We start from the raw sequence: 110,626 nt of genomic DNA on the forward strand, positions 1-110,626 counted from the left end.
TGATCTTGCGGCCGGTCGCGGACGTCCAGACGCCGGTCAGCAGCTCCGAGCCCGGCGGGGTGTCGCGCCGCTCGGCGGGCAGGCCGAGCTTGCCCAGCGCCTCGACCAGGCGCAGCTCCACCTCCCGCACGTAGTCGACGATGCCCTCGTCCTCGCCCAGCTTGACGATGAGATAGCCCACGAGCTGGCCGGGGCCGTGGTAGGTGAGCTGCCCGCCGCGCCCGGTCTCCAGCACGGGGATGCCGCGCGCCGGGTCGGGCAGGTGCTCGGCGGGGGTGCGCCGGCCGACGGTGTAGACGGGCGGGTGGCTGAGCAGCCAGAGCGTGTCCGGCCGTTCGTCCCGCTGGCGCTGCCCGACGAGGTCGGTCATGCGCTCCATCGCCGTGTCGTAGTCGACCAGATCGTCCTGGAGAAGTGTCAGCGGCCTTGCCCTCATCCTTCGAGGATAAGACGCATCCCGGACACCAGCGCACGCAGCCCGAACTCGAAGTCGCCGTCGGGGTCCTCCTCCGGCCGCGCGTCGAGCGGCACGGCCGGGCCGCGCTCGTCGATCGCCGAGCCGAGGGCGAACCTGCCGACCGCGATCAGCGCCCTGACCGCCTGCTCGCCGGTGAACCCCGCCTCGGTCAGCGGCCTGATGAGCGCCGGGAGCTCGGCCAGCCGGCGCGGCGTGGGCCGGGACCCGGCGTGCACGAGCGCGCCGTCCCGGTACGACAGCAGCGCGGCGCGGATCACCCGGCCGCGGGACATGAGCCAGTTGTCCCATTCCTGCCCCGGCTCGGGCACGTCGAGACGCTCCAGCGGGTCGGCGAGCATCTCCTCGGCCATCTCGTCGAGCAGCTCCTGCTTGTTCTTGAAGTGCCAGTAGAGGGCCGGCTGCTTCACGCCCAGCTCGTCGGCCAGCCTGCGGGTGGTCAGCCCGTCGATGCCCACCTCGTTGAGCAGGCGCAGGGCCGCGCGTACCGCCGTCCGTCGTTCCACGCTTGACAACTTATCAAGGATAAGGCTTTATCGATGATAAGCATTTATCGTTGATAAGGAGACGTGGATGGACGTCGTCATCGCCGGAGCCGGCCCGGTCGGGCTGATGCTGGCCTGCGAGCTGCGCCTGCGCGGCGTGCGCACGCTCGTGCTCGACCGGCTCGCCGCCCCCACCGGCCTGTCCAGGGCGCTCAACCTGCACCCCCGCTCGGTCGACACCTTCGCCATGCGCGGGCTGCTCGACCGGCTCGGCGACGCGCCCCGCCTGGACCTGCAGCACTTCGCCGGCCTGCGGGTGCTCGACCTGACGGCCACGCGGACCCCGCACCCGTACGGGCTGCTGGTGCCGCAGTCGCGGGTGGAGGAGATCCTGGAGGCGCGGGCGCTGGAGCTGGGCGCGGAGATCGTCCGGGGGCGGGCGGTAACCGGCCTGACGGAGGACGGTTCGGGCGTGACGGTCGAGACCGGCGACGGCACGGCGTACCGGGCGGGCTGGCTCGTGGGCTGCGACGGCGGCCGGAGCACGGTGCGCAAGCTGGCCGGGATCGCCTTCCCCGGCACCCCCGCCAGCCTGGCCGCCTACGTCGGCGACGTCACGGTGACCGGCGGCACGCCGACCGGCTGGGTGCGCACCGGCCACGGCCTGTGCCAGTGGCCGTTCGTCCGGCCCGACGGCACGACCAGGATCCTGACCGTCGACCACGGCCGGGTGCACGCGGACAGGGACGCCCCCGTGACGATCGAGGAGTTCGCGGCCAGCGTGCGCCGGCACCTCGGGGACGCCGCCCCCGAGATCACCGGGGCGACCTGGCTGTCCCGCTTCTCCGACGCGGCCAGGCAGGCCGAGCGCTACCGGGCCGGCCGGGTGTTCCTGGCCGGCGACGCGGCCCACGTGCACATGCCGTTCGGCGGCCAGGGGATGAACACCGGCCTCCAGGACGCCGTCAACCTGGGCTGGAAACTGGCCCTGGCGGTGCGCGGGACGGCCCCGGCCGGGCTGCTCGACAGCTACCACGCCGAACGGCATCCGGTGGCCGCCGCCGTCCTGGCCAACACCCTGCAACAGGTCGAGCTGGCCGCGCCGGACGCCGGGACGACCCGGTTGCGCGACCTGTTCGCCCAGCTCATGACCGTCCCCGAGGCCAACAGGATGCTGGCCGAGGACGTGAGCGCGGTGTCGGTGCGGTACGCGCCGGGCCCGAACCCGCTCGTCGGCGCCTTCATGCCCGAGAGCCTGCGCCTGGACGACGGGCGCGGACTGCTCGTCACCTCCGACCCGGCCCTGCTCGCCGCGGGGGCGCGCTGGGCCGACCGGGTGGACGTGCTGCCCGGCGACCGCGGGCTGCTGGTGCGGCCCGACGGTTACGTGGCCTGGGCCGAACCCTGCGCGGAGCCCGCCGAGGCGGCGCTCACGCGGTGGTTCGGCGAGCCGGCGGGCGCGTCAGTGGGAGTAGCCCCTCGGCTCCTCCGGGACGAGGATCCACATGGCGACGTAGACCACCCAGAGCGGGCCGGGGATGAGCGACAGCAGCAGCCAGAGGATGCGGACGAGGGTCGGGGGCAGGCCCATCTTGTCGGCGAGCCCGCCGCAGACGCCGGCCAGAATCCTGTGCTCCCTTGAGCGGTACATGCTGTTCCTCCGTGTCGTGATGACCTACCGGTAAAACGGCCAGCAGTGCCGCCGATATCCCGCTAGGGACCCTGAGAAAACCCTGTAAGGGTCAGCCACTGATGAGCCATGCCCAGATGTTCCCTGGTCAGTCCATGTCTGGGATCGACGTGGATCAACAGGAAATTCTCCAGACCCTGATCGACCCTGAGGTACTGCTCGTCCTGCGCCCACACCTGGTCGTCGAACCACACGAACGGCCGCCGCCCGGCGTACGCGGCGACGTGCGGCGTCTTGAACATCTCGCCGTGCTCGGTCCTGGGCCGCTCGGGGCCCATGGTGACGACCGGGAGCGTGGGCAGGCCGATCCTGGGAGAGATCCACTCGTTGGCGTGCTGCTCCCAGGTGGTGGCCCAGACCAGCTCGGCGCCCGTGGTCAGGGCCAGGTCGAGCAGCCGGCGGCCGTGGCGGGGGTTGAGGTGCACGGTGTAGACGTCGGTGCCGATCGTGCAGCGGTAGCGCCGGAAGTCGGGTGTGGGGCGGCCCATCGGGTTGAGCACGCCGTCGACGTCGAGCAGCAGCAGGGGTTTCACCTCGCCGCTCCGGCCCGGTGCTCCTGGGGGCTGACGCCGCGTACGCGCTTGAAGGCCGCGCTGAGCGCGAACGGGCTGCCGTAGCCGACCTTCCTGGCCACCGAGCCGATCGTGGCGTCGGGCTCGCGCAGCAGGTCGGCGGCGAGCGCGAGCCGCCAGTCGGTGAGGAAGGACATCGGCGGCTCCCCCACCAGGTCGGTGAACCGCCTGGCCAGCGCCGCCCTGGAGACCCCCACCTCGGCGGCGAGGGCGGCGACCGTCCAGGGGTGGGCGGGGTTGTTGTGCAACATCCGCATCGCCCTGCCCACGATCGGGTCGCCCATCGCGCGGTACCAGGCGGGCGCCTCGTGGGTGGCGAACCATGACCGCAGCACGGCGATCAGCAGCAGGTCGAGCAGCCGGTCGAGCACCGCGGACTGGCCCGGGTCGTCCTTGACGATCTCGGCGCCGAGCAGCGCGATGACCGGCCCGCCGGGCTGCACGAGGAGCTGGGGCAGCGCGTCGAGCAGGCGCCTGCTGACCTCGCCCTCCAGCGTGTAGGTGCCGGTGATCAGCACGGTGCCGCCCGCCGGGTCGTTGCCCCAGGTGCGCACGCCGAGGTCCATCGACTGGTACAACGACTCGCCGTCGACGGTGGTGCAGCGCTGGCCGGGGTGGATGACGATCTGCGGCGCGGTGCCGGGGGCGTCGGCCACCACGTACGGCTCCGGCCCCCGCAGGATGGCGACCTGCCCCGGTTCGAGGCGGGCCGGCTCGCCCTCGTCCGGCAGCACCCACGCCTCACCGGACACCAGGGCCACCAGCGTGAGCGGGGCCTCGTCCTGGATGCGCATCGACCACGGCGGGTCGAGGATGGACCGGAGCAGGAAGGCGCTCCGCGCTCTCGGTCCGTCGAGCAGTGCCGCGAGCTGATCCATGGGCTAGACGATCGCATATGCCAACGCGCTTCTCAACCATGGAGAGTCTTATGGGTATGACGGCTTACTGGATGCATGACGATTCTGGTTCTGGGCGGAACCGGCAAGACCGGCCGCCGTGTCGCTGACCGGCTCACCTCTCTCGGCCTTCCCGTGCGGATCGGCTCCCGCTCGGCCACGCCGTCCTTCGACTGGGCGGACCGCTCGACCTGGGCCGCCGCGCTCGACGGCGTCGAGTCCGTGTACGTGTCCTACTACCCCGACCTGGCGTTGCCCGGCGCGTACGAGGACGTCAGGGAGCTCACCCGGCTCGCCGTGGACGCCGGGGTGCGGCGGCTGGTGCTGCTGTCGGGCCGCGGCGAGCCGGGCGCGGAGGCGAGCGAGCGGACCGTGCGGGAGTCCGGCCTCGACTGGACGATCGTGCGCTGCGGCTGGTTCATGCAGAACTTCAGCGAGGGCTTCCTGCTCGGCCAGGTCCTCGACGGCGTGCTGGCGATCCCGGTGCCCGACGTGCCCGAGCCGTTCGTGGACGCCGACGACATCGCCGACGTGGCCGTCGCCGCGCTCACCGAGGACGGCCACGCGGGCCGCCTGTACGAGCTCACCGGCCCGAGGCTGCTGACGTTCGCCGACGCGGCGGCCGAGCTGTCGAAGGCCACGGGCCGCACGATCACCTCGATCGAGGTCACGCCGCAGGAGTACGTGGCCGGGGCCGTGGCGGCGGGCGTGCCGATCGCCGAGGCCGAGGGCCTGACCGGGCTGTTCACCGAGGTGCTCGACGGCCGCAACGCCCACGTGGCGGACGGCGTCCGGGAGGCGCTCGGCCGTCCGGCCCGCGACTTCGCCGACTACGCCAGGGCGAACGCCGCGGCGTGGGCCGCACGCTGAGGGCGGGCCGGCTCTCCCCCGGCCCGCTCAACCTGCTGGCCGGGCAACTGCGCGGCCCCCGTTTCCGCTAACCTCACCCTGGTCACTCCCGTAACCGGAAGGTGTAGTCGTGATCGGCTGGCTCGAAGCGGTGGTGCTGGGGCTCGTCCAGGGGCTCACGGAGTTCCTGCCGATCTCCTCCAGCGCCCACATCCGTGTGGTCTCGGCCTTCTTCGGCTGGCAGGACCCGGGGGCGGCCTTCACGGCGGTCATCCAGCTCGGCACCGAGGCCGCGGTGCTCATCTACTTCCGCAAGGAACTGTGGGAGATCATCTCCACCTGGGTCCGCTCGCTGTTCGACCGGGAGCTGCGCGGCCACTGGGCGGCCCGCATGGGCTGGTACGTCATCGTCGGCACGCTCCCGATCGGCGTGCTGGGCCTGGTGTTCAAGGACCAGATCGAGACCGTCTTCCGCGACCTGCGGCTGGTGGGCACGACGCTGATCGTCTTCGGCTGCATCCTGTGGTTCGCCGACCGCACCGCGCGCAACAAGCTCACGCTGGAGAAGCACCTCAGCTTCACCCACGCCATCGTCTACGGCTTCGCGCAGGCGCTGGCCCTCATCCCGGGCGTCTCCCGCTCGGGCGGCACGATCACGGCCGGCCTGCTGCTCGACTACCGCCGCGAGGACGCCGCCAAATACTCGTTCCTGCTGGCCATCCCCGCCGTGCTGGCCTCGGGGGCGTTCGAGCTGAAGGACATCGGCGAGGGGCAGGCCCCCGCGTGGGGGCCCACCATCCTGGCGACGCTGATCTCGTTCGCCGTCGGCTACGCGGCGGTGGCCTGGTTCCTGAAGTACATCAGCACCCACCGGTTCACCGCGTTCGTGATCTACCGCATCGTGCTGGGTTTCTTCGTCATCCTGGCGGTCACCCTGGGCTGGATCCCGGCCTAGGCCGACACGGCCGTCCGGTCGAGGGCGGGCGAGGGGTAGTAGGCCGCCCACGCCTCGTCGCCCATGCGCAGCACTTTCAGGCCGGTCCAGCCGAGGCCGATGACGGGCAGGGCCCAGAACAGCACGGTCACGGGGCCGTACTCGATGGGGAAGGAGACGACGTACCCGACGAAGACCAGCAGCGGCACCCACCAGCCGACGAACCCGGCCCGCCACACCGCGACGACCAGCAGCGGCAGGCCCAGCACGGCGAAGAACATCCACGGCATCTGGAAGCCGAAGATCACGCCGGGCAGGTTCAGCATCTCGTCGAGGATCTTCTGCGCCTGCTCCGGCGGGTTGTGCCGGCCCAGCCACCACTCGACGGGGTCGATCATCAGCAGGGCCGACGTCGAGATGTAGCCGATGGCCGTCGCCGCCCCGGCGATGTGGCCGAGCACAGTGGCCTTGCGCCTGGTGAGGTGCACCAGGGCGACGGCCGCCAGGCCCATGAGCATCCAGCTCCAGTGGTAGAGCGCCGACTCCGCCTGGGCCAGCGCGGGGTTGTCGCCGTAGCTGACCGCCTCGCGGGAGTCGCCCCACGTGCCGGGGTCGATGACGACGGCCACGAGCTGCAGGAGCGGGGCCGCGATGAGCAACGTGCCCGCCGCGACGCGGCGGAAGGTCACCTGGTTCCTGAACATGGCGGCGACGGTACGTGCCGCCGCCGCCACCCGTCGTCCGCCTGCGGGGCGACCGCAGGTCACCTCCGAGGCGGAGAAGATCAGACCACCACCGGCGCGCGCGGGGCGGCGGGGGCCGGCTGCGCCCGGCGTCCGGGCAGGGCGAGCAGGACCAGGCCGAGCAGCGCCCACAGGGCCAGCACCCCGACCGGCGTCCACAGGGCGGCCCCGCCGAAGAACACCGTGTTGCGCACCGCCTCGGCGGCCGGGCCCACGGGCAGGACGCGGCCGACGGCGGCGTACCACTCGGGGATGTAGCGGGCGCCGAGCGGCCCGCCGCTCGCCGGGAGCCCGATCGGGACGAACAGCAGCGCCGCCACCCCGACCCCCGGCGTGCCGATGACCTTGACCAGCCCCGCGACCACCAGGCCGACCGCCAGCGCGATGCCCGACGAGACCGCCACCAGCGGGACGAAGCTGCCCGGCAGCGCGCCGAACACCACGTCGGCCAGCCACGCGACGGCCGTGCCCGCCACCAGCGAGCCCGCGGCCAGCACGCCCGCCCGCGCCGCCACGCCCAGTCCCGGCGCGACCCGGGCGAGCAGCACGGCCAGCGCGATCCCCGGCAGGAGCACGCTGAGCACGTAGAACATGCCGGCAATGCCGCCGGCGTCACCGGGCGGCAGCGGGACGGCGTCCTCGACCTTCAGCGTGCGGCCCTGCGCCTGCGCGGCCCCCTGGAAGGCGGCGGTGATCACCGTGGCGCCGGTGCGGCCGCCCGCGCTCGCCACCACCAGCCTGCCCTGCCCCGGGACGAGCACGGCGTCCACCTCCCGCTCCAGCAGCGCGGCCCGCGCTGCCTCGGCGGACCCGTACGGGCTCAGCGTGAACGCCCCCGGCCGCCGCCCGTCGATGCCGCTCTGGAGCTGCCGCACCTGCTCGGCGGGCGCGACGACGGCGACGGGCACGCCGTGCGGTTCCGGCGCGTGGAAGGCCCCGAGGAACGACCCGGCGAACACCATCCCCAGCAGCGCGACCCCGACCACGAGGCCAATGATCCTGCACATTTTCACCACCTGATGACTTCATCGATGTTGAATTTGAGGGTAGATGAATTCCACGTGGTTGAATAGCCCCATGGCCGAGGAACGCGGAAGACGACCGGGAAACCCGCAGACCAGGCAGGAGATCCTGGAGGCGGCGATGGAGTCCTTCGCCGCCCACGGCTACGGCGGCACCACCATCAGGGCCGTGGCGCGGGCCGCGGGCGTCGATCCGGCGCTGGTGATGCACTTCTTCGGCAACAAAGACGGCCTGTTCGAGGCCGCGATCAAGGCCAGCATGCCGGTCGCGCTGATGGTCGGCGCCCTCGACGGCGACGCGTCGGGCATCGGCGAGCGGCTGGTGACCCGCTACCTGGAGTTGTGGGAGGATCCGCGGCACGGCCCCCGGCTCTCGGCCGTGCTGCACGCGGCCGCGGCCACCCCGGCGACGGCCGCGCTGCTGAAGGAACTGCTCGGCCGGGAGCTGCTCGCCCCGATCGCCCGCCGACTGCCCGGCGCCCAGCCCGAGGTCCGCGCGCTGCTGGCGGCCTCGCAGCTGCTCGGCCTGGCGATGATCCGCTACCTGCTCCGGCTCGACCCGCTGGCCTCGCTGCCCGCCGGCCAGGTCGCGGCCCTGATCGCGCCCAACGTCCAGCGTTACCTGACGGGCACGCTCTCGCTCGACGAGATCGCCGCCGCCCGGGGGTAGGTCGCCAGGGTGAACAGCAGCGCCGCCACGCCGAGCCCGGTGGCCAGCACGACCACCCCGGCCCGGCCGTAGGCGTCCAGGGCCACGCCGCCCGCGATGCCGGCCGCGAACAGGCCGACGTACTGGGCGGACGACAGCAGGCCGAGCCCGATGGGCACGTTGTCCGGCACCGCGGCCACCGTCCTGAACTGCTGGGCCGGCGCGACCAGCCAGCCGAGCGCGCCCCACAAGAGCGCCCAGACCAGCGCGATCGGCAGGGCCAGGTTCGCGACGGGGATCAGGGCCAGGAAGACCGTGGAGGCGGCCAGGCCGATCAGCACCATCCGGCGCGGCCCGTAGGCGTCGGTGAGGCGCCCGCCGAGCTGGTTGCCCACGATGCCGCCGAGCCCCCACGCCCACAACACGGCCGGCAGCGGCAGGTCGAACAGCGACCCGATGTAGGTGTAGGCGGTGAACCCGGCGCCGAACATCAGCAGCTGGGTGACCAGCACCACCAGCACCCGCCGGTCGGCCAGCGGCGCGAAGCGCTCGCCGAGCCGTCCCGACACGGCGACCCGGACGTCCGGCACGAGCGCCGCCACCCCGGCGAAGCCGATCACGCCCAGCCCGACGACCAGCCACATCGTCGCCCGCCAGCCGGAGACCGAGCCCAGCCAGGTGCCCAGCGGCACGCCGACGGCCGAGGAGACGCTCAGCCCGCCCATCACCAGCGCCAGCGCCCGGCCGCGCCGCTCGGGCGAGGTCAGCGCGTTGGCCACGCCCGAGGCGGTCGGCGTGAACATCGCCGCGCCGGCCGCGGCCACCACCCGCGTGGCCATGACCAGCGCGTACGTCGGAGCCAGCGCGGTCAGCACGTTGCCCGCGACGAACACGGCCAGCGCCAGCAGCAGCAGCCGCTTGCGCGACAGGCGGGCGGTGAACGCGGCCAGCAACGGGGACAGCAGCGCGTACGCCAGCGCGAACACGGTCATGAGCTGCCCGGCGGCGGACGTGGAGATCCCGAGGTCCGCGGAGATGGGGGTGAGCAGCCCGGCGGTGACGAACATGCCAGTACCGATGGCGAAATTTCCGGCAGCAAGGGGATAGAGCCGGGAACTCATGGAACCTCCAGCCAATTAGTTGGACGGGCATCAAACTGTCATTACAGTTGGATAGTTGTCAAACAATCAGAGCGAGGTAGGGTGCCACCATGCGCCTGCTACCGCACCCCGCGAAGGAGGACATCCAGCTCACCGAGGTCCTGCGTGCGCTCGCCGACCCCGTCCGGCTGGAGATCGTGGTCCGCCTGGCCACCCTCGGCGAGATGACGTGCACCGCCGCGGGCGACCATCTCGGCGTCCACAAGTCGACGGCGTCCCACCACTACCGCTCGCTGCGCGAGGCCGGCGTGATCGTCTCCAAGCAGGAGGGCCGGCTCAAGTACATCAGCCTGCGCCGCGGCGACCTCGACGAACGTTTCCCCGGCCTGCTCGACTCCGTGCTGTCGGCCTCGCATGCCCCCGCCTGACCGGCTGCCGATCCACGACGCGCTCCCCGAGCTGCTCGCCACGCTGGAGCGCCACGGCACGGCGGTGCTCACCGCGCCGCCCGGCACGGGCAAGACCACGGTCGTGCCCCTGGCGCTGGCCGAAACCGGGCTGCGGGTGCTGGTCGCCGAGCCCCGGCGGCTGGCCGTCCGCGCGGCGGCCCGGCGCATGGGCGTCAGCTACACGATCCGCGGCGAGCGGCACACCGGGGCGAACCCCATGGTCGAGGTCGTCACCACCGGCGTGCTGCTCCAGCGGCTCCAGCGCGACCAGGAGCTCGCCGGGGTCGACGCGGTCGTCCTCGACGAGTGCCACGAACGCCATCTCGACGCCGACACCGCCCTCGCGTTCCTGCTCGACGTGCGCGAGACGCTCTCCCCCGATCTGCGGCTGCTGGCCACCTCGGCCACCGCCGACGCGGCCCCCTGGTCACAGCTGATCGGCGGGCCCGTGGTGGCCGCCGCGGGGACGGCTCATCCCGTGGAGACCGTGTGGGCGCCGCCGGAGCGTCCGGTCGCGCCGCCCCACGGCCTGCGCGTCGATCCGGCGCTGCTGTCGCACGTGGCCGCGGTGGTCCGGCGGGCCTGCGCCGAGCGTGACGGCGACGTGCTGTGCTTCCTGCCCGGCGTGGGGGAGATCGCCAGGGTCGCGGGGATGCTGGGCGACCTCGACGTGCTCCAGGTGCACGGCCAGGCGCCGGCGCGCGTCCAGGACGCCGTCCTGTCGCCCGGGGCCGGCCGCCGGGTCGTGCTGGCCACGTCGGTGGCCGAGTCGAGCCTGACGGTGCCGGGCGTCCGCGTGGTGGTGGACTCGGGGCTGGCCCGGGAGCCCCGTACCGACCACGCCAGGGGGCTCGGGTCGCTCACCACGGTCAGGGTCTCGAAGGCGTCCGCCGACCAGCGCGCCGGCCGCGCCGGGCGCGAGGCCCCCGGGGCCGTGTACCGCTGCTGGACGGCGGCCGAGCACGAACGCCTGGCCGACCACGCGCGGCCGGAGATCGCGCTCGCCGACCTGACCGGGTTCGCCCTCCAGGCGGCCTGCTGGGGCGACGCGGACGCGGCCGGCCTCGCCCTCCTCGACCGGCCGCCGCCCGCCGCGATGGCGGCCGCCGTCCGCACCCTTGAGGCGCTGGGCGCGCTGGAGGCCGGCCGGGTGACCGGTCGCGGGCGGCGCATGGCGCTCGCCGGCGTGCATCCCCGCCTGGCCAGAGCCCTGCTCGACCTCGGCCCGCGGGCCGCCGAGGTGGTGGCGCTGCTGTCGGAGCAGCTGCCCAGGGACGCGGGCGACGACCTCGCGGAGGTCTGGCGCACGGCCCGCAGGGGCGGCACCGGCTTCGCGGCCCGCTGGCGCCAGGAGACCAGGCGTCTCGCCCGCGCCTCCGGCCAGGAGTCGCAGGCGCGGGAGGTGGGTGACGACGCGCTGGCCGGGATGGCGGTGGCGCTGGCGTTCCCGGAACGGGTGGCACGGCGGCGCGGCGGCGGCTATCTCATGGCGTCCGGCACACAGGCCCAGCTCGCCGAGGGCTCCAGGCTGTCCACCGCGCCGTGGCTGGCGATCGCCGTCGCCGACCGGCCCACGGGCTCGGCCTCGGCCCGCGTGCGCCAGGCCGTGGTGATCGACGAGGAGATCGCCAGGCTGGCCCTGCCCGTCACGGTCGAGGAGGAGGTCGCCTGGCGGGTGCCGCCGGGTGAGCGGCGCGGCGACGTGTCGGCCCGCGTGGTCGAACGCCTGGGCGCGATCGAGCTGTCCGCCACGCCGCTCAAGGACGCCGACGTACGCCCCGCCATCCTGCACGGCCTGCGCACCGAAGACCTCCTGACCTGGACGAGGCAGGCGAAGGACCTCAAGGACCGCCTGACCTTCGCCCACCGCGCGATCGGCCCCCCGTGGCCCCCCACCGACGACCTGATCGCCCTGGCCGACCAGTGGCTGGAGCCGGAGCTGTCCAGGGCCCGCCGCCGGGCCGACGTCGAGCGCATCGACGTGGCCGCCGCCCTGCGCCGCCTGATCCCGTGGAGCGAACGCCTGGAGAACGTGGCCCCCGAACGCGTCGAGGTGCCCAGCGGCTCGCAGATCAGGATCGACTACTCCGGCGAGCAGCCGGTGCTGGCGGTGAAGCTGCAGGAGCTGTTCGGCTGGCAGGAGACGCCGCGGATCGCCGGCGTCCCCCTGCTGGTCCACCTGCTCTCCCCGGCGGGCCGTCCGGTGGCGGTGACCGCGGACCTGGCCTCGTTCTGGCGTGAGGGGTACCGGTCCGTACGGGCCGAGATGAGGGGCCGCTACCCTAAGCACCCATGGCCGGAGGACCCGCTCACCGCGCCGCCGACCCGCCGCGTCAACCGGAGCAGACCTTGATCGACGAAGCCGTCCGCGACAACGCCGCCTGGTGCGACACGATGTGCCGGGCGCACGGCCGTCCCGGCGTCTTCGGGCCGCTCGCCTGGACCAACCCGGCCAGGACGCCCGTCCTGTACCCCGACGCCGTCACGCTCTCCCCCGACGCCGGGCCGGCCGACGTGCTCGGCCACATCGACGCGGGCTCGGGCGCCTCGGTGAAGGACAGCTTCGGCACGCTCGACCTGCCGGGCTTCGACGTGCTGTTCACCGCCCAGTGGATCGCCCGGCCCGCTCCGGACGCGCCCCGGCCTCCCCTCCGGGCGGCCACCGGCGACCCCGTCGTGTGGGAGGTGGCCGCCGACCCCAGGGCGCTGGAGGAGTGGGCGCAGGCCTGCTTCTCCGGCGGCGCGCCCGGCCTGTTCCCGCCCGCGCTGCTCGACGAGCCGCAGGTGCGGCTGGTGTGCGGCCGCATCGGGGCCGACGTGGTCTGCGGCGCGGCGCTCAACGCGAGCGGCACGGTGACGGGCGTCTCGAACGTCTTCGCCTCGGGCTGCGACGAGTCCGCCGCCTGGGAGGGCACGGTGGCGATGGCGGCCGAGCTGTTCCCCGGCCGTCCGCTGGTCGGCTACGAGAGCGACCCGTCGGCCGCACTCGCCCACGGCTTCACCACCCTCGGGCCCCTCCGCATCCTGCTCAAGCCCTGACAGACCGGGCGCGGTCAGTCCGTCAGGTCGGCCACCGTCAAACCGGTGCGGACCGGATGGGTCGCCTCGCCCACCCCCATGTCCTTGAACCCGCTCGACGTGCCCACGCACACCACCGGCCCGTCGAAGTCCCGGCGCAGCTTCCGGTAGCCCGCCAGGCCCGCCGCCCCCGACAGCTCCTGCCAGACGCCCTGCCGCGCCAGGTCCCGCTGGGCGGCGCGCATCTCGTCGTCCGTCACGAGCACCGCCTCGCCGCCGCTGTCGCGCACCGCCAGCACGCCCCGGTAGCCGCCGACCGACCCCGCGATCCCGTAGGCGCGGCTGGCCCCCAGCTCGACGACCGCCGCGGGTGAGCCCTCGGCCAGGGCCCGCGCGTTGGGGCCGCCCGCGGCCGGCTCGCAGGAGAACATCCGCGGCACGTCCCCGGACAGCCCGAGCAGCCGCAGCTCGGTGAAGCCCTTCCACATCCCGAACAGCAGCTCGGCGTACCCGGTGGGCGCGAAGACCGCCGCGGGCGCCCGCCGGAGCTGCAGGAACAGCTCGTACGCGATCGTCTTGTAGCCCTCGGGGCCGAACGGGTGGCCGGTGTGGGTCACGGTCTGGTTGCTGACCGGGTGGTAGCCCAGCCGGTCCACGACCTCCCGCAGCAGCGGCCACCGCTCCTCCGCCGGCACGGAGAACACCTTGGCCCCGTACGCCCGCACGAACGCCTGCACGCCGGCCGGCGAGTCCGCCGAGGCCAGCACGATGGCCGGCAGCCCGGCGCGGGCGGCGTACGCGGCGGCCGAGGCGCCGTGGTTGCCGGACGAGGCCACCACCACCCCTGCCGCCCCCTCCGCCAGGGCCGCGCTGACCGCCACCCGGTTCAGCCGGTCCTTGTGCGACCAGGTCGGGTTCCGGGACTCGTCCTTGACGTAGATCCCGTCGAACTCCAGCAGCGGCGTCCCGCCCTCCCCCAGCGTCGGCGCCTCCAGGGACGGCAGCAGCGGCGACCACCGCGCGATGTCCGGCCCCGGCTCCTGGTCGAACAGACCCTTGTCCAGGCGCGCGTAGTCGTAGACGACCTCGACCGGATAGGCCAGCTCGGCGGTGCTGGTGCGCGGGCAGCCCCTCGTGAGCGGCGGGGACAGCGGGAACTCGATCGAAGGGTCACCCAGCGAGCGCTGGCGGATGGCAAGTGAAGATCCGTTCACGCGCATGGAGTTTATATGGCTATCATGGTGATATCACTTCGATAGCAAGGAGTCGCGATGGAACGTCGTGCTTTCCGGGTCAACGGATTCCTCGTCCTGCTTGTCCTCCTCCTGCTGGGCGGCGCGGCGCTGGTCTCGATCGAGACGCTCGGCATAGCCTGGATCGTGCTCTTCGCGCTCGTGGCCTCCGGCTTCACCGTGGTCAACCCCAACGAGGCCAAGGTCGTGCAGTTCCTCGGCCGCTACGTCGGCACGGTCGACGTGGCGGGGCTGCAGTGGGTCACGCCGTTCACCACCAAGCGCCGCATCAGCCTCCGGGTGCGCAACTTCGAGACCGCCAAGCTCAAGGTCAACGACGCCGACGGCAACCCGGTCGAGATCGCCGCGGTGGTGGTCTACAAGGTCACCGACACGGCCAAGGCCGCCTTCTCCGTCGACGACTACGAGGAGTACATCGCGATCCAGTCCGAGGCCGCCGTGCGCCACCTCGCGACCACCCACCCGTACGACTCGCACGAGCCCGAGCGCACCAGCCTGCGCGACGGCGCCGAGGTCGCCGGCGAGCTGACCGCCGAGCTGCGCGAGCGCACCGAGCTGGCCGGCATCGAGATCCTGGAGGCCCGCATCACCCACCTGGCCTACGCGCCGGAGATCGCCCAGGCCATGCTGGTGCGCCAGCAGGCCAGCCAGGTGGTGGCCGCCCGCACCAGGATCGTCGAGGGCGCGGTCGGCATGGTCCAGCTCGCGCTCGACCGGCTGGCCGCCGAGGGGGTCGTGGAGCTCGACGAGGAGCGCAAGGCCCAGATGGTCTCCAACCTCCTGGTCGTCCTGTGCGGCGACCGGGCGACCCAGCCGGTGGTGAACGCCGGCAGTCTGTATGCCTGAGCGCAAGAAGCTCCTGCTCCGCCTCGACCCGGCCGTCTACGACGCCATCGCCAAGTGGGCGGCCGACGACCTGCGCAGCATCAACGCGCAGATCGAGTTCGCGCTGCGGCTGGCGTTGAAGGAGGCCGGGCGGGAGCCCGGCAGGGGCTCTCGCAAGGAAGAGTGAAAACCTGCACACTCTAGACATGTTGTGGGCAGGCAGGACCGCCATCGAGATCGCGGCGGCCGTCCGGCGCGGCGACGTCACGGCCACGACCGTCGTGGCGGAGCACCTTCGCCGCATCTCCGAGCGGGATTCCCGGGTGGGCGCCTTCCGGCTGGTCAGGAAGCAGGCGATGAACGAGGCGCGGGCCGTGGGCGACCGCCGCGACCTCGCCGACCTGCCGCTCGCCGGGGTTCCGGTGGCGGTCAAGGACAACCTGGAGGTGGCCGGCGAGCCCACCCGCGGCGGCTCGGCGGCCACGTCCGGCGCGCCCGCCCGGGAGGACCATCCGGCCGTGGCCCGCCTGCGCGCGGCGGGCGCGGTCATCGTCGGGCTGACCAACCTGCCGGAGCTGGGGCTGGTCGGCTTCGGCGACAGCCCGTACGGCGTCGTGCGCAACCCCTGGAACCTCGCCCGCACCGCCGGCGGCTCGTCGTCGGGCAGCGCGGCGGCGGTGGCGGCCGGGATGGTGCCGATCGCGCTCGGCAACGACGGCATGGGGTCGCTGCGCATCCCGGGCGCCTGCTGCGGCGTGCTGGCCGTCAAGCCGGGCACGGGCCTGGTCCCGCCGCCCGCCGACGACTGGGACGGGCTCACCGAGAACGGCCCGCTCGCCACGACCGCGGCCGACCTGTCGCTCGCGCTGTCCGTCCTGGCCGCTGACCCGGCGCTGGCCGAGGCGTGGCGTACCGGCCACCGGGTCGAGCCGAAGCCGCGCATGCTGCGCTCGGTCTGGGCCGACGACGAAGAGGTGTGGGAGCCGCAACCGCCGCAGGACAGCCCCGAGCCGTTCGACCTGCGGGTGGCCTACGCCCCCCAGCCGATGCCGCCGGGCCTGCCCGTGGACCGGGAGTTCCAGGCGGCGGTGCGAGCGGCCGCCGAGACGTTGCGGCACGCCGGGCACACCGTCGTCGAGCACCCGCACCGCCTGCCCGCCTGGCTCGGCCCCGCCGGGGTGGCCACCTGGCTCGGCCGGGCCGCCGCCGCCGTCGACGGCCTCGATCCGCACGCGCTGGAACGGCGTACCCGCGCGCTGGCCCGCGCCGGCCGCGCGCTCACCAGGATCGGCCTGGACGGCCGGCGCGGCCGCGAACGCTGGAGCGGCTACGGCGCCGACACCTGGTTCGGCGACGCCGACGTGATGATCACGCCGGCGCTCGCCGCCCTGCCGCCGCGCGCCGACCGCTGGGGCGGGCGCGGCCTGCTGGCCAACCTGCTGGCCAACGTCAGGTACGCGCCCACCACGGCTGCGTGGAACCTGTGCGGCTGGCCCGCGATGGCCGTGCCGGTCGCCACGCACTCCAGCGCGCTGCCGATCGGCGTGCAGCTCGTGGCGCCGCCGGGCGGCGAGCCGCACCTGCTGGCCCTGGCCGCCCAGCTCCAGGCGGCCCACCCGCCGCTACGCCCGCCCGGCTTCTCCTAGACGCCGGCCGGGTGCCAGACGGTCTTGGTCTCCAGGAACCGGGTCATCCGGCCGAGCCCCGGATCGGCCGTCCAGTCCTCGCGCACGGGACGCAGCACGCGCTTGAGGTTCTCGGCCGCCTCCTGCTCGCAGCGCAGCGCCAGGTCGGCGTCCTCGACCCCGGTGAGGTCGAGCGCGTTGACGTCCATGTGCGCGGCCAGCCAGGGCGCCAGCTCGGCCTGCTGACCGGTCAGGATGTTGACCACCCCGCCCGGCAGGTCGGACGTGGCCAGCACCTCGGCCAGCGTGATCGAGGCGAGCGGCGAGGGCTCGGAGGCGACCACGACGCACGTGTTGCCGGTGACGATCACCGGCGCCACCACGGACACCAGGCCGAGCAGCGGATCGGCGGGCGCCACCACGGCCACGACCCCGGTCGGCTCCGGCGAGGACAGGTTGAAGTACGGCCCCGCCACCGGGTTCGCCGACCCGCGCACCGCCGTGATCTTGTCGGACCAGCCCGCGTACCAGACCAGCCGGTCGACCGCCGCGTCCACCGACTCAAGGGCGGCCTTCTTGCCCAGGCCCAGCTCCTCGGCGAACTGCCCGCGCCGCCCCTCCAGCATCTCGGCGACGCGGTAGAGGATCTGCCCCCGGTTGTAGGGGGTCGCGCCGGACCAGCCGGGGAACGCCTTGCGCGCGGCCACCACGGCGTCGCGCGCGTCCTTGCGCGAGGCGCGCGAGGCGTTGGCGAGGAAGTCGCCCTTGGGCGAGGTCACGGGATAGGACCTCCCACTCTCCGAGCGCGGGAAGGCCCCGCCGATGTACAGCTTGTAGGTCTTTCTGACGGACAACCTACTCATCGCCCCGACCTCTCCACGTGGACTCCTGCGACGTCTGGACCGGGGCGAACACCTGGCCGCACCTGCTGACGCCGCAGCGGTGGGCGTACCAGCCGACGCGTACGGGCCGGCCGGCGCGGGCGAAGGCGTGCCCGCGGGTGGCCTGGGCACGCCGCCCGGACCGCCCGGAACGGCGATGATCACACGTCAAGGTAGGCCTCCAGCCCGGCGAGCCCGCCCTCACGGCCGTACCCCGACTCCTTGTAGCCGCCGAACGGCGAGGTGGGGTCGAACTTGTTGAACGTGTTGGCCCAGACGACCCCGGCCCGCAGCCGGTCGGCCATCCACAGGATGCGCGAGCCCTTCTCGGTCCAGACCCCGGCCGACAGCCCGTACGGGGTGTTGTTGGCCTTCTCCACGGCCTCGGCCGGGGTGCGGAAGGTCAGCACGGACAGCACCGGCCCGAAGATCTCCTCCCGGGCGATCCGGTGGGACTGGGCGACCCCGGTGAACAGGGTGGGCGGGAACCAGTAGCCGCGGTCGGGCAGCTCGCACGCGGGCGACCAGCGCTCGGCGCCCTCGTCGGCCCCGGCCTCGGACAGCTCGCGAATCTTGGCGAGCTGCTCGGCCGAGTTGATCGCGCCGATGTCGGTGTTCTTGTCCAGCGGGTCGCCGAGCCGCAGCGTGCCGAGCCGCCGCTTCAGCGCCTCCAGCAGCTCGTCGTGGACGGACTCCTGCACCAGCAGCCGGGAGCCCGCGCAGCAGACGTGGCCCTGGTTGAAGAAGATGCCGTTGACGATGCCCTCGACCGCCTGGTCGACGGCGGCGTCCTCGAACACGATGTTCGCGGCCTTGCCGCCGAGCTCCAGCGTGAGCTTCTTGTCGGTGCCCGCGACCGCGCGGGCGATGATCCGGCCGACCTCGGTCGAGCCGGTGAAGGCCACCTTGTTCACGTCGGGGTGGGCCACCAGGGCGGCGCCGGTGTCGCCCGCGCCGGTCACGATGTTGACCACGCCGGGCGGCAGCTCGGCCTGCCGGCAGATCTCCGCGAACAGCAGCGCGGTCAGGGGGGTCGTCTCGGCGGGCTTGAGCACCACCGTGTTGCCGCAGGCCAGCGCGGGAGCGATCTTCCAGGCCAGCATGAGCAGCGGGAAGTTCCACGGGATGACCTGCCCGGCCACCCCCAGCGGCTTGGTGCCGAACCCGGCGTAGGCCAGCTTGTCGGCCCAGCCCGCGTAGTAGAAGAAGTGGGCCGCGACCAGCGGCAGGTCGACGTCGCGCGACTCGCGGATGGGCTTGCCGTTGTCGAGGGACTCCAGGACGGCCAGCTCGCGGGCCCGCTCCTGGATCAGGCGCGCGATGCGGAACAGGTACTTGGCCCGCTCGGCGCCCGGCAGGGCGCTCCACACGCCGAACGCCTTGCGCGCCGCCTGCACGGCCCGGTCGACGTCGTCGGAGGAGGCCGAGGCGACTTCCGCCAGCTTCTCCTCCGTCGCCGGGTTGACCGTCTTGAAGGGGGAGCCGGAGCCGTCCACGAACTCACCGTTGATGAACAACCCGTACGACGGCTTGAGATCGACAATGTCGCGCGACTCTGGCGCGGGTGCGTAGTCGAACATCGCCGTCACGCCAGGGTGAGGTATAGGGACATCACCTTGCCAGCGTAGACGGTCGGTCCGAGTGCTCAGAGGGGCCCGGAGCTCCTAGGACAGGAGTGACAGGCGATGCGCCGCCGCGGCGGCCTCTCCGCGCGTGGTGACACCCAGCTTGGCCAGGATGTTCGAGACGTGCACACTGACGGTTTTCGCCGAGATGAACAGTTCGGCGGCGATGTCGCGGTTGGTGCGGCCCTGGGTCACCAGGCGCAGCACCTCCAGCTCACGCGGCGTCAGCAGCTCCGACGGCGTCTCCTGGGCCTGCGGGCCGCCGCCCACGCGGCGCGACAGCGCCTCGATCTCCTCGGCGAGCGGGGTGGCGCGCAGCGCGGCGGCGAGCGGACGCGCCTGCCGGAGCCTGGACGCCGCGCCCTCCCTGTCACCGCTCCTGGCCGCGACGCCGGCCGCCCGCAGCAGCGCCTTGGCCTGGTTGTGCGGCCGCATCAGCCGCTCCCACGCCGCCGCCGAGGCGTCGAAGTCACCGCTGTAGGACAGCCGGTACGCCTCCGCCACCGGCCCGCTGATCGTCAGCTCGGCCGCCACTTCCGCGGCGTGCGCCCGTACCGCGGCGGTCCGGCCGGGTTCGAGGTCCTCCGCCGCGTCGCAGACCGTGCGCAGCAGGGAGAGCAGCCGCCAGCCCAGCATGGCCTTGCTCGGCAGCCTGGGATGCGACAGCGCCCGCTCGGCCACGGCCAGCGCCGCCCACGGCTCGCCCTTGAGCAGGTGCCAGCCGATGTGCAGGCGCGCGTTGCTGATCACGTCCTGGACGAAGTCCTCGGGACGGTCCTTGAGCACGCCGATCTCCGACAGGATGCCCTCGACGTGCTGCAGGTCGCCCCTGGCCAGCCCGATGTCGGCGCGCACGCGCAGCAGCGCGTACTGGGTGCGCAGGACGGGCCCGTAGTTGAGCGCGCTGTCCACGAGGTCGAGCGCCTCGTCCCAGCGGCCGAGCGACTCCAGCGCCTCGGCCCAGTTGTTGAGGATGAACAGCCCGCTGCCGCGCAGCCTGCCGTACTTCTTGGCGTACTCCCAGCCCTGCTCCGACAGGCGCAGGGCCTCCTCGGCGCGGCCCATGTCGATGAGGGAGTCGATGTTGTTGCCGATCGCCCTGATGATGATGCGGCCCGAGCTCTCGGTCTTGCCGAGCGCCATCGCCTGCTCGTTGACGGCGATGACCTGCTCCAGCTCACCTCTGAGGGAGTGGCCGAGCGCCAGGTTCATCAGCAGGTCGCCTTCGAGGCACTTGTCGCCGGACCGCCTGACCAGGTCGAGGCCCTCGTGGATCAGCTCCTCGCCCTCGGCGATCTGGCCGCGGAGCATGAGCTGCCTGCTCAGCGGCATGACGACCTCCGCGCGCACCGGGCCCGGCTCGGGCACCAGCCGCAGCGCGTGCCGGAGCAGCTCGATCACGCCCATCTGGCCCTTGGACGCCTTGAACGACGCCTGCCGCACGATGAGCTGGGCCACCCGGCCCGGCTCCTCGGTCTCGTCCAGCTCGGCGAGGGCGGCCTTGACGAACTTCACGCCCTTGTCCACCTCGCCGCCGGCGTTCGCGGCCTCGGAGGCGCGTTCGAGCACGGCGGTGTGGTCGACGCCGATGCGCCGGGCGGCGTCGGGGACCCGGTCCCAGAGCATGAGCACGCGTTCCAGCAGCGGCACGGCCTCGGTGTAGGCGTACGCCTTGAACGACTTCTGCGCGGCCTCCCAGGCCGAGACCAGGGCCCAGAGGTCGTTGCGGGCGCCGTACCAGTGGTGGGCCAGCTCGACGGCGGCCCGGCCGGGCGGGACGAGCGAGCGGTCCTTGGAGATCTCCTCGGCGTACCGGGAGTGCAGGCGCTGGTGCTCGCCCGGCAGCAGCTCCTCGTGCACGGCCTCCTGGATCAGCGCGTGCCGGAAGACGTAGGCGCGGTTGTCGGCGATCTGCAGCACGTTCCCGGCGATGGCGGGACGCAGCGCCGCCTCCAGCTCGATCTCGGACAGCCCGCTGACGGCGGCCAGCAGCGCGTGGCCCACCCGGTTGCCGCCGGCCGCGGCCATGCGCAGGACGCGCTGGGTGTCCTCGGGCAGCCGTTCGACGGCGCTGAGGATGAGGTCCTGCATGGACTCGGGGAACGTGCAGTCCTCGCCGCCGTCGAGCAGCGCCTCCACGAACAGCGGAATGCCCTCGCTGCGTTCGTAGACTTTCTGGACCTTCACATATTCCGGCGCGGCGCCGAGGATGCCGGCCATCTGCGCGGCCACCTCGTCGCGCGACAGCCGGGGCAGGTCGAGGCGGTGGACGCCGTTCACCCGGCCGAGCTCGGCCAGCACGGGGCGGAGCGGATGTTGCCGGTGCAGGTCGTCGGAGCGGTAGGTCATGACGATGAGCACCTGCGGGGCGTGCAGGTTGCGGCTGAGGAACGCGATCAGGTCGCGGCTGGAGCGGTCGGCCCAGTGGATGTCCTCGATGACGAGGACCGTGGGGCGGCTGTCCGCGAGGCGTTCGAGAAGGGTGAGGAACTGCTCGAAGAGCCGGGCGCGGCCCGTTTCCGTCTCCCCGTCGCCGCTGGGCTCGCCGAACTCCGGCAGCAGCCTGGCCAGGTCCCGCTGGGCGCCTTCGGGCAGCAGCGCGGCCACCGCGGCGGGGCCCTGCTCCCTGACGAGCTGCCTGAGCGCGGCGGTGAAGGGCGCGTAGGCAAGGCCCTCGGCCGACAGCTCCACACAGCCGCCGACCAGCACCTGCGCGCCGTCGGCCACGCAGGACTCGGCGAAGCGCTGCACGAGCCGGCTCTTGCCGACCCCGGCCTCCCCGCCCATGAGCACGGCCGTCACCGTGCCCTTACGTGCCTCGTCGAAGCTCTCTGCGAGAGCGGCGAGCTCCTCCGCCCGCCCGACGAAGACGGGACTCACCGAACGTCCCAGCATGTCGTTCAGCATGCCATGCCCTATCAATCAGTTTCGACGGGGTTTAGGGGGGTGCAGAGGCCCGGCCGCCACAACTGATGACGCGGCCGGGCTCTCTGGGGGCGGTCATGACGAACGGCGCTTGCCGAAGACCGAGCGACGCTCGGCCTTGTTTCCCTTCATCGCCTCGCGTACTCGGCGGTGCTCGGCGGCGGCCCGCCGGAGCTCGCTGGCGTGGGACTTCATGAGCTCGTACTCGAGTTCGGGGTTCACGGTGTTCTCCTGAACATTTGCTGCTTTTTCCTGACATCTTCAATGTTCGGCCTAAGGCCCGGCCCGCCACATCAGGTGGATGTCCTATCTGCGGGCGTACGCGGGGCCGGACATACCTAGGGCGGCGCCCGTCCCGCCTTAGGCGGCGTTCCCGTCCGTCCGGTTTGGAGGTAGTGGCCCTGGTCGGCGATGCTGTGAAGGTGTCAACTGTGACTACCTCGCTCGCGGACGTCGCCTCGTCCCACGCGACGCTGCGCGCCTTCCTGCACGGCCTTCCCGGAGTCGACCGGGTGGGCGCCGACCAGCGGGCGGCCATGCTCGGCACCCGTTCCATCAAGACCACGGCCAAGGCCCAGGCCATCGGCCTGGCCATCTCCATGGTCGACCTGACGACGCTCGAAGGCGCCGACACGGCGGGCAAGGTGCGGGCCATGTGCACCAAGGCCGTGCACCCGGGCGGGGGCGCCTCCAAGGTGGCGGCGGTCTGCGTCTATCCCGACATGGTGGAGGTGGCCGTCCGGGCGGTGGCCGGTTCGGGGGTCAAGGTGGCCTCGGTCGCCACCGCGTTCCCCAGCGGGCGTTCCTCGCTGGAGGTCAAGGTGAGCGACACGGCGCTGGCCGTGGCCGCGGGCGCCGACGAGATCGACATGGTGATCGACCGCGGCGCGTTCCTGTCCGGCGACTACATGAAGGTCCACGACGAGATCGTCGCGGTCAAGGCCGCCTGCGGCGCCGCGCACCTGAAGGTGATCCTGGAGACGGGCGAGCTGGCGACCTACGACAACGTGCGCCGGGCGTCCTGGCTGGCCATGATCGCGGGCGCCGACTTCATCAAGACCTCCACCGGCAAGGTGTCACCGGCGGCCACGCTGCCGGTCACCCTGATCATGCTGGAGGCGGTGCGCGACTTCCGCGACACCACCGGCCGCCAGGTGGGCGTGAAGCCGGCCGGCGGCATCCGCACGACCAAGGACGCCATCAAGAACCTGGTGCTGGTCAACGAGACGGCGGGCGACGACTGGCTGTCCCCCGACTGGTTCAGGCTGGGCGCGTCCTCGCTGCTCAACGACCTGCTCATGCAGCGCCAGAAGCTCGCCACCGGCCGGTACGCGGGCCCCGACTACTTCACCCTCGACTGACGGCGACGGCCCTCGGGCGGCTCTACGAGGTGTTCGGAGCCGTCGCGAGGCCCGCTAGCGTGCCCGGCTGCCCCCACTGCGTCGAGCCGGGCGAGCAGGCGTGCCTGCTGTCCGGCCCCGTCTCGGCGATCGAGGCCGGCTCGCTGGCCCGTTACGCGGCCAAGGCGCTCACCACGTGGGGGGACGTCCCCGCCTTCCGCTACTTCCTGCCGCGCCTGCTCGAATGCGCGGCGGCCGACGCGTTCTCCTACCCCGACCCGGAGATCGTCCTCGGCAAGCTCACCGTCGCCGGCTGGCACGGCTGGCCGGCCGGCGAACGCGCGGCCGTCACCGCGTTCCTGCACGAATGGTGGCTCGACACGCTGCGCCGCCATCCCTCCCGCCCACCGGCGGACACGGTGTTGTGCGCCGTCGCCGCCACCGGCGTCGACCTGACGCCCTTCCTCGACGCCTGGGCCGCGCTGGAGAACGAGGCGGCGATCGCCCACCTGCGCGACTTCGTCACCGACGGCCTGTCGGGGCGGCGGCTGACCAACGCCTTCTGGGATCGCGACGCCCCCGCCCACGCCCAGGTCCTCGCCTGGCTCGGCGACGGGCCCGCGGCCCGGGCGGTGGAGGCCGCCTTCGCCCGGGAGAGCCGCGAGCCGGTGCTCGGCCTGCTCGCCGACGTCCACGGACGGCTGCCGCGCTCCTAGATGAGCGCCTCGACCAGCAGGATGACGCCGAACACCGCGAACGCGGCGGCGGCGCCGTACCGGATGACCTTCTCGGGGAGGTGCTTGCCGAGCAGGCGGCCCACCAGGATGGCCAGGGCGTCGGCGGCGACCATGCCCACGGTCGAGCCGATCCACGTGCCGACCCAGCCGTGCTGCGTGGCCAGGGTGATCGTGGCGAGCATCGTCTTGTCGCCCAGCTCGCTCAGGAAGAACGCCACGGTCACCGCGACCAGGACGTTCCTGGTCGTCTTGCGGGCCTTGTCCTCCTCCTCCTCGGTCAGCTCGTCGCCCCGCAACGTCCACAGGGCGAACCCGAGGAAGGCGATGCCGGCCACGATCGAGATGGCCGTCGTCGGCAGCGCCTTCCCGACCAGCCCGCCCACGGCCACGCTCAGCAGGTGCACGACGGTGGTGGCGATGGTGATGCCCGCAAGCACGGGCCAGGGCTTGAAACGGGTGGCGAACGTCATCGCCATGAGCTGGCTCTTGTCACCGAGCTCGGCCACGAAAATGACCGCGAGACTGATCCAGAACGCTTCCAACCGGTCCTCTTTCCCGCGACCAGACCGGAAGCAGGCACCCGGGGGATCTTCGGGCACGACTTTCGGCCCGGCAGCGTCTTTGTCCATGACTGCCAGGCCGAAGGTCTCGTCCGCCCGTCAAGGCCCGTGTGACCGGGCGCGATCACGCGCCAGTATGTCGATCACACGATTGGGACTACTCCCCTTCGGAATTACCAACACACCATAACAGCCCACGTGAAGCCGTCATTCCGCCGGCTGTTCCCCCGGCTCGGACACCGCTTCCGCCCCCGGCTCGGCCCCCGGCTCGGCCGCCAGTGTGCAGCCGACCAGCACCGGCTCGTTGACCAGCGTCACGCCGAACTTCTCCCGCACCCCGTCGCGCACCTCCGCGGCCAGCGTCAGCAGGTCGGCCGTGGAGGCGGCGCCCGCGGGGTTGGTGAGGGCCAGCGTGTGCTTGGTCGAGATGCGCACCGGGCCGCGCTCGTAGCCCTTGGGGAAGCCCGCCTGCTCGATCAGCCAGGCGGCCGGCACCTTGACGCGGCCGTCGGGCAGGTCCCAGCGGGGGTGGCCGGGAGCGCGTCCGGCCAGCTCGGCGGCCTCCTCGGCGGTCAGGATCGGGTTGGTGAAGAACGAGCCCGCGCTGCGGCTGTCGGGGTCGGCCGCCGGGTCGAAGACCATGCCCTTGCCCCGCCGCAACCCCAGGACGGCCTCACGGGCCGGCCCGAGGGGCACGCGGCCGCCGAGCTCCACCCCGAGCCGCCCGGCCAGCTCCTGGTAGGCCACCGGGCCGGACATATCCGACACGTCCAGTGCGTACGTCACGGCGAGCACCACGTGCCGCGACAGGTCCCGCTTGAACGCGCTGTCGCGGTAGGAGAACCCGCACTGACGCGCCTCCAGGTCGACCACCTGCCGGGTGAGCCGGTCGTAGGCCCGCACGCACCTGATGGTCTGCGCCACCTCCTGGCCGTACGCGCCGACGTTCTGGATCGGCGTCGAGCCCACCAGGCCCGGGATGCCGGACATGCACTCGATGCCGGACCACCCCTCGGCCACGGCCCGCTCGACCAGCGGATCCCAGTCCTGGCCGGCCTCGACCGTGAGCAGCACCTGCTCGCCGTCCCTGGAGACCGTCACGCCCTCGGTGGCCACCTTGACGACCAGGCCGTCGAAGCCTTCGTCGCCGATCACCACGTTGCTGCCGCCGCCGAGCACCAGGGTCGGCACGCCGTTCATGTCGGCCTCGGCAACGAGGGACACGAGCTGCTCCGCCGTGACCGCCTCGGCGAAGTCGCGGGCGGGGCCGCCCAGGCCCAGGGTGGTGTGCGACGCGAGCATCTCCATGGCCACCAAGCTTATGAGCCCCCCAGCCCCCACGACACCGTCCCGAACCCCCTGCGGCTCCCACAACCGCAACCACCCCCCACCCTCCCACCCGTGCACGCGCCCGCGCCGACGCCGCCGATCGGTTCCCGGGGGGCGAGGGCGGGGTCAGCTGTGGAGGGGCTGGTCGCTGCGGCGGGTGGAGTCGAGCCGGCGGACCGGGAGCGGACCCTCGGGCACCACGAGGCCGCCTTCCAGCGCGTGCGAGAACTCCCGGTCGGCCTCCTCGCCGCGCTCCGCGCCCTCGGGGAAGGCCCCCAGCGCCGCCGCCCTGCGCACCGCCATCAGGTCGCAGCGCAACGCCCCCACCCTGCCGGGCTCCTCGGCCTCGGCCGCCTGCCACCCCGCCGCCACCGCCCCTTCCACGATGGCCGCCACCAGCGGCGTCAAGGCGTCCCCCGTCAGCGCGAGCGAGGTCTCCATCAGCACGTGCACCTCGGACTCGTCCAGCCGCAACAGCTTGGTACGGCTCTCGCCCCACCCCGCCGTGCCCCCGGCCGCCCGCGAGGTCTCGGCGACGTGCCACACCACCATCCGCTCCGGATGCCGTTCGGCCAGCTCGTCCAGGACGTCTCCCGCGCCGTCGACGTTCCCCAGGTCGAGGGCGAGGATCCGGGCGTGCGTGTGCTCGATCACCGACTGGACGCACTCCAGCACGTCCCCGGGCCGGCCGTCCACCAGCAGCCCGGCGGAGACCGTCACGTCCTTGGTCTCGACGCGCTGGCGCTCGGTGTTGACGCCCAGGTCGTCCATGCGGTTCGTGGCGAGGGTGCCGTCCCAGACGCGCTGGGCGTGCAGCATCGTGTCGTCCGGGTCGCCGTGCTGGCCGGGGTCGCCGGAGAAGCCCAGCGCGGCGGCGGGGTTCCCGTGCGCGCCCGCACCCCTGGGCCGGGCGCGGCCCGTGCCGACGCCGGTGGCCGAACCGCCCGTGGTGTCCCGTCCGGTGCCGCTGCTGCCCCCCACCTGCTCAGGGGACGCCGGACGCAGGTGAGCGGGAGGCTTGGCATCGGTCACGGACGACACGGGGATGGAACGAACGGTGGGCCAGACCTGTCGCGCAACTTCACTCATAACAACACGGGCTACCCGCGACCCGCCCGACATATCACGGGATCAGGAGAGCTGTACCACCGCACGCGCCTTCGACAGGACCTTCGCGTCGCCCGCCTTGGCCGTCAGCCCGACGACCACCCGCTTGTCCTCCAGCTTCTCCTCGACGACCCCGCTCACCGAGATCGTCGCGCCCTGGTCGTCGTCCGGCACGATCACCATCGACGAGAAGCGCACGCCGAAATCCAGCACGGCGCCCGGATCGCCCGCCCAGTCCGTGACGAACCGGCCGGCCTGGGCCATCGTGAACATGCCGTGCGCGATCACGTCGGGCAGCCCGACCGTCCGGGCGAAGCGCTCGTTCCAGTGGATCTGGTTGAAGTCGCCGGAGGCGCCGGCGTACATGACCAGGTTCAGCCGCCGGACATTGTAGCCCACGGCCGGGAGCTCCTGCCCGACCTCGACCTCGTCGTACCTCACCGTGGCCGCCATCTCAGCCCGCCCCTCCGCGCTCGACGATCGTGTTGTAGGTCGTGCAGACCGGCTCTCCGGCGACCGTCGTCACGTCGCTCCTGATCGTCAGCAGCTCGTTGCGTCCGGCGCTCCTGATGTCGGTGATCGTCGCGGTGGTGACCAGCTCGTCGCCCGCGCAGACGGGCCTGACGTACTCGAACCGCTGCTCGCCGTGGACCACCATCGCGAGGTTCAGGCCCAGCTCGGGGTCGACCAGCGCCTCGCCGCCCGCCTGCAGGCTGAACACGATGGGGAACGTGGGCGGCGCGATCACGTCGGGGTATCCGGCGGCCCTGGCGGCCTCCCTGTCGCGGTAGACCGGGTTGTTGTCGCCGATCGCCGCCGCGAACTCCTTGATCTTCACCCGGCTGACCTCGTACGGGGCGGCGGATGGATAGGTCCTGCCCACGAAGTCACGGTTCAAGGCCATCAGTGCTCCCTCGGATGTCTTCAACGAGCGCTGCTGAGCCAGACGGTAACAGAACAAGGTTCGGCTGTCGCCGCTCATGGCGTGCTTTTTGCCGGGGCCCGGGTCAGCGCCTAGAAAGACGCCTCAAAGCAGGGAGAACACGACAAACCGGCGCCCCGTCCGGGACGCCGGTTGTGCGATATGGAGGCAGAAGTACCGCTAGCGGGTTTCGCGGTGCGCGCGGTGGCAGCGGCAGTTCGGGCAGTACTTCTTCAGCTCAAGCCGATCCGGGTCGTTGCGCCGGTTCTTCCGCGTGATGTAGTTGCGGTGCTTGCACTCCTGGCAGGCCAGCGTGATCTTCGGCCTAACGTCGGTGGCAGCCACTTGGGAGTGCCTTTCTACGTTCGGGACATGGACACACCCGTACCCAGGCCGACCGACCTGGGATTGGGTAGTAGCGGAGGCCGGACTTGAACCGGCGACACAACGATTATGAGCCGTTTGCTCTGCCTGACTGAGCTACTCCGCCTTGGCCGGAAACTCCCGGCCCGTAGAGGATACCCGAAGCTGGGAGCACATTAGTAACTCACCTGATCGGGTGGGGTGCTACCAGTATGCCCCAGGAACCTCCGACAACCGAAATCCGATCATGCCACCTGGGTCTCGCCTGGGGAATCACCCGCGGAGGCCACCGCCACACTAGCAGCCCCCCTTTGCCGGCGCGAACCTCCGGACCAGGCACGCAGCGACGAACGCACACCCGCTGCGCCCGTCCTCGCGGTGGTCCGAAGGGCTCCCCGGCGGCCGCCGGCGACGCCCGTCCGTACGGCGAACGGGCGTGCCCCCGGCGAACGCCGGCGGCGCGCCTCCACGCGGTGGGCGGACCCGCGCGGATGAGGATGGGCGACCCCAGGGTGGGCGTGAGGGGGCGCGGCGGACCCCCGTGCGACCGCACAGGGGGGCTGGGGCGGGGGGTTACGACTGGCGTTCGTCCACGCCTACGGCGCCGACGCCGCTGCCCCAGCTTGCGCATTTGCCCTCGGACCTGCCCGAGGCCCCGGGCCCGAGCGTGATCCACGGACCGACGACGTCCGGGCTCCAGCCGCACGTGATCACGGCCCGGTAGACCCAGGTCTGGCCGGTCGGGTTGTGGCAGTCTGCGCGGCCGACGTAGCCGTCCTCCGGGGCCCGGCCGCTGTTGCACTGGAGGCTGCCGGCCGAGGCGGGGGCGGACGGGATGACAAGCCCGGATAGGACCGCGGCGACGCCGGCGGCGAGTGCCAGTTTCCTGTTCATGTCGTCTTCCTCTTCTGCTCGTTCTGCTTGAGCTGCTCGGGGTTTCGGCGCTGGTGTGCGCTCGATTGCCAGGAAAGCGACCGGGCGCCGGTGTCCAACAGCAGGGCGGACAGACTCGTCCGGAGTCGTCCACGCGCGAGCCCGACTCGGACGTCCCGAAATCCCTCCGGACACGTACGGTCATCGTTCGTACACTGGCGGGCAGGAAGAAGGCCGGGTCGGGGAGAGGGGCGATGGGCGAGGACCAGGAAGGCGCGGAACCCGGCGTGGAGTCGGTGAGCTGTCACGAGGGCCTGGCGAGGCTGCTCGCCGAGCAGTTCGCGCGGGCGGACGTGTCGTTGCGGGAGCTCCAGGCGCGGGCGGACACGGCGGGCGGACCCCGGCTTCCCCAGGCCACCTGTGCGGACATGCTGGCCGGACGGCGGTTTCCGAACAAGGCCGTGATGGTGTCGTTCCTGCTGGCTTGCGGGGTTCCCGAGCATCGGGTGCCGGAGTGGGAGCGGGCCTGGGAGCGCGTACGGACCAATCGCATGCCCCCGTCCGGCTTCCAGCTCACCCGGACGGCGCTGTCCCTCGGCGTTCCGCCCTTCGAGCATTCCGGGGTTCTCGACGTCGCCTCCGTCCGTCCGCACGCCGATCCCCTCGGGGGCCTGCCTCAGCCGGGCGTCGCGCCTCCTGCGGTGCTGAACCAGGCGGACACCGTGCCCGTCGCCGGCCCCATCGCGCCTGGCCCGCCGCCCCTTCCACCAGCGGCACTCTCTCCGCCGACGGGCCCCTGACCAAGCCCCCAGTCGCAGACCCCCTGGCCGACGCAATTCCGGCCGACAGTGCCCATCCGACGCGCGTCCGATGACTCGCCGCCGGGACGCCGACATCTCCGTGCAGCAGGGAACGCCGCCGCCGGCGAGCTCGCGTAACGCCACTACGCCGGGCAAGCGAAAGCTCCGGACGCTTCCCCGCGTCCGGAGCTTTCGGGTGTGGGCAACCAACCCTCACCGGCCTCCTGCCCGACGGTCCACATTCTATGCTTTTGTCCGTTTTGCGTAGAGTTGTGGCGTGACACGCTGGCACGGCCCCCGCGGCATCCTCGTCGAGATCATCACGCTCGGCGCGAGGCAGCGCATCAAGGTCACCCAGACCGTGAACGGCCGCCGCTACCTCCTCGGCTACTACGGCACCATCGCCCAGATCGTCCACCACGTGGACCTCGCCGACCTGGTCGAGGTGATCGACCTCCCCGCCTTCGCGTCCCGCAGGGCCAGAACGTGAGCAACCGCACGACACGAAAAAGCCGCCCTCCCCGCACGGGAAGAGCGGCTCGCCCGCAGGACCTACAGGTCCTTGCACCACATCCATTTGCCGTCGATCAGGCATTTGTGCCAGCCGTCGTTGGCCGGGTTCCACGCGTAGGCGGGACTGCTCGCCACGCTGATCGTCAGCACGGTCGAGACGGAGAGCAGGATCAGAGCCAGCGCCCGGCGTACACCACGGGCCGCGAACATGTTTCTCATGACCGTCATGGAACACGCCCGCCCTTGGAGCCTTCTTGGGGCCGGCTGAAGCCCCACGACAAGCGCCGCCCAACCCGCACAACCCGCACAACGAAAAACGCCCGGCTCCAAGTCACCTTGGCCGGGCGTCATATCCGCTCATTACAAGAGCCCCCAAACGGAATCGAACCGTTGACCTTCTCCTTACCATGGAGACGCTCTGCCGACTGAGCTATAGGGGCCTGTCCGCTCGCTGCGGACAGGTGTAACCATACACGGCACTCAGCCATGATGCGAACTCGTACGGGCCTCCACCGCGCCGCCGGATCCGCGGCGCGCGGCGAGATCGACCACCTCGCACAGATCGGCCAGGTCGACGAGCGCGGCCACCTCCGCCACCGAACGGCAGTCGGCGACCAGCCACCCGTTCCTGCGCACCCGCAGCACCTGCCGGCCCGCCCGCATCGCCGGCACGACCTCGACGCCGTCGAGGCCGACCCATCGCCTGTCCATAGCGGCACACCCTAGCCGCCGGGTCTCTCAATTTCCGTCCGCCACAGGCGTTACCGCCATGCCAAGTCGGCACCAAGAGGTGTCTAAGAGCGGCGTCCCACTCTGGTGCCAAACGGACAGAAGGAGCACCGAAATGGCACCCAACATGCTCGGATTCCGCATCACGCACCGGGCCATGCGCGGGGACACCCGTCGTCTGGCCGAGGTGATGAGCGCGATCGCCGCCGGCGAGCAGCGGGCCGGTCAGGAGCGGCTGCGGGCGATCGCGACGTTCACCGCCAAGCTCTGCGCGGGCATCCACCACCACCACCAGGCCGAGGACAACGTGTTGTGGCCGGTCATCGTGCGCTCGGCGGGCGCGGAGGTGGACCTGAGCGACCTCACCGACGACCACGCGGCGCTCGACCCGCTGCTGGAGGAGATCACGACGGCCGCGGTCCAGCTCGGCTCCGACGGGCAGGCGGCCCGGCGGATGGCCAAGTCCCTGGCCGCGCTCGCCGACCTGCTGGACGAGCACATCGAGGAGGAGGAGCGGCTGATCTTCCCGGTCGTCGCCAAGTACGTCTCGGAGGCGGACTGGCAGAAGGTCGAGACCGAGGTCAGGAAGGGCGGGGACGCCCGGTTCGACCTGCCGAGGATCGCCCAGTACGCGCGGCCGGAGGAGCTGGCCGAGCTGCGGCGCCTGGCCGGGCCGGTGCTCGTGGTGCTGCTCGCGCTCATGGGCCGCGGCCACCGGCGCCGCCAAAGCCTGATCTTCGGCACGCCGTGAGCCCTCAGGGACCCGCTCAGCGGCGCGCCCGGCGGCGGGCCGCCCGCGCCCAGTGCGGCGAGCCGACGCGCTCGGCGACCTGCAGAGCCTGCGCGTAGTGGCCGTCGGACGGCAGCCCGAGCAGCTCGGCCAGGTCGCCGAGCACCAGGGCGACCGGCCCGAGCGTGACCGACCCGCTGCTCATCCCGGCCAGCTCGTCCGCCCACGGCAGCAGGACGCGGTAGGAGCGTGCGGCCACCTCGCGGTCCTCCAGGGCGACGGCGGTCTGGCCGCGCAGCGCCTGCCACATCAGCCAGTAGTAGTTGCGCGGCAACCACGACTCGGGCCGCCACACCCGCCGGGCCGCGTCGAGCTCGCCCGCGGCCGCCAGCGCCCCGGCGTAGATCTCGTGCACGGTGTTGCTGTTCACGCGTTCCCGGATGGCGGCCAGCTCGTCCAGGGAGTCGCGGACGTTCCCGCGGGCCATCCGGACGGCGAACCTGCCCAGAGCGCCCATGGCCCGCGCGTTGACGCCGCCGCGCTCGGCCATCTGCTCGGTGAGCCCGGTGTAGACGGCCTCCGCCTCGTCGAACTCGCCCTCGACCAGCTTCCGCAGCGCGCCGAACAGCGCCAGGATGGCCAGCGACATGCCGAGCTGGCCGCTGGTGGACACCGCCACGCCGCTGTCGGCGTGCCGCCTGGCCGCCTCCAGGTCGGTGCGTCCGAGCGCGGCCATGAGCAGCGCGCAGTGGCCCAGCGTGAGGTAGCCGACGAGCCGGTGGGTGCGGCCCAGCTCCAGCAGCTCGGCGCCGACGGCCTCCAGCTCGTCCCGCCGTTCCGGGCTGAGCACGGCGAAGTAGCGCGCGTTGAGCGCCAGGCAGAGCAGGTCGGGACGGCCGAGGCGGCGGGCCAGGGCCAGGGCCTCGGCGCCGGCGGCGTCCACGCGGTCGTCGTCGTGCCCCTCCATCTCGAACACGAGCGCGGCCAGCAGGCGGCAGCGCGTCTCGTCGTCGGGACCGGCGGCCAGCTCGCGCTCCACGGCCTCCATGAAGTCCCTGTTGTAGAGGGAGTCCACCTGGATCGTCCAGACCACGGGGGCCTCGTAGGAGGTCAGCGCGCGGGCGAGCGCGCCGTGCGGGGCGGCCAGCTCGACGGCCTGCGCCCTGGCGGCCAGCGCGCCCAGCACGTCGCCCGCGTGGCCCAGCGCCGACACCAGTCCGCACAACAGGTCGAGCCGGGTCGCGTCGTCGGCGGCGAACTCCAGCGCGGCGCGCCACAGCGCCGCCGCCTCGCGGTGCGCGTGCAGGCCGGACGCCTGGACGGCCGCCGCCCTGGCGTACCGCACGGCGTCCGGCGCGGCGGCCTCCAGCGCGTGGTGCGCCAGGGCCGCCACGTCGTTCGGCCGCAGCCGCTCCAGCACCGACACCACGCGCCCGTGCAGCCGGGTCCGGCGGATCCGCGCGGTGTCCTCGTACAGCGCCTGCCTGACCAGGACGTGGGTGAACCTGACGCGGCCGGGCCCCGGCTCGGTCAGCAGGCCGGTCATGACGCCGGCCTCCAGGCCGTCGAAGACGGTGTCCTCGTCGCCGTCGTGCAGCGCGATCAGCACGTCCACGTCGGCGTCCCTGCCGACGACGGCGGCGTTGCGCAGCACGGTCTGGGCGGTCGCGGGCAGACGGGTGATGCGGCGGCGGATCAGGTCGCGCACGCCGGGCGGCAGCGCCTCGGCGGCCTGCGGCCCCTCGGAGGCCAGCAGGCGGGCGATCTCGCAGACGAACAGCGGGTTGCCGAGCGTGCGCTCCAGGACCGTGCGGACGGTGGCGGGGTCGAGGCCGGCGCGCTGGGAGTGGCGTTCGAGCAGCGTGGCGACGGCGGCCTCGTCGAGCCCCGCCAGCTCGACGTGCCTGCTGCCGGTGGCGAGCGCGGCCAGGGTGGCGGACAGGTCCTCGGTGGTCTCGGCCGGGCGGTAGGTGGCGACGACCAGGATCCGGGCGGCGTGGTCCAGGTGCCGCAGCAGGTGCAGGGTCTCGCCGTCGGCCCGGTGGACGTCTTCGAGCACCACAAGCAGCGGCGCGCAGCCCGCCAGGTAGCCGGCCACCGCCCTGGCGAGCTGGAATTGGTTCTGGATGGCGACGCCGTCGTTCAGGAGGGGGGCCAGGCGGGCCGCGTCGGCGGCGGCGGGCGGCCGTACGGCGGCGAGCTGCCGGACGATCTCGCTCCACGCCCAGGCGGGCGGCGCGTCACCGTCGATCTCCGGGCAGCGTCCGAACGCGACCCGCCACCCGCGCTCGGCCAGCTCGGCCGCGAACGCCTCGGCCAGCGCGCTCTTGCCCGCGCCCGGCTCGCCGCCCAGCCAGACCGTGCGCCTGAGCGGCCGCACGGCCTCCTCCCGCAGCGCGGCCAGCTCGCGGGCCCGGCCCACGATCGAGGGCTCCTGCGCGGCCACGGGCCGTTCCTGGACGTGTTCGACGACCTCGGGCGCGTGCAGGGACTCGGATTGGCGGAGGATGTCCTGTTCGAGCGCGCGCAGGGCCGGGCCGGGATCGACGCCGAGCTCCTCGGCCAGGTTCTCGCGGGCCTGGCGCAGCACGGCCAGCGCCTCGGCCTGGCTGCCGGACCGGTAGAGGGCCAGGGCCAGCAGGCGGACGGCGTTCTCGCGCAGGGGATGGGCGTCGGCGTGCCCGCGCAGCTCCGGCACGGCCTCGGCGTGGCGGCCCATCAGCAGCGCGGCCTCGGCGCGGTACTCGACGGCGACGAGCCTGAGCTCGGCCATCCTGGCCGCCTCGGGCGCGGCCCACTCCTCGGTGAACTCGGCGTAGGCGGCCCCCGTCCACAGGCCGAGCGCCTGGTCGAGCAGGTCGTGGGCGACGGTGCCCGCGCCCCGCTTGAGCGCCGCGCCGGCCGCGTCGATGAGGCCGGGCAGCCGCCAGGCGTCCACGGCCTCGTCGGGCAGGCAGAGCCGGTAGCCGGGCGGGGCGCTGACGATCACTCCGGCGGGGGCGCGCGGCGGCCGGTCGGGTTCGAGGACGCGGCGCAGGTTCGAGACGTAGACCTGGAGCGCGGCCAGTGCCTTGGGCGGCGGCTGTCCCTGCCACAGGTCCTCGATGAACCGGTCGGTCGAGACGACCTGGCCGTCGGCGGCGACCAGACGGGCGAGCACGGCGCGCTGCCTGGCGGAGCCGAGGTCGAGCCGGCGGCCGTCCAGGGTGGCGTGGAGCGGTCCAAGGAGGTGTAACTGGAGCATGGCACCCTTTTTCCGTACCGGTAGCGCCCGCTTTCAGTACCGGTAGAAGCCTGCGAAGTCCGATCTTCGCCCGATATCGTCAATGCGCACCGAAGCCCCCGTCTCGGGCGCGTTCATCATCTTCCCACGACCCAGATAGATGCCCACATGATGCGTCTTGATCTTATTTTTCGTGATTTTTCCGAAGAAGACTAAATCGCCCGGCAGGCCCCGCTCAACGGGCCGCATCCTGCGTACGTGGTCGTCGGTGTTGCCGGGGCCGAGCACGTCCCTTCCGTTGGCCAGGGCGTACACCCAGCGGGCCAGGCCGGAGCAGTCGAGGCCGCGGGTGCGCGCGGCCGGGCAGGGCTTGATCCGGCCGCTGTAGCCCAGGCAGGTGCCCTTCGTGGGGCCGGGCCGCTCGCCGTGGCCGCCGCCCCACGAGTACGTGATGTCGTACCGCTCGATCTCGTACGCGATGCGCACGATCCTGGACGGCACGAACGTCGACAACGGCATGGACGCCGTGCCGGCCAGCAGGACGACCAGCGCGGTCACCGCCAGGCCCAGCCGCCGCCACGCCACCCGTTTCTCCCTTAAGCCGAGATCCCGGGTTTTATCCTACCTATCGCGATATTTCAGCTTTCGAGGTTAAGTGTGACCGTTCCTACCTTGACGACCATCCCGACCCGGCCCTTCGCCTTCGGGCTGGTGGTGAAGGTGAAGGCGGCCTTCTGGCCCCGCTCCAGCTTGCCGACCACGCAGCGCACCGCCGTGCCGCTGAACTTGCAACCGGGGGCCTTGACCACCTTCTGCCCGCCGTACGCGCGCCCGGAGACCACGATGTTCTCGACGGGGTGCGGGCCGGTGTTCGCGATCGTGACCCGGTAGAGCTTCCTGCCCTTGACCAGCCCGGAGACCGACACCCGGGCGGGCGGGTTGGCCAGCGACCGCAGCTGGGACTCCGAGCCGTTGAAGGAGTTCTGGCCGCCGGCCAGCGAGCCCTTCTCCGCCGACTGCCAGAACGTGTGCCGCTTCCAGCTCTTCGGCAGCTCGCCGGGGTCGCTCCCCCAGCGGGCCAGCCAGAGCGGGTTGGCCTTGAACGCGCCGGAGTTGCCCGTGCAGGTCTGCCACCAGCTCGTGGTGGTGTAGATGATCGCGTCCCGGCCGGTCTGCTGCCGGTACTTCTTGGTGAAGTCCTTGATCCAGGTGACCATGTCCTCGGCGGACAGGTCGTAACAGTTGTTCTTGCCGTTCTTGTCCTTGTACGGATTGTCCTCGATATCGAGCACACCGGGCAGCGTTTGACCGTCGCTGGTCCAGTTTCCGCCGTTCTGAAGGAAATAGTCGGCCTGCGCTGTCCCGTCGGATTCATGCGGTTGCGCAAAGTGATAGGCGCCGCGCACGAGCCCGGCCGTCGCGGCCCCGCCGAACTGCGCGTCGAACCGTGGGTTGCGGTAGTTCGTGCCCTCGGTGGCCTGCACGAACGCGAACCTGCCGCCGCCGGAGGCCACGCTCGCCCAGTCCACGTCGCCCGTCCAGTTGCTGACGTCGACACCGGGAACGCCGTCGGCCGCCTCGGCGACCCCCGTCATGCCGACAGCGGCAATTACCGCAATTAACCACAAGCGTTTCACGCCCGAGATCATCGCGGAGCCACCACTCACGCCGCAAGCACGGAAATATCACGCCTCTTCGCAGAAAAGCGCGAAACCCCATGTCGAGGCCCAGAAATCCGCCTTGCGCGACCGCCTCTCCGGACGTCGTTTCCGCAGGTCAGAGCCTTATATGAACGTCACATTCGCGTTTGCCAAATCGATACCACCCGGCTCAGACTGAATTGATCCCCGAAAGGGCCCCTGACCAGGGGCTTCTTCGCCATGCCCAGGAGGCACCACCCATGATCCACACCCGGGGCCTCACCCGAGTGTTCACCATGAAGAAGGAGACCGTCGAAGCCGTCCGCGGCATCGACCTCGACGTCGAACCCGGCCGGCTCGTCGCCTTCCTCGGCCCCAACGGCGCCGGCAAGTCCACCACCCTCCGTCTGCTCACGACCCTGCTCCCGCCCACCTCCGGCACCGCCGTCGTCGCCGGCCACGACGTGACCCGCGACCCGGCCGGCGTGCGCTCCCGCATCGGCTACGTCGGCCAGAAGAACAGCGCGGGCGAGAGCTTCCGCGTCCGGGACGAGCTCGTCACGCAGGGCCGCTGCTACGGCCTGACCGTCTCCGAGGCCGTCGCGCGGGCCGGCGAGCTGATGCGCCTGCTCGACCTGGAAGACCTGGCGGCCCGCAGGCCGGGCACGCTCTCCGGCGGCCAGCGCCGCCGCCTGGACATCGCGCTCGGCCTCATCCACCGCCCCGACCTGCTCTTCCTCGACGAGCCCTCGACCGGCCTCGACCCGAAGAGCCGCGCCGACATCTGGCGGCACATCCTGCGCCTGCGCGAGGCGTACGGCACCACGATCTTCCTCACCACCCATTACCTGGAGGAGGCCGACAACATGGCCGAACGGGTGATGATCATCGACAACGGCTCGATCATCGCCGACGGCACGGCCGAGCAGCTCAAGAACGACCTGGCCGGCGACACCGTCACGGTCACCACCGACACCGCCCAGGACGCCGCCAGGGCCGCCGAGCTGACCGGCGGCAGCGCCGAGGGCGTCACCGTGCGCGTGCGGGTGGCGAACGCGCCCGCCGCGCTCCCCGGCTGCCTGCGGGCGCTCGACGCCGCCGGGATCAAGGTGACCGCCGCCGAGACCGCGCGCCCGACCCTTGACGACGTGTTCCTCACCCTCACCGGGAGAAGCCTCACCGATGACGACCTTCCTGCGTGACACCGCCACCGTCTTCACCCGCGAGTTCCGGCCGGTCCTGCGCGAGCCGGTCGCGCTGCTGTTCGAGATGGGCCAGCCGCTGCTGTTCCTGTTCCTGTTCGGCGCGCTGCTGGACGGCGCGGTCGGCTCGTCGTGGCAGTGGTTCGTGCCGGGCATCCTGGTCATGATGTGCCTGACCGGGCCGATGTCGGCCGGTTACACGCTGCTGGTCGAGCTGATCGGCGGCTCGCTGGAACGCATGCTGGTCACGCCGCTGAACCGGACGGCGATGCTGGTGGGCCGGGCGATGAAGGCGATGGTCGTGCTGCTGGCCCAGGCCGTGCTGATCATCGTGCTGGCCGTCCCGCTGGGGTTCGAGCTGTATCCGGCGGGCGTCCTGGCGGGGCTGGCGCAGCTCACCGTGTTCGGGGTGGGACTGGGGGCGTTCTCGTTCGTCCTGGCCATCCGGTCGGCGCCCGGCGGGACGCTGTTCTACGTCGTCAGCCAGTCGATCCTGTTCCCGCTGCTGCTGCTGTCGGGCGTGCTGCTGCCCCTGGACACCGCGCCCGGGTGGCTGCGCGCCGTCGGCGCGGCGAACCCGGTCACGTACATCGTCGAAGGCCAGCGCGCGCTGTTCTCCGGCGACCTCGGCGCCCCCTCCGTCCTGTACGGCACCGCGTCGGCCTGCCTGGTCGCCGCGATCGGCCTGTACCTGGGCAACCGGGCCATGCGCAAGGGCGTGTGAAATGGCGGCATGACCCGTGTGATGGCCTCCGGCACCGTGCCCTGGATCCCCGTCGAGCACCGCCTGGACGTGATCCTCTCCCCGGACCTCCCGCCCGCCGACGGCACGACCTCGGCGTTCGCGTTCGTCACCGACAGCCTCGGCAGGACCCTGCTCACCTGCGTCGACCGGCCCGGACGCGGCTGGGACGTGCCGGGCGGCCACCTGGAGGCCGGTGAGAGCGCCGCCGAGGCCGCGGTCCGGGAGCTCCAGGAGGAGACCGGCCTGCTCCTGGAGCCGCCCGCCCTGTCGGTGTTCGCGTGGCAGCGCATCGAGTTGCTGCGCCCGGCGCCCGCCGGTTACCGCTACGCGCCGCTGACGTACATGGTGATGTTCCGGGCGCGGCTGGCGGCGCCCGGCGCCGCGACGGCGCCGCCGGCCGGGTCGGAGAGCACCGGCGCGGAGTGGCTGCCCCGGGAGCGGATCATGGAGCTGTGCGCCCACCGCACCTGGCTGCCGCTGCTGGAGCGGCTCTAGAGGGTGCGCGCGCGTTCGAGGTCGGCGCTGCGGTAGTGCCGCTCCGGGATGCTCGCCAGCGTGGACGGGTGCACCTGCGGGCCCAGGCCGTACAGCTTCTGGAAGCTCATGATGAGCGGACGCCAGGCGTCGGGGTCGATGTGGTCGTCGGTGCCCTTCATCCGGATGTCCTCGTGCACCCAGACCCGCTGCACCCGCACCTCGAACGCGAGCACCCCGCCGTCGCCGACCGGGTGCGTCTCCTCCACCACGACCTCCATCGCGACCGGGCACTCGGCCACCCGGGGCGCGGCCACCGTCTCCGACGCGACGGCGGTCAGCCCGGCCCGCTGGAACTTGTCCGGCACGAACCGGTAGCCGCGCTGGTGCTTCCGCTCGGGTACCGGGTCGCTCCCGGTGGTCAGGGCCAGCCGGTCCACCTGCGGGGCGAGGGCGTCGGAAGGCAGGTTGAGCACGCCTTCGCCGGTCCGCACCAGGTTCTGGCACGTCTTCGACCTGGCCCCGAGCCCCAGCATGCCGCGCCAGCCCAGCCAGAAGGCCGACGACATGGGGGCGAGGTTGGGGCTGCCGTCCTCGTTCACGGTGGAGATCAGGACGACGGGGGTGCCGAAGTAGAGGATGTTGGGTTCAATGCGGACGTGCTGATCCACGACAGTGTTCATGCGTCCCACTGTCGCCGCCGGTGAGGGCCGGGCGCTGGCGGCCTTCGGACCTCTCGTTGCCCGCCGGTCAGGAGCGCGGCACGAGCCTGATCGTGGCGGCCCGCGCCTGCGCGCTGACCACCGAGTCCACGATGCTCTCCGGGTAGTGGCGGTACTTGGCCCGGTACGCGGCGTCGATCCGGTCGTTCAGCTCCTGGTCGGCGTCGGCGAACGTGACGCCCTTGTCGACGCCCCCGGCCTGGATCCGGCCGCGTCCGCGTTCCTGGGCGCCGCGGAACCAGGTGCCGTCCCGCCCGTTCACGGCCCGGACGTACAGGTCGTCGCCGAGGCGCACGACCCAGATCGTCACCGGGCGGCGCAGTTCGCCGTCGCCGCGCAGGGACGCGATCTGCAGCTCCTCGGCGTCGGCGATCCGGTCGAGTTCGTCGTTCGTCCAAGCAGTCATGGTGGGGGCCTACCCGGAACCGGTCGGCGCCGCCGGTGGCCATCGTCCGTAGTTGGTAAATCCGCCGGTGTCAGGGCAGGTAGCCGGCGCGTCTGGCCGAGACCACGCTCTCCATGCGGGTGTGGGTGCCGAGCTTGCGCATCGCGCTGCGCAGGTAGCTCTTGACCGTCTCCGGCTTCAGGTCGAGCCGCCGGCCGACCTCGGCGTTGCCGCAGCCGACCGCGACCAGGGAGAGCACGTCAAGCTCCCGCGGCGAGAGCGGGTTGGCCGGGACGGGCCCGCCGTTCGGCGAGGTCAGCCGGTCGCAGACGCCCTGCAGCCGCTCGCGCAGGACCGGGTCGGCGACCTCCTGGGCGATCGAGCGCAGCTCGGCGTGCGCCTCGCGCAGTTGTTCCCATTCGGGGCCGGTGGGCCGTTCGCGGGCGGCGCCAGTGATCGCGGCCGTCTCCAGCGCGGCCACCCGCCGTTCCACCTCCGCGCGGACGGCCAGCTCGACGCCGAGCCGGGCGGCGATCTGGTGCATGCCGTCGAGGACGCGGGTGCCGAGCGGCAGCGGCTCGCGGACGCCGCCGTAGAGCAGCCCGTAGACCGTCTCGCCCACCACGACGGGGACGGCCGCGATCGCCCGCAGGCCCTCGGCCGCCACCGGCCTGTCGTATTCGTGGCTGATGCGGGAGTCGGTGACGTAGTCCTCGACGCTGCCCGGCCGGGCGGTGACCAGCACCCGGCCGCCCAGGCCGCTGCCGGTGTGGATGGCGAGCCCGCGCAGCACGTCCGTGCGGACCCCCGTCAGCTCGGTGAGCCGCACGGCGCCGCCCGGGGCCGAGACCGCGCCGCCGAACAGGACGGGCAGCCCGACGACGTGCCGCATCCGGGTGAGGGCGGCCCGCAGGAGCACGGCGGCCTGCGGGGCCAGGGCACTCGACGGAAGATGTGTCACCGCCATGTCCCCAGCATGGCACGCGGCCGGCGTCCCGCGGCTACCCCTGAACGGGGGTAGCGTGCCTGACCGCCCTGGCGGATGCTTCGGGCATGGGTGACTCACTGCTCTCCTACGCGTCCGGCGTCTCCGCGCTCCCCCTGCTGGGCGAGACGATCGGGGAGAACCTGGAACGCGCCGCGGCCCGGTACGCCGGCCGCGAGGCGCTGGTCGAGATGGCGAGCGGGCGGCGCTGGACGTACGCCGAGTTCGACGCCGCGGTGAACGAGGTGGCGCTCGGGCTGCTGGCCAGGGGCATCGCCAAGGGCGACCGGGTCGGCATCTGGGCCCCCAACTGCGCCGAATGGGTGCTGACGCAGTACGCCACCGCCAAGATCGGCGCGATCCTGGTCAACATCAACCCGGCCTACCGCGCCCACGAGCTGGACTACGTGGTCCGCCAGTCGGGCATGCGGCTGCTGGTCAGCGCCGTCGAGCACAAGACGAGCGACTACCGCGCGATGCTCGCCGAGATCGGCTTCACGCAGGTGGTGTTCATCGGCGAGCCCGGCTGGGACGAACTGGTCGAGAGCGGCCGCCGCGCCGACCCCGCCGCGCTGCGCGCACGGGCGGCCACGCTGTCCTTCGACGACCCGATCAACATCCAGTACACCTCGGGCACGACCGGCTTCCCCAAGGGCGCGACGCTGTCGCACCACAACATCCTCAACAACGGCTACTTCGTCGGCGAGGGCGTCGGCTACACCGAGGACGACCGGGTCTGCCTGCCGGTGCCGCTCTACCACTGCTTCGGCATGGTCATGGGCAACCTGGGCGCGACCTCGCACGGCGCCTGCGTGGTGCTGCCGGCGCCCGGCTTCGACGCCGAGGCCACGCTGCGGGCCGTGGAGGCCGAGCGGTGCACCTCCCTGTACGGCGTGCCGACGATGTTCATCGCCGAGCTGGGCCATCCGCGCTTCGCCGACTTCGACCTGTCGTCGCTGCGCACCGGCATCATGGCGGGCTCGCCGTGCCCGGTCGAGGTGATGAAGCGGGTGATCGGCGAGATGCACATGAACGAGGTGGCGATCTGCTACGGCATGACCGAGACGTCCCCCGTGTCGACGATGACCCGCCGCGACGACGGGCTGGTCCGGCGCACCGAGACGGTCGGCCAGGTGATGCCGCACCTGGAGGTGAAGATCGTGCACCCGGAGACCGGGCTCGCGGTGCCCCGGGGCGAGCCGGGCGAGCTGTGCACCCGCGGCTACTCGGTGATGCTCGGCTACTGGAACGAGCCGGACAAGACGGCCGAGTCGATCGACGAGGCCCGCTGGATGCACACCGGCGACCTGGCCACCATGGACGCCGAGGGCTACGTCAACATCGTCGGCCGGATCAAGGACATGGTCATCCGCGGCGGCGAGAACGTCTATCCGCGCGAGGTCGAGGAGTACCTCTACACGCATCCCGACATCGCCGACGTCCAGGTGATCGGCGTGCCGGACGAGAAGTACGGCGAGGAGCTGATGGCCTGGATCGTCATGCGCCCGGGCGCCGAGCCGCTGACCGCCGAGGCGATCAGGAACTTCTGCGCCGGCCGCCTGGCCCACTACAAGGTCCCCCGTTACGTGCACCTGGTGAACGGGTTCCCGATGACGGTCACGGGCAAGATCCGCAAGGTGGAGATGCGCGAGCAGGCCGTCACCCTTCTGGGGCTCCACCCCTGACCCGCTGAACCGCGGGCGGCGGGGGCGCGTATCTCCGCGTATGCGCTCGAAGCAGACCTCGCTCGCGCCTGGCCCGGCCTGGGACCCCGTGGGAGCATGTGGGGGTCGCGCCCGCCCCGGGCGGCGCGGCCTGGTTCCTGGCCTCCGACGACGTGGCGGGTCGGCTATGAGAGCTTCTGCCCGGACGTACGCCGTGTTCGCGGTCGGCGTGGGCGTCCTGGTGCTGGTCGCGGTGCTGCGCTTCGGCGGCGGCGCCGGCACGGTGGAGGTCTTCGGGCTGCCCACCGCCGGTCCGGTCACCGACTGGGGGCTGCCGCTGGCCCGCCTCGCCCTCGACCTGTGCGCGGTGGCGTGCGTGGGGACGTTGCTGGCGGCGTCCGTGCTGGCCCCGGCCGGCTCGCCGGAGTCGGCGCGGTGCCTGCGCGCGGCGGGCTGGTGGGCGCTGGGGTGGGCGGTCGCCGCCCTGGCCGGTTACGTGTTCACCCTGTCCAGCTTCATCCCGATGCCGGTGCAGAACCTGCTCGCCGAGCCCGGCATGCTCGACTTCGGCACCTCCCTCCCGCAGACGCAGGCGCTGCTGGTGGTGCTGGTCACGACGTTCGCGGTGGCGGTGGCCACGCTCGTGCGCCGGCTGCCCGCCTGGGCGCCGCTGGCCGTGGCGGCGTTCGGGCTGCTGCCGCCCGCCTACGTGGGCCATGCCGCCTCGGCGGCCGACCACGACCTCGCCGTGTCCGCGCTGATGGCCCACCTGCTGGGGGTGTCGGTGTGGGTGGGCGGCCTGGCCGCGGTGCTGCTGCACTTCCGGCGCTCGGCCGACCTGCGGGTCGTGCTGCCCCGGTTCAGCACGATCGCGCTGTGCTGCTTCGCCGCCGTGGCGCTCTCCGGCGCGGTCAGCGCCTGGGTGCGGCTCGACGCCCTGTCCGACCTGTGGCTGAGCCGGTACGGCCTGCTGCTGCTGGCCAAGGTCGCCGCCCTGGCGGTGCTGGCGTGGTTCGGCCGGCGGCACCGTCTGCGTACCGTGGCCGGGGTGGCCGACCGGGGGGTGCGGCGCACGTTCGTCCGGCTGGCCGCGGGCGAGGTGACCGTGATGGTGGCGGCGACCGGGCTGGCCGTCGGCCTGTCGCGCACCCCGCCGCCGCCCGGCGCCGGCGGTGGCGGGCACGACCATCCCGTCCTGGAGTACGCGCTCGCGCCCTTCTCGCCCGGCGCGCTCCTCAGCGAGGTGCGCCTGGACCCGCTCGTCCTGCTGCTGCTGGCGTTGCCCGCCGCCGGTTACCTGGCCGGTCTGCGCCGGGCGCCCGGCTGGCCGGTCCTGCGCACGCTGTCCTGGCACGCCGGGCTGGCCGTGGCCGCGGTCGCGCTGTTCGGCGGCGTGGGCGGGTACGCGCGGGCGATGTCGTCGGCGCAGGCCGTGCAGCACGTCGCGCTCGCCGTCGTCGCGCCGCTGCTCCTGTGCGCGGGCGCGCCGCTCACCCTGGCCGCGCGGGCCACCGGCCCCGGCTCCCGGTACGGCCCGCTCGCCGACCGCGTCCCCGGGCGGCGTCTCACCCGTCCCGCGCTGGTGACGGCCGCCGTCCCGGTGCTGCTCCTGCTGCTGTACGGCACGCCGTGGCTGCCCTGGTCGCTCGCCGGGTACGCGCCCCACCTGGTCACCATGGCCGTGTCCGCCGGGGCCGGCCTGCTGGTCGCCTGGGTGGTGCTCGACCTCGACCCGCTGCCCAGGCCGTTCCCGTGGGCCGCGCGGGTCCGGCTGCTGGCAGTGGCCGCCGTCGCGTACCTGGGGCTGGGGACGTACCTGCTGGTGGGCCCGGCCGTCGCGGCCGAGTGGTTCGCCCTGGCGGCCCCGCCTGGGGTGCCCGACCCGCTGGCCGACCAGCGCGCGGCCGGGGCGGTGTTCCTGCTGGCGCCGCTGGCCGCCTACGCGTTCCCGGCCGTACGCCTGGCCCTGCGGCGGCAGGCCGCCCGCGCGCGGCGCCCCCGGTCCGCCCTACACTCATCCCCTATGGACGATCTCCCGGTCTACGACGTTGTCCTGTTGCCGCCGCCCGACGTCAACGCCGAGGCCGTGCGCCTGAGCCGGCGTTGCGCGGAGGCCACCGCGACCGAGTTCGTCCTGCGCGAGGACGGCCTCTACCCGCACATCTCGCTCTACATGGCGAATTTCACCCCCGACCAGCTCGAAAAGGCCGTCGCGTTGCTGCGAGACCTCAGCAGCCGCACCTCCGCGACGCTCCTGGAAGGCGAGTCCTTCGCCGCCAACGAGCACGGCATGGTCGAGCTGTTCTTCCGGAAGACGGACGCGATCACCCGGCTCCAGGAGGACGTCGTCGCCGCGCTCAACCCGTTGCGCACGGGCCTGCGCCACCGCGACCCGGTCGGCCGCGTGCTGGCCGACCACCGGCTCACCGCGCCGCCCACCGCCCGCGCCAACCTCGACCTCTACGGCTACGACGAGATCGGCGACCTGTTCCGCCCGCACATCACCCTCACCCGGCTCCAGCAGCGGGACCACCCGCTCGACCTGGGCCTCCTCGCCGCTCCGTCCGCCTTCACCGCCACCTACCAGGCCCTCGCGCTGTGCGTGATGGGCGAGCACGGCACCTGCACCGAGATCGTCGAGACCTTCACCCTCGACACCGCCCCCGTCACCCCGACGGCCTGACCGTCCCGGCCGAGGCCAGCCTGCGGGCCAGCTCCCGGCAGCGGTCCACCAGCTCGGGCGGGTCGAGCACCTCGAAGTCGTGGCCCAGCGCGACCACGTGCATGAGCAGGTAGTCGAGGCTGCCCGCGCCGCTGACCAGCTCGCACCGGTCGCTCCCCCGCTCCCGTACGACGGCCGCCGACGCCGGGACCTGCGCGCGTACCGCGGCGGCCGGGGCGTGCAGGAGGAAGCGCGCCTGGTGCGGGTAGGCCCGGCTCGCCACGCCCTCCTGCACGTACGCCGCCGCGTCCGGCGCCGGCCGCGGCCGGAACCGGAAGGTGCGCGCCGCCACCCCGGCCATCCGGTCCACCCGGAAGCTGCGCCAGTCGTCCCGGTCGAGGTCGTAGGCGAGCAGGTACCAGCGCCGCTCGGCGGTCACCAGCCGGTACGGCTCCACCCGCCGCCGCCCCACCCGCCCCCCTGACGGGTAGTCGAAGCCGGCCTCGACCTCGTCCCGGCACGCCCTGGCCAGCGTCATCAGCACCTCGGGATCGACCGGCGCACGCCCCCCGCCGAACGACTCCACCGCCCCGGACAGCGCGCGCACCTCGTGCCGCAGCCGGGTGGGCAGCACCGTGTCGAGCTTGGCCAGCGCCCGGATCGCGGCGTCGCCGGCGCCCGCGACCGCGCTGTCCGCCCCGGCCAGCAGCGACACGGCAGTGGCGATGGCCTCCTCGTCGTCGAGCAGCAGCGGCGGCAGGTCCTGGCCGGGTCCGAGCCGGTAGCCGCCGCCGATGCCCTGGCCGGCGTGCACCTGGTAGCCGAGCGCGCGCAGCCGTTCCACGTCACGGCGGACCGTGCGCGACGTGACGCCGAGCCGTCCGGCCAGCTCGGGGCCGGTCCAGACCTGCCGCTGCTGCAACAGGCCGAGCAGGGTCAGCACCCGCTCGGTCGTGCCCCGCTCCGCGCCCGCCTCGTCCATGCCGCCACCCTGCCAGAAAGCGGACCGATCCTGTCCGCCCGGCGGGTGATCGTGTCTCCATGGACGCACACACACTCGACTGGAACCGCACGTTGCGCGGGCAGTGGGAGTTCCACTGGGACCACCAGCTCCGGGCCCGACTCGACGGCCTGACCGACGAGGAGTACTTCTGGTCACCGGTGCCGGACGCCTGGAGCGTACGGCCGCGCGGCACCTCCACGGCGCCCGTGCAGGCCGGCGCGGGCGGCCACACGATCGACTTCGCCTTCCCCCAGCCGGTGCCGCCGCCCTTCACCACGATCGCCTGGCGGCTCGGCCACGTCATCGTCGGCGTGCTGGCCGTCCGCAACGCCCTGCACTTCGGGGCGCCGCCGGCCTCGTACGAGACCTGGGAGTACGCCGGCGGCGCGGCCGCGGCGCTCGACCAGCTCGACACGCAGGCCGAGCGGTGGCTGGCGGGCGTGCGGGACCTCGGCGAGGCCGGCCTGCGAGCCCCCATGGGCGACGGGGAGCCCTTCCCTGAGGCCCCGATGGCCGACCTGGTCCTGCACGTCAACCGCGAGCTCATCCATCATCTGTCGGAGGTCTGCCTGCTGCGCGACCTCCACCTCCACGCCCACCGCCCCTGACCCCAGACGTCGTTTCCTACCCTCTCTGCCTCAGGGGGCGCCGAACCAGGTGGACAGCGCCTCGCGGCAGCGCGGGCGCGGCCGGTTCGTCCGGGCCGGCCGCCCAGGCGACGTGCGCGTCCGGACGGATCAGCAGCACGTCGGCCGGGCGCTGGTCGGTCTTGGCTGTGCGCACGTCGACCCGGTCCCGCAGGGCGTGCATCGGCGGGTCGGTCAGCCGGGTGAGATCCAGGCGCACCCCGTCATAAGCCCCGATCGGGCCGCCCAGACCATGCCGCACGCCGCCATGCCCTCGAAAGTCGCCCTAGCCGCTCACCCAAGGCACGACGACCACCTGATCGTCGTCTTCGTAGATGATCCTTCCGGGATCCGCCGATTCGAGGCGTACACACTCCACATCGTGCGCCGCGAGGATCGCCAGATACCCCGGCACCCGCTCGACGAGCCGACCGGCCGACGCCTTGAACCACGCCGCCGCCGCCGGGTTGACGTCACGCCGGTAGACGTCGGGATCCACGGTCGTCGGGTCGGTGAAGTTGGCCTCGTACCAGGCGTTGTTCTCGCGCCTGAAGGCCTCCTCCTCATCCGAGAGGAGACCCTGTTCGGCGAGGTTGTTGACCAGCCCGAACACGCCCGGGTACGTCCCGCGGCCGTTCGGGGTGGGGCTCTGGAACCGCACGAACACCGGCGCTCCTCGCTCTCGGTAAAACAGGCGTTGACTGACAGTAAAAGCTTGCCTACTGTGAGTGCTCGACATCACAGAACTCATCGAGAAGGTGAAGCTCATGCTCAGACGAGTCGAATCCGACCGGTGGCAGGAAGCGCTCGATGTCAACCCCCTCTACAACGGGCTGGTGCCCGAGGGCGGCGTGCCCCGCTTCAAGATGCCGGCCGGCCCGATGAACCCCACTGCGGCCCAGGCTCTCATCCGTGACGAGCTCCTTCTCGACGGCAACGCCCGGCTCAACCTTGCCACGTTCTGCACCACCTGGATGGAGCCGCAGGCCCGCGAGCTCATCGCCGAGACCCTCGACCGCAACATCGTCGACCACGACCAGTACCCCCAGACGGCCGACATCGAGGCGCGCTGCGTCAACATGCTCGACCACCTCTGGAACGATCCAAACGGCGTCAGCGTCGGCTGTTCCACGGGCGGCTCCAGCGAGGCGGCCATGCTCGGCGCGCTGGCGATGAAGTTCCAGTGGCGCGAGCGGCGCCGGGCGGCCGGGCTGCCCGTCGACCGGCCCAACCTCGTGATGGGCACCGCCGTCCACACCTGCTGGCCGAAGTTCTGCCAGTACTGGGACGTCGAGCCGCGCTGGATCCCGATCGAGGAGCCGGCCTACACGCTGTCGGCCTCCCGGCTCAGGGAGTTCTGCGACGAGAACACCATCGGCGTCGTCGGCGTGCTCGGCTCCACGCAGTGCGGCAAGTACGACCCGATCGAGCAGATGTCGGCCGAGCTCGACCGGCTGGAGGCCGAGCGCGGCCTGAAGATCCCGCTGCACGTCGACGCGGCCGTGGGCGGTTTCATCACCCCGTTCCTGGAGCCCGACCGGGTGTGGGACTTCCGGCTTCCCCGGGTGCAGTCGATCAACACCTCGGGGCACAAGTTCGGCCTGGTGTACCCGGGCGTCGGCTGGATCGTCTGGCAGGAGCCCGACGCGCTGCCCGAAGACCTGGTGCTCTCCTGCGACCTGCTCGGCGGCAACATCGACACCTTCACGCTCAACTTCTCCCGCTCCGGCGCGCCGGTCGTCGCCCAGTACTACAACTTCCTGCGGCTCGGCTTCGACGGCTACCGCGCCGTCCAGCAGACCTGCCGCGACGTGGCGACCTACCTCGGCGACGAGATCGCCAAGCTGCCCGAGCTCTCGCTCATCGCCGACGGCTCGGAACTGCCGGTGCTCGCCGTCCGGACCGCGCCGGGCTTCGACGGCTTCACCGTCTTCGACCTGGCCGAACGGCTGAAGATGCACGGCTGGCAGGCCCCGACGTACTACCTGCCGCCCAGTCTGGAGCACATCGCCGTCATCCGCTTCGTCATCCGCAACGGCTTCAGCCAGGACATCGCGGCCAAGCTGCTGGCGAACCTGCGTACCGAGGTCGAGTACCTGCGTGACAACCGGGTCCCGCGGCCGCGGACGTCCGCCGAGCAGCCGGGAGTGCCGACCGGCAGATGAGCCGGCGGTCCCGCTGAAGGGCGATCCCCAGGACGACCTGGGGGTCGCCCTTCTCGTTGGCAGCCGCCCATGCCGCGCAGGGGATATGTGGTCAGATGTCCGGATCATGAGGACGTCATGAGCGATCGGTGATCGCGTCTCTGGTCCGCGTACGCACAGGCCAGCAGGCTTGTAGCCATGACGGACGTGGTGCGGTTGGACGCCGTGAGCAAGGTGTACGGCAAGGGCCAGGGCGCGGTGGCGGCCCTGCGTGAGGTGTCGGTGGGCATCCCGCAAGGGTCGTTCACCGCGGTGATGGGCCCCTCGGGGTCGGGCAAGAGCACGTTCCTGCACTGCGCGGCCGGGCTGGACGTGCCGTCGTCCGGCTCGGTGCGGCTCGGCGGCACGGAACTGTCGGGCATGGACGAGACCGGCCTGACCGAGCTGCGCAGGCAGCGGATCGGGTTCGTGTTCCAGGCGTTCAACCTGATCCCGGCGCTGGACGTCGTCGAGAACATCACACTCCCCCTCCGCCTGGCCAAGGCCCGCGTGGACCGCGACTGGCTGGCGGAGATCCTGCGCCGGGTCGGCCTGGAGGGCCGGACCGGGCACCGGCCGGCGCAGCTCTCGGGCGGCCAGCAGCAGCGGGTGGCCATCGCCAGGGCGCTGGTCACCAGGCCGGAGGTGGTGTTCGGCGACGAGCCGACGGGCGCCCTGGACACGATGACCGCCCGCGACGTGCTGCGGCTGCTGCGCGAGGTGGTGGACGGCCTGGGCCAGACGGTGGTGATGGTGACGCACGACCCGGTGGCCGCCTCGTACGCCGACACCGTGCTGTTCCTGGCCGACGGCCGGATCGTGGACGCGATGACCGCGCCGACCGCCGACAAGGTGGCCGAGCGCATGACCAGGCTGGGAGCGTGGACACGATGATCACCTTGGCGTCGAGGATGTTGCGGCACAGGAAGGCCGCGTTCGCCGGCGCGTTCCTCGCGCTGCTGTGCGCCGCCGCCCTGGTGTGCGCGTGCCTGATGTTGCTGGAGACCGGCCTGCGCGGCGGCGTCGCCCCCGAGCGGTACGCCGGCGCCCCCGCGATCGTGGCCGCCGACCAGTACGTGCGCCAGACCGTCGACAAGGGCGACGGCGAGACGAAGACCAAGGCCAAGCCCCTGACGGAACGCGCCTGGCTGCCCGAGTCCGTCGTGGCGGCGATCCGGGCCGGCAAGGTGGTCCCCGAGGTGACGTTCCCCTTCGGCGGCTTCACCGGCCACGGCTGGGAGTCGGCCGCGCTCACCCCGTTCACCATCGCCAAGGGACGCGAGCCGAGATCGGCGGGCGAGGTCGTCGTCGACGCGCGCGCCGGCCTGGACGTGGGCGCCGAGCTGCGCGGACACCGCGTGGTGGGCGTCACCGCGCAGGCGCTGCCGAGCCAGGACACCGTGTTCTTCAGCACCGCCGAGGCCCGCCGCCTGGCCGGTCACCCGGGCAGGGTGAGCGCGGTCGGCGTGTTCCCCGGCCTGGACCGGGCCCCCGAGGGCGCGGTGGTCTACACGGGGGACGAGCGCGGCAGGCTGGAGTTCCTGGACGCCGAGCAGGCCCGCGTCAAGCTGATCAGCATGGGCGGCGCGCTGGCCGGCACGTCGCTGCTGGTCGCGATCCTGGTCGTGGTGGGCACGTTCGCGCTGTCCATCCAGCAGCGGCAGCGCGAGCTGGCCCTGCTGCGCGCCGTGGCGGCCACCCCCCGGCAGGTGCGCAAGCTGGTGGGCGGCGAGGCGCTGCTGGTCGCCGGGGTGGCCGGGGTGCTGGGCGCGGCGGCGGGCATCGGCGTCGGGTTCTGGCTGCGCGCCCAGTTCGTCGCGCTCGGGACGGTCCCCGCGAACCTCGGCCTGGTGGTCAGCCCGTTCCCGCCGCTGGCCGCGCTGCTGGCCACGGTCGGCGCCGCCTGGGTGGCGGCCCGCGTGTCGGCCCGCCGGCTGACCAGGATCCGGCCGGTGGAGGCGCTGGGCGAGGCGGTCCTGGACAGCGGCAGGGTGGCCCGGTGGCGGCTGGTGGCCGGGCCGGTCGCCCTGGCCGGTGCGGTGACGCTGACGGTGGTCCTGTCGAACCTGCGTACCGAGGCGGCGGCCACGCCCGTGACGATGCTGACCGCGCTGGTCTGGACGATCGCGCTGACGCTGCTCGGCCCGGTGGTCGCGCGGGTGGCCGCGGCGGTGTTGTCGGTCCCGCTGCGGGCCTCGCGGGTGGGCGGCTTCCTGGCCGCGCGCAACCTGCGCGCCAACTCGGGGTCGCTGGCCTCGGTGTTGTCGCCGCTGACCCTGATGATCGCGATGACCTGCACGATCCTCTTCGTCCAGACCACGATGGGCCACGCCGCGCAGGAGCAGGCCGACGCGGGCACCCGCGCCGAGTACGTCGTGACCGGCGTCTCCGCCGCCGAGGCGGCCAGGGTTCCCGGCGTCGAGGCCGTCAGCCGGGTGCTGCGCACGACCGTCCGTTCCGGGCTGGACAAGTACGGCGCGCAGGCGGTCACCTACGACGACCGCACGATGGACCTGGGCATCGTCGCCGGCTCGATGAAGGACGCCGGCTCGATGAAGGACGTGGCCGTCAGCTCGACCGCCGCCGAGCGGCTGGGCGTCGGCGTGGGCGACCCGCTGAAGCTGACGCTGGGCGACGGCACCCCCGCGACCGTGACGGTCAGCGCGGTGTACACCCGCGGGCTCGGCTTCGGCGACCTGACCTTGCCGTACGACCTGGTGGCCGGCCACGTGGACGACCCCGCGGCGTCCCTGCTGGTCAAGGCGCCCGGGTTGACCGTGGACGCGCTGGCCGGGGCGCTGCCCGGGGCGTCGGTGCTGGACCGGGCGCGGGCCGCCGAGGTGAGCGCGTCGAACCCGCAGGCCACGTTCGTGGCGCTGGGCCTGATCATCGCCTTCACCGCGATCGCCGTGGTCAACACGCTGGCCATGGCCACCTCGGCCCGCTCGGGTGAGATGCGCGCGCTGCGCCTGGCCGGCACGACGCGCCGGCAGGTGCTGCTCATGCTGCGGCTGGAGACGCTGGGCGCGGTGGCCACCGCCGTCGTGCTCGGCACCGGGGCGGCGCTGGTGACGCTGGCCGCGTTCGGGGCGGGCATGACCGGGTCGGCGGTGCCGTACGTGCCGGTGGGGACGTACGCGGCGGTGGTCGGGGCGGCGGCCGTGCTGGCTCTGGCGGCCACCGCCCTGCCCGCCCGGCTCACGATGCGCTCGGCCGCATGAACGAACGGCCCGCGTGAACGAACGGCCCGCGTGAACGAACGGGCCGCGTGAACTGACGGACCGCGTGAATGAACGGGCCGCGTGAACTGACGGGCCGCGTGAACTGACGGGCCGCGTAGCGAGGGGTCAGTCCGCCGGGAGCAGGGTGCCGAGGGGGCCGAGGTCGAGGTTGAGATCGGCGGGCGTCAGCCCGAACCGGTCGCACAACTCGGCCATGGCCTCCTCCAGCCGCATGAGGGTCAGCCCCACCGCCTCCAGCTGCTCCCCGGTCAGGTCGCCGTTGTCCATCCGCCGGACGCACTGGCGCTCCACCAGCTGGCGGATCAGCTCGACCAGCGTCAGCACGAGGCGGCTCAGGTCGTGCTGCACCGAGTCGGCGTCCGTCTCCAGCCGCCACTCGCCGGGCCTGGCCGCCCGCCGGTCAGTCGGGATCGTCATGTCGCATCCCTCCCTCGACCGCGTCGCCCTCGCGCACGCTGACCAGCAGGGCCCTCAGGGAGATCCGTACCAGGTCGATGCCGGAGATCGACAGCACGAGGTCGCCGGTCACCACCGCCCCGCCCGCCAGCAGGCGGTCCAGCAGGTCGACGAGCGCCACCCGCTGCTCGGGCAGGCGGCCCTGGGCGGCGAGCCGGCCTCCTCTCGGCTCAGGAGGCGTCACCGCGGGCCGCCTCACCGTCCTGGTCGAGGGCGGCGAAGGAGTAGGGCGCCCACGGGCCGACGAGTTCCACGGCGACTTCTCGCCCGGCGACGTCCTCGACCGCCTGCGCGAACTCGGCGGCGCGTTCGTCGTCCACCAGGTAGGCACCGTTGAGGACCATCTGCTCCCGCCGTCCGGACAGCTGCGGGTCCTGGGCCCGGTGGCATCTGCCGACGACGGCGATGTCCATCAGCGCCTCGTGCACGGCACGGGCGTGCTCGGCGGCCCGGCGCCAGTCGGCCTCCCGGCTGCGCAGGGCGGCCCGGCGGCGGTTCAGGTAGGCCGCCCCCGGGCTCGCGCCCTGCTGGTCGGTCACGGGCTCCTCCCGTCCGGGAACGGCGTACGCCTTGACGCCCCACTCCCGCCGACCGGCCACCCGCGCCAGCACCGCGTCGAACTGTTCGTGCCGCTCGTCGAGAAGCTCCCGAACCTGCGCCTCTCCCGTGTAGACGGTGACCAGCCGCACCGGCGCCGTGGGCCTGAGGGCGGCGACGGCCTCCACCACCCGGTGGTGGCTGCGCGCGGTCTCCTCCAGCCAGGCGAGGTCCTCCATCGAGCGGCGCAGCGCCTCCTCGCCGAACTCCGCCAGCGAGACCGTGCTGAAGAACGCGGCCAGCCCCCGGTGCGCCAGTTGGCGCACGGGCGCCCCCGCCACCCCCGCCACATCGCCTGGTCCCTCGCCCTCGTCGCGGGTGACCGCGTAGAGGTAGACGCCCTGGTCAGTGGCCACGCTCGACCACCTCAGGCACGTGGCCGGGCGCATGCCCGGTCGTGGCGCCGCCTTCCACCACCCGGGCGGACACCATCTCCTCAAGGGCCGCGAGACGGCGGCGCAGCTTGCGGTTCTCCTTCGCCAGCTCCTGGGTGTCGCCGGTGAGCCACGGGTCGTGCTCCCACCAGTCGATGCCCATCTCGCGGGCCGTGTCGACCGAGGCGATGAGCAGACGCAGTTTGATCGTCAGCAGCTCGATGTCGAGCAGGTTCACCTGGATGTCGCCGGCGATCACCACACCCCGGTCGAGCACCCGTTCCAGGATGTCGCCGAGGTTGGCCGACTCGCGGCCGCCGGAGGCCGGCTGGTACGACGCCCCGGGCACGTACGGGCTCGGCCGTACGTTCGCGCTCACCGCGAGCCCTCGGCGAGGTCGCCACTGCCCCGCTTGTAACGGCGCACCCGCCGGTAGGACAGCAGGCCGCCCGCCATGTCGAGCTCGAGCTCGTACAGGGCCAGGGTGTCACCGGAGGACGGGATCCGGCGGTCCTCCACCAGCTCCACGCCGACCAGCCAGCCGTCCTCGGCCGGCTCGACCCGCGTGACGCTCTCGGCCTCCTTGCCGGTCAGCTCGGTCATCATCCGCAACCCGACCCCGGCCACCTCGGCGGCCGGCATGTCCGCCGGACGCGCAGGAGGCGGCCCCTCGCCGCCGGTTTCCGCACGCCTTGTCCCCGGCACGCGATTCTGTTCGGTCTCCTGCCTGGCAGGCACCACATCACCCCCGTACTCCCCTGGTGCGGCCCCCCGCTAGCGCCTCACCAGCCGACCATCCCCCGCAAGATCTCCTCCACCGCCCGGTCCTCCTCCTCCGCGGAGATCCGGCCGTCGGCCCTGGCCTGCTCCACCTCCTCCAGGCGGCGCCGGACCACGGCCGGGTCGTGCAGCTCGCGCTCGACCTGGTCGCGCATGAGCTCGCCGAGCTTGACGACCGCGTAGAGCGGCATGAGTGGCCAGCCAAAAAGCAACGTCCCCAGTCCCAAGGGTGTTCACTCCTCCCAGGAGCCCGCGTCCGTGGCCGGCGCGGTCAGCTCGTGCCGACGAAGTCGTACGGCGCCATCGGCCCGAGCAGCCGCAGCTCGACCCGTCCCGACCAGCGGCGGGCCAGCTCGTCCACCGCCTGTTCGAACTCCTCCCGGCGGTCGTGCGCCACCAGCGCGGCGACGTGCGCGGCGTCGCGTTCGTGGGAGGGCTCGCGCACGGCCAGCTGTTCGCACAGGTCGGAGAGCTCGTCCACCACCGTCGCGGTGTCGGCCTCGCGCTTGTCCGCGATGGTGCCCTCGATGATCTCGCCGAGCCGCATGCGCTCGTTGCGCGTCGCGTCCTCCGAGCGGCCGGCGATCTGCTGCCGGAGGCTCGCGGCCTCGCCGTTCTCCCGCAGGATCTCGCTCAGGATCGCGCGCTCGTCGTACCGGCCGTTGACGACGTACTGCGTCCGGCCCTCCACCTCCTGAAGGGCGTCGGCGAACTGGTCGTGGTACGGCTTCAGCAGCTCCTCCACCACGGCCTCGGAGTCCGTCAGCACCGCCCCGAACCGGAACGGCAGCACCGGCACCTCCGCCGCGGTCTGGTCGAGCAGCCGCTGGTGCGTCTGGAGGTCGCGCGGGCGGCCGAGCGGGCGGTCCGGCTCGACGTCGCTCACCAGAGCGGCGATCTGGCCGAACGACACCAGCCGCACCTCCCCGCCGGGGTCCCCCACCCCCTCGGTCCCGGGTTCCACCTCGACGTCCATCGGTACGATCCCGTAGACGTAGGACGCGTAGCCGTTCATGCTCGCCTGCGACGTGTCCTCGGACCCGGCGGCCTCCGCGGCCTCTCTGCGTGGCGACATCTCAGCCATCCTCTCTACGACGTGCCCGGCGCGGCTCTTCCTCGCGGTCCACGACCTCCCCCGTGAGCTCCTGCAACTCGTCGGGCTCGTCGGAGGCGGCCTCCAGTTCCCCGGCGTCAGGCTGGCTCGCCTGGCCGACGGCCCTGGCCGCCGTCACGCCCTCGACGACCTCCGGCAGGCCCTTCTCGGTGGCCGACAGGTCGAGGCGGTTGGCCGCCTCCGCGAAGCGCAGGTACGTGTCCACGCTGGCCACGACGATCCTGGTGTCGATCGTCAGCACCTCGATGCCGACGAGCGAGACCCGGACGAAGGCGTCGATGACGAGGCCCTTGTCGAGGATGGTGTCGATGACGTCCGCCAGACTTGTCCCCGCGGTGCCGCTGCTGGCCGGTGTACCGCGACCGGCAGGCTGAACGGTCATGTCGTTCCCCCTGGTTCTGGGTGGCCGGGCCCTCGGCGACAGGCCCTGACGAGTGGCTACTCGGCTCGGATCCGGCGCCGGCGTACCGGGCGGTCCTGCTCGGCGGACCGGCGGGTGGGCGCTCCGGCGCTACGCCGTGCCACGGGCGGAGCCGCGGGACGCTCCTCGGGCTCCTCTTCCTCCTCTTCCCCCTCTTCTCCTTCTTCTTCCTCTTCGGGCTCCTCGAACTCTCCCTCTTCCTCCTCGAACTCCCCTTCTTCTTCCTCGGGCTCCTCCTCTTCTTCCTCGGGCTCCTCCTCTTCTTCCTCGGGCTCCTCCTCTTCTTCCTCGGGCTCCTCCTCTTCTTCCTCGGGCTCCTCCTCTTCGTACTCGTCCTCGGGCTCCTCGGCTTCCGCCCGCTCGCCCTCCTCGGGCTCTTCGCCCTCTTCGCGCTCTTCGGGCTCTTCCGCTTCTGCCCGCTCGCCCTCCTCGGGCTGCTGCTCCTCGGCTTCCTGCTGCTCCCGCTCCTCCTGGACGGCGGTCTCGTGATCCTTGACGACTTGGCTGTCCCGGATCTCGCCGCGCCAGCCCTCCAGCTCGTCGGGCTTCAGCAGCAGGTGCGCCATCACGTGCCGTCTGAAGTGCTTGAGCTCCAGGCGTACGCGTCGGCCCTGGGCGCGCCACAGGTTGCCGGTGCGCTCGAACAGGCCCTGCGGGTGGTACTCCAGCACGACCAGGACCCGGGTCAGGTCGGGCGAGACCTCGTGGAAGGTCACCGCTCCGTCGACATACCCCTTCGCTCCCTCCGACCGCCAGATGATCCGCTGGTCGGGGATCTGCTCGATGATGTGTGCCTTCCAGGTCCGGTGCGACCAGAAGACCTGGGCCTTCCAGGACAGCTCCTCGTCGGACTCCTGGTTGATGGTCTCGACCTTCTTCATGAACGTCGGGAAGTCCTGGAACTGGGTCCACTGGTCGTACACCAGGCGCCGGGGCGCGCCGACGTCGATCGACTCGACGATGTTGGTGATCTTCGCGTGGCCGGCTTTCCCGCCGCCACGGCCGGTGATCTTCTGCCAGAGGCCCTTGATGCCTCCCTTGAGGCCCCCCTTGATGCCTCCCTTCAGACCTCCCGTGAGGCCGCCCTTCAGCGCTCCGCTCATGAAGCCGGGCTTGTCCGAGCCCGTGACCGCGCTGATCAAGCCCTTTCCGCCGTGTTCCACGTAATCGGAGAGCCGGCCGGTCAGTCCTTCGAGCTTGTCTCCCGCGGAGGACAGCACTCGCGTGCCCGCCGCCTGCAGGAGCCCCTGCGCGGACTTCACCAGCCGGTCCATCGGCAGGCCGTCGGCGAGTCCCTGGCCGGCCTCACCGGCCTTCCCCGCGACGTCCCCTACCTTCCCGGTCACGTCCCCTGCCTTGCCGGTGACGTCCCCGGCCTTTCCGGTGACGTCGCCTGCCTTTCCCGTGACGTCGCCTGCCTTTCCCGTGACGTCCCCTGCCTTTCCCGTGACGTCCTCGACCGTGCCCGTCGCGGCCTGGCCGGCTCGACGGGCCGTTCCGGCGGCCTTGCCCAGGGCTTCTCCGCCGCTTCCGGTCGCCGTCCTCCTCGCTGCATCAGCCATCGCACTCACCTCCGTGACTGGCCGACCCGCCGGACAGGACGTGTCCGCCGCTGCCCTCTGTGACCCTCATGACCCTCGGTCCCCCGTCCGGTCCGCTCCGGCGCCTCGGGTTCCGCTTCGTCGTCGTCCTCCTGGTAGCGATCGCCTTCGTCGTAGTCCTCCTCGTCGTAGTCGGTTTCCTCGTCCTCGGGCGCCTGGCGCTTCGTGGGTTGAGCCTCGGCTTCTTCTCCCTGCGCGGTCCCGGACTTCTCCCCACGCTCCTGGAGCTTGTGGGTCAGGGAGTCGATCTGCTTGGTGGCCGCGGAGATCACCGCCGCCTTGCCGACTTCCATGAGTTCGCCGCGAAGGCGGCCGGTCATCCGCTGAACCTCGGGATTGGAGCCGAGTGTCTTGACGCCCTGCGCCAGCAGGCCACCGGCGCCACCCTGGCCGCAGCTGGCGCGTCCCGCCAGTCCGGCCGCCGCCAGTGCCGCGGCCGTGCGCAACTTGTGGCGCCTGCCGAGGTAGTACCCGGCGAGTACGGCAAAGGCCATCTGCAATCTGCTCGACATGGTCAGCTCTCCTTCCGCTCGCTCACCATCTCGACCCGCATCGGTGCGCAGTCCAGTGCGCGATCCGGTGCGCGCGGACAGACCCCGAACACGCCGACGCCTGCTCGCCGCGGCTTGACCTACCCGGAAAACCGACAAAGCACCCAATTGGCGAAAAACGGGACAGGGAGTTGGTGTGCGGGCACGAATCCAAGCCGACCCATCAGGGCGCGTTTAGCCCCGCCTGCCTCCGGAGCCGGGCACGCGGAAGCGTCAGGACCTGGGCCCGACCTGCCCAAAGATCCGTCAACTGGCGAACCGGACTCCTTGCGCCGAGCGTCATACGGGACCAGACGGCAAACGTCTGAGCGTGATCCCGGAGGCGACCATGAACGACCTGCCATCTTCCGTGCCCATCCGTCCGGCCACATCCCGGTCCGCGGCACGCGGCAGGGCCGTTCTTCCGCCGTCCGCGCTCTTCCGGGGGTCGCCGCTCGCCCCTCGGAGGCGTTTCAGCCACGTCTTCGTCGTCGTCGCGGTCGCCCTCGCGCTCGGAACGGGGGTGTTCGTCGGCTTCACGGTCAGCCGCGGGCTACAGGAGGAAGCACTGGGACGCGGGCCGGCGGGCGTCGTGAAGGCGGCCGTCCCGCAGGCGGCCCCGTCCGCGCTTTCCCGGCCACCGGCCGCCCAACCGCCCCACCCGGCCACGCCGCCGAAGGCCGCGGCGAAGCACACGTCCAGGCACACGTCCAGGCACACGACCAGGCACACGACCAAGCACACGGCCAAGCACACGACCAGGCACGCGGCCAAGCACACGGCCGGGCACACCGCGAAGCATCCGGCGCGGAAGCCGCACCACACGAAAAGGCGCAGGCAGCACCACTCGCCGTGTGCCAGGTTCGAGGGGTTGCGGGCGCGGGTGTGCCGCACGATCTTCCGCTGACTCTTGAGAACGTCAAGAGTTGTCGATATAAAAAGATCGTGCACGAAGAGACCGCTGAGGACACGTTCTTCCGTGAGCTGGGAGGCGCCTGCGCCGAGCTCCGGCAGGCGTTCGCCCGGCACGTGGGCATGAGCCCCCACCGGGTCCAACTGCTCATCCGCCTGCGGCGCGACGGCGAGACCAGCCACAGCGAGCTGCGCCGAACGCTCGGCATCGACGGCGCGAGCGTCACCCGGCTGGTCAAGGAGTTCGAGGCCGAAGGGCTGATCAGCCGCCGCCTGGACCCGGCGGACAACCGCTACACGCTGTCCGCGCTCACCCCCGCCGGCGAGCGATGCGCGGCCGATCTCGACCGCTCGCACCAGGCGTACCAGGAGCGGCTGCTCGGCGGCGTCACGCCGCACCAGCGGGACCTCGTGCTGGACGCCCTGCGCCGCGTCCGCGCGAACATGACCGAACAGGAGAACCGATGACCGGGGACGCGCGGGCCGCGGCCCACCGCATGTACGCCGCCTTCAACGCCCGCGACCACGCCGCCACGGCGGAGATCTTCGCGGCGGACTTCCGCAGCCACCCCCTGGGCACGACCGGCCCCGACAGCGTCTCCCAGGCGTGGCGGCGGTTCCACGAGGCGTTCCCCGACGTCCAGGTGGTCGTCGAAGACCTGGTCGTCGAGGGGGACACGGTCGCCGTCCGCACGAGCGTGCAGGGCATTCCCGGCCGGGAGCCACCGACCATGCTGGAGATGTTCCGGGTGCGCGACGGCCGGATCGCCGAACTGTGGGGCCTGTCCTCGCTGCGACGCGACTCCTGAGCCCGGCCCCCGCAACGCAGAAGAGGCCCCAAAGGGCCTCTGACCTGCTGTTGAAACCGGCGGCCGGCGCAAGGTCCCGAACCTGCGCAGGCTGGGCCGACCGTTTCACAGTCCCGCCGCATGAGCTCTCTGACCTGCGGGCTCCTCCTGAGGGCGGGTGCGGCGGGTTGGCCCGCCCTCCGGTCGGAAGCCGCGGGTCACAGGCTGCGGGCGGTGATGTCGCCGTTGGAGGTGGTGGCGTGGATGTCGAGCTCGACGGTGCCGTCGTTCTTGAGTGCGTTGGTGACGCGGCCGTGGCTGGTGCCGGCGTCCAGGGCCGCCGAGACGCCGCTCGCCGCGGTGATCGAGATGTCGCCGGACTGGGTGCGGAGCACGACCTTGCCGCCCGCGGCCTCGGCGACCCGGATGTCCCCGCGTGCGGTGCTGATCTCCGCGGGCCCGCCCAGCCGGCCGACCTCGACGTCGCCGTCGACCGCCGTCAGGCGCAGGCTCGCGGCCTCCTCGATCTCGATCCGGCTGTACGCGCCGTCGAAGGCGACGTCGCCGAGGCGTCCGGTGGTCCGCAGCTCGGCGCTGGCCGCCTTGGCCTCGACGCGGGAGCCGGCGGGCAGCTGGACGGTCACCTCGATCGACCCGGACGGGCCGAGGTACTGGTTCTTCGCCGCGCTCGCGATCCGCAGGACGCCGTCGGCGTACTCGACGGTGGTCTGCTCAGCCGCCTGCACGTCACGGCTCTTCGAGGCGTTCGCGGGCCGGACCTCGACCGTGGTGTCGGCCCGGTCGTCCGCAGCGAACTGCACGCGTCCGGCGGGGATGTCGAGGACGACGCGGACGGGGGCGGGGGTGGTGAACTGCTGCATGATGCTCTCCTGCGACTGGTGGTCTTCCGGTAGGGGGCCCGGCTCGCGGCCCTGGGGCCGCATCGCTGAACCGTTCATGGGTCAACCATCGCGGGCCGCTCTGATACCGCGCCGTCACCGGCCTGACACGGCCGCTGACATCCGACAGGACGCAGCCGTCCCCCGCGGTCTCAGCCCATCGTCGCGAGGGTGTCGCGCAGCCGGCGCAGGTCGCGCATGCGGGCCTCGTACGTCGCCCCGACCACCACGAGCAGCAGGCCGCCCGCGGCGATCGGCACCCAGCGCGGCACCACGAGGAACATCTCCGACACGTACGGGGCCAGTTCCCGCACCACGACCCCGGCGACCACGACCGCTCCGATCGACGCGGGCGCCTGGAGCTTGAACCGGACCCCGGCGAGCAGCACCGCCAGCGCCAGCACGCCGAGCGCCAGCGACCGCCGCCATTCGGTGTCCGAATACACCGCGGCCAGGCTGGGCAGCATCGTGAAGGAGAGACCCGCCCCGTAGGCGGCCCACGACGAGACCGGCGCGCCGCGCCGCCGCCACCAGCCGGATCCCAGCAGCACCAGCGAGCACGGCACGGTGTACGCCTCGACGACGGTGACGTCGTCCGCCCCCAGCCGCAGCCACGACGCCATCAGCAGCAGGACGGCGCCGGCGTACCTGAGGCCGTTCCCACCGCTCCGGCCCGCCGGGCCCGCCCACAGCGACATGAGCAGCACCAGCACCCCGGCCACGGCGAACCCCATGCTCCCCGCGACCAGGACACGCGCTCCCAGCGAGAAGCCCGCCGCCACCGCCTCCAGACCGAGGAACAGGGCGGCGAAGCCGACTCCCCAGAGCCGGAGCTCCTTCAGCCCGGCCGACAGCGCCACCGCGACGGCCGCCGCCGCCAGGATCGGCAGTACGATCAGCGTCGCCGGCTCGCTGCCGAACGCGTACGCCGCCGCCCGTACCGAGGCGGGGGCGGCGACGAGCGCGCAGGCCACCGCCCACCAGGGCGTCCGGCCTCGGGCGGCGGCCACCGCGAGCGCGACGGCCAGCGCCGCCTGCACCGCCGTCGCGACCGGGTACGACAGCCCGAATGCCTGGGGGACGACCGCGATCGCGAGCACCCCGGCCAGCAGCGCCCCGGCCGCCGCCGCCCGCACCCACCAGCCCCCGGGGCCGCGCCCGGTCACCGCCGTCGACCCGCGCCCGGCCGCTGTCGCCTTCATCGGCCGCCATCCGCCGGCGCCTCGCACGGCTGCCGCCAGGAGGACGGTCGCCGGCACGGCGAGGACCACCACGTCCACGGGCGACGCCATGTCGAACGGCGGCCACTCCCGCCCGTTCCAGACGCCCGTCCACAACACGTCCAGCCAGGCGAACGGCGCCGCCAGCGTGACCACGAGCCGGGGCAGCACCGTCAGCGTGGTCAGCAGCGCCACCAGCCCGCCGGTGCCCATGACCGTCGCCCGTACCCGCCGCCAGGGCAGCCGGTAGGCGGCGAGCGCCACCCCGAGCGCCGGGACGAGGTAGGCCAGGGGACGCCAGTCCATGCCCGGACCGTCCAGCACCGGTTGCGCCAGCGCCGCCGGCACGGCGATCAGCGTGAGCGTGGTCCCGACGGCGACCGCGGCGCCCCAGATCTCCCTCTCGGCGTCACCCCGCCTGGCCAGCAGCCAGGTCACCCATGCGCCGAGCAGCACCAGGGCGACCAGCGGCACCGACCTGACCAGCGCCTGACCGACGGAAGGAGATCCCAGCGCGTACGGCACGCCGCTCAGCAGCGCGAGGACGGCGACCCCGCTGCCGGTCGAGGCGGCCGTCGCCCGCACCGCTCCCCGCCCGTGGCGGACCAGGACGACGTCCAGCGCCGCCGTGGCCACCAGCGCGGCCACCAGCCAGGTCACCGACCAGTCACCGACCAGCAGCGGCAGGACTGACTGCGCCAGCACGACGGCCACGGGAGCAGGGCCGCGAAGCCGGGTGACCCGGGCATAGGCCACCAGGATCAGCGCGGTGAGCCCGAACACGCCCGCCGTGTACTGCCACGCGTCGAGGGAGTCCACCCCGAGGAGCCCCACCTGCCTGGCGGCATAGCCGTCGAGCAGCAACAACGCGACCGCGAACCCGGCCATGGTCTCGGCCGTCGCGGTGAGCCTGCGCCGGATCAGCACGACCGGCGCCAGCATCACCAGCGCGGTGAACGCGGCCAGCACGGCCGCTCGCCCGCCAATGCCCAGCCGGCCCCAGCTCACCACGGTGAACACCGCCGCCGCCACCGTCAGCAGCAGTCCACCGAGGATGAGCAGGACATTCTTGGCGGCGCCGGTGGAGACCTCCGCGCTCGGCGCGCCGGGGCCCGTGGGGACCTCCGCCCCCGGCGCGCCGGGGCCCGCATTCCCAAGTTTGGCCGCCGCCCCCGCACCCGCGCTCGCCGTTTCGGCGCGTAGGGCGCCGAGCAGTTCCGTACGGCGGGCCTGCAGCCCGGCGAGCTGGTCCCCCAGCCTGGCGAGAGCCTGATCCACCTGCCAGAGCTCATGCGCGACGGGGCCCTGCAGCGGCAGCGCACACCTCGGGCATCTGGAAACCGGCTCCTGAAGCCCGGTCCCGGACCACATCGCCCCGCAGCCCGGACACCTCATATCCCCATGCACCGACATCTCCGTTCGAGCCCGACGAGATGACCCATATTGCACCGGGACGTCCTTGCGAATCACTGTCATCGGTTGGCGTAGCGGATGCCGGTAGGACAGATCGAGCGGCGGATCGGCGGTCCGGTCTAGGCTGGCGGCCACCCGAAACGATCAAGGAGTGCACATGGGCAGGGCGACCTCGGCAGACTACGCCTGGTTGAGCGACCGGTGGACCGACGGTGTCGGCACCACCGCCTTGTGCATCACGTTCGTCCGCGACCTGTCCCCCGCCGACGCCCTGCGGCGGATCAAGGTCACCCCGGGCACGCGCGGCGACTTCAACGTCGCCGCCTACGCCGCTCGGGGCGGAACCGTCCTCGCCGACACGGGATGGGCCACCAAGTACGTCAGCAACCTGGCCGAGCCGTTGTCCCTGGGAACGGCCGTGGCCACGGTGTTCGCCAATGTCGAGGACTCGGACTTCACCTACGAGGTGAACGACCGCCTGATCACCACGTTCGGCCTGTACGGCTACCGCTACCGGGAGGGCGACGATCCCGACCGGCTGCTCGCCGATGTCCGCGAACTGGGCCTGTACGAGGACGTCGACGGATGCGGCGCGGACCCCGTCCCCGGCGCTCTGGCCCTCGCCTCCCGCGCCACCGGCGTACACCTGTCCCGCGCCCACTACGCCCGACCGGCCCTCACCGGTTCGACCGATCACCTCATGGCAGGTTGACCGCACCGAGGACGTCCCCGACAGCCCCTCGGCGCCCCCCTCCGAAGAACTCCGACCTGCACCACAGCAGGAGGGGAAGACAGCGCCTTTCACACAGAAGGGAGAAACCGGTGCGCAGGATCACCACTGCGGATTACGCATGGGAGAACGACTGGCATGTGGAGATCTACACCGTCACCTTCGTCCACGGCCTGGACGACCGCGAGACCCTCCGGCGGTTCGGCGTCGTCGACGCCAACATCCATGTCGTGGACGATGAGGAGATCGTCGAGCGCACGGAGGTGAACCACGGCTGCTGCGACCTGGTGCTGGTGACCCGGGCCGGCGACTGGACCGTCGCCTTCGAATACGACGGCTGGGAGGGAACCCGCCGCGAGACGCTGCGCGAGCTCACTCGCGACGGTGGCCAGGCCGTCTCCGTCATGCGCCACAATTACGCGTCATCGCACGACTTCGAACACGCCGCGGACGGCCGGATCCGGACGGCATTCCGCCCGCAGACGCCCCAGGAGCGCTGGGGCAGCCACCCCGACGCCCTGAACGAGGACATGCGCGAACTGGGCCTCGAACCCGAACCCGCGGACGAGTTCCAGTACCTCTCCGGCTGCGTTCCCGCCGCCCTCGCCCTGGCGAGCCGTATCTCAGGAGTGCTGTTCACCCCCGCGCTGCTGGACGCGCCGCTGCTGGGCGGCGTCGTCACCGACCGCGTTCCGAACGACCCTCCGCAGGGCGACCCGCTCGCCAAGCACGCACTGCGCGCCCTCGCCCCGAAGCTCGCCGAGGCCATCGACCACGCCTCCCCCGCCCTCCAGCGGCGGGCCGCCGTCGCCGAGGCCCGCCGCCAGTGTGCGCTGGCCGGCGTGGCCGACCACCCCGTGCTCGCCGCCGCGCTGGCGTCGGCCGAACGGGGCGAGACGGGCCCGGTAGAGCCCGGCTCCCCGCTCGCCGAGCTCATCCGCCGTCACGAGTCGCAGCTGACCGGCCATCCGATCGACGAGGCCACCGGCGAGTGGATGACCGGCCCGTCCGCGGGCCCGCACCGCTCTCCGGCCGACAGGCGCAACATCTTCGCCCTCGACAACGCGACCGGCATGCCGGCCTGCCCGAGTTGCAGGTGGCATCACCGTCCGGGCGAAGCGGAGCGGGAGGCGATCCGGCCGCGCTGGCAGGCGGCGTTGTCGGTACGCAAGGCCCTGTCCCCCGACGCCAGGACGGCCGCCTACAACACCCACTTCCCGCTGGTTCACCAGGGTCAGGTCATGGCCGACCGGGATCACGCGGCGGCCGTCACCGCGACGCTGCGCGCCCCCTCGACGTAGCGGGCGTGGATCTGCCGATCAGGAGACCGGGACCGCCGCCCGTTTCCGCACGCCGGACCAGTGCCAAGAACGTGACCAGCACCGCGCCCGCCACATAGTGCAGAATCGGCCCAAACCTGACGATGTTCCAGCCGCCGAACTCAAGCGTTTCCTGGCAACCGTCCACGACGACCCGAACAGCGTAGGGAAGGCTGAACAGTCCGGCGATCACCACGAACAGCGCCGCCGTCACCCAAGCAGCGAATACCCCCCGCCCGCCACGAAGGGCGAGAGTCGCACACAAGCCGAGCGCCATCACCCCGGTGGGCCAGCCGGACAGATCCGCGGAGACGGTCGCCCAGTTGATCTCGATCAGCCAATCGAACTTCCCGGGTTTCCATGGCTCGGCGCTCAAGGAGCAGGCATAGCCGTGCGCCGAGTAGGCCGGCCCTCCAGAAAGCCGCCACTGCAAGGCACGCGAAGCGGGAGCCGCCAGAGCCGCCAAAGTCAACAAGGGCACTCCCCAGCGCGGGGGAATCGCCGATAACGGGAGCAAGACAGCCGCCATGTGGTCGCAGTAAAGGGCACCCAGCCTAGATCATTTCCCGCACGCATGTCAGCAGGCCTCCGTCACGACTGCGCGAAGCTCCGGCCCTCTCGGTGCAGCCTTGCATCCACAATGGGCCGATGCGAGAGCCGTGGGTGCAGGTGGACCGGCCGTGGACGAACGGCGATCCGTTTCTCGCCGTCCACGGTTGACTACGCGGCGCCTGGCGATCGCCGTCGTGCATGCCTCCGGACCCGACTACCCCCGTGCTGATCGAGGCCCTCCGCTACCCGGACACCGACGACGAGGACGGCGACCCCCTGCCGGCGACAGAGAGGACAACAGGTGATCACTTTCGACGGGACCTTCTATCGCATCACGGATCCAGAGTTCGAGATGGTGATCCCGGCCTGGGTGGGATACGAGCCGGACACCGCCGACGAGGCAGACGCGACAATCACCTTTCGCGACGGTTCACGCCGATATGCGACCTTCATGACCCTGGATGTCGTCCAGCGCAAGATGCACACGGCTGCAAGCACCGGCGATTCTCTTGGCGGCAGGTACTTCTGGTGCCCGGATTTGATCATCGTTCGGGACGTGGGGTACGAGAGCATGGCGGCCGCGATTCGCGATCTGATCTCGTCCGGAGACATCGAGACAGCATGTGGCCTGCTCGTCCCTCTCACCGATGACGAGGACGAGTGAACGGCCGCCTGCCGATCAGCGCCGAGGACTCGTGCATGGGTAGGGAGCCAAGCGGTGTACCGGTCGCACCCCCCGTCCAGACCGCTTGCCACGAAACTCAGGTGCGGCGCCGCGTGGACGCCCCTAGGCTGTGCCGACGGAACGGGCCTCGTATCAAAATTGGTGGATCGGGGATGCGTGAGGTATGACCAGTCAATTGTTCGCGATTTGCTTCAATGCGATCCGTCCCTCGGACCTGGCGCGGTTCTGGTCGGGAGTTCTCGGTTGGGAGATGACCGACGGCCCTGACGACGACGTCGCGATCCTGCCACCCGACCCTGCCGGCTTCCGAGTCCGTTTCCTCCCGAGCCTGGAACCGAAGATCGGCCAGAACCGGGCGCACTTCGACCTGACGAGCACCTCCCCGGACGATCAGCAGCAGACGGTGGCCAGAGCGCTGAGACTCGGCGCCAAGCACATCGACGTGGGCCAACTCCCGGAAGAGGGACACGTGGTGCTCGCCGATCTGGAGGGCAACGAGTTCTGCGTCATCGAGGCGGGCAACAAGTTCCTCGCAGACACCGGTGTCATCGGGGCGCTGGCCTGCGACGGCACCCAGGAGGTCGGCTACTTCTGGAGCGAGGCGCTGCGGTGGCCCCTGGTCTGGGACCAGGACCAGGAGACCGCGATCCAGTCGCCGAGCGGCGGCACGAAGATCACATGGGGTGGTCCTCCGGTGGCGCCGAAGACGGGCACGAACAGGCTCTGCTTCGAGCTGGCGACGCCCGTCGACGCCGACTGGGAGGCGGAGGTCGATCGCCTGCTCTCGCTCGGGGCGACGCGTGCCGGCGAGGGCGATGGCAGCCAGATCCTGATGCTCGACCCGGATGGCAACGAATTCTCCATACGCAGCGCCCGGTAGTGCCCGACCGGTCCACATTTCTGGTGCATGCCTGCGGTCGTACGGGCCATATTGGGGCGGCTCGGGTGCGCCGCGCCCGGCTTGAGCCAGATGCCACCGGTGGTGCAGAGCCCAACCGCCCTCGTGCGGGCCGAGCTGATCTTCAAGAGCTCCTCAGCGCACAGGTGAAGCAGCCGGCCACACCCGCGAGGGGCGGATGTCGACGACCGCGGGCGCGCCAGGCGCGGGGGGCGTCCGCCGGCCTGGAACACCGGCCGGCAGATGCGTGCCGACCGCCACCTCATGCCGATATCCCGACCACAGGCGTACGCACTGGTCGGCGCCGATGCCCGGACAGTTGCTCCAGGGATAAGGCCGGAGACCGGTGGACGGATCCAGGTTCCGGTGCAGTTCGTGTGCGGCAGAGGCCACAAGACGGCACACCAGCTGACCATGGCGAGCCGGAAACTCGACATCGAGAGCGGCAAGCGCGCATAGCACACAACCCCTCAATCACCTTTACTACCGGACACGTATTGGCAGCGGTTACTCTGATGCAACTCTTGACCGGAACGGGGGCCAAGTGATTTTCAGGGCATGCAGTCGGGTGTTGATGGGAATCGGGCTCGTGGTCCTCGTTCCCAGCATCCTCATGCAGTGGGGTGTGCAGGAAAAGTGGATGCTTGCGAGGGTGGTCGAGCCGTCGGAAGCGAATGCATCCTTCCTGACACCGCTCGTGATCTCATGGATTGGCATCGCATTGGGAATCGCGTGGGTGCTGGCGGCCATAACCTGCTACCTCATACCGAAATCCATGGCCCATCTGCAGCGGCCAAAAGGCCGCCAAGGCGGTTCGGGCGCGGTCGTTTAACCTCCTCGCCACCTGGTCACCCCATTCACCTCGCCCCGTCCGAAGGGGAAGCGGGCCAGGGCCGATGGCAGGCGGGACGACAAGGCTTCCCCCTCAGGTACCTACGACTCAGACGACCGACACGGCGATCACCCTGGAGCCGAGCTCCTCACTCACCCAGCGCTAAACCCGAGGACCTAGTTTCAGTCCTCGTTCCAGTTGTCGAGAATGATGACGGGCGCCTCTTCCACGTCCAGCCACTCGCTTTCGATACCCATGCCGGTCGCCGCCTCGATGAAGGCCAACGCCGCGCTGCGCTTGCCCCGATAGTCCTCCGAGTCCAGGCTGTCGAGCATGGAGCGGAACTCGGCCAGGACGCGCGGATCCCCCTCTTGGACGGCGTGCTCGTCGAAGATGAAGTCGCGCATCTGTGCCCGCACCTCGCCGTCGGCCGCATAGAGGATCGTGTATCCCCCGTTGAAGTGCCAGGTCGTCATCCACACGCGTGACTCTTTGCTGAGTTCAGCGAGGATGTGATCGGGCGTGGCGAAGCCCTGGGAGAAATCGAGGAAACCCCAGGCTCCTTTGCCTTGGCGGACGAAGAGCACGGGAAAGTCCTCCTCGGCGGCCTCCTCTCTGGGGTACGCCATGGCGCGTTCCTCGGGATCACGGCCTCCGTTCAGCCGCCGCAGGAGATCGTCCACGGTGATCGCTTCGTCGAGACGTTGTACGACGGTCCAGCAGAGGGCGCTCTCGAACCACTGCTGTTCATTGAAAAGATTGCGATATCGATCGATCACGTGACGGTTGTCGCGGAGGCCGACAGGAATGAAACAGCCTGCAAAGGCGTCGGCCTCACCGCGGCTTTTCAGGGAGACAATGCCTCCGCTCCGGCCCATGCGATGACTCGCCACCCGGGCCGGAACAGCGCCCTACTTGGTCAGGGATTCGGCGACGAGTCGCCAGATGTCCGCGGCCAGGTCCATGTTGCCGCTCTGCTGGGCCTGCTCGGCCAGCTTGCGCAGCCCGGCGAGCGCCGTGTCCTGCTCGCCCTCCAGGAGCAGGACACGGTTGCGCAGGACGTCGAGCCGCATTCGCTCCTGGTAGGTGAGCAGGTCGTCGAAGCCGGTCAGCCGGTCCAGGACCGTGCGGGCCTCGTCGAGGTCGCCGGTGAGGACGGCGATCCGGGCGCGCACGGCCAGCAGTTGCTGCTCGATGGTGGGCGCGCCCGCGAACGGCAACGCGGCCTGGACTTCCGTGACGCGCCGCCGGGCGGACTCCGTTCTGGGCGGATCGGCCCTGAGGTCGAGCCGGGCCGCGCCGAGGCGCAGGCGCATCCAGAGCGTCAGGTCGTCGCGGCCGTCGAAGCCGTCGATGGCCTGGTTCATCAGCTCCGCGCCGGTGTCGAGGTCGCCCTGGCGGACCCGGATGTTGGCCACGGTCCACACGGCTTGGGCCCACAGCGCTCCCGAGACCTGGTCCGCCAGCGTGAGCAGTTCGTCGGCATGCCGGGCGGCGTCGGGGAGTCGCCCGGCCTCGGCCAACGCCGACACCAGGGCCAGCAGCGAGGAGGCCCGCACGCGGACCGGCAGCGCTTCGCGTTCGGCCAGCTCGTAGGCGTGTGTCGCGGCATCGACGGCGCCGGCGATCTCTCCGGTGCTGCGCATGCAGCGCGACAGTGCGGCCAGCACTCTGCACTGCAGCTCGGGTAGCCCGATCTGCGCGCTGAGCGTTGCCAGCTCGTCGAGGCATGTCCGCTGCTCGGCGTACTCCTGACGCCACTGACGCCATTCGGCGACCTGCCAGAGGGCCTGCCAGCGCAGCAGGGGGTCCTCCCCGTGGGAGGTTTTCAGGGCGTCGCTGAGGGTCTGGCCGCCTTCGTCCTGGCTCAGGCCGGTGGCCAGGGTCAGGCTCTCGGCCAGGGAGGTGGCGGTGGACTGGGTGAGTGCGGCGGGGCTGATGCCGAGCTGTGCGGCCAGGTGCGTGATGGCCCGTTCGGTGGGCTGACGGGCCCCTGACTCCAGCCGGGACAGGTATCCGGTGGACATGCCCTCGCCCGCGAGGGCTGCGAGCGTCAGGCCGCGTTCGGTCCTCAGTTGCCTCAGTCGGCGGCCGAAGAGTGGTTGTTCGAGCATGTCCGAACTCCCGGGTAGCGGTTGACGTCGTCCGACGTCCGTGAGGGTAGCTTACTTGCCTCGCTGCGGACAAGTCCTTGCCTGCCACCGACGCCAACGTTGCGCAGCATTGGCAATGCATCTTGGCAAATACTTGCCAAGATTGTGGCAACAGTCGTAACGTTCCTGTCGTCGCCAACGGACTTCGTCGCCGACAAGCCACAAGCACCCCGAAGGAGCACCACCATGTCCCTCACCGACCAGGACCAGCTCACCCTGCGCACCGCCGCCTGGGGCGCCGTCTCGCTGATGTCCGCCGCCGGCGCCGCCGGTTCGGCGCACAAGGCCGCCGCCGAGGGCTCCGTCGCCCTGACCTCCGCGACCGGCCTGGTCGGGCACGTGCTGGCCAAGGCGCCCAAGGGCGTGAAGTACGGCAGGACCGTGGCCGAACTCGCCGACCAGGTGCTGCCTGCCCTGAACGCCTCCATGAGCCTGCTCGAGATGCAGGCCCCGGCCGAGGCCGACAACTTCCGCCGCACCGTCCTGGTCGCCGTCGAAGCGGCCACCCACGGGAGGCCCAGCCCCACCATGACCGAGATGGCCCGCAAGATCAGCGCTGCCCTCGACACCGCCCCGGCCACGCCCGAGGTGAGCGCAGCGACCGCCGTGGCCGGGCAGGATCGACCGGAACTGCAGAAGGCCATGCAGGCGTTCGTCGATTCCGGGATGGCCGTCGGAATGCAACTGCGGGTGAACGACGAACACGGCGAGTGGGTCGGCACCGCGGGGGCGCGCGAGCTGGGCTCGTCGGAGAAGCCTCCGGCGGACGGACGGTTCCGGGTCGGCAGCTCCACCAAGACGTTCGTCGCGACCGTGGTGCTGCAGCTCGTGGCCGAGGGCAAGATCGGGCTGGACAGCCCGGTGGACGGCTACCTGCCCGAATTCGCGCTGGACGAGCGGATCACCGTACGGATGCTGCTGCAGCACACCAGCGGGATCTTCAACCACACCGGCGAGTACTACGAGGACGGGACGTTCGCGCCGGGAATCGCGTGGTCGGGCAAGGAATGGGTGGACGGCCGGTTCCACACCCACCAGCCCGAGGAGCTGGTCCGGCTGGCGCTGTCCAAGCCGGCGCGCTTCGAGCCGGGCACGGACTGGAGCTACGCCAACACCAACTACGTGCTGGCCAGGCTGCTGATCGAGCGGGTCACGGGCCGCTCGTTCGCCGAGGAACTGCAGCGGCTGATCCTGGGCCCGCTGGGGCTGACGGGCACCGAGGCGCCGGGCACCTCGACGGAGATCACAGGACCGCACGCCCACAGCTACTACCGGTACGAGGACGGCGACCGGGAGCACACGGTGGACGTCACCAGCCAGAATCCTTCGTGGATCTCCGCCGGCGGTGACATGATCTCGACCACCCAGGACCTGCACACGTTCTTCTCCGCGCTGAACGGCGGCCGGCTGCTGCCCGCCGAACTGCTGACCGAGATGCGCAAGCCGGACCCGAAGATCGGCTACGGCCTCGGGATCTTCGAGCAGGACCTGGGCGAGAACGGCGGCACCGTCTACCACCACAACGGCGGCATGGCCGGCTCCGCCGCGCTGATGTACAGCACGCCCGACGGCGGCAGGACGCTGACGGCCTCCGTGACCTACGTGGACGACGCCGCCCTGTCCAAGGCGGCGGCGTTCCAGCAAGCGACACAGCAGCTCATCGACGAGGTGTTCCGCAACGGCCGGCCCACGAACTGAGACCAGCGACCAAGACCCCAGAGACGAGGACTTCATGAACACGACGCTCAGCCGGCGCACAACCGTCACGGCGCTCGCGACGGCTCTGCTGGCGGGGGCCGCCGCCCCCGCCATGGCCACCTCCACCGGGCCGGATCGCCCGGAGCTGCGCAAGGCGATGAACGCCTTCGTCGCCGCCGGTTTCACCGGGATCCAGCTACGCGTACGCGATCAGCAGGGCGACTGGACCGGCAGCGCCGGGGCGCGCGAGCTGGGATCGGCCGCCAAGCCTCCGACCAACGGAAGCTTCTGGACGGGCAGCATCATCAAGACCTTCACCGCCACCATGGTGTTGCAACTGGTGGCTGAGGGCAGGATCGAGCTGGACCGCCCCGCCGCCGCCTACCTGCCCGGCTACGGGCTGGACGAGCGGATCACCGTCCGGATGCTGCTGCACCACACCAGTGGGCTCTTCAACTACACCGGCGAGTACAACCCCGACGGGACGATGGGCGAGCCGGGAATCCCCGCCAACGGAGACGGCTGGGCGCCCAACCGGTTCAAGAGCTACAAACCCGAGGAACTGGTACGTCTGGCGCTGTCCAAGAAACCGCGCTTCGAACCCGGGACGCAGTGGAGCTACTCCAACACCAACTACACGGTGACGCTGCTGATGATCGAAAAGATCACCGGCCACTCCTACGCCACCGAGCTGAAGCGGCGCATCACCGGCCCGCTCGGACTGCGGAGCACCCTCGCGGCGGGCAACCGCACGACGGCACTACCCGGGCCACACGCCCACGGCTACTACCAGTACCAGGACCAGGTGATCGACCTCTCCCGCCAGAACCTGTCCCTCCTGACCGGCGCCGGCGACCTGATCTCCACCACCCAGGACTTGACCACGTTCTTCTCCGCACTGAACGGCGGCAAGCTCCTCCCCGCCCCGCTGCTGACCGAGATGCGCACGGCGATCCCCACGTCCATCCCCAAGCAGGACTACGGCCTCGGCATCTGGGCGCAGGACCTGGGCCCCGGCTGCGGCACCGTCTACCAGCACAACGGCAGCCCACCGCACGGCTATGGGGCACTGATGTACAGCTCCCCCGACGGCAGCAAGACCCTGACCGCCTCGGTGACCTGGCTGGACTCGGCCACCAGAGGCCCGGCGAAAGACTTCCTGGCCCTTGTGGACGCCCTCGTCAAGCAGGAGTTCTGCGACCCGCCGACCGACTCATCCGACCAGCGCGAACCGGCCGGCCAGTCACAGCCGCGCAGTCCTGGTTCTGCCTCCTGACGAGCGAATGGCCGCAGCGGCGTCGGGGAAGGAAATGTCGACGGCGGAGTGCCGTAGCCGTAGACAGCCATACACAAGCGAGAGGCCCGTCACCGCGTTTCCGCTGGTGACGGGCCTCTTCCCGCTGGTGTGGCAGGTGCAAGGTTCGAACTTGCGTAGGCTGAGCCGACGGTTTTACAGCGGGCCGAAGATCTAGGCTTCGACGAGCCGCTGAGCTGGGACTATAGCCTTGGCCGTGGCGTCTCTCTACTGCATCATCCCGTGTATATCCCGGATCTTGATCGTGCTTCCGCGTGGTGACCTGTACTCAGAGATAGTCCCGCCAGAACGGGACCGTGGCATGCGGCTGCCATTCCTCGCCGCGTTCCGGGCGTGGTTCCTGGAACTCCTGGTTGATGTAGTCGGCCAGGTCCGTGCCGTAGTAGATGATGTCCCAACCCCGCATGGACAGGACGGGATGCCCGAAAGTCCCGCGGCCGGCCGGAAGGAACCGGTGCGCATAGAGCGGGGCCATGCGGGGTGTGTCCGCCAGCCGGAGCCGGGCCGTTTCGACGGCTTCCAACGGATCACTCGGCCGCTCGCCCCAACTCGATCGCCAGTGGCCGTGCTCGACGTCCCACAAGAGACAATCGACAGGCCAGGCGACGCGCTTTCGCAGAGCCTCGGGATCACCGTTCCGCCAATCATGCCAAGGATTCTCCCACGTCTGCCCTTCCTCCCAAGGCTGACGCACCGGCAGCCCAACCGCCAGGAAAGCCCGATGATCATCGGCGAACTCGAGCCCGTAGTCCTGCTCAATCCGCGCTAATTCCGCCTCGGAGAGCCCTTCCTCGATTTCGCAGCATGCCAACTCCGCCAGTCGACGCGCAGCCTGCACACCGAGCCGGAGCCCTTCCCTACCGATCACTGATGCCCCTCCTCACCTGGTGGCCACAAATGGTCTGTCGATCACGAATACAACCTACGGTGGTCATCATGCGTGCCCTGCCCTTTTGCGCCCATGTGCTCCTCGTAACTGCCAGCCCAAGGGCCGGCACGGAGCCGGGACGCTTGAGCAACGAGGAGAACGAAGGACCGTCTGGTCGAAAGTGGAGCGGTAGTCATGGCCTGCCTTCGGCAACGACCTCGCGGAATGGACCATGGGTACGCCGGGAGCGGAGATCATGGCGTAGATGTTCCCGATTTCCATGGCTGACTGGTTCGCCACTAGCCCAGGTACCCACGGCTTTACAGCTCGTGCCTGTTCCTCTCAACGCAATGCTCTGGACCTGCGGTTCCTCCCTGCCGGAGCGCCACCATTAGCAAGATCATTGCACGCATATTGCACGGGTCCGCCGGACGCCCGGGGGAAGCTAAGCCCTGTGGATCAGACGTTCCTGTCTAGCCCTGCGTTGCTTCGGTTCGTTGAGGGCAGTGGGGGTGTGGTGTGGGCGTCGGGGTCAGCAAAATGGAAGGCGCACGCACAGTCGAGGGCTTCCTCGGGTGAACCTGAAGGGTAACCGCTGGGCAGAAGACTGTCCTGGTAGATGCCCTCGTCAGGAAGGTAGATCGCGAAGCCCCAGGTGTGCAGAGGGCCGTCAAAGCGCAAGCGGCACAACTGCGCGTAGGCACCACCGTTCAGGCGTGCTTCGACATAAGCGAATCTGCCACGGAAACGCACGTCGATCCCGGACAACTGCCAGCGCGAACGAGCGTGGTCGTTTAAGCGCTGACGCAAGTGATGTTTCATCGACTCGGGCGGGTTCTCCGGCATGTCGATCATCATGCCCTCCAAGAGATCAACCACGCTGCTCGGTGAGCCAGGGTGAGGAACGAACCCTGGATCGTCGATCGCCCCCGAGCACGTACGGCGCCCAGCCATGGAATGGCGATCGTTGGGCTGCATCTGTGCGACGGCGTGGCAACCCCGGTCGGCGCGTTCGTCGGTACGGCGGGGCCGGCATGCGGTGCCCGGCCCGGTGTCCCGCCGCCGTCCGGGACCGGCCCCCAGGCCGCACGCCCGGACGGCGGGCGGGCGGAGGGCCGGGGGTACGGCGGCGCGCCGCGCCGCCGCTTGATCCGGCAAGTCCGAGATCATCGACGTACCGTGCGGGGCCACCCTCGACAGCAAGTGCCCGCCCTGCGCCAAGCGCAACAAGCAGCTCCGCAAGGCCCAGTGCCGCGAGGGCTGGCACCTCGACACCGAACCCGCCATCACACCCGACGACCCGAACGAGGAGCAGCGCTGGCTGGTGGAGTTCCGCGCCGACTACCAGGCCCAGCGTGACGCCGCCGAAAAGGCCGGCGACGACACCACCGAACTCGACGCGATCATCACCGGTCTGGACGAAGAGATCAACGCGGCTGGGATGCGGGGCAGCGTTCTCGGCCGGACTGCCTCGAAGCGCTTCCGCTCCACGAGGCGGCGGCAGGACGCGCCCGACCTGCCCAAACGCAAGATGACCACCACCACCCTCGGACGCACCTTCCAAGGTACTGACGGCAAGACCTACCGGCCGAGCCTGTTCGTCACGCTCACCCTGCCCTCGTACGGCAAGGTCCGCGACGGCGCACCCATAGACCCCAGCGCCTACGACTACCGCCGCGCCGCACGGGATGCCCTGCACTTCTCCAAGCTCGTGGATCGCTTTGTGCAGAACCTTCGCCGCGTCGCGGGCTACGACGTGCAGTACTTCGCCTCCGTGGAGCCTCAGAAGAGACTCGCCCCGCACCTGCATATGGCTATTCGTGGAACGCTCCCACGCGCGGAGATCAAGCAGATAGCCGCCGCCACCTACCACCAGGTCTGGTGGCCACAAGCTGACGACGTCGTCTTCGACGGCGATCACCTCCCGGTCTGGCACGAGGGCATCGGTTACCTGGACCCGGCCGGCGAGGTCCTATGCACCTGGGATGAAGCCCTCGACGCACTCGACGAGGACGTCGAGCCCCTCCACGTGCTGCGCTTCGGCGATCAGGTGGACGTGCAAGGTGTTCTCGCCGGTACGCCGGACGCCGACCAATGCATCCGGTACCTGTCCAAGTACCTGACCAAGTCCATCGGCGATGGCCTCGACGGCGGGCAGGCCCAACGCGAGCACGCTGCCCGCATGGTCGATGCGCTGCGCTACGAACCCTGCTCGCCGACCTGCCCGAACTGGCTCCGCTACGGCATCCAGCCCAAGAACGCCAAGGCTGGGATGGCTCCCGGCCGGTGCCGTTCCAAGGCGCACAAGCCCGAACACCTCGGCTACGCGGGACGCCGGGTTCTGGTCTCCCGCAAGTGGTCCAACAAAACCCTCGCTGAGCACAAGCAGGACCGCCGCACCTGGGTCCTGGAAGCCCTCGGCCAGGCCGACGAACCCACTGACCCACGCCGCTACGTCTGGCGCCCCGTCCCGGCCGGAGACGCCAACGTGCCACCACTCGCCATACGCCTCCTGCGCACCGTGGCCGAACGCCAACGCTGGCGAGCCCACCTCAGAGACCTGGAAGCCAGAGCAGCCGGACAAGACCTTTCGGCAACCGACGACATGGGGAGGGCCGCATGACCAAGCACGACGAACTCCTGACCGTCCGCCAGGTCCTCGCCGAGCTCGGCGGAGTCTCACGCCGCACCTTCTACCGCTGGCGCGAGATCGGCAAGGCACCAGAAGGCATCCGCCTACCCAACGGCGAACTCCGCATCTACCGCAGCGATCTCAACGCCTGGCTCGAATCCCTCCGGAGTGCAGCATGACGACCTCATACGACGTGAAGTTCTGGGAGATCCGACGGAACAAGTCCAGCAAGTCCCCCTCCTATGAGGTGCGCTGGAAGGTCGGCGGCCGGGAGAAGTCCAAGACCTACAAGACCAAGGCCCTCGGCGAGAGCTTCCTGACAGACCTGCGGCAGGCCGCAAGACGCGGTGAGGCATTCGACCTGGACACGGGCCTCCCCGACTCGATGATCAAGGCCAAGGAAGCGCGGACGGTCCTTGACTTCGTGAAGGCGTACGTCGAGGCGCGTTGGCCACACGCGGCTGCCAAGAGCCGAGACAGCATGTCGGACGCCCTGGCGACGGCTATCCCGGCGCTGACGACGGACAAAGCAGGGCGGCCGGACGCCGCTCTCCTCCGCACCGCTCTACGCCAGTACGTTCTCCTGCCCGAAGACAAGCGGCCCACGATGCCCGCCGACATCGCGCGGGCCGTCCGCTGGCTGGAAGCGGCCTCTCTCACCATGGAAGACCTCAACGAGACCAAGGCCGTCCGCCTGGCCCTGGACGCCCTCACGCTACGCCTGGACGGCAAGAAGGCCGGCGCCAACACGATCAAGCGGAAGCGCGCCATCCTGCACCACGTCTTCGAGTACGCGGTGGAGCTGGAGGAACTGCCGTCCAACCCGCTGCATCGCATCAAGTGGAAGCTCCCAAAGACCACCGAAACAGTGGATCCGCGGGTTGTGGTCAATCCTGGCCAGGCCCGCGAACTGCTCGTAGCGCTCACCTACGTCGGCAAGCGCCAGCGTGGCGGGAAGGGCCGGGGACAGCGGTTGATGGCCATGTTCGCCTGCATGTACTTCGCCGCCCTCCGGCCCGGCGAGGCCGTCAGCCTCCGCGAGCAGGACTGCCACCTCCCACCGCATGGCTGGGGACGGCTCACTCTCGACGGCTCGCGCCCCGAGGTGAACCGCCGATGGACCGATACCGGTGACGCTCACGAACTACGTGGTCTCAAGCATCGAGGCCAGGATGACGTCCGCCGCATCCCGATCCCTCCGGAACTGGTCAAGATCCTTCGGCAACACATCACAGAGTTCGGCGTCGCCCCTGACGGGCGGCTGTTCCGCAGTGAGCGCGGCGGCGTGGTCGCCTCGACGGCCTACACCGAGGTCTGGCAGGAAGCCCGCACCCTGGCCCTCAGTCCCGCCCAAGTCGCCTCACCGCTCGCCCGACGACCGTACGACCTCCGGCACGCAGCCGTCTCCCTCTGGCTCAACGGCGGTGTACCAGCTCCAGAAGTGGCAGCCCGTGCCGGCCACGGGGTGGATGTCCTGCTGCGCGTCTACGCCAAGTGCATCGACGGCCAGGAGGACATCATCAACCAGAGGATCGCGGACGTACTCACCGCATGAGATCACAAACGGCACCACTCGAAGGGCTCCGGCTTCCCCCGGGGCCTTTCGGCGTTGGAGGGCAACAGCATCCCGCATACATCCCGGATCATGGGCGCCCACCTGGGGAAACGCCGCCAGATCCATCCCGCGTATATCCCGCGACCAGCGACAAACGGCCGCTCAGGGCGGCTCAGGGCGGCTCACGGCTGCACACCCCTGAAACGCAGAAGAGGCCCCGAAGGGCCTCTGACCTGCAGCTACTGCTGGTGGCAGGTGCAAGGTTCGAACTTGCGTAGGCTGAGCCGACGGTTTTACAGACCGCTCCCTTTGGCCACTCGGGCAACCTGCCGTGCCATCCGCTCTCGCGGCGACAGACAGAAGAATAGCGGACTTCCGAGGTGTACGTGACACCAGTTTGTCCCCAGCCGGATCGTGGTCACCGGCTGCGCCGGAACAGCAGGCGTCCCATCCCGCGTGCGTGCTGGTCGAAGCCTGCCGCGTCGTTGGTTCGGGGGAAGGGTTCGTCCGGGACGGGTACGTCGAGGAAGTCGCACAGTGGCTGCCAGCCCTGGGCGACTTCGAACACCAGCAGGCGGTCCTGGGGGATGGTGGCTTTGACCTCCTCCACGTGTTCGGTGAAGATCTTCAGAGCGAGTTCGGTGTCGGGGATGCCGCCGCCGAAGACGCGCTCGCTCACGACCAGCCGGGTCATCCGGATGAAGGCCGCGAAGTCGGTGTCGAGGAGGCGGGAGAGTGTGGCCATCGTCCGGCCCGACCAGGTGCGGGCGCGGGCCGACTGTTTGAAGATGGTGGCGTTCATGCTGGCCAGCCAGCGTTCAGGGTCGCGGACGGTGAGGATGACCTTGGCGTCGGTGTAGTGGTGGGCGAGTTCGCGCCAGTACGCGGCGGCCGGCCAGTCGACGCAGGAGTCGTACCCCGACATGAGGGTTTCCCAGGTGACCGGACGGCCTTCGGCGAGGTCCAGCCAGCGGCGGATGTGGACGGGATTCTGGAGCACCTCCGTCATGTGATGACATGGGCCGAAGCCCAGACGTTCCAGCGCGGTCTTCGTGGACAAGGTTCCGGTACGGCCGAAGCCGGCTCCGATGACTCGCATGATCCCTACCAATACGATCGGAAACTGCGAAATGTGGGTCCACAGGCATGATCCGTCGCCATGGACCCGGCATCAAGCCGCCTCGCGCCCACGTGGACTGCACAGCGCGCCGATGCTGGCTAGGCTCGTTCGCTGGGTCCGCGCATTCGGCGTACGACGCGGTTTCGCGTACGACGGAGAGGCGGGATCCCGAATAACGCTTTCACAGCCGAGAGGATGGGTGTTTTGGCCGATTCATCTTTCGATATCGTCAGCAAGATCGACCGCCAGGAGGTCGACAACGCGCTGAACCAGACGGCCAAGGAGATCGGACACCGCTTCGACTTCAAGGGCACCGGGGCGAGCATCAGCTGGACCGGTGACAACATCGAGATCAAGGCGAACAGCGAGGAGCGCGCCAACGCCGCACTCGACGCGTTCAAGGACAAGGTGGTCAAGCGCGGGCTCTCGCTGAAGATCCTCGACGCGGGCGAGCCCAGGCTGTCGGGCAAGGAATACCGCATGCTGGTCACCCTCAAGGAGGGCATCGACCAGGAGAACGCCAAGAAGATCTCCAAGCTGATCCGCGACGAGGGCCCCAAGGGCATCAAGGCGCAGATCCAGGGCGAGGAACTGCGGGTCAGTTCCAAGAAGAAGGACGATCTGCAGGACGTCATTTCTCTGCTCAAGGGCAAGGATCTGGACATCGCCCTGCAATTCGTGAACTACCGCTAACAGGTCGGCCTCCGGGGCACATGGCGGCGTACGCGCCTTCTTGTGCCTCGGGCCTGCGTTCGCGTTGGAACGGGCGAATCCGGCATCGTAGGCTCGACGACCGTGACGAAGATCCCCCTGCGCCGCTTCACGGCACGTGTCCTGCCCCTTGACGCGAACGACCGGGTGCTGCTGCTGCACGGCTTTGATCCGCAACTGCCGGACAAGCCGTTCTGGTTCACCATCGGGGGCGCGGCGGAGGCCGGGGAGGAGCTTCGGCAGGCCGCCGCGCGCGAGTTGTACGAGGAGGTCGGGATCCGGCGGGAGGTGGCGGAGTTCACCGGACCGTACGGGACGAGCACGATCGAGTTCTGCTGGTCTGATTATGCGATCACACAGGACCAGACCTTCTTCGCGATCCGGGTGCACGACACCGCCGTCTCGTTCGAGCACATGGAGCAGATCGAGAAGGAGACGACGACCGGGCATCGGTGGTGGAGCGCGGAGGAACTCGACAGCACCGAGGAGACCTTCTTCCCGGAGGACCTGCCCGCCATCCTGCGGAGGATCACGGCGGCCGGAGAACCCGGGTAGCCCCGACGTCGCTGGAAGGCCCTGATCGCTGCAGCAAGTCCGCCGAAGAGCCGAGAATGACGGGTGAGCCCCGTTCGGGGCTCTCGGTCGATTTCGGCGGCTCTGGCGCTTTCAGCGCGGACGTGTCCCCTGCGCTCCCGCCGGCCGGGAAGGTCAGCGGCGGTAGCCGGCCATGCGCTCCAGCCTCGCCACCCGCTCCGACGTGGGCGGATGCGTCGAGAAGAGGCGGCCGAAGCCGGATCCGCTGAACGGGTTCGCGATCATCATGTGGGACGCCGACGTCAGGCGGCTGTTCTCGGGAAGCGGCAGCCTGCGCGCCCCCATCTCGATCTTGCGAAGGGCCGAGGCCAGGGCCAGCGGGTCGCCCGTGAGCCGCGCGCCCGACTCGTCGGCCTGGAACTCTCGGGTGCGGGAGATCGCCATCTGGACCATCCCGGCCGCCACGGGCCCGAGGATCATCATCAGCAGGGCGCCCAAGAATCCGGGCCCCTCGTCGTCGTCGGAACCGCCGAAGAAGACGGCGACGTAGCTGAGCCACGTGATCATCGTTGCCAGCGCGCCGGCCACGGACGAGACCAGGATGTCCCGGTTGTACACATGGGACAGCTCGTGCCCGATCACGCCGCGCAGCTCGGACTCGTCGAGCAGCTGGGTCAGGCCGTACGTGACGCACACGGCGGCCTTCCGTGGGCTGCGGCCGGTCGCGAAGGCGTTGGGCTGGACCGTCGGGGAGATGTAGAGCCGCGGCATCGGCTGGCGCGCCTCGGTGGAGAGCTCGCGGACGATGCGGTAGAGCGTGGGATGCTCGACCTCGCTGACCGGCCTGGCCCGCATGGCCGACAGCGCGATGCGGTCGGAGAAGAAGTAGGCGACGCCGTTGCTCAGCAGGGCCAGCACGAGCGCGATCTGCAGGCCGGTGCCACCCCCCAGCCACGCGCCCATCACGACGATGAACGCGGACAGACCTCCCAGGAGGATGGCGGTACGCAGACCGTTGTGGTGCAAGGTCTCCCCCCTTCGTGGTCCGGGTTTCACCTCGTCCAACGACGACGACCCGGTCTATCGTTCCCCGGCGTGCTCAGCCGCGGGCGGAGCGCGACTTACCCCCTGTTCGACGGGGGCAGGAAGGGTTGCGGCCCGGCTGCCCGCGGGGGGACAGCCGGGTGTCATGACCGGCCTGCGGTCAGCTCGTGGCCGATAAGGAGGTCAGGTCCAGCACGAGCTGCGGAGCGGCAGAGAAGAGGATCGCCACGGCCAGGGCCAGGCCGACGGCGAGCCACGCAGACGGCGACGAGCCACGCAGACGCGTCTCCCCGGAAGGGGCGAAGAGGCGGGCCGCCCAGGCGGCGTAGTAGTAGAGGCCGAGCACGGTGTTGACGGCCATGACCAGCGCGAGCCAGCCGAGGCCGCCTTCGACGATCGTCCGGAACACGAAGACCTTGGCGAAGAGGCCGGCCAGCCCCGGCGGCAGCCCCGCCAGGCAGACCAGGCAGAACGCCAGCGCGATGCCGGCCGCCGGGCTGCGGAGGACCAGGCCGCGATAGTCGTCGAGCTCGTTGCGCGGGGCGGCCCTGGAGACGAGCATGACGACGGCGAAGGCGCCGAGGTTCATGGCCGCGTAGATGACCAGGTACGCGACGGATGTGCCGGTCGCGGCCTGGGACGCGGCCTGGGACGCGGCCTGGGACGGGGCCGCCGTGGCGGCGATCGCCAGCGGGGCCAGGACGTAGCCGGACTGCGCGACCGAGGACCAGGCCAGCATGCGGACGGCCGACCGCTGACGCATGGCGAGCAGGTTGCCCACCGTCATGGTCAGCGCCGAGACGACCGCGATCACCGGCCCCCAGGTGGACAACTGGCCGGCCAGCCCGGTGACCAGGACCAGGATGAGCCCCGCGAACCCGGCCGCCTTGGAGATGACCGACAGCAGGGCCGCCACCGGGACGGGCGCGCCCTGGTAGACGTCCGCCGCCCAGGAGTGGAACGGCACGGCGGCGATCTTGAACGCGAATCCGGCCGCCACGAGGACGACGCCCACCGTGACGACCGCGGGCAGCCCGTGGGCCGTCGCCAAGACCGTGGAGTGCGTGCCCGCCGCCGCTCCGGGTGCCGGGATCCGGCCGCCCAGGACGGCCGCCACGCGGGAGAGGTGGACCGCCCCCGAGACGCCGTACAGGAGGGAGACGCCGAACAGCATGACGGCCGTGGACACGACCGACACGACGAAGAGCTTGACCGCGGCCTCGGAGGCGCGGCCGTCGTAGCGCCGGAGCGCGGTGAGGGCGAACACCGGGAGCGAGACCAGTTCGAGCGCCACCACGAGCATGATCAGGTCGCGGGAGGCCGGCAGGGTCACCGCGCCGACGAGGGTGCACAGCAGCAGGAAGTACCACTCACCGGCCGGGATGCCGCCCCCGGCCAGCTCCGTCATCGACATCAGCACGACCACCAGGGCCGCGACGAGCACCAGCCCGGCGAAGACCGTCGTGAACCGGTCGGCGACGAACGAGCAGAGCGTGCCCGCTCCCCCGGTCGCGAGATCCGGCGGCACGCAGAACGTCGCCCGGGACGTGCCGCCCGCAGCCTGCGCGATCACGAACCCGAGGGCCACGACGACCCCCGCCAGGGTCACCAGCCCGAGCGCGGTGCGGGTACGCGTCGCGACAGGCAGGAACACGTCGAGCAGCAGCACGAGCCCGGCCACGACCGCCAACGCCAGCGGCGGCGCGATGACGAAGTAGTCGATCTGCTGAGTCATGGCAGGGCTCCCAGCAGGGTCTGCGCCACCGGCGTGGTGAGGGAGAGCAGGAGACCGGGCCAGAGCCCGAAGAGCACGATCAGGACCACCAGCGGGGTCCACGCCGCCACTTCGTAGGACCGGAGGTCGTCGATGCGATGCGTGGCGTTCCCGGCTTCGAGCGTCGCGGTCGCCGGCTGCCCCGCGAGCGACTCCGCCGAGCCGAGAGGCGCAACGGGACGCTCGTCCGGGGCCTCCTGTTGCCGCGCGGCTCCCGACGGTCGGCCGTGGGTGACGCGGGACAACATGAGCACGAAGTACGCGGCCGTCAGGACCGCCCCCAGGCCGCCGATCACCATGTACGCGAGGAAGAGCGCACGCGGCAGGCCGCTCGCCGGCTGGAACGCCCCCAGCAGCGCCAGCATCTCCCCCCAGAACCCGGCCAGGCCGGGCAGCCCGAGCGAGGCGATCGCGGCGAACGTGAGCACCGATCCCAGGCGCGGCATCGTGGCCAGCAGGCCGCCGCCGAGGCTCGGCATGTCGGCCGTGTGGTAGCGATCTTTGATCCCGCCGGCCAGGAAGAACAGCAGGCCGGTGATCAGGCCGTGGGCGACGTTCGCGAACAGGGCGCCGTTGACGCCGACGGGGGTCAGGGTGGCGAAGCCGAGCAGGACGAATCCCATGTGCCCCACGGAGGAGTAGGCGATCATGCGTTTGAGGTCACGCTGGGCCAGGCAGGCCAGGGCGCCGTAGACGATGCCGGCCACGGCGAACGCCCCGAGCCACGGCGCCACCGCGGTCGCCCCCTCGGGAAGGACGGGGATGGCGATCCTGGCGAAGCCGTACGTGCCCATCTTCAGCAGCACTCCGGCCAGCAGCACCGAGCCGACGGTCGGGGCCTCGGTGTGGGCGTCGGGCAGCCAGGTGTGCAGGGGCCACATCGGCGTCTTGACCGCCAGGCCCACACCGATCGCCACGAACGCCAGGATCTGCACGGACCTGGACATGCCCGCGCCGTGGGCCGCGGCCAGCTCGGCCATGTCGAGCGTGCCGGTGCGTGCCCAGACGAGCAGCAGGCCGAGGAGCATCACGACCGAGCCGAGCAGCGTGTACAGGATGAACTTGACCGACGCCGCCCGGCGCCCGGCGCCGCCCCAGATGCCGATCAGGAAGTACATCGGGATCAGCACGATCTCGAAGAAGACGAAGAAGAGCAGCAGGTCGAGGGCGAGGAACGTGCCGATCATGCCGACTTCGAGCACCAGCAGGGTGAACACCAGCGCCCTCGGCCTGTTCCCCAGGAACCGGCCCGGCGTGCTGGGCCGCCCCCAGGACAGGTAGCCGAAGCAGAGGAACGTCAGCAGCGCGGTGAGCACGATCAGTGGCAGGGAGATGCCGTCGACGCCCAGGTGGAAGCGGAGCCCCAGGCCGGGGATCCACGGCTGGTCGATCGCGAACTGCGGGCTCGTCGGCCGCCCGTGGTCGAACGTGGCCGCCATGACCAGGGCCAGCGCCAGCGTGACCCCCGAGAGGATCAGGCCGTACGCGCGCAGGGCCGGGCGGAGCGCGCCGGGGGCGAGGAGCAGCAGAAGCGCGCCGAGCAGGGGCACGGCGAGCAGTGCGACCGACAGCCAGCCCGTCATGTGAGCATCACCGCCCCCACCGCGATCAGGATCACGCCGGCGAGAACGCCGCTGACATAGAGCTGGACGTTGCCGTTCTGGGCCAGGCGCAGCCATCCGGACAGGCCGCGGGCGGTGCGGCCCGAACCGCGGACGGCGCCGTCCACGACCACGTCGTCGGTTCTGACGACCAGCCGGGCCAGGGCCGCGATCGGGCGGACGAACAGCGCCGCGTAGACGTCGTCGACGTAGAAGGCGCGCTCGCAGGGCACCCGTAGAGGGCCGAGCAGGCGAGCCGGGTCGGTGACGGGATCGCCGCGCCAGACGGCGTAGACGACACCCGCGCCGAGCAGGGCGAGCACGACGCTGATCGCGGCCACCGCCAGCTCGACGTGCGGCTGCCCGGCGAAGCCCAGCAGCAGGGCGGGGACCGCGAGAAGCACGACGGGCACGAGCATGGTCTTGGGAGCCTCGGTGACGTCGACGACGTGGGCCGTGCCGGGCTCGGGCTCGGGGAGCGCCACCACATGCGGCGGCCCGAAGAACGTGCGGAGCCAGGCTCTGGTGGCGTACGCGCCGGTGACGGCGACGGTCGCGAGGGCGCAGCCGTACAGGAGCAGGGCGGCGGCGTCCGTCAGGCCCCTGCCGGACAGCGCGCCGTCCATGGCCGCCAGGACGCCGTCCTTGCTGAAGAAACCGCTGGCCGGCGGGAGGCCCATCAGAGCGGCGAACCCCACCGTCATCGTCACGAACGTGACCGGCAGCTCGCGCCGCAACCCGCCCATCTGGGTCATCAGGTTGGAACCGACGTGGTGGATCACCACTCCCGCGCACAGGAACAGCAGCGCCTTGAACGCCCCGTGGGTCACCAGGTGGAAGACGGCCGCCCGGTCGGAGCCCGCGGCCAGGCCGCCGGCCATGTAGGCGAGCTGGCTGACCGTGGAGTAGGCGAGCACGCGTTTCAGGTCGTCCTGGGCGAACGCGGCCAGTGCGGCGCCCAGCATGCCGACCGCCGCGACGACGGCCAGGACGTCGAGCGTGGGACGGGCGGCGAGGAAGGCGGGATAGAGCCTGGCCACGATGAAGATGCCGGCGGCGACCATGGTGGCGGCGTGGATCAGCGCGCTGATCGGGGTCGGGCCGGCCATGGCGTCGGGGAGCCAGGTGTGCAGCGGCACCTGGGCGCTCTTGCCGGCGACGCCGCACAGCAGCAGCATGGTGGCCGTCGTCAGGGTGGCCGCGGACATGTCGGGCACCTTCGCCAGCACGTCGGCGACGCGGAAGCTGCCCGCCGCCGTGCCGAGGACGAAGATGCCGAACAGGAAGCCGACGTCGCCGAGCCGGGTGACGAGGAACGCCTTGACCGCCGCACGCGAATTGCCCCGGTCTTCCCACCAGTGTCCGATGAGGAGGTAGGAGCACAGGCCCATGATCTCCCAGCCGACGTAGAGGACCAGGAGGTCGCCCGCGTAGACCACCAGGAGCATGGCACTGGTGAACAGGCTGATGAACGCGCTGTAGGAGGGGTAGCGGGGATCGTCCTTGAGGTAGCCGACCGAGTAGACCTGCACGGCCAGCGCCACCAGCGTCACCAGGACGCCGAGGACGGCCGACAGGTCGTCGGCCAGCAGGGTCAGCGAGATCGGGACGCCGCCGGTGACGATCGAGCCGTACGTGCGGCCCACCGGCGCCGAGGGGACGCCGCCTTCGAGGAACGCGAAGCCCGGCCCCCAGGCCAGCCACAGAGCCAGGACGGCCGACGCCGCGGTCGGGACGACGGCGATCCAGGCGGCTCGGGTGTTGGCGCGTTCGCCGGCGATCTTCTCGGCAGCCGCGAGCCGCGCTCTGTCCGATGGGGGTTCCTGGACAGCGGGGCGGGCGTGCGGCCAGCGGGAGAGCAGCAGGCCGGTGGCGGCGGCGATGGCGGGCAGCAACACGGCCAGCAGCGGGAACGTCGTCACAGCTCGCCCCCTCGCCGGGCGGGGCGGTCGTCCGAGAGGGGCCGGCCCGGGCCGGTCGGCGAGGCCGGAGGGTGGTCGTTGAGAGAGGGCGGGCCGGTGCCGGCGGAGGCGGAGCTCGGGACCAGGTCAGGGCGTTCGTCGGCGGGCTCGGACAGGTCGCGGAGGTGGTCGAGGTCGACGGTGCGGCGGTTGCGGTAGAGGGCCAGGACGATCGCCAGGCCGAGGCCGACCTCGGCGGCGGCGATGACGATGACGAAGAGGGTGAGCACCTGACCGCTGTGCAGCCGGTCGCGCAGCCACACGTCGAACGCCACCAGGTTGAGGTTGACGGCGTTGAGCATCAGCTCGACCGACATCAGCACGAGGATCGTGTTGCGCCTGGCGAGCACGCCGTAGACGCCCACGGAGAACAGCAGCGCGGAGACGACCGCCGGGTAGACGATGTGCACTAGTGACCCCCGGTCTGATCGGGCGGCGAGCCGGGAATGTCCGTACGGGACAGCACGATGGCTCCGATCAATGCGGCGAGCAGCAGCACGGACAGCGCCTCGAACGGCAGCACCCAGGTGGCGAAGACGCTGGCGCCCAGCTCCTTCGCCGCCCCCTGGCCCGGTGTGAGCGGGGTGTACGCCGTGCGGAAACCGTCGATCACGACCGTGACCAGGACCGCGGCGGTCGCCACCGCCACCAGGGCGGCCACCGGCCGGTTGCCGCTGTCGAGGTCGGCGGAACGGCCGATCGGGGCACGGGTGAGCATGATGCCGAACAACATCAGGACCACCACCGCGCCCACGTAGATGAGCACCTGGACCCAGGCCACGAACTCGGCGGTCAGCACCAGGTAGCCGCCCGCGAGCGCGCCGAAGGAGACCACGAGCCACAGGGCGGCGTGGACGAGTTGCCGGGTCGTGACGACGAGCAGCGCCGATCCAACCGCTACCGCTCCCAGCAGCAAGAAGACGATCTCTTGCCCGGTGGGTGACAGGTAGGAGGGCACCGCCTCGGTCACGACTCCTCCTCGGACTCCTCTGTGTCGTCAGGGCCGAGCCGCCCCGGCGGTCGGATGGACCTCGGGTCCGCCATCCGGCGCCTGCGGGGGCTCGCGGAAGAAGTCTGCTCGTCCGGGCCGGGTTCCGGAGCCGGTTCACCCGCGCCTGTGGAAAACCCGTTCGAGGGCGGCTCGCCTGTGGATGAAGGCGTGCGCGGCGGGCGCTCGTCAGAGGCCGGGCCGGCCTGGCCGGATGGGCGGTTCGGCTCCTCGCCCGCCGGAACGGCGGCCTCGCCCGCCGGAGCAGCGGCGTCGTCGTCATGGACGCGCGGCGCGACGCCCTCAGCCGCGGGGGGAACGTCGCCTTCCGCCACGTCTGACGGGCTTGCCGCTGTTGACGGCTTCGGCGCCTTCGTGTCGGACGGGCGAGTGCCTTCCGGCTCTTCGTCCTGTGCATCGGCGGGCGGTTCGGCCGCCTGCGGGGTAGGCGGGAGAGAGCCTGGAGGACGGATGCCTCGTACGTTCGACATGGGCCTGCGCGTACGCTCGCGGCGGCCCGCAGGGGGCGCGGCCGGGCCTTCGCCGGGAGCGGCCTCGGGCGCTTCCGCGGAGCCGGCCTTCTCGCCTGCCCGCTCTTCCCGGTCCGCGCCGGCGCGCTCTTCGACGACCGACGGGCCCGCGTCGGTGCGCCCAGAAGGCGGAATTGCGCCCGTCCGTCCGGCGTCACCCTCGGGGGCAGGGACGCCTTCCCCACCTTCGGGGCGGCGCGCCGCTTCGGCGCCGGAGGTTGCGCTGACGGCGGAGTCGGGGCCGAGCGCCGATGCGGCGCCGGTCTCGGAGCCGGCGCCGGCGTTCGCACCGGAGGCAGCCGCTCCCGGCTCTCCGCTTCCCGGGGGCGCGGCTCCTGGCTCGGCGGCGCCCGGCTCGGTCACGCCCTCGCCCGGGACGCACGTCGCTCCCCTGAGGGCACGCTCGCCCCGCGGGCCGGCACCCGGGCGAGCTGCGCCCGTTTCCCTAGGCGCCGTTGACGCTGCTTCGCCCGTGGCGCCCTCCCGCTCCCGCTCCCGCGGGGCGCGGCGGGCGGCTCCGGCGGGGCCGGGTGCTTCCGGCGCCGCTCCGGGGCGGGTCGTTCCGGTACGGGCCGCGGGACGGCGAGGTGCCGCCGTGAGCTCCTTGGGAGGCTCGGCGCCGGGATCGTGGGCGGGCGGCGGCGGGACGGTCTGGGTCCAGGACGCCAGCTTGTCCTTCTCATGAAGAAGGTTCCGGATGTCACCCTCGGCGTACTCGAACTCCGGAGACCAGAAGAGCGCGTCGAAGGGGCAGACCTCGATGCAGATGCCGCAGTACATGCACAGCGCGAAGTCGATGGCGAACCGGTCGAGCACATTGCGCTGGCGGGGACGCCCGCCCTCCGGGGCCGGGATCGTCTCCTTGTGGGAGTCGATGTAGATGCACCAGTCGGGGCACTCTCGGGCACAGAGCATGCAAGAGGTGCAATTTTCCTCAACGAGGGCGATAACGCCTCGACTGCGCGGCGGAAGAGCCGGCTTGACCTCGGGATACTGCTGGGTGACGGATTTGCGCAGCATGTGGCGAAGAGTGATGGACAGCCCCTTCGCCAGTCCGACTCCCGGTATCCGCGCCATGGTTCAACATCATGACGTACTTGGCGGCGGAGGTGAATGAGCCAAGACCGTTGTCCCCAGTTTTTCCACAGCTGTCCACAGGTTCTGTGGAAGTTATCCACAGGCTGGGTGACTGTCCGATATGAGCGACTGCATGGCGATAGTCTCTCGGCCATGCCGTACAGCCATCCGGTCCGTCCCAGCAGCGGGGCGTGGGCGGCCGCCATCGGGTGGGCCAGCCTGGCCCTCATCTCGTGCGGGCTGGCGACCCCGTTCACGATCGGGTTCGCGGCATTCTGGCTGCGGAGCACCTGGCAGGCCATCGGAGCCTGCGTCTACCTGGTCCTGATCGGCTCGTTCGTCATCGCCATCATGCTGTACGACGACTTCGACAACATCCCCGAGCCGATGTCCACCCTGATCTCGTTCGGGTTCGTGATCGCCTGGATCGGCGGGGTCGCCCATTCGGCCGTCCTGGTGCCGGTCATGGCGCGGGCGCGCCACCGGCCGCCGGTGCACGCGCAGGCCCCCGTGCACGCGCAGGCCCCCGTGCGCACGCAGGCGCCCATGCACGCGCCCGCACAGACGCCCACACCGCAACACCGGCCCGCCGACCTGCATCAACGGACCACGGCCCCCACCCATCAGCAACATCGCGGGCAGCCGGAGTGGATCGGGCACTACCGGGTGCTGCACCAGCTCGGGCGCGGCGGGCAGGGCGCGGTCTACCTGGCCATGGCGCCCAACGGGGCACGGGTGGCGGTCAAGGTGCTGCACGACCTGGTCGACGAGACGGCCCGCACCCGGTTCGCGCGGGAGGTGGACGCGGCTCGGCGGGTCGCCACGTTCTCCACAGCCCGGGTGCTCGATGTGAACATCAACGGGCAGCACGCGTACATCGTCTCCGAATACGTGGAGGGGCCGTCGCTGGAGCAACTCGTACGGCGCCACGGCCCCCGTGACGAGGACGGCCTGACGCGGCTCGCGTTATCCACAGCCGGAGCGCTGGCGGCCATCCACAAGGCCGGGGTGGTGCATCGTGACTTCAAGCCGAGCAACGTCCTGATCGGGCACGACGGGCCGCGGGTGATCGACTTCGGGATCGCCCGGGCGCTCGATCGGATGACCATGACGTCCGGGAAGATGGTGGGGACGCCGCCGTACATGTCGCCTGAGCAGCTGACCGGGGAGCCTGTGGGGCCGGCGTCCGACGTGTTCAGCTGGGCGGTGACGATGATGTTCGCGGCCACCGGGCGTCCGGCGTTCGGGGAGGACACCGTGCCTGCCGTCTTCAACCGGGTGCTCACGTTTCATCCTGACCTGTCGCCGCTGCCGCCCGCCTTGCGCGGTGTGGTGGGGGCATGCCTGAACAAACGCCCCCAGGAACGCCCGTCGGCGTCGGACGTGATGGTCGCGATCGTCCACTGACCGCCGGCCACCCCCGTACAGGCGGGCACCACCGCACAACCGCCCCCGGTGACCGGGGATCGCAGCGAGTCACCCCACCCCGAAGCGCCGTACGGCGAAAGCGGGTCACCCCTGCCCAAGGGGCAGGAACGGTGGAGGTGAGGGAGACCCTTCGAGGGCGACGACGCGGGGGTCAGGGGAAGGCTTGGGGGGAGTGGGTGGTGAGGGTCAGGTATTCCTCGCGGGAGATCCGGTGCATCGCCAGACCCAGCCCGTGGCGTTCGGTGAAGCGGTGGAGAGAAGCCGGGGGCCAGCGGCCGGGCAGGTGGAGCAGGGGGTTGCCCGCGGGGTCGAGGAGGAAGACGCCGCACAGGTCGTCGTGGCGGTACCGGAGGAGGCTGCTGCCCGGTTCGACCGGAACTTCGGTGATCACCCCCGAAGGGCGGTACACCGACAACCTCCGGGACGACTTCATCCGCAGATGCGGCCCTCCAGGCGGCCCCACGACAAGGCCACGCTTCTCCTGCCACCGATGTATCCCGCCCAGCACAGGCCGCACGACGAGCAACGCGGGGCTGAAAGCCACCATCAGCCATTTGGCGTGGATCAGGTCCGTCAGGAAATGTCCGAAGGTCGAGAAGCCGCGCCAGGCGCCCCACATTCCGGCGGCCCCGAGATACATCATCAACGCCAGCCCGGCGATTCCCGCGCACACCCCCAGCGCCAGGTTCCATCGGCCCGTCCGCGGCGCCGGGATTCCGCGGATGCGTTCCCAGCCGGGGGCGCGGGCGGCGAGGATCCGGCGCGCACGTGCAGAGCTGTCGTCCCGGCCGTCCCGGAGCGGGAGGCGGGCCTTGGCGGCGAAGTCCCGCAGGTGGGGTGGGTGCCAGTCGCCGGGCAGGTCCAGCAGGACGAGCCCGTCGGGGTCGAGGGCGGCGACCCCTTTCAGGAACCGCGACCTCTTTCCGGAACCGTCTGTCGAATAGTCGTAACGGTAGAGCGACGCGGGCGTCAGGGTCGTGGAACGGCCCCTGGCTCTGTCGGTGACGGTCACGGTGCGGCCGTCGGAGGAGAGGCTGACTTTCGGGCAGCGGGCGCCTTTCATCGCACCCGCGACGGGCAGGATTTGCGCGTTCACGAATCGTCCCCTTCATCCGGGGCCCCCTATGCCGGGTATGACGGATAAAGGCGACGTAAAGTTTCCGCCGGCGCGAAACTCAGACGAGGACCTTCACCACTCCGGTGAGCGCGAGCTGCACGAGCGCCAGCGGCACCAGACCGGCCCAGGCGAGCTTCTGGAGCTGGTCCTCACGCAGCCGCGGATAGGTGACGCGCAGCCAGATGACCACGAACGCCAGCGAGAAGACCTTGATCAGCGTCCAGATCCAGCCGGGCAGGAACGGCCCGTGCCAGCCGCCCAGGAAGAGCACGGTGGTCAGGAAGGACAGGACGACGATCCCGGCGTACTCGGAGAGCATGAACAGGGCGAAACGCATGCCGGTGTACTCGGTCATCGGGCCCATGATGATCTCGGACTCGGCGATCGGCATGTCGAACGGCGGACGCCGCAGCTCGGCCAGCCCCGCCACGAAGAACACCACGCCGCCGATCGCCTGCCAGGGCAGCCACCACCACTGCCACGCCTCGACGATGCCGGGCATCGACAGCGTGCCCGCCGCCATCGCCACGGACGAGGCCGCCAGCACCAGCGGCAGCTCGTACGACATGAGCTGGGCCGCCGCCCGCATGCCGCCGAGCACCGAATACTTGTTGGCCGACGACCACCCCGCCATGATCGCGCCGAGCACCCCGACGCCCATGACGGCGAGCACGAAGAACAGCCCGAGATCGAGGTCGACGGCGACCAGGCCGCGGTCGAGCGGAATGACGATCAGCACGACCAGGTACGGGACCAGCGCCACGCCCGGCGCGATCATGAAGACGCGGCGGTCGGCCGCGGCCGGGATGACGTCCTCCTTCTGCATGAACTTCACGCCGTCGGCGATGAGCTGCGCCCAGCCGTGGAAGCCGCCGGCGTACATGGGGCCGAGCCTCGACTGCATGTGGGCCATGACCTTGTGCTCGGTCTGGCCGACGATCAGCGGCAGCACCAGGAACACGACGAGGATGACGACGAAGCTCAGCACCACTTCAAGCATCAGGCGGACCCCAATCGGCCGGTACTCCGGGCGGAAGCGTCTTGCGGCGGCTCGGGGCGCCGTGCCCTGACTCGCCCGGCTCCTTGGCGCCGGGCCATGGCTTGGCCACGCGGGCGGCCAGCACGAAGTCCTTGCGCAGCGGATGGCCCTCGAAGCCGTCGGGCAGGAGCAGCGGCACCAGGTACGGGTGGTCCTCGAAGATCACCCCGAACATCTCGTACGTCTCGCGCTCGTACCAGTTCGCCCCCCGGTAGACCCCGACGGCGGACGGCAGGCGCGGGTCGGCGCGCGGCACCCGGGTGCGCAGCAGCAGCCGCGCGCGGGTGTCCAGGTTGTAGACGTGGGCGACGACGACGAAGGCGTCGGGCGGCTCGTCCACGCCGGTCAGCCAGTCGAAGAAGGCGTGGCCGAGGTCGTCGCGGGCGAAGGTCAGCAGCTCGATCCAGTCGGCGGGGGCGACGTCGACCGTGGTCTCGCCGTAGGACTCGCTGATCTCGGCGCGCTCGCCGAAGCGGGCGGCGACGGCGGCGTTCACGCCTGGTCCTCGGAGCCGTGGGAGCGGGACCAGACGTAGCGGTCGCTGAGCTTCTCCCCCGCGATCTTCTCCTGGAGCTTCATGATCCCGTAGAGCAGCGCCTCGGGACGGGGAGGGCAGCCGGGCACGTAGACGTCGACGGGGATGATCTGGTCGACCCCGTTGGTCACGCAGTAGGAGTCCCAGTAGGGGCCGCCGGTGTTGGAGCAGGCGCCGAACGAGATCACGTACTTGGGGTCGGGCATCTGCTCGTAGAGGCGCTTCACGGCGGGGGCCATCTTGTCGGTGACCGTGCCGGAGACGATCATCAGGTCGGCCTGACGAGGGCCGTTGGCGAACGGGATGACCCCGAACCGGATGAAGTCGTGCCTGCTCATGGAGGTCGCGATGAACTCGATGGCGCAGCAGGCCAGCCCGAAGTTGAACACCCACAGCGAATAGCGCCGCCCCCAGTTGAGCACGAACCGCATGGGTTTGGGCGCGAGCCTGGAGACAGGTCCGACGGTGGGCATCGGGAGATCCGTTGCTGCCATGTCGCCCATTCTTGCGCGAATCGCAGGTCAGGCAAAGGACGCGCCCACGGCGCCCGGCGGCGTCCTCAGCGGTACAGAGCCGACTGGGCGTCTTCCTTGAGGCCGCGCGCCACGCGTTCGGCCGGCGTCGCCAGCTCTTCCTCGATCTCCTCCATGGCCTGCGCCCGCACCCGCGCCTCCGCGTACGGGAGCGCGGCCAGGTGCTCCTTCCGCAGGTGCGTGGGCGGGTGCGTCCTGTCGACCCGTAGTTCGTCCAGCCCGGTCTCCACGCACAGCCGTTCGACCTCCGCCTCTGAGATGCCGGCGACGTGGGCCCGCAGTTCCGCCCACAGGTCCTGCCGGCCCACCGCGAGGGTCTGCGTCATCAGGAAATGGTCGGCGGGCACGACGCGGGTTCTCAGGGCATCCATCAGGGAGAGTGCCGCCTCGGTCCCGCCCACGCGGGCCTGGATGGCGTCGGCCCGGTACTCGGCCCGCTGCGACGACCGGTAGACCAGCAGCTCCAGGACGATAATGAGCCCCCGCACCGGCAGCCCGACGACCGCGAGCAGGCATTCGGCGGCCAGCCGGGACAGGCCGTCACCCGGCTGCCAGCAGAACCGGGTCACCTCCCGCAGCTCGTCCAGCGAGTACAACGCGCCGCCCACGACGAGCCCGTGCCTGGCGTCGCCGTTGCGCGAGTGGGCCATCTCGTGGGCGATCACCGACACGCGTTCGGCCGGGGTCAGCAGCATCCAGAGGGGGTAGCCGATCTCCACCAGACGGCGCCGACGCCAGCCGTACGTGGTGAACGCGGCGTTCGCGGCGCCGCTGAGCACGACGAGGTCGGTGCGCGGCGCGCCGACCTCGTCGCCGATCCGGTCGATCAGCTCGTACAGGCGCGGGGCGTTCTTCCGGGTGAGGGTCTCGGCGCCGCCCGGGAGGCGTTCGACGCGGGGACGCAGCAACCAGGCGACGTCGAGCGCGATCATCCCGAGGGGCACGCTGAGGATGGTGAACCTGGTCACCAGGTAGCCGCCGAGGACGAGGAAGGCGAACGGGAGCAGATGGACCAGCGCGGCGAGCGCGTAACCGGCGGCCCGCGCGACCCCGGCCGATCCGCCCGCCCGAGCGGCGTCACCCTCGCGGGCGGCTCGCATCACGTCGCGGTGGAGGCCGTGGACGACGGCCGCCTGCCGGCGCGCCGCCCATCCCTTGCCGGTGCTCGACACGGCAGACAAATGTGCCGAGACGGCACGAGAACGTCAAGAGCGATCTACGTCCAGCTGAGGACGCGTTTGCGCCAGGCGTACAGGATGCCGAGGGCGATGAAGCCGAGGAACACGAACATCTCCACCAGGGTCGTCACCCCGTAGCCGGGCGCGTCGAAGACGGTGGCCCACGGGAAGAGGAAGACGGCGTCGACGGCGAAGACGACGTAGAGGTAGGTGAAGACGTAGTAGCGGACCTGCGACTGCGCCCAGCCGTCGCCCACCGGGTCGACGCCGCATTCGTACGTGGTCAGCTTCTCGGGGGTCGGCCTGGTGGGCCGCAGGAGCCGGTTGACCGTGAGGGCCCCGGCGACGATGGCGACACCGATCGCGAACAGCACGGCGACCAGCACGTAGGACCCGAAGTAGCCGTCCATGACGTGATCGTAACCCAGTCAAACCTCAGACCCCATAACCCCAAGACGGGGCAAAAGGTAAGATCCCCCACATACCCTGACAGACATGCACCAAACGCGATTCTTTGCTGGAATCGCTCTGCTGGCCCTCTCGGCCGGGGGCTGCGGGCTGGCCGCCGCCGCACCCGAGCGGGACGTGGTGGTCCCGGCAGAGCCGACCGCGATCGACTTCGTCGACCCCGCGACAGTCGTCGGCCTGTCCACCGCGACCATCACGAACGAGGACGACCACAGCAGATTCGTGCACATCAGCTACCCCGAACTGGCCGACGCGCCGGGCCTCAACCGCGCGCTGCGCGCGGACGCCGAGCGGCAGCTGCGGGACTTCCGGGCCGCCAAGAGCGTCAACGGTGACTACCCGCGTCCCGAGCTGAACGTGGACTGGCAGCTCGCCGCCCGTTCCCCGGAGGCCGTCGCGGTACGGCTGCGCACCGGCGAGTTCCTGGGCGCGAGCTGGGGCAACTCCACCCGTACCTTCTGGTTCGACCCGCGTACCGGCAAGGCGGGCGGGTCCACGGCGCTGCTCGGCGGGCCGCAGGCGCTGGACCGGCTCGCGGCGCTGGTCAAGGAGCAGCTCAAGGGACGCGGGCCGCAGGTCGAGCGGGACGGCCTGCGGGCCGACCCCGGCCAGTTCGACTCCATGGCCTTCAACCGGAGCGGTGACCTGGTGGTCGAGTTCGACGACTGCCAGATCGGGCCGTGCTCGCTCGGCCGGGTCGCGGTGGCCGTCCAGGCGGGACGGGTCGCGCCGCTGCTTTCGGAGCTGGGACGCCGGGCACAGGAGAGCGTGCGGGAGGCCGCCCGCAGCGCCCCTCCGGCAGGACCCACGACGACGCCGAAGACGACGGCGAGCCCCGAGGCGTCCAGCAACCGGGCCGGCAGCGTGAACTGCGCCAGAACCAAGTGCGTGGCGCTGACGTTCGACGACGGGCCCGGGCCGCGGACCGGGCGACTGCTCGACCTGCTGGCCGCCGGCAAGGCGCGGGCCACCTTCTTCGCCGTCGGGACGAACGCCGTCGCGCAGCCGGGCCTGCTGCGCCGGATGAGCGCGGAGGGTCACCTGGTCGGCAACCACTCCTGGTCGCACCGGGACCTGTCGAAGCAGGCCACCAGCAAGATCGCCGACTCCTTCCGGCGTACCGACGACGCCGTCCGGGCGGCGATCGGGCAGGAGCCCACGCTGGCCCGCCCGCCGTACGGCGCGATCAGCAAGGACGTGCGCGACGTCGCCCGCGACCTGGGACTGTCGCTGGTCGGCTGGGACGTCAACTCCAGGGACGAGCCCGGCGCGAAGGCGTCGGAGATCACCGACCGCGTCGTGCGCAAGGCCCATCCGGGCGCGATCATCCTGATGCACGACACCAACCCCGAGTCGATCGACGCGATTCCGGGCATCCTGAAAGAACTCAGCGGGAAGGGTTACACCTTCGTGACCGTTCCAGAGTTGTACGGCTCCGCAGCGATGCGCGCCGGACGCCTGTACGAGTCGGGGAACCAGCAGTCGCGTAAGCAGCCCCTGACGTAGCACACGTGTTGGGGGGACGTATCATTGGCGCTCGTGACCCGAACCGTCCTCTTCGCACGCCTGCATGTAGACCTCTGCAGGCTCGCGTCAGGGCTGTGTCGTCGTTCTCCCGCCTCACCCTGACTTCCGACCGCGTTACCCGCTTTCGCGGCTGGCAAACGCGTGACCTTCCGAGGATCTAGCATGGAAACAGAGAACGCGCCCAACGCAACCGCGCCTTGGCGCGTCGAGGAGGACTGAGCTGTGACGAAGCAGGTCCAGCAACTCGACCGCGTGATCATCAGGTTCGCCGGCGACTCCGGCGACGGCATGCAGCTCACCGGCGACCGCTTCACCGCGGGGACGGCGGAGTTCGGCAACGACCTGTCGACGCTGCCCAACTTCCCCGCCGAGATCCGCGCCCCCGCAGGAACCCTGCCCGGCGTGTCGAGCTTCCAGCTCCACTTCGCCGACCACGACATCCTGACGCCCGGCGACGCGCCCAACGTGCTGGTGGCCATGAACCCGGCGGCGCTGAAGGCCAACCTGGGCGACCTGCCGCGCGGCGCCGACATCATCGCCAACACCGACGAGTTCTCCAAGCGCAATCTGCAGAAGGTCGGCTACGCGGCCAACCCGCTGGAGGACGACTCCCTGAGCGAGTGGCGCGTGCACGCGGTGCCGCTGACCTCGCTGACGGTCAAGGCGCTCGAAGGCTTCGAGATCTCGAAGAAGGACGCCGAGCGCGCCAAGAACATGTTCGCCCTCGGCCTGCTGTCGTGGCTCTACCACCGGCCGACCGAGCAGACGATCTCGTTCCTGCAGCAGAAGTTCGCCAAGAAGCCCGACATCGCCAAGGCGAACATCGCGGCCTTCCAGGCGGGCTGGAACTACGGCGAGACGACCGAGTCGTTCTCGGTCTCCTACGAGGTCAAGCCGGCCAGGCTGGCTCCCGGCGTCTATCGCAACATCTCCGGGAACCAGGCTCTGGCCTACGGGCTGATCGCGGCCAGCGTGCAGTCGAAGCTGCCGTTGTTCCTGGGCTCGTACCCGATCACGCCGGCCAGCGACATCCTGCACGAGTTGTCCAAGCACAAGCGGTTCGGCATCCGCACCTTCCAGGCGGAGGACGAGATCGCGGGCGTCGGCGCGGCGCTGGGCGCCGCGTTCGGCGGGGCGCTGGGCGTGACCACCACCTCCGGCCCCGGCGTGGCGCTGAAGGCGGAGACGGTCGGCCTCGCGGTCACCACCGAGCTGCCGTTGATCATCGTTGACGTCCAGCGCGCCGGTCCCAGCACGGGCATGCCGACCAAGACCGAGCAGACCGACCTGCTGATGGCCATGTTCGGCCGCAACGGCGAGTCGCCGGTGCCGATCGTCGCGCCGCTGTCGCCGAGCGACTGCTTCGACGCGGCCGTCGAGGCGGCCCGCATCGCGGTCAAGTACCGCACGCCGGTCATGTTGCTCTCGGACGGCTACCTGGCCAACGGCTCGGAGCCGTGGCGCCTGCCCGAAGTTTCCGACTTGCCCGACATTTCGCAGGAATTCACGACCGAGCCCAACGGTGAGGGCGGCGAGTTCCTGCCGTTCAAGCGTGACACCGAGACGCTGGCCCGCCCCTGGGCCATCCCCGGCACCCCCGGCCTCGAACACCGCATCGGCGGCATCGAGAAGGCTGACGGCACCGGCAACATCTCCTACGACCCGGACAACCACGACCTGATGGTCCGCACCCGGGCCGCCAAGATCGCCGGGATCGACGTGCCCGACCTCGCGGTCGACGACCCCGACGGCGACGCCAAGGTCCTGGTCATCGGCTGGGGCTCGACGTACGGGCCGATCGCGGCGGCCGTGCGGCGCATCAGGCGCGAGGGCGGCAAGGTCGCCCAGGCGCACCTGCGCCACCTCAACCCGCTGCCGGCCAACACCGGCGAGGTGCTCAAGAGCTACGACAAGGTGCTGCTGCCCGAGATCAACCTCGGCCAGCTCGCGCTGCTGCTGCGGGCCCGCTACCTCGTCGACGTGATCAGCTACAACCGCGTGCGCGGGCTCCCGTTCAAGGCCGAGGAGCTGGCCGGAGTCATTCAGGACGTGATCGACAGTGACTGAGCTGGTGAACGGGAAGGGCCTGAGCCTGGTTCCCAAGACCGACGTCAAGCAGGGGCTGAAGGACTTCAAGTCCGACCAGGAGGTGCGCTGGTGCCCGGGTTGCGGCGACTACGCGATCCTGGCCGCGGTGCAGAGCTTCCTGCCCGAGCTGGGGCTGCGGCGCGAGAACATCGTGTTCGTCTCCGGCATCGGCTGCTCCTCGCGCTTCCCGTACTACCTCAACACCTACGGCTTCCACTCGATCCACGGCCGCGCGCCCGCGATCGCGACCGGCCTGGCCGCCTCGCGGCCGGACCTGTCGGTGTGGGTGATCACCGGTGACGGCGACGCGCTGTCGATCGGCGGCAACCACCTGATCCACGCGCTGCGCCGCAACGTCAACCTGAACATCCTGCTGTTCAACAACAGGATCTACGGTCTGACCAAGGGCCAGTACTCGCCCACCTCCGAGGTCGGCAAGATCACCAAGTCGACCCCGATGGGTTCGCTGGACAAGCCGTTCAACCCGATCTCGCTGGCCATCGGCGCCGAGGCGTCGTTCGTGGCGCGCACGATCGACTCCGACCGCAAGCACCTGCAGTCGGTGCTGCGCGAGGCCACGGCCCACCGCGGCACGTCGCTGGTGGAGATCTACCAGAACTGCAACATCTTCAACGACAACGCCTTCGAGCAGCTCAAGGACCCGGCGGTCCGCGACGACATCACGCTGCGCCTGGAGCACGGCCAGCCGATCGTGAGCGCGTCCAAGGCCGTCGTGCGCGGCGCGAACGGCGGCATCGAGGTCGTCGCCAGGGACGGCGTGAGCGAGGAGCAGATCCTCGTGCACGACGCCCACAACCCCGACCCGTCGGTGGCCTTCGCCCTCAGCAGGCTCGACGAGCCGGCCTTCGAGCACGTGCCGATCGGCATCTTCCGCCAGGTCGACCGCCCGGCCTACGACGTGCTCATGGCCGACCAGCTGGAGGAGGCCGTGGCGCAGAAGGGCCCCGGCGACCTGAGCGAGCTGCTGCTGGGCGGCGACACCTGGCGCATCGGCTGACGCCAGGCGCAGCAGACCGGTACAGAAGGGAGACGCCGCCGTCCGTCGGGCGGCGGCGTCTCAGATCTTCGACAGCACACGATCGGTGACGAAGCACAACATCCCGAACTCGCGCGCCCTGCGGTAGGCGAAGTCGGTCAGCTCCTCGTCCTCGGCGTAGTCGAGGGCGTAGAGGTCCACGTCGTGGCCGAGCAGCCGCTCGGCCACCTCGGCGTGCGTCTCCAGCACGTCGTCGGGCCACGGCGCGTACGAGTCCGTGTCCACCCAGCGGGCGGAGAACGACTCGAACAGGATGCCGTCCACCAGCCCGGTGAGCTGCGGCAGCAGCCCGAACCCCCGGTTGGCCAGCATGTAGTCCGGCTGGGCCTCCTCCCTGATCGCGGCGATCAGGTAGAGCAGGTGGGGCAGGTCCTCGGGGTAGTTGAACTCGATGTTCAGCGTGTCGAGGAACAGGCCGTCGAAGCCGCGGGCGATGGCCGCTCTGGCCTGCTCCACGACGTGCGCCACCCAGCGCGGGTCGCCGCAGTGGACGAAGGCGCCGCCCCAGTCGGGGTTGCGCTCCTGCCGCTGCCAGGGGGCGGGCGGCCCGACGTCCTCGGTCAGCGACAGGTAGCCGAGCGTCTGCACCCCGCGCTCGCGCAGCAGGCTCAGTTCCTGCGTGCTGTAGTAGTTCTCCTCGGCCTGAAGGACGACCTTGTCGAACCTGGACAGCCGGTCGAGGTGCCCCGCCCCGTAGTAGAACGCGATAGGCAGTTGCGTCATGGTCTCCACGATTCCTGATACCAGGTGAACGTCTTGCGCACGCCCTCCTCCAGGCCGACGCGGGGCTCGTACCCGGTCAGCTCACGCAGCAGCGTGAGGTCGGGGCAGCGGCGCGCGACGGATCCGGCGGGGGCGGGCACGTCGTGCCTTTCCGGACTGACACCCGCCACGCTCAGGACGAGCTCGGCCAGGTCGCCGATGTTGGTCTCGGTGTCGTTGCCGATGTGCACGATCTGCCCGAAGGCCTTGGGCGTGTCCATGAGGCTGACCACGGCCTCCACGGCGTCGTCCACGTAGCAGAAGGCGCGGCTCTGGTCGGCGCCGTACAGCGTGAAGGGGTTCTCGCCGCGGGCGGCCCGCAGTGACAGCTCGGGGATCACGTGGTCGGCGCCCATACGCGGGCCGTAGACGTTGTGGAAGCGTCCGATGACGGCCTCGAAGCCCTTGGCGCGCGCGGTGTGCAGCACCGCGGCCTCGCCGAGCAGCTTGCTGATCGCGTACGTGTACCGCGGCGAGCCGACGTCCTCGATCACCAGCGGGACGGTCTCCGGCGTCGGCACGGGGGCCAGGCCCGTGGTGACGGCGCCCGCGTACGCCTCGCTGGTGGAGGCGAAGAACAGCCGGTCGCCGGGGCTCAGCCAGTCGAGCAGGTGCATCAGGGCCAGCGTGTTGACCCTGATCACCTTGGCCGGGTCCTTCTCGACGTTGCGGACGCCGACGACCGCGGCCAGCATGTAGATCTGGTCCCAGCCGTGCTCGATCGCGGCGTACGCGGCCGGGTCGGTGAGGTCGGCCGAGCGCACCTCGACGTCCAGGCCGGTGAGCGCGTCGTCGCGGCGGCCGCGGGAGAAGTCGTCCACGACGGTGACGTCGTGGCCGTCGGCGAGCAGCCGGCGGGCCAGGTGCAGCCCGATGAATCCGGCGCCGCCCAGCAGCAGTGTCCTCACGCCACGACCTCCTTGGCGGTGTAGCCGATGCCGGCGTAGCGCACGCCGCTCCGCACGACGGCGGCCTCGTCGAGGATGCGCCAGGAGTCGAACACCACCCGCAGCCCCGACCCGGCGAGCCTGCCGCCGATCTCCAGCGCCCGGTAGTCGGGGTGGTCGTTGATGACGATCATGGCGTCGGCGTCGCTGAACGCCTTGTCCAGGCTGACGGGTTCGCCGCCGTACTCGCGGATGACCTGGTCGGTGACCATCGGGTCGTGGCCGAGGACGGTGAGCCCGGCGGCGCGGAAGACCGGCACCATGTCGGCGACGGGTGTGCCGCGCATGTCGTCGGTGGCCGGCCAGCCCTTGTAGGCCCAGCCGAGCACGGACAGCGTGACCCCCTCGGTGCGGCCGAACGCCTCGCGGACCAGCTCGACCACGCGCTCGGCGACGTGCGCTGGCAGCCGCTCGTTGAGCTTGCGCGCCTGCCCCACCAGGTACGGGCTCCGCGACGTGCTGGCGATCATGATGTACGGGTCCTTCGACAGGCAGCCGCCGCCGACGTACCCGGGCTTGGCCAGGTCGGGCCGCGGGTAGTCGAGGTTGGTCGCCCTGATCACCTCCAGGGGGTCCAGGCCGTGCTGCTCGGCGATGAGCGCGATCTCGTTGCCGAAGGCGTAGATCAGGTCGGTGTGGCAGTTGTTGGACAGCTTGACCATCTCGGCGGTCTCCAGGCTGGAGACGGGCACGATCTGGTCGGCGAGGCCCTGGAAGACCTCGATGCCGGCCCGCAGGCTCTCCTCGTCGAGCCCGCCGATCACCTGGGGCAGTTCCACCAGCTCGCGCAGCGCTTGGCCCTGGATGGTGCGCTCGGGCGCCATGACGACCTTCGCGCCGCCCCAGCGGGCGGTGAGCGGAGGCAGCACGACCTTCCTGCTGGTGCCGACCGGCACGGTGCTGCGGACGACGACCAGCGTCTCCGGACGCTCGGCGACGTGCTCGGCGGCGGCGGACAGGTTGCTCAGGTCCGGCCGGCCCGTGGACAGGTCCACCGGGGTGGAGACGGACAGGATCGCCGCGTCGAGCCGCTGCTCGGGGAGCTGGTCGGAGATGAAGATGGAGCTGCCCAGGTGCTCGGCGAAGGCCTCTTCGACCCCTGGCTCGTACACGTGGATCCGGCCGCCGGACAGCGCCTCGACCACGTGCGGGCTGTTGTCCACGCCGTACACGGTGTAACCCTTGCGGGCCAGGGCGGCGGTCAGCGTCAGGCCGACGTAGCCCATGCCGATCACGCCGACTGTCTTCGGCATTTCACGATCCTCTCTTTGAACAGGACGGAGACACGCGGTCGAGTTCGACCGTGGTGACGTTCCCCGCTATGCCGTAGCGGTGGTAGGCGGCGCAGGCGGCGGCGATGCCGGCCGGTCTGCGCGCGTAGTCGGTGGCGAGCACGGCCTTGCCGAGCTTGCGCAGGGCGAGGGCGTGCGCCAGGTTCTCCCGGCACCAGTCCTCGACGCAGGGTTTGTCGGTGGCCTTGACGAACAGCTCCTCCATGCCGATGCCGTCGATGGCCCGGACGTACCCGGGCTGGAGCCGTAGCTCGGGAGAGTTCTGGGGGACGATGAAGAAGCCGGGACGGACCTTCTTCGCGTACCCGCTGATCTGGACGATCAGGTCGCTCATCTTCCTGGCCAGGGTCGCGCGGCTCTCGCCGGGCACCCGTTTGAGGTCGATCTCCTCGTACGCGAGCGGCGTGTCGAGGTAGACGCCGTCGAACCCGGCGCGCAGCGCCTGGTCCACGCGGGGCTTGACCACGACATCCCACCAGCGGCGGTCCCAGTAGCGCACGAAACGCTCGTCCGGCCAGTCGGGCCAGACGTTGAGGACGAGGTCCCTCGGCAGCCCGCGGTACTCGGTGCGGAAGGTCTCGATGGAGCCGATCTCGAAGTAGGCCAGCACCTTCTTGCCGCTCGCGCGCACCCGGGCGATCTCGGCGGGCCGGAAGTAGCCCTTCGTGGTGCCGTCGCGCGACAGGTCCACGATGGCGAGCTGGTGGGGGGCGCGGGCGACGGTGTCGAGGCGGCCCGCGGGGTAGTCCTGCAGGACGTACGTGAACGACCGCACGTCCGTCAGCGACATCAGCAGCGCGCCCGCCAGGAGGACGTTCATGCCATCGCCTTGATCGAGTCGGCGAGCGGGATCGAGGGCCGCCAGCCCAGCACGTCCCAGGCCCTGCCGACGTCGGCGCGGCTCCACGGGGCGGCGCCGGCCCTGCCGGAGACGGGGGCGCTCTCGCGGATCTCCCCGGTGAACCCGCAGACCTCGGCCAGCAGCTTGACCGCCTCCCGCACGGCGACCGCCCTCCCGCTGCCGACGTTGATCACCCGTTCGGCGGGCTCGGCGACGAACGCGGCGCGGACCACGGCGTCGGCCACGTCCCTGACGTCCACGAAGTCGCGCATCGCGCCCAGCGGCCCGAGGTCGGCGCGGCCGGCGCGCATGAGCTCCCTGGCCCGGCCGAGCACGTTGTCGGCGGAGATGCCCGGCCCGACCGGGTTGAAGACGCGCAATGACAGGCCGTCGATCTCGCGGGTCCGCTCGACGAGGAGCGTCCCCGCCAGGTGGCTGATGCCGTACGCGGTGATCGGCCTGGCCGGGTCCTCCTCGTGCTGGACGTGGCCGTAGGGCACGGGGCCGTACTCGGCGGCCGAGCCGAGCCGGACGAACCGGGCGCGCGGCGCGGCGACGGCCATGGCCTCCAGCAGGAGGGCAGTCACCCCCGCGTTGCCACGGAACAGCTCCGCGTGGCCGCCGGACATGCGGCCCACGCAGTTGAGCACGACCGAGGGGGCCACCTCGCGCAGGAACGCCGCCACCGTGCCGGGGTCCGCCGACAGCAGGTCGAGGTCGGCACGGCCCGGGCAGACGAGCTGTGCGGGCCGGGGATCGCCGGCCAGCAGCTCCCTGACCTGGCGGCCGAGGAAGCCGGTGGCGCCGAAGAGCACGATGGTGGTCATCGCACCGGGTCCCTGGCCGGCAACAACAACGGCCGGATCTCGTCGAACCGGGCGTTGGCCTCGTCGTAGTCGTCGGGCCGCCCGATGTCGAGCCAGTAGCCCTCGAACTCGTACACGCCGGGCGGGGTGCCGCGCGCCAGCAGTTCGAGCACCAGCTCGTCGAAGCCGAACGGCATGCCCTCGGGATAGTGCTCGATCGTCGAGCGGGACAGGGCGTAGACGCCCATGCTCACGAGGTAGCTGAGCAGCGGCTTCTCGCGGAAGCCGACGATCTGGCCGCCCTGGGTCTCCAGCACGCCGAAGTCGATCTTGACCACGCGGGGAGAGGTCGCCACGGTGAGCGGCGCGCCGGTCTCGATGTGCCGGTTCAGCAGGTCGGCGTAGTTGAGCGTGGTGAGCACGTCGCCGTTCATGACGAGGAACTGCTCGGGCAGCCGGTCCCTGATCGGGAACAGCGGCCCGATCGTGGACAGCGGCTTGACCTCCTCGGTGTAGTCGACCTCCATCCCCCATCGGGAGCCGTCGCCCACGAACGCCCGGATCAGCGGGCTCAGGTGCCCGACCGCGAGCGTGGCCGCGGTGAAACCCTGGGCGGTCAGCTGCTGCAGGATGATGTCGAGGATGGCGTACTCCTCGCCGATCGGCACCAGCGGTTTGGGCAGCGCGGAGGTGTACGGGCGCAGGCGGACTCCTTTGCCGCCCGCGAGTATGACGACGTGCACAGTGGTCTCCTGGTGTGAAGGATCAGCTGTACTGCCTGACGTCCCTGAGCCCGAGGCTCATCAGGACGGTCAGGATCACGAGGAACAGCGACGCGGCGGCCGCGAAGAGCAGGACGTCGGCCAGCGCGGTGTGCCCGGCGGGCAGGAAGAGGCGGCCCAGGGGGTGTACGGCGAGCGCCACCGCCTGGGCGATGCACAGATGGATCACTTTGGCCTGGTTGGCGAGCAGGAAGGCGACGAAGTAGGCGCCGCCGATGACGACGTGGGCGACGGCCATGGCGACGCTCGCCTCGGTCAGGTCGCCGGTCGCGTAGAGGAATCCCAGCGGCAGCACCGACAGGACGGCGAGCGCGGCGAGGCAGACGAACAGGCCCTTGGCCAGCAGCCACCGGCCGCGGCGGGTGAAGTCGGCCGGATAGCGCACCTCCCCGATCGCGGCCCGGACGTCGTCCTCGAACGAGTGGGCCCGGTACTCCAGGATCCCCATGCCGACGACGAGCCCGGCGCCGGCGACCGCGATGTCGGCCCGTTCGAGCACGTACCGGCCCTCGGCCTGGAGCAGGAACACCGCGCTCAACAGGGCGTAGACGAGCGAGGGCGCCAGGGCGCGGGCGTTCGCCTCGACGAGCGTGCGCAGCGGCGGCTCGGCGGCGTCGTCGGGGCCGCGGGTGAGCGTGAGCCTGAGCGCGCCCGCCACGGTGGCCACGATGCACATCAGGCCCACCCAGATCGTCAGCAGCCCCACCCAGCGGTCGCCGATGACGATGTAGGCCAGGCCCGCGACCGCGGCCGGCGCCATCATCAGGCCGAGCCAGCCCTCCCGCCGGTAGAACAGCAGGATCCCCGAGGCGATCTGGAAGGCCATCTGCATGACGCACAGGGCGACCAGCATGACCGGCCCGTCGCGCGAGATGGCGACGGTGCCCGCCATGAAGGCGGCGGCCAGCACGCCCACGAGCAGGCCGCTGCGCAGCACGCGGCCGGCCGAGCGCGGGTGTCCCTGGGCGATCAGCGAATAGCCCAGGTGGGCCGCGGCGCTGCCGACGATCCAGCCGAAGCCCGTGGTCAGCACCAGGCCGGGCATCAGCCACTGGCTGCCCACCAGGCCGGAGGCGGCCGGGAGCAGGGCCGCCGGCAGGGCGTAGAGCAGGCCGTGCAACATCTGGGCGGCCGGCCTGGCCCGCTTGAGCGGCGTGCGGGTGCGCGCCTGCGGACGGTTCATCGCCTTGACGTGGAAGTAGGCGGTCTCGGCCAGGGCGAAGATGTCGGCGTGGCCGTACTGCTCGCGGGCGATCTTGTCGTTCAGCCCTTGGGACTCCAGCATGGCCGCGACCTGGAGGGGTTCGACGGCGCGGAAGACCCCGGTGCCCATGGGCTCGATGAGGTCGTCGATCGAGCGGGAGGGCTCCACCGCGGTCACGCGCGCGCCCCGACGAGCTCGCGATAGACCGCGCGGTAGTCGTCGAGCGACTGCCGGAGCGTGAAGCGGCTCAGCACCCGCTGCCTGGCCAGCGCGCCGAGCCTGCGGCGCAGCTCGGCGTCGTGCAGCAGCCGCACCATGGCGTCGGCGGCGGCCGCGTGGTCGCGGGGCGGCACCACGAACCCGGTGTCGCCCACCGCCTCGGCCACCCCGCCGACGTTGGTCACGACGCACGGCCTGCCACAGGCCATGGCCTCGACGACGGTGTAGGGGAAGCCCTCGGAGATGCTGGTCAGGGCCACGACCTGGCCCGCGTGGTAGGCGTCCACCTGGGTCGCGACCCGGCCCTCCAGCACCGCCGAGCCTTCCAGGCCGAGCTCGTCGATGAGGTCGAGGCAGCTCTCCTGGTAGCTCTCGTTGCCCTTCGGGACGCCTCCGAAGATCCGCAGCCGGGCGCCCGGGACCTTGTCCCGGACGATGTCGAACGCGCGGATCAGCGTGTGCAGGTCCTTCAGCGGGTCGACCCGGCCCATGAACACGATCGTGGGCTGGGGCGGGTCGGAGGTGGCCACCGGGAAGTCGGCCGGGTCCACGCCGTTGTACATCACCCGGATGCGGGCCGGGTCGGCGCCGTTGTGAACCTGCCAGCGCCGGTTGTACGTCGAGTGCGGCGCGATGCGGTCGGCCGCCACGTACGCCGCCCCCGCCAGGCGGCGGAAGAAGCTGAGCAGTAAGACCCGCACGGCGTGCGAGACCGGCTCGTTGACGTACTGGAGGTAGCGTTCCCGCAGGTAGACGCCGTGTTCGGAGAGCACGATCGGGGTGCCGTACCGCCATTTGGCGGTCATCGCCATGAGCATGCTGAGCCCGTTCATGGCGACGTGCATCAGGTCCGTGCGCGGCGGCGGCTCCGACAGCGGGCGCAACATGTGGCCCATGAGGTTCCCCGCCACGATGGCGTCGGCGAGGGTGAGCCCGTCGGTCCTGTTCCAGTACCAGGCGTCCATGAGCTGCGACAACGACTCGTTGGCGGTGAGGGCGCCGATGAGGTCGCCGCCCTCGGCCGCGAACCGGTAGATCTGCTCCAGCACCGCCAGGAACTCCGCGCCGCCGTCGCCCATGACGGCCGGGGTCAGCACCATCTCCAGGAAGCGGCCGTACGCGTCGCTGAAGCCGGGCCCCGGCGGCTTGGACGAGCGCCTGCGGGTCCTGCCCCAGAGCGGGACGGAGATGACCTGCTCCAGGTTGGCCGGCCGATCCCAGACCGGCCGCTCCTTGCCGTCGACCGTCATGGTCACGACGTCCCACCGGTAGTCGGGCATGCCCCTGATGAGCTGGTCCATCCAGACGCTCACCCCGCCCATGGCGAACGGGTAGGTCCCCTCGGAGACCAGCGTCACCTTCACGGTCGCACGCCCGCGGTGACCGTGACGGGGACGCCGGCGGTGAGCGTCAGGAGGGCGATGGAGTCGGTGCCGTACGCCGTCGCGCCGGGGGCGGCTGCGTTGGTGGCGAAGACGGACGCGTCGGCGGCGGACTCGAAGGTGACCGTGCCCGCCGTCCTGTCGTAGACCGCGCTCACCCCGGACAGCCCGGCGAAGTGCTTGGTGCGGTTCTCGACGTACTGGGCGAGAGAACCCCAGGCCGGCGTGAGGAGCGGGACGTTGTAGTAGCCGTTGTACTTGGCCATGACCGCGTTCAGCCAGTCGAAGACGAGGTTCTTGGACGAGCCGTAGTCCCGCAGATTGCCCTGGTGGAAGGTGTGGGCGTAGATCGAACCCGACATGACGTGCTGCATGGCCACGTCACTCTCGTGGTCCAGGATCTGGCTGTAGGTCTGGTCCACCGGCCAGTACGGGAACTTCCCGCCGGGCCCGTAGTAGGAGTTGTAGAACAGCGTCTCCTCGGCGGGTGCCGTGCTGTGGTAGGCGATGTTGGTCGGCCAGTCGGGCACCACCATCAGCGTGGGCTGGAGCGGGTGGTAGATGCCGCAGTTGAAGCAGGACGGCTGGTGGCTGCCGAACGACATGTTGCCGTGCAGGTACTTCACGCCCAGGTCTTTGGCGGCCTGCAACATGGCCGCGTTGGAGGCGGCCAGGCCGTAGTCGGTGGGCGGGTCGATGTCGTTGTTGACGTCGGGGTTGTAGACGCCGAGACCGGAGTACTCGCCGGTCTTGAGCACGGTCCCGTCCACGGTCAGGCCGATCGCGGTGGCCCTGGTGAGGTTGTCCTGGATCTCGGCGTAGCTCGTCGCGTAGTCCGTGAAGTTCAGCTTCGGATGCGTGAACGTGTGGTTGATCCACGAGAAGGCCCCGGCGCGGCAGCGCGAGTAGCTGGTCAGGGCGTCCTTGAAGAGCGGCGGGGTCGAGCACGTGGAGGGCGCGGTCG

Annotated in this window: 111 protein-coding genes, 3 tRNA genes and 4 pseudogenes (2 of these 118 only partly in view); 44 read left to right on the plus strand and 74 right to left on the minus strand. The window is 71.2% G+C overall.

Going from position 1 to position 110,626, the window contains the following annotated elements; translation table 11 throughout:
- Both lipB and AB0J76_RS01250 read right to left on the minus strand, forming a co-directional pair.
- On the minus strand, positions 1-436 hold the 5' portion of the coding sequence (lipB, locus tag AB0J76_RS01245) for a lipoyl(octanoyl) transferase LipB (protein ID WP_352325926.1). Its footprint begins 200 nt before the window's first position; 436 of the gene's 636 nt are visible here — the first part of the coding sequence; the start codon lies at positions 434-436; the stop codon falls past the left edge of the window.
- Positions 433-981, minus strand: a complete 549-nt coding sequence (locus tag AB0J76_RS01250) for a TetR/AcrR family transcriptional regulator C-terminal domain-containing protein (protein WP_352325925.1) — start codon at positions 979-981, stop codon at positions 433-435. The genes lipB and AB0J76_RS01250 overlap by 4 nt, the downstream gene beginning before the upstream one ends.
- 67 nt (positions 982-1,048) lie before the next feature.
- Here AB0J76_RS01250 and AB0J76_RS01255 point away from each other — a divergent pair.
- Positions 1,049-2,401 (plus strand): annotated as a pseudogene (locus tag AB0J76_RS01255) (FAD-dependent monooxygenase); the annotation flags it as partial.
- A gap of 21 nt (positions 2,402-2,422) precedes the next feature.
- On the opposite strand, the gene AB0J76_RS01260 reads toward AB0J76_RS01255, so the two are convergent.
- From AB0J76_RS01260 to AB0J76_RS01270, 3 genes are all read right to left on the minus strand, one after another.
- Positions 2,423-2,611 (minus strand): PspC domain-containing protein, encoded by a 189-nt coding sequence (locus tag AB0J76_RS01260; RefSeq protein ID WP_352325923.1) that lies wholly within the window; start codon positions 2,609-2,611, stop codon positions 2,423-2,425.
- Between the two features lie 62 nt (positions 2,612-2,673).
- Positions 2,674-3,183 carry an HAD domain-containing protein gene (locus AB0J76_RS01265; RefSeq protein WP_352325922.1) on the minus strand — a complete coding sequence of 170 codons (510 nt, stop codon included), beginning with the start codon at positions 3,181-3,183 and terminating at the stop codon, positions 2,674-2,676.
- Positions 3,180-4,100 (minus strand): AraC family transcriptional regulator, encoded by a 921-nt coding sequence (locus AB0J76_RS01270; protein WP_364388383.1) that lies wholly within the window; start codon positions 4,098-4,100, stop codon positions 3,180-3,182. Before AB0J76_RS01270 ends, AB0J76_RS01265 begins: the two co-directional genes overlap by 4 nt.
- Before the next feature lie 75 nt (positions 4,101-4,175).
- Between AB0J76_RS01270 and AB0J76_RS01275 the strand changes: the two genes are divergently transcribed.
- Both AB0J76_RS01275 and AB0J76_RS01280 read left to right on the plus strand, forming a co-directional pair.
- Positions 4,176-4,988 (plus strand): NAD(P)H-binding protein, encoded by an 813-nt coding sequence (locus AB0J76_RS01275; RefSeq protein ID WP_352321035.1) that lies wholly within the window; start codon positions 4,176-4,178, stop codon positions 4,986-4,988.
- A gap of 109 nt (positions 4,989-5,097) precedes the next feature.
- Positions 5,098-5,922, plus strand: coding sequence for an undecaprenyl-diphosphate phosphatase (locus tag AB0J76_RS01280; protein WP_352321033.1), 825 nt, complete (start codon positions 5,098-5,100; stop codon positions 5,920-5,922).
- Here the strand turns inward: AB0J76_RS01280 and AB0J76_RS01285 are convergent.
- Together AB0J76_RS01285 and AB0J76_RS01290 are read right to left on the minus strand one after the other, a co-directional pair.
- Positions 5,919-6,605: a hypothetical protein gene (locus AB0J76_RS01285; protein ID WP_352321031.1), complete on the minus strand. Its 687-nt coding sequence runs from the start codon at positions 6,603-6,605 to the stop codon at positions 5,919-5,921. The two genes, AB0J76_RS01280 and AB0J76_RS01285, sit on opposite strands and share 4 nt — an antisense overlap.
- A gap of 80 nt (positions 6,606-6,685) precedes the next feature.
- Positions 6,686-7,651 (minus strand): hypothetical protein, encoded by a 966-nt coding sequence (locus AB0J76_RS01290; RefSeq protein WP_352321030.1) that lies wholly within the window; start codon positions 7,649-7,651, stop codon positions 6,686-6,688.
- A 70-nt stretch (positions 7,652-7,721) separates the two neighbouring features.
- On the opposite strand from AB0J76_RS01290, the gene AB0J76_RS01295 reads away from it, so the two are divergent.
- Entirely contained in the window at positions 7,722-8,336 is a 615-nt protein-coding gene (locus tag AB0J76_RS01295; RefSeq protein WP_352321028.1) for a TetR family transcriptional regulator, read from the plus strand.
- Here AB0J76_RS01295 and AB0J76_RS01300 read toward each other — a convergent pair.
- Positions 8,285-9,436 carry an MFS transporter gene (locus AB0J76_RS01300; protein ID WP_352321026.1) on the minus strand — a complete coding sequence of 384 codons (1,152 nt, stop codon included), beginning with the start codon at positions 9,434-9,436 and terminating at the stop codon, positions 8,285-8,287. The genes AB0J76_RS01295 and AB0J76_RS01300 overlap by 52 nt on opposite strands.
- Before the next feature lie 89 nt (positions 9,437-9,525).
- Here AB0J76_RS01300 and AB0J76_RS01305 point away from each other — a divergent pair, with 89 nt between their 5' ends.
- Genes AB0J76_RS01305 through AB0J76_RS01315 form a run of 3 tightly spaced genes read left to right on the plus strand, consistent with a single transcriptional unit; the run spans position 9,526 to position 12,903 of the window.
- Positions 9,526-9,843: a helix-turn-helix transcriptional regulator gene (locus tag AB0J76_RS01305; RefSeq protein ID WP_352321025.1), complete on the plus strand. Its 318-nt coding sequence runs from the start codon at positions 9,526-9,528 to the stop codon at positions 9,841-9,843.
- Entirely contained in the window at positions 9,830-12,217 is a 2,388-nt protein-coding gene (gene hrpB, locus AB0J76_RS01310) for an ATP-dependent helicase HrpB (RefSeq protein WP_352321023.1), read from the plus strand. Before AB0J76_RS01305 ends, hrpB begins: the two co-directional genes overlap by 14 nt.
- On the plus strand, positions 12,214-12,903 hold the full coding sequence (locus AB0J76_RS01315; RefSeq protein WP_352321021.1) for a hypothetical protein: 690 nt from the start codon (positions 12,214-12,216) through the stop codon (positions 12,901-12,903). The genes hrpB and AB0J76_RS01315 overlap by 4 nt, the downstream gene beginning before the upstream one ends.
- A 14-nt stretch (positions 12,904-12,917) precedes the next feature.
- Here AB0J76_RS01315 and AB0J76_RS01320 read toward each other — a convergent pair whose 3' ends face one another.
- Complete coding sequence (locus AB0J76_RS01320) at positions 12,918-14,096, minus strand: pyridoxal-phosphate dependent enzyme (RefSeq protein ID WP_352321019.1); 1,179 nt, start codon at positions 14,094-14,096, stop codon at positions 12,918-12,920.
- A gap of 57 nt (positions 14,097-14,153) precedes the next feature.
- Here AB0J76_RS01320 and AB0J76_RS01325 point away from each other — a divergent pair, with 57 nt between their 5' ends.
- The 3 genes from AB0J76_RS01325 to AB0J76_RS01335 are packed head-to-tail and all read left to right on the plus strand — an operon-like array spanning position 14,154 to position 16,606.
- Positions 14,154-14,981, plus strand: coding sequence for an SPFH domain-containing protein (locus tag AB0J76_RS01325; protein ID WP_352321017.1), 828 nt, complete (start codon positions 14,154-14,156; stop codon positions 14,979-14,981).
- The gene (locus tag AB0J76_RS01330; protein WP_352321015.1) at positions 14,974-15,147 is read left to right on the plus strand and encodes a hypothetical protein; all 174 of its coding nucleotides are present in this window, start codon (positions 14,974-14,976) and stop codon (positions 15,145-15,147) included. Before AB0J76_RS01325 ends, AB0J76_RS01330 begins: the two co-directional genes overlap by 8 nt.
- 19 nt (positions 15,148-15,166) lie before the next feature.
- The gene (locus AB0J76_RS01335; RefSeq protein WP_352321014.1) at positions 15,167-16,606 is read left to right on the plus strand and encodes an amidase; all 1,440 of its coding nucleotides are present in this window, start codon (positions 15,167-15,169) and stop codon (positions 16,604-16,606) included.
- On the opposite strand, the gene AB0J76_RS01340 is transcribed toward AB0J76_RS01335, so the two are convergent.
- The 4 genes from AB0J76_RS01340 to AB0J76_RS01355 form a co-directional block, all read right to left on the minus strand.
- Positions 16,603-17,448, minus strand: coding sequence for an aldehyde dehydrogenase family protein (locus AB0J76_RS01340; protein WP_352321012.1), 846 nt, complete (start codon positions 17,446-17,448; stop codon positions 16,603-16,605). The genes AB0J76_RS01335 and AB0J76_RS01340 overlap by 4 nt on opposite strands.
- A 179-nt stretch (positions 17,449-17,627) precedes the next feature.
- Positions 17,628-19,046, minus strand: a complete 1,419-nt coding sequence (locus tag AB0J76_RS01345) for an aldehyde dehydrogenase family protein (protein ID WP_352321010.1) — start codon at positions 19,044-19,046, stop codon at positions 17,628-17,630.
- Between the two features lie 84 nt (positions 19,047-19,130).
- The gene (locus tag AB0J76_RS01350; protein WP_352321009.1) at positions 19,131-21,986 is read right to left on the minus strand and encodes an AAA family ATPase; all 2,856 of its coding nucleotides are present in this window, start codon (positions 21,984-21,986) and stop codon (positions 19,131-19,133) included.
- A 105-nt stretch (positions 21,987-22,091) separates the two neighbouring features.
- Positions 22,092-22,238, minus strand: a complete 147-nt coding sequence (locus tag AB0J76_RS01355) for a hypothetical protein (RefSeq protein WP_352321007.1) — start codon at positions 22,236-22,238, stop codon at positions 22,092-22,094.
- A 209-nt stretch (positions 22,239-22,447) separates the two neighbouring features.
- Between AB0J76_RS01355 and deoC the strand changes: the two genes are divergently transcribed.
- Positions 22,448-23,377, plus strand: a complete 930-nt coding sequence (deoC, locus tag AB0J76_RS01360) for a deoxyribose-phosphate aldolase (protein ID WP_352321005.1) — start codon at positions 22,448-22,450, stop codon at positions 23,375-23,377.
- Between the two features lie 59 nt (positions 23,378-23,436).
- Positions 23,437-24,072: a hypothetical protein gene (locus AB0J76_RS01365; protein ID WP_352321003.1), complete on the plus strand. Its 636-nt coding sequence runs from the start codon at positions 23,437-23,439 to the stop codon at positions 24,070-24,072.
- Here the strand turns inward: AB0J76_RS01365 and AB0J76_RS01370 are convergent.
- From AB0J76_RS01370 to AB0J76_RS01405, 8 genes are all read right to left on the minus strand, one after another.
- The gene (locus tag AB0J76_RS01370; RefSeq protein WP_352321001.1) at positions 24,069-24,635 is read right to left on the minus strand and encodes a TMEM165/GDT1 family protein; all 567 of its coding nucleotides are present in this window, start codon (positions 24,633-24,635) and stop codon (positions 24,069-24,071) included. The two genes, AB0J76_RS01365 and AB0J76_RS01370, sit on opposite strands and share 4 nt — an antisense overlap.
- 225 nt (positions 24,636-24,860) lie before the next feature.
- Entirely contained in the window at positions 24,861-25,961 is a 1,101-nt protein-coding gene (locus AB0J76_RS01375; protein WP_352321000.1) for a UDP-N-acetylmuramate dehydrogenase, read from the minus strand.
- A 147-nt stretch (positions 25,962-26,108) separates the two neighbouring features.
- The gene (locus AB0J76_RS01380; protein ID WP_352320998.1) at positions 26,109-27,014 is read right to left on the minus strand and encodes a hypothetical protein; all 906 of its coding nucleotides are present in this window, start codon (positions 27,012-27,014) and stop codon (positions 26,109-26,111) included.
- A 99-nt stretch (positions 27,015-27,113) separates the two neighbouring features.
- A complete protein-coding gene (locus tag AB0J76_RS01385; RefSeq protein ID WP_352320996.1) occupies positions 27,114-27,542 on the minus strand; it encodes a MaoC family dehydratase in 429 nt (142 codons plus the stop codon).
- Between the two features lies 1 nt (position 27,543).
- A complete protein-coding gene (locus AB0J76_RS01390) occupies positions 27,544-27,993 on the minus strand; it encodes a MaoC family dehydratase N-terminal domain-containing protein (RefSeq protein ID WP_352320994.1) in 450 nt (149 codons plus the stop codon).
- Positions 27,994-28,191: 198 nt separating this feature from the next.
- Positions 28,192-28,356: a 50S ribosomal protein L33 gene (rpmG, locus tag AB0J76_RS01395; protein ID WP_019632658.1), complete on the minus strand. Its 165-nt coding sequence runs from the start codon at positions 28,354-28,356 to the stop codon at positions 28,192-28,194.
- A gap of 71 nt (positions 28,357-28,427) precedes the next feature.
- A tRNA-Met gene (locus AB0J76_RS01400) sits at positions 28,428-28,501 on the minus strand.
- 446 nt (positions 28,502-28,947) lie between these two features.
- Positions 28,948-29,268: a hypothetical protein gene (locus AB0J76_RS01405; RefSeq protein ID WP_352320992.1), complete on the minus strand. Its 321-nt coding sequence runs from the start codon at positions 29,266-29,268 to the stop codon at positions 28,948-28,950.
- A gap of 233 nt (positions 29,269-29,501) precedes the next feature.
- Between AB0J76_RS01405 and AB0J76_RS01410 the strand changes: the two genes are divergently transcribed.
- Both AB0J76_RS01410 and AB0J76_RS01415 read left to right on the plus strand, forming a co-directional pair.
- On the plus strand, positions 29,502-30,047 hold the full coding sequence (locus AB0J76_RS01410; protein ID WP_352320990.1) for a hypothetical protein: 546 nt from the start codon (positions 29,502-29,504) through the stop codon (positions 30,045-30,047).
- A gap of 277 nt (positions 30,048-30,324) precedes the next feature.
- Positions 30,325-30,537 carry a hypothetical protein gene (locus AB0J76_RS01415; RefSeq protein ID WP_352320988.1) on the plus strand — a complete coding sequence of 71 codons (213 nt, stop codon included), beginning with the start codon at positions 30,325-30,327 and terminating at the stop codon, positions 30,535-30,537.
- 62 nt (positions 30,538-30,599) lie between these two features.
- Here AB0J76_RS01415 and AB0J76_RS01420 read toward each other — a convergent pair whose 3' ends face one another.
- From AB0J76_RS01420 to AB0J76_RS01430, 3 genes are all read right to left on the minus strand, one after another.
- The gene (locus AB0J76_RS01420; RefSeq protein WP_352320986.1) at positions 30,600-30,779 is read right to left on the minus strand and encodes a hypothetical protein; all 180 of its coding nucleotides are present in this window, start codon (positions 30,777-30,779) and stop codon (positions 30,600-30,602) included.
- A gap of 148 nt (positions 30,780-30,927) precedes the next feature.
- Positions 30,928-31,000, minus strand: a tRNA-Thr gene (locus AB0J76_RS01425).
- A gap of 40 nt (positions 31,001-31,040) precedes the next feature.
- Entirely contained in the window at positions 31,041-31,271 is a 231-nt protein-coding gene (locus AB0J76_RS01430; protein ID WP_352320984.1) for a transposase, read from the minus strand.
- Between the two features lie 133 nt (positions 31,272-31,404).
- On the opposite strand from AB0J76_RS01430, the gene AB0J76_RS01435 reads away from it, so the two are divergent.
- Positions 31,405-32,040, plus strand: coding sequence for a hemerythrin domain-containing protein (locus AB0J76_RS01435; RefSeq protein ID WP_352320982.1), 636 nt, complete (start codon positions 31,405-31,407; stop codon positions 32,038-32,040).
- Positions 32,041-32,056: 16 nt separating this feature from the next.
- On the opposite strand, the gene AB0J76_RS01440 is transcribed toward AB0J76_RS01435, so the two are convergent.
- Genes AB0J76_RS01440 through AB0J76_RS01450 form a run of 3 tightly spaced genes read right to left on the minus strand, consistent with a single transcriptional unit; the run spans position 32,057 to position 36,891 of the window.
- Positions 32,057-35,263 (minus strand): BTAD domain-containing putative transcriptional regulator, encoded by a 3,207-nt coding sequence (locus AB0J76_RS01440; RefSeq protein WP_352320980.1) that lies wholly within the window; start codon positions 35,261-35,263, stop codon positions 32,057-32,059.
- Positions 35,264-35,296: 33 nt separating this feature from the next.
- The gene (locus tag AB0J76_RS01445) at positions 35,297-35,827 is read right to left on the minus strand and encodes an NlpC/P60 family protein (protein WP_352320978.1); all 531 of its coding nucleotides are present in this window, start codon (positions 35,825-35,827) and stop codon (positions 35,297-35,299) included.
- Between the two features lie 53 nt (positions 35,828-35,880).
- Positions 35,881-36,891: a lysozyme gene (locus tag AB0J76_RS01450; protein WP_352320976.1), complete on the minus strand. Its 1,011-nt coding sequence runs from the start codon at positions 36,889-36,891 to the stop codon at positions 35,881-35,883.
- A 251-nt stretch (positions 36,892-37,142) separates the two neighbouring features.
- On the opposite strand from AB0J76_RS01450, the gene AB0J76_RS01455 reads away from it, so the two are divergent.
- From AB0J76_RS01455 to AB0J76_RS01465, 3 genes are read left to right on the plus strand one after another with little or no spacing between them, the layout of a single operon-like run.
- Positions 37,143-38,084 (plus strand): ATP-binding cassette domain-containing protein, encoded by a 942-nt coding sequence (locus AB0J76_RS01455; protein ID WP_352320974.1) that lies wholly within the window; start codon positions 37,143-37,145, stop codon positions 38,082-38,084.
- The gene (locus AB0J76_RS01460; RefSeq protein ID WP_352320972.1) at positions 38,065-38,808 is read left to right on the plus strand and encodes an ABC transporter permease; all 744 of its coding nucleotides are present in this window, start codon (positions 38,065-38,067) and stop codon (positions 38,806-38,808) included. Before AB0J76_RS01455 ends, AB0J76_RS01460 begins: the two co-directional genes overlap by 20 nt.
- 9 nt (positions 38,809-38,817) lie before the next feature.
- Complete coding sequence (locus tag AB0J76_RS01465; RefSeq protein WP_352320970.1) at positions 38,818-39,324, plus strand: NUDIX hydrolase; 507 nt, start codon at positions 38,818-38,820, stop codon at positions 39,322-39,324.
- On the opposite strand, the gene AB0J76_RS01470 is transcribed toward AB0J76_RS01465, so the two are convergent.
- The 3 genes from AB0J76_RS01470 to AB0J76_RS01480 form a co-directional block, all read right to left on the minus strand.
- Complete coding sequence (locus AB0J76_RS01470) at positions 39,321-39,986, minus strand: flavin reductase family protein (RefSeq protein ID WP_352320968.1); 666 nt, start codon at positions 39,984-39,986, stop codon at positions 39,321-39,323. The two genes, AB0J76_RS01465 and AB0J76_RS01470, sit on opposite strands and share 4 nt — an antisense overlap.
- 67 nt (positions 39,987-40,053) lie before the next feature.
- Complete coding sequence (locus tag AB0J76_RS01475) at positions 40,054-40,431, minus strand: DUF2255 family protein (protein ID WP_352320966.1); 378 nt, start codon at positions 40,429-40,431, stop codon at positions 40,054-40,056.
- Between the two features lie 70 nt (positions 40,432-40,501).
- Positions 40,502-41,377: a LuxR C-terminal-related transcriptional regulator gene (locus AB0J76_RS01480; RefSeq protein WP_352320964.1), complete on the minus strand. Its 876-nt coding sequence runs from the start codon at positions 41,375-41,377 to the stop codon at positions 40,502-40,504.
- 86 nt (positions 41,378-41,463) lie between these two features.
- On the opposite strand from AB0J76_RS01480, the gene AB0J76_RS01485 reads away from it, so the two are divergent.
- The gene (locus AB0J76_RS01485; protein ID WP_352320962.1) at positions 41,464-43,080 is read left to right on the plus strand and encodes an AMP-binding protein; all 1,617 of its coding nucleotides are present in this window, start codon (positions 41,464-41,466) and stop codon (positions 43,078-43,080) included.
- Positions 43,081-43,246: 166 nt separating this feature from the next.
- Complete coding sequence (locus AB0J76_RS01490) at positions 43,247-45,742, plus strand: cytochrome c oxidase assembly protein (RefSeq protein WP_352320960.1); 2,496 nt, start codon at positions 43,247-43,249, stop codon at positions 45,740-45,742.
- On the opposite strand, the gene AB0J76_RS01495 is transcribed toward AB0J76_RS01490, so the two are convergent.
- Positions 45,726-46,703, minus strand: a complete 978-nt coding sequence (locus AB0J76_RS01495; protein ID WP_352320958.1) for a YafY family protein — start codon at positions 46,701-46,703, stop codon at positions 45,726-45,728. The genes AB0J76_RS01490 and AB0J76_RS01495 overlap by 17 nt on opposite strands.
- Positions 46,704-46,762: 59 nt before the next feature.
- Here AB0J76_RS01495 and AB0J76_RS01500 point away from each other — a divergent pair, with 59 nt between their 5' ends.
- Complete coding sequence (locus tag AB0J76_RS01500; RefSeq protein ID WP_352320957.1) at positions 46,763-47,332, plus strand: DinB family protein; 570 nt, start codon at positions 46,763-46,765, stop codon at positions 47,330-47,332.
- A 16-nt stretch (positions 47,333-47,348) separates the two neighbouring features.
- Here the strand turns inward: AB0J76_RS01500 and AB0J76_RS01505 are convergent, their stop codons facing one another.
- Positions 47,349-47,612: a hypothetical protein gene (locus AB0J76_RS01505; protein WP_352320955.1), complete on the minus strand. Its 264-nt coding sequence runs from the start codon at positions 47,610-47,612 to the stop codon at positions 47,349-47,351.
- A gap of 24 nt (positions 47,613-47,636) precedes the next feature.
- Positions 47,637-48,017, minus strand: a complete 381-nt coding sequence (locus AB0J76_RS01510) for a hypothetical protein (RefSeq protein ID WP_352320953.1) — start codon at positions 48,015-48,017, stop codon at positions 47,637-47,639.
- A gap of 100 nt (positions 48,018-48,117) precedes the next feature.
- On the opposite strand from AB0J76_RS01510, the gene AB0J76_RS01515 reads away from it, so the two are divergent.
- From AB0J76_RS01515 to AB0J76_RS01525, 3 genes are all read left to right on the plus strand, one after another.
- Positions 48,118-49,515, plus strand: coding sequence for a glutamate decarboxylase (locus AB0J76_RS01515; protein ID WP_352320951.1), 1,398 nt, complete (start codon positions 48,118-48,120; stop codon positions 49,513-49,515).
- Positions 49,516-49,692: 177 nt separating this feature from the next.
- Positions 49,693-50,427, plus strand: a complete 735-nt coding sequence (locus AB0J76_RS01520) for an ABC transporter ATP-binding protein (RefSeq protein ID WP_352320949.1) — start codon at positions 49,693-49,695, stop codon at positions 50,425-50,427.
- Positions 50,424-52,754, plus strand: a complete 2,331-nt coding sequence (locus tag AB0J76_RS01525; RefSeq protein WP_352321044.1) for an FtsX-like permease family protein — start codon at positions 50,424-50,426, stop codon at positions 52,752-52,754. The genes AB0J76_RS01520 and AB0J76_RS01525 overlap by 4 nt, the downstream gene beginning before the upstream one ends.
- Positions 52,755-52,880: 126 nt before the next feature.
- On the opposite strand, the gene AB0J76_RS01530 is transcribed toward AB0J76_RS01525, so the two are convergent.
- From AB0J76_RS01530 to AB0J76_RS01575, 10 genes and pseudogenes are all read right to left on the minus strand, one after another.
- A complete protein-coding gene (locus AB0J76_RS01530) occupies positions 52,881-53,192 on the minus strand; it encodes a gas vesicle protein K (protein WP_352320947.1) in 312 nt (103 codons plus the stop codon).
- A complete protein-coding gene (locus AB0J76_RS01535; RefSeq protein ID WP_352320945.1) occupies positions 53,176-53,415 on the minus strand; it encodes a gas vesicle protein in 240 nt (79 codons plus the stop codon). Before AB0J76_RS01535 ends, AB0J76_RS01530 begins: the two co-directional genes overlap by 17 nt.
- Positions 53,402-54,184, minus strand: a complete 783-nt coding sequence (locus AB0J76_RS01540; RefSeq protein ID WP_352320943.1) for a GvpL/GvpF family gas vesicle protein — start codon at positions 54,182-54,184, stop codon at positions 53,402-53,404. The genes AB0J76_RS01535 and AB0J76_RS01540 overlap by 14 nt, the downstream gene beginning before the upstream one ends.
- A complete protein-coding gene (gvpJ, locus tag AB0J76_RS01545; RefSeq protein WP_352321042.1) occupies positions 54,174-54,551 on the minus strand; it encodes a gas vesicle protein GvpJ in 378 nt (125 codons plus the stop codon). The genes AB0J76_RS01540 and gvpJ (AB0J76_RS01545) overlap by 11 nt, the downstream gene beginning before the upstream one ends.
- 26 nt (positions 54,552-54,577) lie before the next feature.
- The gene (gene gvpO, locus AB0J76_RS01550) at positions 54,578-54,844 is read right to left on the minus strand and encodes a gas vesicle protein GvpO (protein ID WP_352320941.1); all 267 of its coding nucleotides are present in this window, start codon (positions 54,842-54,844) and stop codon (positions 54,578-54,580) included.
- Between the two features lie 140 nt (positions 54,845-54,984).
- Positions 54,985-55,173 (minus strand): gas vesicle protein GvpG, encoded by a 189-nt coding sequence (locus tag AB0J76_RS01555; protein ID WP_352320939.1) that lies wholly within the window; start codon positions 55,171-55,173, stop codon positions 54,985-54,987.
- Positions 55,174-55,253: 80 nt separating this feature from the next.
- The gene (locus AB0J76_RS01560) at positions 55,254-56,057 is read right to left on the minus strand and encodes a GvpL/GvpF family gas vesicle protein (RefSeq protein ID WP_352320937.1); all 804 of its coding nucleotides are present in this window, start codon (positions 56,055-56,057) and stop codon (positions 55,254-55,256) included.
- A gap of 214 nt (positions 56,058-56,271) precedes the next feature.
- Positions 56,272-56,478 (minus strand): annotated as a pseudogene (gene gvpJ, locus AB0J76_RS01565) (gas vesicle protein GvpJ); the annotation flags it as partial.
- Positions 56,479-56,534: 56 nt separating this feature from the next.
- Entirely contained in the window at positions 56,535-58,079 is a 1,545-nt protein-coding gene (locus AB0J76_RS01570; RefSeq protein WP_352321040.1) for an SRPBCC family protein, read from the minus strand.
- 5 nt (positions 58,080-58,084) lie between these two features.
- Entirely contained in the window at positions 58,085-58,630 is a 546-nt protein-coding gene (locus tag AB0J76_RS01575) for a hypothetical protein (RefSeq protein ID WP_352320935.1), read from the minus strand.
- A 367-nt stretch (positions 58,631-58,997) separates the two neighbouring features.
- Here AB0J76_RS01575 and AB0J76_RS01580 point away from each other — a divergent pair, with 367 nt between their 5' ends.
- From AB0J76_RS01580 to AB0J76_RS01590, 3 genes are read left to right on the plus strand one after another with little or no spacing between them, the layout of a single operon-like run.
- Positions 58,998-59,555 (plus strand): hypothetical protein, encoded by a 558-nt coding sequence (locus tag AB0J76_RS01580; RefSeq protein WP_364388414.1) that lies wholly within the window; start codon positions 58,998-59,000, stop codon positions 59,553-59,555.
- A 38-nt stretch (positions 59,556-59,593) separates the two neighbouring features.
- Complete coding sequence (locus AB0J76_RS01585) at positions 59,594-60,028, plus strand: MarR family winged helix-turn-helix transcriptional regulator (RefSeq protein ID WP_352320932.1); 435 nt, start codon at positions 59,594-59,596, stop codon at positions 60,026-60,028.
- A complete protein-coding gene (locus AB0J76_RS01590; RefSeq protein WP_352320930.1) occupies positions 60,025-60,369 on the plus strand; it encodes a nuclear transport factor 2 family protein in 345 nt (114 codons plus the stop codon). Before AB0J76_RS01585 ends, AB0J76_RS01590 begins: the two co-directional genes overlap by 4 nt.
- Before the next feature lie 197 nt (positions 60,370-60,566).
- On the opposite strand, the gene AB0J76_RS01595 is transcribed toward AB0J76_RS01590, so the two are convergent.
- Entirely contained in the window at positions 60,567-61,229 is a 663-nt protein-coding gene (locus tag AB0J76_RS01595) for a DUF4097 family beta strand repeat-containing protein (RefSeq protein ID WP_352321039.1), read from the minus strand.
- Between the two features lie 170 nt (positions 61,230-61,399).
- Positions 61,400-63,745 carry a hypothetical protein gene (locus AB0J76_RS01600; protein WP_364388418.1) on the minus strand — a complete coding sequence of 782 codons (2,346 nt, stop codon included), beginning with the start codon at positions 63,743-63,745 and terminating at the stop codon, positions 61,400-61,402.
- A 292-nt stretch (positions 63,746-64,037) separates the two neighbouring features.
- Between AB0J76_RS01600 and AB0J76_RS01605 the strand changes: the two genes are divergently transcribed.
- Positions 64,038-64,592, plus strand: a complete 555-nt coding sequence (locus AB0J76_RS01605; RefSeq protein WP_352327281.1) for a DUF6461 domain-containing protein — start codon at positions 64,038-64,040, stop codon at positions 64,590-64,592.
- 110 nt (positions 64,593-64,702) lie between these two features.
- The gene (locus AB0J76_RS01610; RefSeq protein ID WP_352327280.1) at positions 64,703-65,911 is read left to right on the plus strand and encodes a DUF6461 domain-containing protein; all 1,209 of its coding nucleotides are present in this window, start codon (positions 64,703-64,705) and stop codon (positions 65,909-65,911) included.
- Here AB0J76_RS01610 and AB0J76_RS01615 read toward each other — a convergent pair.
- A complete protein-coding gene (locus AB0J76_RS01615; protein WP_352327279.1) occupies positions 65,880-66,404 on the minus strand; it encodes a hypothetical protein in 525 nt (174 codons plus the stop codon). The two genes, AB0J76_RS01610 and AB0J76_RS01615, sit on opposite strands and share 32 nt — an antisense overlap.
- A gap of 378 nt (positions 66,405-66,782) precedes the next feature.
- Here AB0J76_RS01615 and AB0J76_RS01620 point away from each other — a divergent pair, with 378 nt between their 5' ends.
- From AB0J76_RS01620 to AB0J76_RS01630, 3 genes are all read left to right on the plus strand, one after another.
- The gene (locus tag AB0J76_RS01620; RefSeq protein WP_352327278.1) at positions 66,783-67,145 is read left to right on the plus strand and encodes a hypothetical protein; all 363 of its coding nucleotides are present in this window, start codon (positions 66,783-66,785) and stop codon (positions 67,143-67,145) included.
- Positions 67,146-67,329: 184 nt separating this feature from the next.
- Positions 67,330-68,046, plus strand: a complete 717-nt coding sequence (locus AB0J76_RS01625; protein WP_352327277.1) for a VOC family protein — start codon at positions 67,330-67,332, stop codon at positions 68,044-68,046.
- 586 nt (positions 68,047-68,632) lie between these two features.
- A complete protein-coding gene (locus AB0J76_RS01630; protein WP_352327276.1) occupies positions 68,633-68,896 on the plus strand; it encodes a hypothetical protein in 264 nt (87 codons plus the stop codon).
- Between the two features lie 182 nt (positions 68,897-69,078).
- Here AB0J76_RS01630 and AB0J76_RS01635 read toward each other — a convergent pair whose 3' ends face one another.
- Together AB0J76_RS01635 and AB0J76_RS01640 are read right to left on the minus strand one after the other, a co-directional pair.
- Positions 69,079-69,774 carry a hypothetical protein gene (locus AB0J76_RS01635; RefSeq protein ID WP_352327275.1) on the minus strand — a complete coding sequence of 232 codons (696 nt, stop codon included), beginning with the start codon at positions 69,772-69,774 and terminating at the stop codon, positions 69,079-69,081.
- Positions 69,775-69,807: 33 nt separating this feature from the next.
- Entirely contained in the window at positions 69,808-71,010 is a 1,203-nt protein-coding gene (locus AB0J76_RS01640) for a helix-turn-helix domain-containing protein (protein ID WP_352327274.1), read from the minus strand.
- A gap of 225 nt (positions 71,011-71,235) precedes the next feature.
- Here AB0J76_RS01640 and AB0J76_RS01645 point away from each other — a divergent pair, with 225 nt between their 5' ends.
- On the plus strand, positions 71,236-72,747 hold the full coding sequence (locus AB0J76_RS01645) for a serine hydrolase domain-containing protein (protein WP_352327273.1): 1,512 nt from the start codon (positions 71,236-71,238) through the stop codon (positions 72,745-72,747).
- 34 nt (positions 72,748-72,781) lie between these two features.
- Positions 72,782-74,023 (plus strand): serine hydrolase domain-containing protein, encoded by a 1,242-nt coding sequence (locus AB0J76_RS01650; protein ID WP_352327272.1) that lies wholly within the window; start codon positions 72,782-72,784, stop codon positions 74,021-74,023.
- 307 nt (positions 74,024-74,330) lie between these two features.
- Here AB0J76_RS01650 and AB0J76_RS01655 read toward each other — a convergent pair whose 3' ends face one another.
- Together AB0J76_RS01655 and AB0J76_RS01660 are read right to left on the minus strand one after the other, a co-directional pair.
- The gene (locus AB0J76_RS01655; protein WP_352327271.1) at positions 74,331-74,930 is read right to left on the minus strand and encodes a hypothetical protein; all 600 of its coding nucleotides are present in this window, start codon (positions 74,928-74,930) and stop codon (positions 74,331-74,333) included.
- Positions 74,931-75,389: 459 nt separating this feature from the next.
- A complete protein-coding gene (locus tag AB0J76_RS01660) occupies positions 75,390-75,788 on the minus strand; it encodes a hypothetical protein (protein WP_352327270.1) in 399 nt (132 codons plus the stop codon).
- A 292-nt stretch (positions 75,789-76,080) separates the two neighbouring features.
- Between AB0J76_RS01660 and AB0J76_RS01665 the strand changes: the two are divergent.
- The 3 genes and pseudogenes from AB0J76_RS01665 to AB0J76_RS01675 all read left to right on the plus strand — a co-directional run.
- A pseudogene (locus tag AB0J76_RS01665) lies at positions 76,081-77,553 on the plus strand (replication initiator); the annotation flags it as partial.
- Positions 77,550-77,741, plus strand: a complete 192-nt coding sequence (locus AB0J76_RS01670; protein WP_352322497.1) for a helix-turn-helix domain-containing protein — start codon at positions 77,550-77,552, stop codon at positions 77,739-77,741. The pseudogene AB0J76_RS01665 and the gene AB0J76_RS01670, both read left to right, overlap by 4 nt.
- On the plus strand, positions 77,738-79,117 hold the full coding sequence (locus tag AB0J76_RS01675) for a site-specific integrase (RefSeq protein ID WP_352322496.1): 1,380 nt from the start codon (positions 77,738-77,740) through the stop codon (positions 79,115-79,117). The genes AB0J76_RS01670 and AB0J76_RS01675 overlap by 4 nt, the downstream gene beginning before the upstream one ends.
- A gap of 246 nt (positions 79,118-79,363) precedes the next feature.
- On the opposite strand, the gene AB0J76_RS01680 is transcribed toward AB0J76_RS01675, so the two are convergent.
- Both AB0J76_RS01680 and AB0J76_RS01685 read right to left on the minus strand, forming a co-directional pair.
- Positions 79,364-79,448, minus strand: a tRNA-Tyr gene (locus AB0J76_RS01680).
- Positions 79,449-79,535: 87 nt separating this feature from the next.
- Positions 79,536-80,216, minus strand: a complete 681-nt coding sequence (locus tag AB0J76_RS01685) for a sulfotransferase family protein (protein WP_352322495.1) — start codon at positions 80,214-80,216, stop codon at positions 79,536-79,538.
- Between the two features lie 216 nt (positions 80,217-80,432).
- Between AB0J76_RS01685 and AB0J76_RS01690 the strand changes: the two genes are divergently transcribed.
- Complete coding sequence (locus AB0J76_RS01690) at positions 80,433-80,930, plus strand: YajQ family cyclic di-GMP-binding protein (protein ID WP_352322494.1); 498 nt, start codon at positions 80,433-80,435, stop codon at positions 80,928-80,930.
- A gap of 102 nt (positions 80,931-81,032) precedes the next feature.
- A complete protein-coding gene (locus AB0J76_RS01695; RefSeq protein ID WP_352322493.1) occupies positions 81,033-81,503 on the plus strand; it encodes an NUDIX domain-containing protein in 471 nt (156 codons plus the stop codon).
- Positions 81,504-81,656: 153 nt separating this feature from the next.
- Here AB0J76_RS01695 and htpX read toward each other — a convergent pair whose 3' ends face one another.
- From htpX to AB0J76_RS01730, 7 genes and pseudogenes are all read right to left on the minus strand, one after another.
- Complete coding sequence (gene htpX, locus AB0J76_RS01700) at positions 81,657-82,508, minus strand: zinc metalloprotease HtpX (protein WP_352322492.1); 852 nt, start codon at positions 82,506-82,508, stop codon at positions 81,657-81,659.
- Positions 82,509-82,686: 178 nt separating this feature from the next.
- Positions 82,687-84,261: an NADH-quinone oxidoreductase subunit N gene (locus tag AB0J76_RS01705; protein WP_352322491.1), complete on the minus strand. Its 1,575-nt coding sequence runs from the start codon at positions 84,259-84,261 to the stop codon at positions 82,687-82,689.
- Positions 84,258-85,883, minus strand: coding sequence for an NADH-quinone oxidoreductase subunit M (locus AB0J76_RS01710; protein ID WP_352322490.1), 1,626 nt, complete (start codon positions 85,881-85,883; stop codon positions 84,258-84,260). Before AB0J76_RS01710 ends, AB0J76_RS01705 begins: the two co-directional genes overlap by 4 nt.
- On the minus strand, positions 85,880-87,823 hold the full coding sequence (locus AB0J76_RS01715; protein ID WP_352322489.1) for an NADH-quinone oxidoreductase subunit L: 1,944 nt from the start codon (positions 87,821-87,823) through the stop codon (positions 85,880-85,882). Before AB0J76_RS01715 ends, AB0J76_RS01710 begins: the two co-directional genes overlap by 4 nt.
- Before the next feature lie 146 nt (positions 87,824-87,969).
- A pseudogene (gene nuoK / locus AB0J76_RS01720) lies at positions 87,970-88,272 on the minus strand (NADH-quinone oxidoreductase subunit NuoK); the annotation flags it as partial.
- Positions 88,272-88,832 (minus strand): NADH-quinone oxidoreductase subunit J, encoded by a 561-nt coding sequence (locus AB0J76_RS01725; protein ID WP_352322488.1) that lies wholly within the window; start codon positions 88,830-88,832, stop codon positions 88,272-88,274. The gene AB0J76_RS01725 and the pseudogene nuoK, both read right to left, overlap by 1 nt.
- Positions 88,829-90,400 (minus strand): 4Fe-4S binding protein, encoded by a 1,572-nt coding sequence (locus AB0J76_RS01730; RefSeq protein WP_352322487.1) that lies wholly within the window; start codon positions 90,398-90,400, stop codon positions 88,829-88,831. The genes AB0J76_RS01725 and AB0J76_RS01730 overlap by 4 nt, the downstream gene beginning before the upstream one ends.
- 210 nt (positions 90,401-90,610) lie before the next feature.
- Between AB0J76_RS01730 and AB0J76_RS01735 the strand changes: the two genes are divergently transcribed.
- Positions 90,611-91,864 carry a serine/threonine-protein kinase gene (locus AB0J76_RS01735; RefSeq protein WP_352322486.1) on the plus strand — a complete coding sequence of 418 codons (1,254 nt, stop codon included), beginning with the start codon at positions 90,611-90,613 and terminating at the stop codon, positions 91,862-91,864.
- A gap of 172 nt (positions 91,865-92,036) precedes the next feature.
- On the opposite strand, the gene AB0J76_RS01740 is transcribed toward AB0J76_RS01735, so the two are convergent.
- The 6 genes from AB0J76_RS01740 to ndhC form a co-directional block, all read right to left on the minus strand.
- Positions 92,037-92,981 (minus strand): hypothetical protein, encoded by a 945-nt coding sequence (locus tag AB0J76_RS01740; RefSeq protein WP_352322485.1) that lies wholly within the window; start codon positions 92,979-92,981, stop codon positions 92,037-92,039.
- 79 nt (positions 92,982-93,060) lie between these two features.
- A complete protein-coding gene (nuoH, locus tag AB0J76_RS01745; RefSeq protein WP_352322484.1) occupies positions 93,061-94,002 on the minus strand; it encodes an NADH-quinone oxidoreductase subunit NuoH in 942 nt (313 codons plus the stop codon).
- Entirely contained in the window at positions 93,995-94,537 is a 543-nt protein-coding gene (locus AB0J76_RS01750) for an NADH-quinone oxidoreductase subunit C (protein ID WP_352322483.1), read from the minus strand. The genes nuoH and AB0J76_RS01750 overlap by 8 nt, the downstream gene beginning before the upstream one ends.
- Positions 94,534-95,007, minus strand: a complete 474-nt coding sequence (locus AB0J76_RS01755; RefSeq protein WP_352322499.1) for an NADH-quinone oxidoreductase subunit B family protein — start codon at positions 95,005-95,007, stop codon at positions 94,534-94,536. The genes AB0J76_RS01750 and AB0J76_RS01755 overlap by 4 nt, the downstream gene beginning before the upstream one ends.
- A 128-nt stretch (positions 95,008-95,135) precedes the next feature.
- A complete protein-coding gene (locus AB0J76_RS01760) occupies positions 95,136-96,281 on the minus strand; it encodes a M48 family metallopeptidase (protein WP_352322482.1) in 1,146 nt (381 codons plus the stop codon).
- 44 nt (positions 96,282-96,325) lie between these two features.
- Entirely contained in the window at positions 96,326-96,697 is a 372-nt protein-coding gene (ndhC, locus tag AB0J76_RS01765; protein WP_352322481.1) for an NADH-quinone oxidoreductase subunit A, read from the minus strand.
- 85 nt (positions 96,698-96,782) lie between these two features.
- On the opposite strand from ndhC, the gene AB0J76_RS01770 reads away from it, so the two are divergent.
- The 4 genes from AB0J76_RS01770 (at position 96,783) to AB0J76_RS01785 (ending at position 101,388) form a co-directional block, all read left to right on the plus strand.
- Complete coding sequence (locus AB0J76_RS01770) at positions 96,783-98,261, plus strand: polysaccharide deacetylase family protein (RefSeq protein ID WP_352322480.1); 1,479 nt, start codon at positions 96,783-96,785, stop codon at positions 98,259-98,261.
- Between the two features lie 33 nt (positions 98,262-98,294).
- Entirely contained in the window at positions 98,295-98,384 is a 90-nt protein-coding gene (locus AB0J76_RS01775; RefSeq protein ID WP_352322479.1) for a putative leader peptide, read from the plus strand.
- A 120-nt stretch (positions 98,385-98,504) separates the two neighbouring features.
- Complete coding sequence (locus tag AB0J76_RS01780) at positions 98,505-100,349, plus strand: 2-oxoacid:acceptor oxidoreductase subunit alpha (RefSeq protein ID WP_352322478.1); 1,845 nt, start codon at positions 98,505-98,507, stop codon at positions 100,347-100,349.
- Positions 100,342-101,388 (plus strand): 2-oxoacid:ferredoxin oxidoreductase subunit beta, encoded by a 1,047-nt coding sequence (locus AB0J76_RS01785; protein ID WP_352322477.1) that lies wholly within the window; start codon positions 100,342-100,344, stop codon positions 101,386-101,388. Before AB0J76_RS01780 ends, AB0J76_RS01785 begins: the two co-directional genes overlap by 8 nt.
- A 60-nt stretch (positions 101,389-101,448) precedes the next feature.
- On the opposite strand, the gene AB0J76_RS01790 is transcribed toward AB0J76_RS01785, so the two are convergent.
- The 9 genes in view from AB0J76_RS01790 to AB0J76_RS01830 are tightly spaced (at most 22 nt apart) and all read right to left on the minus strand, a layout consistent with a single transcriptional unit that may run on beyond the window.
- Positions 101,449-102,150 carry a hypothetical protein gene (locus AB0J76_RS01790; protein WP_352322476.1) on the minus strand — a complete coding sequence of 234 codons (702 nt, stop codon included), beginning with the start codon at positions 102,148-102,150 and terminating at the stop codon, positions 101,449-101,451.
- Positions 102,147-103,097 (minus strand): NAD-dependent epimerase/dehydratase family protein, encoded by a 951-nt coding sequence (locus AB0J76_RS01795; RefSeq protein WP_352322475.1) that lies wholly within the window; start codon positions 103,095-103,097, stop codon positions 102,147-102,149. Before AB0J76_RS01795 ends, AB0J76_RS01790 begins: the two co-directional genes overlap by 4 nt.
- On the minus strand, positions 103,094-104,389 hold the full coding sequence (locus AB0J76_RS01800; RefSeq protein ID WP_352322474.1) for a nucleotide sugar dehydrogenase: 1,296 nt from the start codon (positions 104,387-104,389) through the stop codon (positions 103,094-103,096). The genes AB0J76_RS01795 and AB0J76_RS01800 overlap by 4 nt, the downstream gene beginning before the upstream one ends.
- Before the next feature lies 1 nt (position 104,390).
- On the minus strand, positions 104,391-105,248 hold the full coding sequence (locus tag AB0J76_RS01805) for an endo alpha-1,4 polygalactosaminidase (RefSeq protein WP_352322473.1): 858 nt from the start codon (positions 105,246-105,248) through the stop codon (positions 104,391-104,393).
- Complete coding sequence (locus tag AB0J76_RS01810) at positions 105,245-106,096, minus strand: NAD(P)-dependent oxidoreductase (RefSeq protein ID WP_352322472.1); 852 nt, start codon at positions 106,094-106,096, stop codon at positions 105,245-105,247. Before AB0J76_RS01810 ends, AB0J76_RS01805 begins: the two co-directional genes overlap by 4 nt.
- Positions 106,093-106,818: a sugar phosphate nucleotidyltransferase gene (locus AB0J76_RS01815; protein WP_352322471.1), complete on the minus strand. Its 726-nt coding sequence runs from the start codon at positions 106,816-106,818 to the stop codon at positions 106,093-106,095. The genes AB0J76_RS01810 and AB0J76_RS01815 overlap by 4 nt, the downstream gene beginning before the upstream one ends.
- 22 nt (positions 106,819-106,840) lie before the next feature.
- Positions 106,841-108,238, minus strand: coding sequence for a hypothetical protein (locus AB0J76_RS01820; RefSeq protein ID WP_352322470.1), 1,398 nt, complete (start codon positions 108,236-108,238; stop codon positions 106,841-106,843).
- On the minus strand, positions 108,235-109,644 hold the full coding sequence (gene pelF, locus AB0J76_RS01825; protein ID WP_352322469.1) for a GT4 family glycosyltransferase PelF: 1,410 nt from the start codon (positions 109,642-109,644) through the stop codon (positions 108,235-108,237). The genes AB0J76_RS01820 and pelF overlap by 4 nt, the downstream gene beginning before the upstream one ends.
- Positions 109,641-110,626: the 3' portion of a hypothetical protein gene (locus AB0J76_RS01830; RefSeq protein ID WP_352322468.1), read on the minus strand. 997 nt of this gene lie beyond the right edge of the window; the window shows 986 of its 1,983 coding nt (coding positions 998-1,983); its start codon lies beyond the right edge, outside the window — the gene reads right to left on this strand; it ends in the stop codon at positions 109,641-109,643. Before AB0J76_RS01830 ends, pelF begins: the two co-directional genes overlap by 4 nt.

This window comes from Nonomuraea sp. NPDC049624 (assembly GCF_040675255.1).
Lineage (GTDB): Bacteria > Actinomycetota > Actinomycetes > Streptosporangiales > Streptosporangiaceae > Nonomuraea.

What these genes read in the sequence shown, in the direction of transcription:
- AB0J76_RS01625 (WP_352327277.1), top strand. Translation starts at nt 67,330, where the DNA reads ATGACCAGTCAATTGTTCGCGATTTGCTTCAATGCGATCCGTCCCTCG.
- AB0J76_RS01460 (WP_352320972.1), top strand. Translation starts at nt 38,065, where the DNA reads ATGACGACCTTCCTGCGTGACACCGCCACCGTCTTCACCCGCGAGTTC.
- AB0J76_RS01645 (WP_352327273.1), top strand. Translation starts at nt 71,236, where the DNA reads ATGTCCCTCACCGACCAGGACCAGCTCACCCTGCGCACCGCCGCCTGG.
- AB0J76_RS01375 (WP_352321000.1), bottom strand. Translation starts at nt 25,961, where the DNA reads ATGGAGATGCTCGCGTCGCACACCACCCTGGGCCTGGGCGGCCCCGCC.
- AB0J76_RS01390 (WP_352320994.1), bottom strand. Translation starts at nt 27,993, where the DNA reads ATGGCCTTGAACCGTGACTTCGTGGGCAGGACCTATCCATCCGCCGCC.
- AB0J76_RS01405 (WP_352320992.1), bottom strand. Translation starts at nt 29,268, where the DNA reads ATGAACAGGAAACTGGCACTCGCCGCCGGCGTCGCCGCGGTCCTATCC.
- AB0J76_RS01575 (WP_352320935.1), bottom strand. Translation starts at nt 58,630, where the DNA reads ATGTCGAGCAGATTGCAGATGGCCTTTGCCGTACTCGCCGGGTACTAC.
- AB0J76_RS01790 (WP_352322476.1), bottom strand. Translation starts at nt 102,150, where the DNA reads ATGACGCAACTGCCTATCGCGTTCTACTACGGGGCGGGGCACCTCGAC.
- AB0J76_RS01490 (WP_352320960.1), top strand. Translation starts at nt 43,247, where the DNA reads ATGAGAGCTTCTGCCCGGACGTACGCCGTGTTCGCGGTCGGCGTGGGC.
- AB0J76_RS01260 (WP_352325923.1), bottom strand. Translation starts at nt 2,611, where the DNA reads ATGTACCGCTCAAGGGAGCACAGGATTCTGGCCGGCGTCTGCGGCGGG.
- AB0J76_RS01410 (WP_352320990.1), top strand. Translation starts at nt 29,502, where the DNA reads ATGGGCGAGGACCAGGAAGGCGCGGAACCCGGCGTGGAGTCGGTGAGC.
- AB0J76_RS01515 (WP_352320951.1), top strand. Translation starts at nt 48,118, where the DNA reads ATGCTCAGACGAGTCGAATCCGACCGGTGGCAGGAAGCGCTCGATGTC.
- AB0J76_RS01335 (WP_352321014.1), top strand. Translation starts at nt 15,167, where the DNA reads ATGTTGTGGGCAGGCAGGACCGCCATCGAGATCGCGGCGGCCGTCCGG.
- hrpB (WP_352321023.1), top strand. Translation starts at nt 9,830, where the DNA reads ATGCCCCCGCCTGACCGGCTGCCGATCCACGACGCGCTCCCCGAGCTG.
- AB0J76_RS01330 (WP_352321015.1), top strand. Translation starts at nt 14,974, where the DNA reads ATGCCTGAGCGCAAGAAGCTCCTGCTCCGCCTCGACCCGGCCGTCTAC.
- AB0J76_RS01590 (WP_352320930.1), top strand. Translation starts at nt 60,025, where the DNA reads ATGACCGGGGACGCGCGGGCCGCGGCCCACCGCATGTACGCCGCCTTC.
- AB0J76_RS01485 (WP_352320962.1), top strand. Translation starts at nt 41,464, where the DNA reads ATGGGTGACTCACTGCTCTCCTACGCGTCCGGCGTCTCCGCGCTCCCC.
- AB0J76_RS01730 (WP_352322487.1), bottom strand. Translation starts at nt 90,400, where the DNA reads ATGCTGCGCAAATCCGTCACCCAGCAGTATCCCGAGGTCAAGCCGGCT.
- AB0J76_RS01520 (WP_352320949.1), top strand. Translation starts at nt 49,693, where the DNA reads ATGACGGACGTGGTGCGGTTGGACGCCGTGAGCAAGGTGTACGGCAAG.
- AB0J76_RS01435 (WP_352320982.1), top strand. Translation starts at nt 31,405, where the DNA reads ATGGCACCCAACATGCTCGGATTCCGCATCACGCACCGGGCCATGCGC.
- AB0J76_RS01500 (WP_352320957.1), top strand. Translation starts at nt 46,763, where the DNA reads ATGGACGCACACACACTCGACTGGAACCGCACGTTGCGCGGGCAGTGG.
- AB0J76_RS01705 (WP_352322491.1), bottom strand. Translation starts at nt 84,261, where the DNA reads ATGACTCAGCAGATCGACTACTTCGTCATCGCGCCGCCGCTGGCGTTG.
- AB0J76_RS01805 (WP_352322473.1), bottom strand. Translation starts at nt 105,248, where the DNA reads ATGAACGTCCTCCTGGCGGGCGCGCTGCTGATGTCGCTGACGGACGTG.
- AB0J76_RS01560 (WP_352320937.1), bottom strand. Translation starts at nt 56,057, where the DNA reads ATGTCGCCACGCAGAGAGGCCGCGGAGGCCGCCGGGTCCGAGGACACG.
- AB0J76_RS01580 (WP_364388414.1), top strand. Translation starts at nt 58,998, where the DNA reads ATGAACGACCTGCCATCTTCCGTGCCCATCCGTCCGGCCACATCCCGG.
- AB0J76_RS01450 (WP_352320976.1), bottom strand. Translation starts at nt 36,891, where the DNA reads ATGATCTCGGGCGTGAAACGCTTGTGGTTAATTGCGGTAATTGCCGCT.
- AB0J76_RS01755 (WP_352322499.1), bottom strand. Translation starts at nt 95,007, where the DNA reads ATGCGGTTCGTGCTCAACTGGGGGCGGCGCTATTCGCTGTGGGTGTTC.
- AB0J76_RS01430 (WP_352320984.1), bottom strand. Translation starts at nt 31,271, where the DNA reads ATGGACAGGCGATGGGTCGGCCTCGACGGCGTCGAGGTCGTGCCGGCG.
- AB0J76_RS01495 (WP_352320958.1), bottom strand. Translation starts at nt 46,703, where the DNA reads ATGGACGAGGCGGGCGCGGAGCGGGGCACGACCGAGCGGGTGCTGACC.
- AB0J76_RS01300 (WP_352321026.1), bottom strand. Translation starts at nt 9,436, where the DNA reads ATGAGTTCCCGGCTCTATCCCCTTGCTGCCGGAAATTTCGCCATCGGT.
- AB0J76_RS01285 (WP_352321031.1), bottom strand. Translation starts at nt 6,605, where the DNA reads ATGTTCAGGAACCAGGTGACCTTCCGCCGCGTCGCGGCGGGCACGTTG.
- AB0J76_RS01530 (WP_352320947.1), bottom strand. Translation starts at nt 53,192, where the DNA reads ATGACGATCCCGACTGACCGGCGGGCGGCCAGGCCCGGCGAGTGGCGG.
- AB0J76_RS01455 (WP_352320974.1), top strand. Translation starts at nt 37,143, where the DNA reads ATGATCCACACCCGGGGCCTCACCCGAGTGTTCACCATGAAGAAGGAG.
- AB0J76_RS01635 (WP_352327275.1), bottom strand. Translation starts at nt 69,774, where the DNA reads ATGGGCCGGAGCGGAGGCATTGTCTCCCTGAAAAGCCGCGGTGAGGCC.
- AB0J76_RS01525 (WP_352321044.1), top strand. Translation starts at nt 50,424, where the DNA reads ATGATCACCTTGGCGTCGAGGATGTTGCGGCACAGGAAGGCCGCGTTC.
- AB0J76_RS01810 (WP_352322472.1), bottom strand. Translation starts at nt 106,096, where the DNA reads ATGACCACCATCGTGCTCTTCGGCGCCACCGGCTTCCTCGGCCGCCAG.
- nuoH (WP_352322484.1), bottom strand. Translation starts at nt 94,002, where the DNA reads ATGCTTGAAGTGGTGCTGAGCTTCGTCGTCATCCTCGTCGTGTTCCTG.
- AB0J76_RS01295 (WP_352321028.1), top strand. Translation starts at nt 7,722, where the DNA reads ATGGCCGAGGAACGCGGAAGACGACCGGGAAACCCGCAGACCAGGCAG.
- AB0J76_RS01465 (WP_352320970.1), top strand. Translation starts at nt 38,818, where the DNA reads ATGACCCGTGTGATGGCCTCCGGCACCGTGCCCTGGATCCCCGTCGAG.
- AB0J76_RS01555 (WP_352320939.1), bottom strand. Translation starts at nt 55,173, where the DNA reads ATGCCGCTCTACGCGGTCGTCAAGCTCGGCGAGCTCATGCGCGACCAG.
- AB0J76_RS01270 (WP_364388383.1), bottom strand. Translation starts at nt 4,100, where the DNA reads ATGGATCAGCTCGCGGCACTGCTCGACGGACCGAGAGCGCGGAGCGCC.
- AB0J76_RS01275 (WP_352321035.1), top strand. Translation starts at nt 4,176, where the DNA reads ATGACGATTCTGGTTCTGGGCGGAACCGGCAAGACCGGCCGCCGTGTC.
- AB0J76_RS01800 (WP_352322474.1), bottom strand. Translation starts at nt 104,389, where the DNA reads ATGCCGAAGACAGTCGGCGTGATCGGCATGGGCTACGTCGGCCTGACG.
- AB0J76_RS01480 (WP_352320964.1), bottom strand. Translation starts at nt 41,377, where the DNA reads ATGGCGGTGACACATCTTCCGTCGAGTGCCCTGGCCCCGCAGGCCGCC.
- AB0J76_RS01440 (WP_352320980.1), bottom strand. Translation starts at nt 35,263, where the DNA reads ATGCTCCAGTTACACCTCCTTGGACCGCTCCACGCCACCCTGGACGGC.
- AB0J76_RS01650 (WP_352327272.1), top strand. Translation starts at nt 72,782, where the DNA reads ATGAACACGACGCTCAGCCGGCGCACAACCGTCACGGCGCTCGCGACG.
- AB0J76_RS01710 (WP_352322490.1), bottom strand. Translation starts at nt 85,883, where the DNA reads ATGACGGGCTGGCTGTCGGTCGCACTGCTCGCCGTGCCCCTGCTCGGC.
- AB0J76_RS01675 (WP_352322496.1), top strand. Translation starts at nt 77,738, where the DNA reads ATGACGACCTCATACGACGTGAAGTTCTGGGAGATCCGACGGAACAAG.
- AB0J76_RS01420 (WP_352320986.1), bottom strand. Translation starts at nt 30,779, where the DNA reads ATGAGAAACATGTTCGCGGCCCGTGGTGTACGCCGGGCGCTGGCTCTG.
- AB0J76_RS01660 (WP_352327270.1), bottom strand. Translation starts at nt 75,788, where the DNA reads ATGATGATCGACATGCCGGAGAACCCGCCCGAGTCGATGAAACATCAC.
- AB0J76_RS01475 (WP_352320966.1), bottom strand. Translation starts at nt 40,431, where the DNA reads ATGACTGCTTGGACGAACGACGAACTCGACCGGATCGCCGACGCCGAG.
- gvpO (WP_352320941.1), bottom strand. Translation starts at nt 54,844, where the DNA reads ATGCCGGCCGCCGAGGTGGCCGGGGTCGGGTTGCGGATGATGACCGAG.
- AB0J76_RS01340 (WP_352321012.1), bottom strand. Translation starts at nt 17,448, where the DNA reads ATGAGTAGGTTGTCCGTCAGAAAGACCTACAAGCTGTACATCGGCGGG.
- AB0J76_RS01685 (WP_352322495.1), bottom strand. Translation starts at nt 80,216, where the DNA reads ATGCGAGTCATCGGAGCCGGCTTCGGCCGTACCGGAACCTTGTCCACG.
- AB0J76_RS01470 (WP_352320968.1), bottom strand. Translation starts at nt 39,986, where the DNA reads ATGAACACTGTCGTGGATCAGCACGTCCGCATTGAACCCAACATCCTC.
- AB0J76_RS01605 (WP_352327281.1), top strand. Translation starts at nt 64,038, where the DNA reads ATGGGCAGGGCGACCTCGGCAGACTACGCCTGGTTGAGCGACCGGTGG.
- AB0J76_RS01345 (WP_352321010.1), bottom strand. Translation starts at nt 19,046, where the DNA reads ATGTTCGACTACGCACCCGCGCCAGAGTCGCGCGACATTGTCGATCTC.
- AB0J76_RS01305 (WP_352321025.1), top strand. Translation starts at nt 9,526, where the DNA reads ATGCGCCTGCTACCGCACCCCGCGAAGGAGGACATCCAGCTCACCGAG.
- AB0J76_RS01325 (WP_352321017.1), top strand. Translation starts at nt 14,154, where the DNA reads ATGGAACGTCGTGCTTTCCGGGTCAACGGATTCCTCGTCCTGCTTGTC.
- AB0J76_RS01770 (WP_352322480.1), top strand. Translation starts at nt 96,783, where the DNA reads ATGCACCAAACGCGATTCTTTGCTGGAATCGCTCTGCTGGCCCTCTCG.
- AB0J76_RS01735 (WP_352322486.1), top strand. Translation starts at nt 90,611, where the DNA reads ATGCCGTACAGCCATCCGGTCCGTCCCAGCAGCGGGGCGTGGGCGGCC.
- AB0J76_RS01570 (WP_352321040.1), bottom strand. Translation starts at nt 58,079, where the DNA reads ATGGCTGATGCAGCGAGGAGGACGGCGACCGGAAGCGGCGGAGAAGCC.
- AB0J76_RS01595 (WP_352321039.1), bottom strand. Translation starts at nt 61,229, where the DNA reads ATGCAGCAGTTCACCACCCCCGCCCCCGTCCGCGTCGTCCTCGACATC.
- ndhC (WP_352322481.1), bottom strand. Translation starts at nt 96,697, where the DNA reads ATGGACGGCTACTTCGGGTCCTACGTGCTGGTCGCCGTGCTGTTCGCG.
- AB0J76_RS01290 (WP_352321030.1), bottom strand. Translation starts at nt 7,651, where the DNA reads ATGTGCAGGATCATTGGCCTCGTGGTCGGGGTCGCGCTGCTGGGGATG.
- AB0J76_RS01690 (WP_352322494.1), top strand. Translation starts at nt 80,433, where the DNA reads ATGGGTGTTTTGGCCGATTCATCTTTCGATATCGTCAGCAAGATCGAC.
- AB0J76_RS01640 (WP_352327274.1), bottom strand. Translation starts at nt 71,010, where the DNA reads ATGCTCGAACAACCACTCTTCGGCCGCCGACTGAGGCAACTGAGGACC.
- AB0J76_RS01385 (WP_352320996.1), bottom strand. Translation starts at nt 27,542, where the DNA reads ATGGCGGCCACGGTGAGGTACGACGAGGTCGAGGTCGGGCAGGAGCTC.
- AB0J76_RS01350 (WP_352321009.1), bottom strand. Translation starts at nt 21,986, where the DNA reads ATGCTGGGACGTTCGGTGAGTCCCGTCTTCGTCGGGCGGGCGGAGGAG.
- AB0J76_RS01670 (WP_352322497.1), top strand. Translation starts at nt 77,550, where the DNA reads ATGACCAAGCACGACGAACTCCTGACCGTCCGCCAGGTCCTCGCCGAG.